At 75.0% G+C, this 85,414-nt stretch carries 79 protein-coding genes and 2 pseudogenes (1 of these 81 running past the window's edge); 28 read left to right on the top strand and 53 right to left on the bottom strand.

Annotation, left to right across the window (positions count from 1 at the left end; genetic code table 11):
• Positions 1-144: 144 nt before the first annotated feature.
• A complete protein-coding gene (locus ACH495_RS13635; protein WP_396858028.1) occupies positions 145-1,599 on the bottom strand; it encodes a hypothetical protein in 1,455 nt (484 codons plus the stop codon).
• Between the two features lie 145 nt (positions 1,600-1,744).
• Between ACH495_RS13635 and ACH495_RS13630 the strand changes: the two genes are divergently transcribed.
• The 4 genes from ACH495_RS13630 (at position 1,745) to ACH495_RS13615 (ending at position 4,813) form a co-directional block, all read left to right on the top strand.
• Positions 1,745-2,419 carry a glycosyltransferase family 2 protein gene (locus ACH495_RS13630; protein WP_396858027.1) on the top strand — a complete coding sequence of 225 codons (675 nt, stop codon included), beginning with the start codon at positions 1,745-1,747 and terminating at the stop codon, positions 2,417-2,419.
• Entirely contained in the window at positions 2,416-3,132 is a 717-nt protein-coding gene (locus ACH495_RS13625; RefSeq protein ID WP_396858026.1) for a DUF2064 domain-containing protein, read from the top strand. Before ACH495_RS13630 ends, ACH495_RS13625 begins: the two co-directional genes overlap by 4 nt.
• Positions 3,129-3,800 (top strand): methyltransferase domain-containing protein, encoded by a 672-nt coding sequence (locus ACH495_RS13620; RefSeq protein ID WP_396858025.1) that lies wholly within the window; start codon positions 3,129-3,131, stop codon positions 3,798-3,800. The genes ACH495_RS13625 and ACH495_RS13620 overlap by 4 nt, the downstream gene beginning before the upstream one ends.
• A gap of 65 nt (positions 3,801-3,865) precedes the next feature.
• Complete coding sequence (locus ACH495_RS13615; protein WP_396858024.1) at positions 3,866-4,813, top strand: GNAT family N-acetyltransferase; 948 nt, start codon at positions 3,866-3,868, stop codon at positions 4,811-4,813.
• Between the two features lie 104 nt (positions 4,814-4,917).
• On the opposite strand, the gene ACH495_RS13610 is transcribed toward ACH495_RS13615, so the two are convergent.
• From ACH495_RS13610 to ACH495_RS13590, 5 genes are all read right to left on the bottom strand, one after another.
• The gene (locus ACH495_RS13610; protein WP_396858023.1) at positions 4,918-5,820 is read right to left on the bottom strand and encodes an inositol monophosphatase family protein; all 903 of its coding nucleotides are present in this window, start codon (positions 5,818-5,820) and stop codon (positions 4,918-4,920) included.
• A 15-nt stretch (positions 5,821-5,835) separates the two neighbouring features.
• Complete coding sequence (locus tag ACH495_RS13605) at positions 5,836-6,489, bottom strand: hypothetical protein (RefSeq protein WP_396858022.1); 654 nt, start codon at positions 6,487-6,489, stop codon at positions 5,836-5,838.
• A complete protein-coding gene (locus tag ACH495_RS13600) occupies positions 6,486-7,496 on the bottom strand; it encodes a hypothetical protein (RefSeq protein WP_396858021.1) in 1,011 nt (336 codons plus the stop codon). Before ACH495_RS13600 ends, ACH495_RS13605 begins: the two co-directional genes overlap by 4 nt.
• 54 nt (positions 7,497-7,550) lie before the next feature.
• Positions 7,551-8,327 carry a class I SAM-dependent methyltransferase gene (locus ACH495_RS13595; protein WP_396858020.1) on the bottom strand — a complete coding sequence of 259 codons (777 nt, stop codon included), beginning with the start codon at positions 8,325-8,327 and terminating at the stop codon, positions 7,551-7,553.
• Between the two features lie 139 nt (positions 8,328-8,466).
• Positions 8,467-9,426: an LpqB family beta-propeller domain-containing protein gene (locus ACH495_RS13590; RefSeq protein ID WP_396858019.1), complete on the bottom strand. Its 960-nt coding sequence runs from the start codon at positions 9,424-9,426 to the stop codon at positions 8,467-8,469.
• Positions 9,427-9,565: 139 nt separating this feature from the next.
• Here ACH495_RS13590 and ACH495_RS13585 point away from each other — a divergent pair, with 139 nt between their 5' ends.
• Positions 9,566-10,159 (top strand): HD domain-containing protein, encoded by a 594-nt coding sequence (locus tag ACH495_RS13585; protein WP_396858018.1) that lies wholly within the window; start codon positions 9,566-9,568, stop codon positions 10,157-10,159.
• Between the two features lie 6 nt (positions 10,160-10,165).
• Here the strand turns inward: ACH495_RS13585 and ACH495_RS13580 are convergent, their stop codons facing one another.
• A complete protein-coding gene (locus ACH495_RS13580) occupies positions 10,166-11,152 on the bottom strand; it encodes a DUF5937 family protein (RefSeq protein WP_396858017.1) in 987 nt (328 codons plus the stop codon).
• Between the two features lie 63 nt (positions 11,153-11,215).
• On the opposite strand from ACH495_RS13580, the gene ACH495_RS13575 reads away from it, so the two are divergent.
• Both ACH495_RS13575 and ACH495_RS13570 read left to right on the top strand, forming a co-directional pair.
• Positions 11,216-12,451 (top strand): MFS transporter, encoded by a 1,236-nt coding sequence (locus ACH495_RS13575; RefSeq protein WP_396858016.1) that lies wholly within the window; start codon positions 11,216-11,218, stop codon positions 12,449-12,451.
• A 7-nt stretch (positions 12,452-12,458) separates the two neighbouring features.
• Positions 12,459-12,536 (top strand): helix-turn-helix domain-containing protein, encoded by a 78-nt coding sequence (locus ACH495_RS13570; RefSeq protein WP_396858054.1) that lies wholly within the window; start codon positions 12,459-12,461, stop codon positions 12,534-12,536.
• A gap of 104 nt (positions 12,537-12,640) precedes the next feature.
• Here ACH495_RS13570 and ACH495_RS13565 read toward each other — a convergent pair whose 3' ends face one another.
• Positions 12,641-13,840, bottom strand: a complete 1,200-nt coding sequence (locus ACH495_RS13565; protein ID WP_396858015.1) for an RtcB family protein — start codon at positions 13,838-13,840, stop codon at positions 12,641-12,643.
• A 114-nt stretch (positions 13,841-13,954) separates the two neighbouring features.
• Here ACH495_RS13565 and ACH495_RS13560 point away from each other — a divergent pair, with 114 nt between their 5' ends.
• Positions 13,955-14,242 carry a hypothetical protein gene (locus ACH495_RS13560; RefSeq protein WP_396858014.1) on the top strand — a complete coding sequence of 96 codons (288 nt, stop codon included), beginning with the start codon at positions 13,955-13,957 and terminating at the stop codon, positions 14,240-14,242.
• A 257-nt stretch (positions 14,243-14,499) separates the two neighbouring features.
• Here ACH495_RS13560 and ACH495_RS13555 read toward each other — a convergent pair whose 3' ends face one another.
• Together ACH495_RS13555 and ACH495_RS13550 are read right to left on the bottom strand one after the other, a co-directional pair.
• Complete coding sequence (locus ACH495_RS13555) at positions 14,500-15,876, bottom strand: cellulase family glycosylhydrolase (protein ID WP_396858013.1); 1,377 nt, start codon at positions 15,874-15,876, stop codon at positions 14,500-14,502.
• Between the two features lie 201 nt (positions 15,877-16,077).
• Positions 16,078-17,151 (bottom strand): LacI family DNA-binding transcriptional regulator, encoded by a 1,074-nt coding sequence (locus ACH495_RS13550; RefSeq protein WP_396858012.1) that lies wholly within the window; start codon positions 17,149-17,151, stop codon positions 16,078-16,080.
• A gap of 204 nt (positions 17,152-17,355) precedes the next feature.
• Between ACH495_RS13550 and ACH495_RS13545 the strand changes: the two genes are divergently transcribed.
• The 3 genes from ACH495_RS13545 (at position 17,356) to ACH495_RS13535 (ending at position 19,975) form a co-directional block, all read left to right on the top strand.
• Positions 17,356-18,468, top strand: coding sequence for a helix-turn-helix domain-containing protein (locus ACH495_RS13545; RefSeq protein WP_396858011.1), 1,113 nt, complete (start codon positions 17,356-17,358; stop codon positions 18,466-18,468).
• A 156-nt stretch (positions 18,469-18,624) separates the two neighbouring features.
• Positions 18,625-18,792: a hypothetical protein gene (locus tag ACH495_RS13540; protein ID WP_396858010.1), complete on the top strand. Its 168-nt coding sequence runs from the start codon at positions 18,625-18,627 to the stop codon at positions 18,790-18,792.
• Entirely contained in the window at positions 18,779-19,975 is a 1,197-nt protein-coding gene (locus ACH495_RS13535; RefSeq protein ID WP_396858009.1) for a helix-turn-helix domain-containing protein, read from the top strand. The genes ACH495_RS13540 and ACH495_RS13535 overlap by 14 nt, the downstream gene beginning before the upstream one ends.
• A gap of 9 nt (positions 19,976-19,984) precedes the next feature.
• Here ACH495_RS13535 and ACH495_RS13530 read toward each other — a convergent pair whose 3' ends face one another.
• Complete coding sequence (locus ACH495_RS13530; protein WP_396858008.1) at positions 19,985-20,377, bottom strand: hypothetical protein; 393 nt, start codon at positions 20,375-20,377, stop codon at positions 19,985-19,987.
• A gap of 170 nt (positions 20,378-20,547) precedes the next feature.
• On the opposite strand from ACH495_RS13530, the gene ACH495_RS13525 reads away from it, so the two are divergent.
• The gene (locus ACH495_RS13525; RefSeq protein WP_396858007.1) at positions 20,548-21,258 is read left to right on the top strand and encodes a hypothetical protein; all 711 of its coding nucleotides are present in this window, start codon (positions 20,548-20,550) and stop codon (positions 21,256-21,258) included.
• Between the two features lie 106 nt (positions 21,259-21,364).
• Here ACH495_RS13525 and ACH495_RS13520 read toward each other — a convergent pair whose 3' ends face one another.
• Positions 21,365-25,717, bottom strand: a complete 4,353-nt coding sequence (locus tag ACH495_RS13520; RefSeq protein ID WP_396858006.1) for a polymorphic toxin-type HINT domain-containing protein — start codon at positions 25,715-25,717, stop codon at positions 21,365-21,367.
• Between the two features lie 322 nt (positions 25,718-26,039).
• Here ACH495_RS13520 and ACH495_RS13515 point away from each other — a divergent pair, with 322 nt between their 5' ends.
• On the top strand, positions 26,040-26,807 hold the full coding sequence (locus tag ACH495_RS13515) for an alpha/beta hydrolase (RefSeq protein ID WP_396858005.1): 768 nt from the start codon (positions 26,040-26,042) through the stop codon (positions 26,805-26,807).
• Between the two features lie 57 nt (positions 26,808-26,864).
• On the opposite strand, the pseudogene ACH495_RS13510 reads toward ACH495_RS13515, so the two are convergent.
• The 4 genes and pseudogenes from ACH495_RS13510 to ACH495_RS13495 form a co-directional block, all read right to left on the bottom strand.
• Positions 26,865-27,350, bottom strand: a pseudogene (locus tag ACH495_RS13510) (alcohol dehydrogenase catalytic domain-containing protein); the annotation flags it as partial.
• Positions 27,351-27,447: 97 nt separating this feature from the next.
• Entirely contained in the window at positions 27,448-27,954 is a 507-nt protein-coding gene (locus tag ACH495_RS13505) for a DinB family protein (RefSeq protein WP_396858004.1), read from the bottom strand.
• A 67-nt stretch (positions 27,955-28,021) separates the two neighbouring features.
• Positions 28,022-28,828, bottom strand: coding sequence for a M15 family metallopeptidase (locus tag ACH495_RS13500; protein ID WP_396858003.1), 807 nt, complete (start codon positions 28,826-28,828; stop codon positions 28,022-28,024).
• Positions 28,829-28,880: 52 nt separating this feature from the next.
• Positions 28,881-29,846 carry an acetylxylan esterase gene (locus ACH495_RS13495; protein ID WP_396858002.1) on the bottom strand — a complete coding sequence of 322 codons (966 nt, stop codon included), beginning with the start codon at positions 29,844-29,846 and terminating at the stop codon, positions 28,881-28,883.
• Positions 29,847-30,036: 190 nt separating this feature from the next.
• Here ACH495_RS13495 and ACH495_RS13490 point away from each other — a divergent pair, with 190 nt between their 5' ends.
• Entirely contained in the window at positions 30,037-31,062 is a 1,026-nt protein-coding gene (locus ACH495_RS13490; RefSeq protein ID WP_396858001.1) for a LacI family DNA-binding transcriptional regulator, read from the top strand.
• 13 nt (positions 31,063-31,075) lie between these two features.
• Here ACH495_RS13490 and ACH495_RS13485 read toward each other — a convergent pair whose 3' ends face one another.
• The 8 genes from ACH495_RS13485 to ACH495_RS13450 form a co-directional block, all read right to left on the bottom strand.
• Entirely contained in the window at positions 31,076-32,380 is a 1,305-nt protein-coding gene (locus ACH495_RS13485) for a D-alanyl-D-alanine carboxypeptidase family protein (RefSeq protein WP_396858000.1), read from the bottom strand.
• 94 nt (positions 32,381-32,474) lie between these two features.
• Positions 32,475-33,194, bottom strand: a complete 720-nt coding sequence (locus ACH495_RS13480) for a polysaccharide deacetylase family protein (protein ID WP_396857999.1) — start codon at positions 33,192-33,194, stop codon at positions 32,475-32,477.
• Positions 33,191-34,393, bottom strand: coding sequence for a glycosyltransferase (locus tag ACH495_RS13475; protein WP_396857998.1), 1,203 nt, complete (start codon positions 34,391-34,393; stop codon positions 33,191-33,193). The genes ACH495_RS13480 and ACH495_RS13475 overlap by 4 nt, the downstream gene beginning before the upstream one ends.
• A gap of 51 nt (positions 34,394-34,444) precedes the next feature.
• Positions 34,445-35,725, bottom strand: coding sequence for a D-alanyl-D-alanine carboxypeptidase family protein (locus ACH495_RS13470; protein ID WP_396857997.1), 1,281 nt, complete (start codon positions 35,723-35,725; stop codon positions 34,445-34,447).
• A 106-nt stretch (positions 35,726-35,831) separates the two neighbouring features.
• Positions 35,832-36,251 carry a protein-tyrosine phosphatase family protein gene (locus ACH495_RS13465; RefSeq protein ID WP_396857996.1) on the bottom strand — a complete coding sequence of 140 codons (420 nt, stop codon included), beginning with the start codon at positions 36,249-36,251 and terminating at the stop codon, positions 35,832-35,834.
• Positions 36,252-36,351: 100 nt separating this feature from the next.
• Positions 36,352-37,002: a hypothetical protein gene (locus tag ACH495_RS13460; RefSeq protein ID WP_396857995.1), complete on the bottom strand. Its 651-nt coding sequence runs from the start codon at positions 37,000-37,002 to the stop codon at positions 36,352-36,354.
• Positions 37,003-37,015: 13 nt separating this feature from the next.
• Positions 37,016-38,800, bottom strand: a complete 1,785-nt coding sequence (locus ACH495_RS13455) for a DUF4012 domain-containing protein (protein WP_396857994.1) — start codon at positions 38,798-38,800, stop codon at positions 37,016-37,018.
• Positions 38,801-38,884: 84 nt separating this feature from the next.
• Positions 38,885-40,117: a glycosyltransferase family 4 protein gene (locus ACH495_RS13450; protein ID WP_396857993.1), complete on the bottom strand. Its 1,233-nt coding sequence runs from the start codon at positions 40,115-40,117 to the stop codon at positions 38,885-38,887.
• A 123-nt stretch (positions 40,118-40,240) separates the two neighbouring features.
• Here ACH495_RS13450 and ACH495_RS13445 point away from each other — a divergent pair, with 123 nt between their 5' ends.
• Positions 40,241-40,795 (top strand): low molecular weight phosphatase family protein, encoded by a 555-nt coding sequence (locus ACH495_RS13445; RefSeq protein ID WP_396857992.1) that lies wholly within the window; start codon positions 40,241-40,243, stop codon positions 40,793-40,795.
• Here the strand turns inward: ACH495_RS13445 and ACH495_RS13440 are convergent.
• Entirely contained in the window at positions 40,776-42,230 is a 1,455-nt protein-coding gene (locus tag ACH495_RS13440) for a polysaccharide biosynthesis tyrosine autokinase (RefSeq protein ID WP_396857991.1), read from the bottom strand. The genes ACH495_RS13445 and ACH495_RS13440 overlap by 20 nt on opposite strands.
• A 186-nt stretch (positions 42,231-42,416) precedes the next feature.
• Here ACH495_RS13440 and ACH495_RS13435 point away from each other — a divergent pair, with 186 nt between their 5' ends.
• Positions 42,417-44,273, top strand: coding sequence for a polysaccharide biosynthesis protein (locus ACH495_RS13435; protein WP_396857990.1), 1,857 nt, complete (start codon positions 42,417-42,419; stop codon positions 44,271-44,273).
• 130 nt (positions 44,274-44,403) lie between these two features.
• Positions 44,404-45,705 carry a Na+/H+ antiporter NhaA gene (gene nhaA, locus ACH495_RS13430; RefSeq protein ID WP_396857989.1) on the top strand — a complete coding sequence of 434 codons (1,302 nt, stop codon included), beginning with the start codon at positions 44,404-44,406 and terminating at the stop codon, positions 45,703-45,705.
• A 54-nt stretch (positions 45,706-45,759) separates the two neighbouring features.
• Here nhaA and ACH495_RS13425 read toward each other — a convergent pair whose 3' ends face one another.
• The 8 genes from ACH495_RS13425 to ACH495_RS13390 form a co-directional block, all read right to left on the bottom strand.
• Positions 45,760-45,960: a hypothetical protein gene (locus ACH495_RS13425; RefSeq protein ID WP_396857988.1), complete on the bottom strand. Its 201-nt coding sequence runs from the start codon at positions 45,958-45,960 to the stop codon at positions 45,760-45,762.
• Between the two features lie 97 nt (positions 45,961-46,057).
• The gene (locus ACH495_RS13420) at positions 46,058-46,645 is read right to left on the bottom strand and encodes a TMEM165/GDT1 family protein (protein WP_396857987.1); all 588 of its coding nucleotides are present in this window, start codon (positions 46,643-46,645) and stop codon (positions 46,058-46,060) included.
• 227 nt (positions 46,646-46,872) lie between these two features.
• A complete protein-coding gene (gene egtD, locus ACH495_RS13415) occupies positions 46,873-47,844 on the bottom strand; it encodes an L-histidine N(alpha)-methyltransferase (RefSeq protein ID WP_396857986.1) in 972 nt (323 codons plus the stop codon).
• A complete protein-coding gene (gene egtC, locus ACH495_RS13410; protein WP_396857985.1) occupies positions 47,844-48,626 on the bottom strand; it encodes an ergothioneine biosynthesis protein EgtC in 783 nt (260 codons plus the stop codon). Before egtC ends, egtD begins: the two co-directional genes overlap by 1 nt.
• A 9-nt stretch (positions 48,627-48,635) precedes the next feature.
• Positions 48,636-49,964 (bottom strand): ergothioneine biosynthesis protein EgtB, encoded by a 1,329-nt coding sequence (gene egtB / locus ACH495_RS13405; protein ID WP_396857984.1) that lies wholly within the window; start codon positions 49,962-49,964, stop codon positions 48,636-48,638.
• The gene (egtA, locus tag ACH495_RS13400) at positions 49,961-51,196 is read right to left on the bottom strand and encodes an ergothioneine biosynthesis glutamate--cysteine ligase EgtA (RefSeq protein WP_396857983.1); all 1,236 of its coding nucleotides are present in this window, start codon (positions 51,194-51,196) and stop codon (positions 49,961-49,963) included. Before egtA ends, egtB begins: the two co-directional genes overlap by 4 nt.
• A gap of 160 nt (positions 51,197-51,356) precedes the next feature.
• On the bottom strand, positions 51,357-52,157 hold the full coding sequence (locus ACH495_RS13395) for a hypothetical protein (RefSeq protein ID WP_396857982.1): 801 nt from the start codon (positions 52,155-52,157) through the stop codon (positions 51,357-51,359).
• Positions 52,158-52,173: 16 nt separating this feature from the next.
• Positions 52,174-52,797: an RNA polymerase sigma factor gene (locus ACH495_RS13390; protein WP_396857981.1), complete on the bottom strand. Its 624-nt coding sequence runs from the start codon at positions 52,795-52,797 to the stop codon at positions 52,174-52,176.
• A gap of 524 nt (positions 52,798-53,321) precedes the next feature.
• Here ACH495_RS13390 and ACH495_RS13385 point away from each other — a divergent pair.
• The gene (locus tag ACH495_RS13385; RefSeq protein ID WP_396857980.1) at positions 53,322-54,719 is read left to right on the top strand and encodes a protein kinase; all 1,398 of its coding nucleotides are present in this window, start codon (positions 53,322-53,324) and stop codon (positions 54,717-54,719) included.
• A 66-nt stretch (positions 54,720-54,785) separates the two neighbouring features.
• On the opposite strand, the gene ACH495_RS13380 is transcribed toward ACH495_RS13385, so the two are convergent.
• From ACH495_RS13380 to ACH495_RS13360, 5 genes are all read right to left on the bottom strand, one after another.
• Positions 54,786-57,266 (bottom strand): ABC transporter permease, encoded by a 2,481-nt coding sequence (locus tag ACH495_RS13380; RefSeq protein ID WP_396857979.1) that lies wholly within the window; start codon positions 57,264-57,266, stop codon positions 54,786-54,788.
• 5 nt (positions 57,267-57,271) lie between these two features.
• Positions 57,272-58,036, bottom strand: coding sequence for an ABC transporter ATP-binding protein (locus tag ACH495_RS13375; protein ID WP_396857978.1), 765 nt, complete (start codon positions 58,034-58,036; stop codon positions 57,272-57,274).
• Positions 58,037-58,183: 147 nt separating this feature from the next.
• The gene (locus ACH495_RS13370) at positions 58,184-58,849 is read right to left on the bottom strand and encodes a response regulator (protein WP_396857977.1); all 666 of its coding nucleotides are present in this window, start codon (positions 58,847-58,849) and stop codon (positions 58,184-58,186) included.
• Positions 58,846-60,057 (bottom strand): sensor histidine kinase, encoded by a 1,212-nt coding sequence (locus ACH495_RS13365; protein WP_396857976.1) that lies wholly within the window; start codon positions 60,055-60,057, stop codon positions 58,846-58,848. The genes ACH495_RS13370 and ACH495_RS13365 overlap by 4 nt, the downstream gene beginning before the upstream one ends.
• A gap of 40 nt (positions 60,058-60,097) precedes the next feature.
• Complete coding sequence (locus ACH495_RS13360; RefSeq protein ID WP_396857975.1) at positions 60,098-60,793, bottom strand: DUF305 domain-containing protein; 696 nt, start codon at positions 60,791-60,793, stop codon at positions 60,098-60,100.
• A gap of 138 nt (positions 60,794-60,931) precedes the next feature.
• Between ACH495_RS13360 and ACH495_RS13355 the strand changes: the two genes are divergently transcribed.
• Together ACH495_RS13355 and ACH495_RS13350 are read left to right on the top strand one after the other, a co-directional pair.
• Positions 60,932-62,383, top strand: coding sequence for an LVIVD repeat-containing protein (locus tag ACH495_RS13355; RefSeq protein WP_396857974.1), 1,452 nt, complete (start codon positions 60,932-60,934; stop codon positions 62,381-62,383).
• A gap of 76 nt (positions 62,384-62,459) precedes the next feature.
• Entirely contained in the window at positions 62,460-63,074 is a 615-nt protein-coding gene (locus ACH495_RS13350; RefSeq protein WP_396857973.1) for an HDIG domain-containing metalloprotein, read from the top strand.
• Here the strand turns inward: ACH495_RS13350 and ACH495_RS13345 are convergent.
• The 6 genes and pseudogenes from ACH495_RS13345 to ACH495_RS13320 all read right to left on the bottom strand — a co-directional run bounded on the left by ACH495_RS13345 (position 63,071) and on the right by ACH495_RS13320 (position 67,263).
• On the bottom strand, positions 63,071-64,069 hold the full coding sequence (locus ACH495_RS13345) for a linear amide C-N hydrolase (protein WP_396857972.1): 999 nt from the start codon (positions 64,067-64,069) through the stop codon (positions 63,071-63,073). The genes ACH495_RS13350 and ACH495_RS13345 overlap by 4 nt on opposite strands.
• Positions 64,070-64,128: 59 nt before the next feature.
• A pseudogene (locus ACH495_RS13340) lies at positions 64,129-64,350 on the bottom strand (asparagine synthetase B); the annotation flags it as partial.
• A 4-nt stretch (positions 64,351-64,354) separates the two neighbouring features.
• Positions 64,355-65,311 carry a hypothetical protein gene (locus ACH495_RS13335; RefSeq protein WP_396857971.1) on the bottom strand — a complete coding sequence of 319 codons (957 nt, stop codon included), beginning with the start codon at positions 65,309-65,311 and terminating at the stop codon, positions 64,355-64,357.
• A 102-nt stretch (positions 65,312-65,413) separates the two neighbouring features.
• Positions 65,414-66,208, bottom strand: coding sequence for an isocitrate lyase/phosphoenolpyruvate mutase family protein (locus tag ACH495_RS13330; protein WP_396857970.1), 795 nt, complete (start codon positions 66,206-66,208; stop codon positions 65,414-65,416).
• Positions 66,205-66,369: a hypothetical protein gene (locus tag ACH495_RS13325; protein WP_396857969.1), complete on the bottom strand. Its 165-nt coding sequence runs from the start codon at positions 66,367-66,369 to the stop codon at positions 66,205-66,207. The genes ACH495_RS13330 and ACH495_RS13325 overlap by 4 nt, the downstream gene beginning before the upstream one ends.
• 150 nt (positions 66,370-66,519) lie before the next feature.
• The gene (locus tag ACH495_RS13320; RefSeq protein ID WP_396857968.1) at positions 66,520-67,263 is read right to left on the bottom strand and encodes an ArsR/SmtB family transcription factor; all 744 of its coding nucleotides are present in this window, start codon (positions 67,261-67,263) and stop codon (positions 66,520-66,522) included.
• A gap of 120 nt (positions 67,264-67,383) precedes the next feature.
• On the opposite strand from ACH495_RS13320, the gene ACH495_RS13315 reads away from it, so the two are divergent.
• The gene (locus ACH495_RS13315; RefSeq protein ID WP_396857967.1) at positions 67,384-69,579 is read left to right on the top strand and encodes a family 43 glycosylhydrolase; all 2,196 of its coding nucleotides are present in this window, start codon (positions 67,384-67,386) and stop codon (positions 69,577-69,579) included.
• 40 nt (positions 69,580-69,619) lie between these two features.
• Here the strand turns inward: ACH495_RS13315 and ACH495_RS13310 are convergent, their stop codons facing one another.
• From ACH495_RS13310 to ACH495_RS13300, 3 genes are all read right to left on the bottom strand, one after another.
• Positions 69,620-70,153, bottom strand: a complete 534-nt coding sequence (locus ACH495_RS13310) for a 2'-5' RNA ligase family protein (RefSeq protein WP_396857966.1) — start codon at positions 70,151-70,153, stop codon at positions 69,620-69,622.
• A gap of 64 nt (positions 70,154-70,217) precedes the next feature.
• Entirely contained in the window at positions 70,218-70,823 is a 606-nt protein-coding gene (locus tag ACH495_RS13305; protein ID WP_396857965.1) for a response regulator, read from the bottom strand.
• Complete coding sequence (locus ACH495_RS13300) at positions 70,820-71,962, bottom strand: sensor histidine kinase (RefSeq protein WP_396857964.1); 1,143 nt, start codon at positions 71,960-71,962, stop codon at positions 70,820-70,822. The genes ACH495_RS13305 and ACH495_RS13300 overlap by 4 nt, the downstream gene beginning before the upstream one ends.
• A gap of 131 nt (positions 71,963-72,093) precedes the next feature.
• Between ACH495_RS13300 and ACH495_RS13295 the strand changes: the two genes are divergently transcribed.
• Together ACH495_RS13295 and ACH495_RS13290 are read left to right on the top strand one after the other, a co-directional pair.
• Entirely contained in the window at positions 72,094-72,921 is an 828-nt protein-coding gene (locus tag ACH495_RS13295; protein ID WP_396857963.1) for a hypothetical protein, read from the top strand.
• Between the two features lie 117 nt (positions 72,922-73,038).
• Positions 73,039-74,799, top strand: coding sequence for a DEAD/DEAH box helicase (locus tag ACH495_RS13290; protein ID WP_396857962.1), 1,761 nt, complete (start codon positions 73,039-73,041; stop codon positions 74,797-74,799).
• Positions 74,800-74,859: 60 nt separating this feature from the next.
• On the opposite strand, the gene ACH495_RS13285 is transcribed toward ACH495_RS13290, so the two are convergent.
• Together ACH495_RS13285 and lon are read right to left on the bottom strand one after the other, a co-directional pair.
• On the bottom strand, positions 74,860-75,360 hold the full coding sequence (locus ACH495_RS13285) for a hypothetical protein (protein WP_396857961.1): 501 nt from the start codon (positions 75,358-75,360) through the stop codon (positions 74,860-74,862).
• Positions 75,361-75,577: 217 nt separating this feature from the next.
• On the bottom strand, positions 75,578-77,914 hold the full coding sequence (lon, locus tag ACH495_RS13280) for an endopeptidase La (protein ID WP_396857960.1): 2,337 nt from the start codon (positions 77,912-77,914) through the stop codon (positions 75,578-75,580).
• 221 nt (positions 77,915-78,135) lie between these two features.
• Here lon and ACH495_RS13275 point away from each other — a divergent pair, with 221 nt between their 5' ends.
• Positions 78,136-78,483, top strand: coding sequence for an Lsr2 family protein (locus tag ACH495_RS13275; RefSeq protein WP_343447750.1), 348 nt, complete (start codon positions 78,136-78,138; stop codon positions 78,481-78,483).
• A gap of 388 nt (positions 78,484-78,871) precedes the next feature.
• Here the strand turns inward: ACH495_RS13275 and ACH495_RS13270 are convergent, their stop codons facing one another.
• Together ACH495_RS13270 and ACH495_RS13265 are read right to left on the bottom strand one after the other, a co-directional pair.
• Entirely contained in the window at positions 78,872-80,185 is a 1,314-nt protein-coding gene (locus tag ACH495_RS13270) for a hypothetical protein (protein ID WP_396857959.1), read from the bottom strand.
• Positions 80,186-80,432: 247 nt separating this feature from the next.
• Entirely contained in the window at positions 80,433-81,296 is an 864-nt protein-coding gene (locus ACH495_RS13265; RefSeq protein ID WP_396857958.1) for a hypothetical protein, read from the bottom strand.
• A gap of 135 nt (positions 81,297-81,431) precedes the next feature.
• On the opposite strand from ACH495_RS13265, the gene ACH495_RS13260 reads away from it, so the two are divergent.
• Complete coding sequence (locus ACH495_RS13260; RefSeq protein WP_396857957.1) at positions 81,432-82,520, top strand: DICT sensory domain-containing protein; 1,089 nt, start codon at positions 81,432-81,434, stop codon at positions 82,518-82,520.
• Between the two features lie 43 nt (positions 82,521-82,563).
• Entirely contained in the window at positions 82,564-83,280 is a 717-nt protein-coding gene (locus ACH495_RS13255; protein WP_396857956.1) for a helical backbone metal receptor, read from the top strand.
• Positions 83,281-83,293: 13 nt separating this feature from the next.
• Here ACH495_RS13255 and ACH495_RS13250 read toward each other — a convergent pair whose 3' ends face one another.
• Positions 83,294-83,992, bottom strand: a complete 699-nt coding sequence (locus ACH495_RS13250; protein ID WP_396857955.1) for a CBS domain-containing protein — start codon at positions 83,990-83,992, stop codon at positions 83,294-83,296.
• A gap of 218 nt (positions 83,993-84,210) precedes the next feature.
• On the opposite strand from ACH495_RS13250, the gene ACH495_RS13245 reads away from it, so the two are divergent.
• Both ACH495_RS13245 and ACH495_RS13240 read left to right on the top strand, forming a co-directional pair.
• Positions 84,211-84,768 (top strand): hypothetical protein, encoded by a 558-nt coding sequence (locus ACH495_RS13245; RefSeq protein WP_396857954.1) that lies wholly within the window; start codon positions 84,211-84,213, stop codon positions 84,766-84,768.
• A gap of 168 nt (positions 84,769-84,936) precedes the next feature.
• Positions 84,937-85,305 carry an FKBP-type peptidyl-prolyl cis-trans isomerase gene (locus ACH495_RS13240; protein WP_396857953.1) on the top strand — a complete coding sequence of 123 codons (369 nt, stop codon included), beginning with the start codon at positions 84,937-84,939 and terminating at the stop codon, positions 85,303-85,305.
• Between the two features lie 98 nt (positions 85,306-85,403).
• Here the strand turns inward: ACH495_RS13240 and ACH495_RS13235 are convergent, their stop codons facing one another.
• Positions 85,404-85,414, bottom strand: the 3' portion of a protein-coding gene (locus tag ACH495_RS13235; protein WP_396857952.1) for an anti-sigma factor antagonist. It continues 343 nt past the right edge of the window; only the last 11 of its 354 coding nucleotides appear in the window; its start codon lies off the right edge, out of view — the gene reads right to left on this strand; the stop codon is at positions 85,404-85,406.

Here is an 85,414-nt window from a genome sequence, read left to right as displayed (position 1 = left end):
GAGATCACCACGCCCGTGGTCAGCGACTCGACACCCACCACACCATCGTCAAGACCCCCCGACCAGCACAAACAGGATGAGACAAGCTCCGTGAAACTGCGGCCTCGACGGGAGGGGGCTGAGGGGCGGGGGCGGGGGCGGGGGTCAGGAGACGGTGAGGAGGAGGTGGTTGACGAGCAGGGCGGTCACCGCCTGGGCAGCCAGCCAGCGGCGGTGGGTCGACGGGGGCAGGTGCGCGGCGGCGACGAGCAGCCAGACCACGAACGGCAGCCAGATCCGCTCCACCTCCGCCTTGCTCATGCCGGACAGGTCGGCGGCGACCACCACCAGCGCGGCGGCCGCCGGCAGCAGCACCGTCGGCCCGAGCCCAACGACCCGCCGGGCGCGGACGTCCCAGGCTGCCGGCCAGCCGACCAGTGACGACGCACGGTTGACGACGGCCGGACCGACGCGGACCGCCGACGCGGCGGCGGGCCGGGCGACACGCGCCGCGACGGCGGTACGGCGCAGCGCCGGCCCCAGCACCGGCCCGGCCGAGAGCAGCAACGCCGCCACGTTCGCCCACACCCAGTACGCGTACGGGCGGTCGGCCGCCCACCCCTGGTAGTAGCGCTCGACGACCCGGTCGTACCCCTCCCACCAGTGGAAGCCGGCCAGCACGAACAGCGCCGTCACGGTCGCGACGCCGGCGGTCGCGGTGAGCAGGGCGGCCCGGCGACGGTCGGGCCGCAGCGCCAGCACGGTCAGCGCCAGCGCACCGACCAGCACGAACCCGTACGACAGGTGCAGCGCGAAGCCGAGCAGCAGGCCGCCGGCGAGCGCGGCGAGCGGCCCGCGTACCGCCAGGAGCGCCAGCCCGGCGGCGACCACGCCGGTGAACACCGCGTCGGCGGAGGCGCCCAGCCACACCGCCCCGGGCAGCAGCACCAGGAACGGCAGCACCGCCCGGGCCGCGTCGGCGGCGCCCAGCGCCCGCAACGTGACCGGCACGGAGACCACCACTGTCGCGCCGACCAGCACGCAGCAGAGCGCGGCGGCGGCGCCCCCGCCCAGCCCGACCCGGTCCAGCCAGACGAAGACCAGCAGCGCGCCCGGTGGATGCCCGGCGGTGTGGGTGGACCAGGAGTCGGGCTGGAAGTCCAGGATCCGGTCGGTGAAGCCGGCCAGCATGCGGGGAATGTCGGTCACCCCGGGCACCTCGTGCAGGTATTCCGCCTGCGGGGTCAACCGCCGGGTCAGCCCGGCCGTCCAGCCGTCCACCAGGGCCAGCGCCAGCGTCCAGGCCACCGCGGCCAGCCAGCCGGCGGCCAGCAGCGGCGCCCACCGGGCGGTCCGCGCCCAGCGCAGCCCCGGCCCGAGGACGGCCAGCGCGACCAGCACCGCGAGCGGCGTGCCCCAACCGGCGTGCGGGCGCCAGGTGGCGTACAGCGGCGCGGCGTCGGCGTGCAGGCCCACGCCGCGCCGGTTGAGCACCAGCCCGACCACCACGGCGGCGGCGAGCAGCGCCGCCTCGACCGCGACCACGACCAGGTCGCCCCGGTGCGGGGAGCCGGTCCGGTCCGCGGCGGGGGCGCGGCGCAGCGTCTGTGCGGATCTCATGACGACCGCACGGTACGGGCGGTCGGCGCCGGCCGGGACCGCAACCGCCGGCCCGTCACGGGATGGTAAGAATCGCCTGCTCGTAACGGTTCCGTAAGCACGATCGAGGGCTCGGTCGGGCGGCGGTCCGCCTAGCGTCGGCGGCATGCGGACACAGATCGACGTGGTGCTGCCGTGCCTGGACGAGGCCGCCGCCCTGCCCGGGGTGCTGAACGCGCTGCCGCCGGGCTATCGGGCGATAGTGGTGGACAACGGCTCCCGGGACGGCTCGCCCGAGGTGGCCGCCCGGCACGGCGCCCGGGTGGTACGCGAACCGCGTCGCGGTTACGGCGCGGCCGTGCACACCGGGCTGGAGGCCGCCGAGACCGAGCTGGTCTGCGTGTTGGACGCGGACGGCTCGTTCGACCCGGCGGAGCTGCCGGCGCTGGTCGCCCCGGTCGCGGCCGGCACGGCCGACCTGGCGGTGGGTCGCCGCCGGCCGGTGTCGGCCGGCGCCTGGCCGTGGCACGCGCGGGCCGGCACCGCGCTGGTCGCCGCGCTGCTGCGGCAGCGTGGGGTGCCGTTGCGCGACCTCAGCCCGATCCGGGTGGCCCGGCGGGAGGCGCTGCTGGCGCTCGGCGTCACCGACCGGGCGTTCGGCTATCCCCTGGAGTTGATGATTCGCGCCGCGGCCGCCGGGTGGCGGATCCACGAGCGCGACGTCCGCTACGCCCCGCGCGCCGCCGGCACGAAGTCCAAGGTGTCCGGCTCGGTACGCGGCGCGGTCCGGGCCACCCGCGACTTCGTCGCGGTCCTGCGCAGCGTGGACGGCCGGCGGTGACCGTCCTGCTGGTGGTGGCGAAGGCCCCGGTGCCGGGGGCGGTGAAGACGCGGCTGTGCCCGCCGGCCACCCCGACGCAGGCGGCCCGGATCGCCGCCGCCGCGCTGCGCGACACGCTGGAGGCGGTCGCCGCCACCGTCGCCGCCGGGGGCGGGACGCCGGTGCTGGCACTGGCCGGGCGCCTGGTCGACGCCGAGGACGGCGTGGACCTCGCCGCCACTGTCGCCGGCTGGCCGGTGCTGCCGCAGCGGGGCGACGGTTTCGCCGACCGGCTCGCCCACGCGCACGCCGACGTGGCGCACGCGTACCCGGGGCGGCCGGTGCTCCAGATCGGCATGGACACCCCGCAGGTGACGCCGGCGCTGCTCGCCGACGCCGTACGCCGGTTGTCCGCGCCCGGCGTCGACGCGGCGCTCGGCCCGGCGGCGGACGGCGGCTGGTGGGCGCTGGGGTTGCGCGACCCACGGCGGGCGGCGGCGCTGCGCGCGGTGCCGATGTCCACCGCCGACACCGGCCGGCTCACCTACGCGGCGCTGCTCGCCGCCGGCCTGCGGGTGGGAGCCCTGCCCACGCTGCGCGACGTGGACGACTGGGCCGACGCCCGGGCGGTGGCCCGGGTCGTGCCCGGGGGCCGGTTCGCCCGCGAGGTGGCCGCGCTGCGACCCGCAGTGGTGGCGATGTCGCCCGATCGTCGACCGAAGGCGGTCCGGTGAGGAGCGAACCGGACCTGCGAGCCCCGGATCGGACGTCCCCGGCGGGAGTGGACGGCTTCGGCACCGCGCTGCGCCGGCGCGTCGGCAACCACTGGCTGGTGCAGGCCGACGGCGTTCGCCGGCGGCTGCCGGTGGAGCGGTGGCACGGCCCGGCGGAGGCGGCGACCGGCGTCGTGGTGGCCCGCTGCCACGGCCCGGCGCTGGACCTGGGTTGCGGGCCGGGCCGGCTCACCGCGGCACTCACCCGGGCCGGCCTGACCACGCTCGGGGTCGACGTCTGCCCGCGGGCGGTCGCGTTGACCCGGGCGCGCGGCGCGGTCGCGGTGCGCGCCGACCTGTTCGGTCCGCTGCCGGCCGAGGGCCGGTGGCGGCACGTGGTGCTGCTGGACGGCAACATCGGCATCGGCGGGGACCCGACCCGGCTGCTGCGCCGGTGCCGGGAGCTGCTGCACCCGGACGGCACCGTGCTGGTCGAGCTGGACCCGCCCGGCAGCGGCGCCTGGCAGGGTCAGGCGCACGTGGTCTCCGGCCGGCGCCGGGGGCCCAGCTTCGGCTGGGCCCGACTGGACACCCGGGCCGCGCACGGCCCGGCCTCGGCCGCCGGGCTGTCCGTGCGGGGCCTGCACCCGGCGGGCGGCCGATGGTTCGCCGAACTGGCCGTGGCCTGACCGCCGACCCCGGCCCGGTGGAAAACCGCTACGGCCGCTCATGCGCCACCCGCTAGCGTGCGCGAATGACCCCCACCCTGCACTTCTACACCGATCCGGGCGAGTTCCTCGAGGCTGCCGGCGACCACCTGGCCGCGGAACCGGTGGTCAACACCGTGGTCGCCACCATGGCGCAACGAGTGGCGGCCGGCCGGGCCGAGGGGGTCGAGGTGCCGGCGGACGACTGGTGGCTGGTGGTTCGGGACGCCTCGGGCGCGGTGGTCGGCGCGGGAATGCGTACCGCGCCGTTCCCGCCGCGTCCGCCATTCCTGCTGCCGATGCCGGCGGAGGCGGCCGTCGCGTTGGCACGGGTCTGGCACGAGCGCGGCGAGACGGTGTCGGCGGTCAACGGCGCGCTGCCGGCTGCGCGGGACTGCGCCGCCGAGGTGGCGCGGCTCGGCGGCGGCCGGGTCGAGGTGGCCCAGCACACCCGGCTGCACGAACTCGACGCGCTGGTGCCACCCGCGCCGGTGCACGGCGCGTTGACGGTCGCCGGGGAGGACGACGTCGACCTGGTCGCCGCATGGTTCGGCGCGTTCATGGCGGACGCCGACGAGCAGGCGGGCCGCCCGCGGGGCGCCAGCGCCCACGAGGCACCCGACCGCTCCGACCTGCTCCGCCGGATCCGAGGTGGCCGGGTCTGGTTCTGGACCGACGAGGCGGGCCGGCCCGTGCACCTGACCGCCGCGAATCCTCCGGCTTTCGGTGTCGCCCGGGTGGGACCGGTCTACACGCCACCGGAGCAGCGCGGGCGGGGATGGGCCGGTAACGCGGTCGCGGAGGTCAGCCGACGGCTGCGGGCCGACGGCACCCGGGTGTGTCTCTTCACCGACCAGGCGAACCCGACGTCGAACCGGCTCTACGCCCGCCTCGGCTTCCGGCCGCTGGTCGACATGGCCAACCTGGTGGTGGTCCCCTGGCTTTCCGGCGTGTCGAGGCCAGTGTCATCCAGGGACATGGAGCGGTATACCTGAGAGGCATAAATATGCCTCTCAGGTATACCGCTTTAAGAACCGATTGTCTCTTCGCCGGGGCCACGTTGATGGTGGTGGCCGGTTCGCAGCGTCACTCCCCCAGCTCACCAACCGACCGTGCCGAGGCTGATCGGGGTGAGCTGGCGGACCTGGGGCTCGATCCACTGCGCCGCGGTGACCAGTTTGACCAGCCGGTCGATCGTCTCCGGCGGGCCGGCGACGAAGCTGCGCCGGTCGGCCGGGCAACCGTAGCGGTCGTCGAACGTGCCGCCGTCCAGCGCACGCACCGCCATCCCGGCCTCGACGGCCAGCAGCATGCCGGCCGGCAGGTCGACCGCCTCCGGGCGGTAGCCGACGATGCCGTCGATGTCGCCGCGGGCCAGCATCACCCAGGACAGCAGCGGCGCCCACAGTTGCAGCACCCGGCGGGCGGTGGTGTCGAGCACGACCTTCAACGCCCGGGCGGTGCTGTCGTCGCGGCGTACCCCGTGGCCCTGGGTCCAGGCCAGCACCGGCGCGGCCGGCACCGGCCGGTGGGCGGCGCGCAGCGGGCGGCCGGCCGGGCCCGAATCGTGCACGAACGCGCCGTGGCCGCGCCGCGCGGACCAGGTCCGGCCGGCGACCGGGTCGTGCACCACGCCGAGCACCGGTGAGCCGTGCTCGCACAGCGCGATGCCCACCACGTACGCCGGCAGGCCGATCGCCACGTTGTTGGTGCCGTCGAGCGGGTCGACCAGCCACGCCCAGGTGGTGTCCGGGGCGTACTCGCCGCCCTCCTCGGCGATCACCCCGTGCTCCGGCCAGCGGGCCCGGATCCGGTCGACGATCAGCCGCTCGGCGGCCAGGTCGAGGTCGGTGACCAGGTCGCCGGAGTCGTCCTTGGCCCGCGCGTGCACCTCGCCCCGGATGCCGCGGCGCAGCAGCCGGCCGGCCGCCTGGGCGGCCTCCACCGCGAAGCGGTGCGCGTCGCGCAGGTCGGGCCCGCCCCTGTTCGGCTCCACGTCCATGGCTCCTCCAGCCAGTCAGCCCCGTGCCACCAGTCGCGCGATCTGTCGCGCCATTCGTGCGGTCTCCGCCGCGTCGCAGCGGTCCCGGCGGACCCGGTGGCTGCGCCCGTCCACCGCGCCGAGGCTCAGGTCGCACGCGCCGGGTGTGGTCCGGCCGAGCGCCACGGTCACCGCCGGCGTGCCGGCGGTGACCTCCGAGGTGTGGAAACCGCCGGCGCGCAGCGCGTACGAGTCACCGGCGGAGTGCGTCTCCACGGTGGCGGTCATCGCGGTGACCAGGCGGTCGGTGGCGGCCACCTCGTCGATGTCGCCGAGGCTGTGCACCTCGTAGATCCGCCAGGACGGGTCGGCGGGCGCGTCGGTGACGTCGATCAGCTCGTTGTGGACCGTGCCGTGCAGCACGTGGCTGAGCAGGTCCCAGCTGTGCGAGTGCATGGCCGAGGTGGTGGGGTGCACCGGCGGCGGGTCGGCCGGCCAGGCGTGCACGCAGATCCCGTCGGGGCCGTCGCGCTCCACCGGCAGGCAGGTGAAGCCGAGCGGGTGCCGGACCGCGCGCAGCGGCCGCCGCCCGTCGGCGACGTCGGCGAGCACGTCCAGCACCCAGGCGCGCAGCAGCTCCGGCCGGGTGCCCCGGTCGATCTCCCGTGCCAGGTCGGCGTAGCTGGTCATGCGTACGGGTTCCTCGCCTGGAGGGCCTTGCGCACGATCTCGCCGACCTCCCGGTCGCCGAAGGAGCGGGGCAGCGTCAGCCCGAGCGCGGTGAACAGCCGGCGGACCTGCTCGACGGACGGCTCGTCGTCGAGGCGGACCTGGCCGCCGGACTCGATCGGCACCCGGCGGCTCTGCCGGCGGCTGTAGTCGAGCTCGATGTTGAACCGGTTGTAGTAGACCTCGCCCCGGTCGATGCGCAGCGCCGGCGTCTGCGGGTTCTCCTGGGTGATGACGACGCAGGACGAGGAGAGGTCGTAGCGGAACGTGGTCATCTGCGCGGAGAGTCGGAGGTCGACCGTGAGCAGGCCGGAGCGCTGCATGTGCCAGCAGGCGGCGAGCACCGTCGCGTACGACTCCTTGCGGGTGCGGTCGACAGTCCAGGGTTCCTTGGGCTCGGTCGGCTCGTCCGCCTCCAGGCTGCGCCGGAACCACGCGTACCGCTCGCAGACCTCCTCGTCGGTCGGGTCGATGATCTCGACGGCGAGGTTGAGCGTGGCGTTGCGGCGGCGGGCGTGCTTCAGGCACTCGGGCAGCGTGACCGCGCGCAGGTAGGTGCCGGTGCCGCCCTTGAAGTGCCACTGGTCGGTGTGCTGGCGCGCCTCGTCGAGTGCCTGGCCGACCTCGCTGCCGTGCAGCACCCGGACCATGGAGGCGCTCTGGATCGCCTCCCGGGACCGGGTCAGCGCGCCCTCCGGGCCGGTGAGCGCGGCCATCGGCGGGACCAGGTCGGTGAGCCGGGCCCGGACGTCCACCATGACCTGCCGGACCTCCTGCTCGGCGGTCCGGCGGCGCAGCCGGTCGCGCAGCACCGCCTGGGCGAGCAGGCCGAGGACCAGCAGGATGGCGCTGTTGACCACGTCCTGGCTGACGGTGTTGGTCAGGCCGAGGACGGCGACCGTGACGGCCAGCAGCAGACCGATGAACGCGTCGAGATTGCTGACGACCCAGCCGAGCAGGCGCGCCATGACATCCCCCGGTCGACGACGGAGCCTCCATGATAGCCCTTTGTCAATGTGCGATCACGCCCCGTTTCGGGGCGGCGGCGGTGTGCCGCGACGGCGGGCGGCGCAGATCAGCGACCCACCGAGCCCCGGCGCCGCCCGGGCCAGCCACCGCGAGGTGACCCACCGTCCACCCGGCAGCCGCCAACCGACCTCGTTGGAGCGCATCGCCAGCGGATGGAATCCGGCGCGGCGCAGCGTGCGCCGCAGCAGCGACGCGGTGAACGGGCGGATGTGCAGCCAGAGGTAGGGATGCAGCGGATCGACCTGGCGTGGCGCCCGGCCGGCGAGGAACGCCAACCGGTCCTGCACCGGCGCCAGGTTGGGGGTGGTGAGCACCAGCAGGCCGTCCGGGGCCAGCACGCGGTGGCACTCCCGCAGCAGCGCGAGCGGATCGTAGACGTGCTCGATCAGCTCGCCGGCCAGCAACCCGGCGAAACTGCCGGCCCGGAACGGCAGGCCCCGGGTGGCGTCCAGGCAGACCGGCAGCGCCGGCCCGCCGGCCGCCCGCCGGGCCGTGCCCAGCGCCGTCTCGGCCATGTCGGCCAGCACGAGCGGGCCGGGCAGCGCGGCCGGATCGAGCATGCCGCGCGGCCCGCAGCCGAGTTCCAGCACCGGCCCGCCGCCGGTCACCCCGTCGGCCATCAGCCGGGCCGCGACGGCGCGGCGCACCCGGTGGTACGGGTCGTCGACGTACCCGTCGACCTGCGCCCCGTCGTGGTAGCTGTGATGGTTGGCGTGCCGGCCGTGCGCCTGCGCGCGATGCGCCGAAGTCCCGGTCGGCGGCTCGGCCATCGCACCTCCACAGCGGTCGCCGGCCCCGTCGGCGGCGTCCACCCCAAGCCTCGCACCGCGCGCGCCCGGTTGCCGGGATCTCCACCCCGGATACGCCGACGCGGCGGCCGTGGTCCGGCCGCCGCGTCGTCCGGGCGGGTCAGATCGCCCGCGCCCAGTCCAGCCGGCTGCTGTCGTCGTACTCGTCACCGGGGATCCACCACGGCTCGCCGAAGCCGCTGGTGGAGACGATGATGTTGCCGCCGTCGGGGTATTCCTGGTTGGCGGGCGGAATGGACAGCGCGGCGCAGTAGCGGCCGTCCGGGGAGAACACCGGCGACAGGTAGAACCGCGGTTCGTCGGTGAGCTGCTTCAGCCCGGTGCCGCCGAGCCGCACCGACGCCAACGACTGGTTGTAGGTCTCCCGGTCGGGATACCAGCGGGTGGTGCAGAAGACCACGCGCTGGGAGTCGGGCGTGAACACCGGCCCGCTGACCCGCTCCCCCGCCTGCGGCGCGTAGAGCTTCCGCACGGTGCCGGTCGCCAGCTCCAGCACCCGCAGCTGCCAGCCCTCCGAGCGGCTGAACCAGTGCAGGACGATCATCGAGCCGTCCCGGGACCAGTCCGGGTCCCGCATGGCGTGCCCCTGGACCAGCACCCGGGTGGCGCCGGTCGCCACGTCGACCGCGATCAGCTTGTCGTTCTGCTCGCCGGTGACCAGGGCGATCTCGGTGCCGTCCGGCGACCAGGTCGGGGCGCCGTAGTGCACCCCGAACGGGTCGGCGAGCAGCGTGCGCTTCTGCCCGGTGACCCGGTCGTACACCGCCACGTACGGCTCCAGCGTGCCGTCGCCGGACCGGGCGGTGTTCACCCAGGCCACGTACCGGCCGTCCGGTGAGGTCTTGGCGTTGTCGCCGTCCTCGAACAGGCGCTTCGGGGTGGTCCGGCCCGGGTCGATCCGGAGGACGCCCCAGCCGACGCTGACCAGCCACGGACCGTTGACGGCCTCGGCGGCGGCGGCCGGCGTGCCCGCGACCAGTCCGCCGGCCAGCCCGGTCGCGGCGGCGGCGCCGGTCAGCGCGGCGGCGCGCAGCAGGGTACGACGGTTCAACTCGATCATGCGAAATCCCCCGTGGTAGACATCGTTCCACCCTCCTGACCGGACGAACGCGCCGGGATCGGGTGAGCGGACCGTTCACCGTCGGCCACTCGGCCAGGACGCGGGGTGAGCGGCGCCGACGACCGGTACCCTCGCCCCGGTGACCTCCGACGCGCTGCGCCGTGCCCTGACCGAACCGGGCGACCCGCCGCTGCTCCCGCTGCCCGGGGTGGCGGTCGAACTGCTGGCCGCGCTGTCCGCGCCGCCCCGGCTCGGCGCGCACCTGCGGCTGGTGCACGACGTCGCCTGGCACCTCACCGCCGCGTTCGCCGAGCGCTTCGGCGCGGTGCCGTTCGACCGGCAGGCGGTGCTGTTCGGCGCCGCGGTGCACGACCTCGGCAAGGTCGAGCATCCGGCCGAGCTGACCGGTCCCGGATCCGCGCACGAGGAGGCCGGCTACCAGTTGCTGCTGCGCTTCGGCGTGCCCGAGGAGCGGGCCCGCTTCGCGGTCACCCACGCGGCCTGGCACGCGCCCGGCGTGCAACTGGAGGATCTGCTGGTCAGCCTCGCCGACAAGGTGTGGAAGGGCCGCCGGGTCACCGACCTGGAGCAGCTCGTGGTGGACCGGCTCGCCGACATCACCGGGCAGGCGCCCTGGCAGACGTTCCTGGACCTCGACGACGTGCTCGCCGACCTGGCCGCCGGCGCGGACCACCGGCTCGCCTTCCAGGCCGAGCATCCGGTGCACGGCTGAGCCGGGTCAACGCGACCCGGCACCGTCGATCAGCGCTTCCCCGGAGGCGGTCCGGGCGTACCGCAGGAACCGCCCGGCCCGGTGCGTGCCGACCAGGCCGGCGTCGCGCAGCGCGGTGAGGTGGTGGGAGACCGTACCGGCGGTCAGCCCGCAGCGCCGGGCCAGTTCCGTGGTGGACGCCGGCACCGCCAGCTCGTGCAGCAGGGTGGCCCGGGTGCGGCCCAGCACGCCGGCGAGCGCCTCGCCGGCCGGTGCGGCGTTCCGCTCCCAGAGCGCGCCGACCGCGCCGGCCGGATAGCGCAGCAGCGGCTGGGCCGGCCGCTCCGTCAGGTTCGACCAGACCCGGGCGCCGGCGAAGACGGACGGGACCAGCAGCAGCCCGCGACCGCCGAGGTCGACCGCGCCGGCGCGGGTCAGGTGGTCGACGCGGAGCGTGCCGTCGGCCCAGGACACGTGCGGGTCGATCCCGTCGAGCAGGCCGCGGAGCCCGTCGGTGGCCATCCGTCCGGCGGCGACCACGATCTCCCGTTCGAGCAGTGTCCGCATCCGCGGCCAGTACGGCGTGATCGCCGCGGCGGCGTACGCCTCGATCACCGCCGCGAGGCGGGCCAGGCCGGCCGGCGGGTCGTCGTGGAGGGCGGCCAGCCGGGGTGAACGGGCGTCCGGCAGCTCGTCCAGCCCGGCCCGGACCACGTCCGGCGGGGTGGCCACGAGCGCGGCCAGCTCCTCGGCCAGGGTCGGTCGCGTGGTCGGCGGCGGCGGACAGACGAAGGCGGGGATCACCACGGTGGGCATCGGCACCAGGTCCGCGAGCAGTCGCCGGTCCAGCCCGGCCAGCCGGGGCAGGACCTGGGTACGCCAGAGCTGGTGAGCGGGGAACCACTCGGGTGCCCGCAGCGCCAGGATGCTCGCGACCACCTCCCACAGCGGCGAGATCGCGAAGCGCACGCCGGCGAGGTCCCGCACCCCCAGCGCGACACTCAGCACCGACACCCCCCGGATTCGACCAGGCTCAAATTTATCGACCCCACCGGTGGGGCGGAACAGGGTTACGGCATGGCCACCTCCACCCCCGCCCCGCCCACCCGCTGGCCCCGCGCGTTCCGCTACGTCTACGCGGCCGACCTCGTCGAGGGCCTGGGCTTCCAGGTCGGCTATCTGGCCGTACCGGTGCTGGCCGTGTCGGTGCTGGCCGCCACGCCCGGCCAGGTCGGGCTGCTCGCGGTGCTCGGCACCGCCGCGTTCCTGGTGATCGGACTGCCGGCCGGGGTGTGGGTCGACCGGTCTCCGCGCCGCACCGTGCTGGTGGCCGCCGCCGCGGCCCGCGCGGCGCTCTACGCGTCGGTGCCGCTCGCCTGGTGGGCGGGCGCGCTGACGCTGGGCCAGGTGTACGCGGTGGTGCTGCTCGTCGGCGTCGCCACCGTCTTCGGGGACGTGGCGGCGCAGAGCGTCCTGCCGGAGCTGATCGGCCGGGACCGCCTGGTCGCCGCCAACTCGCTGCTGATGACCACCGGCGCCACCGTCCAGATCGGTGGCCGGGGCGTCGGCGGCCTGCTCGTGCAGGCGCTCGGTGCGCCGCTCGCGCTGGCGGTCAACGCGGCCACCCACCTGCTCGCCGCGCTGGCGCTGACGCGGGTCCGGCCCGCGGTCGGCGTCGCCCGGACCCGGCCGGCCGGTGGGTTCGGGCGCGAACTGGGCGAGGGGGTCCGGCACGTGCTGGGCGCCGGCGCGCTGCGCCCGCTGGCCGTCTCCCTGGCCGGCATCAACCTCACGGTGAACCTGATGACCACCATGCTGCCGCTGGTCTTCCTGCGCGAGCTGCGGCTGGGTGCCGGCGCGCTCGGCGTGTTCCTCGGCGTCGGCGGGGTCGGGGCGCTGCTCGGCGCGGTGACGGCGCGCCCGGTGGCGGCCCGGATCGGGGCCGGACGCGCGCTGTGGCTGCCCGGCCTGCTGGTCGCGCCGGCCGGCACGCTGGTGGCGCTGATCGACCGGGGGCCGTGGCTGTGGCTGGCCGGGTTCGGCTGGCTGGCGCTGGCGTGGCGGACCGGCATCGGGAACGTGATCGGGGTGAGCCTGCGCCAGCGGGTGACCCCGGATCGGCTGCTCGGCCGGATGAACGCCACCTTCCGGTTCCTGCTCACCGGCGCGATCGCGGTCGGCGCCGGGCTCGCCGGCCTGCTCGGGCAGTACGCCGGACCGCGCGTGCCGCTGTGGGCCGGCGCGATCGGCGTCGCGCTGACCTGGGTGCCGCAATATCTGTCCGAGCGCACCCACCCGATTGACCTTCGATAGCTGAGCCCTGGAGGCCATCTGCCGGGTGCTCGACCGCCAACCCGGCGACCTGCTCGAATGGGTCGCCGACGCCGAGGACCGATGAGACCCGCCCTCGCCGCCCTGCTCGTCATCGGCGCGGTCGCCGTCGGCGTGCGCGTCGCCCGGCGTACCCGATGGGGCCGGCGCCCCCGACGCCGGCCCCACCGGTCAGCCCTTCACGCAGACGACCTGCTTGAGGTGGGCGACCACCTCGACCAGGTCCTCCTGCTGGGCCATCACCTCGGTGATGTCCTTGTAGGCGCCGGGGATCTCGTCGACCACCCCGGCGTCCTTCCGACACTCCACGCCGGCCGTCTGCGCGGCCAGGTCGGCCGTGCTGAACGTCCGCTTCGCCTGCCCCCGCGACATCCGCCGCCCCGCGCCGTGCGACGCCGAGCAGTAGGCGTCGAGGTTCCCCTTGCCGCGCACGATGTACGAGCCGGTGCCCATCGAGCCGGGGATGATGCCCAGGTCGCCGTCGCCGGCCCGGATCGCCCCCTTCCGCGTCACCAGCACCTCCACCCCGTCGTACCGCTCCTCGGCCACGTAGTTGTGGTGGCAGGAGATCGGCTCGTCGTAGCCGATCCGGGGGAACGCGTCCCGGACCACCTGGCAGAGCAGGGCCAGCATGACCGCCCGGTTGCGCCGGGCGTACTCCTGCGCCCACCACAGGTCCCGCCGGTAGGCGTCCATCTCCGGCGTGCCGGCCAGGAAGACCGCCAGGTCACGGTCGGGCAGGTCGGTGTTGTGCGGCAGCCCGCGCGCCACCGCCATGTGCCGCTCGGCCAGCTCCTTGCCGATGTTGCGGGACCCGGAGTGCAGCATCAGCCAGACCCGGCCGGCGTCCGGGCCGCCCTGCTCCAGGCAGACCTCGATGAAGTGGTTGCCGCCGCCGAGCGTGCCGAGCTGCCGCCGCGCCCGCGTCTCGAGCTGCGCCACCTTCCGGTCGAGCGTGCCGAAGCGACGCCAGAAGTCGACCCAGCCGGCCTGCTCCAGGCCCCGGACCCGACGCGGGTCGACCGCGTCGTCGCGCATCGCGAAGCCGACCGGGATCGCCGCCTCGATCGCCGACCGCAGCGGCCCGAGGTCGTCGGGCAGGTCGGCGGCGGTGAGCGAGGTGCGCACCGCGGACATGCCGCAGCCGATGTCCACCCCGACCGCGGCCGGCGAGACGGCCTGCCGCATGGCGATGACCGAGCCGACCGTCGCGCCCTTGCCGAAGTGCACGTCCGGCATCACCGCGACGCCCTGCACCCAGGGCAGCGCGCCGATGTTGCGGAGCTGCCGGGCCGCCTGCGCCTCGATCGCGTACGGGTCGGTCCAGACCCGGACCGGCGCCCGGGTGCCGGCCAGCGGGGTGAAGCCCATGATCGTCTCCTTGTTCGTGGGGGTCGGCCGACGATGTCGGCTCCACCCCAGCGCTTGTCGATACGTCTATGCCTCTGTCACGATCGGGCGTCGGATCGAGCCAGAGGAGCCCGCATGTCAGCACGTCGTCGGATCGCCGCAGCCATCGTGCTGGCCGGGATGGTGTCCACGTCCATCCTGGCCGCCGGCCCGGCCCAGGCCGCCGAAACGAAGTCTTACGTGGGCACCGGGCTGAACAACAACTACTTCACCGCGCTGTACTACGCCACGAACAACGCGTGGGCTCAGGCCAGCGCGGACGGGTTCGATCCGGCCACGCAGTGCAGCCCCGGTGGGAACTACGCGACGCAGCCGCTGCCGGGCCTGTACCAGGTGCGGGCGCTCGTCAACTGCACCCGCTGACGCCCTACCCTCGGCGGTCGGCGCGCCACGACCGGGTGTGGCAGCGGCCCGCGCCCGGTGCGGGAAGCAGGGCACCGGCGCGCGGCGCGGGCCGCTCGGCTCGGGTGCGTTTCTGCTGCGACACGGGGCGCTCCTTGAGGCTGGAACCGGTTGACGTTGCCCGTTCACGGTACGGGCGCGGCGTGCGGGGCGGCAATGCGATATTCATGAGAGCCCGGTGCGGGCCACCTGTGGAAGCGGCCCGCACCGGGTCTGTCTCAGGTGGCGGAGCAGGTCGGCGTCGGGACGCCGTTCGTGCCGTGCCACGTGCCGAGGAAACCGAAGATGGTGCTCGCCCCGGCGCCCAGGCTGCCGTTGTAGCCGACGTTACGCGCGGTCACGGCGGCCCCGCTGCCGCCGACCGTGGCGTTCCACGCCTGGGTGACGGTCTGGCCGTTGGCGAACGTCCAGGTGACGGTCCAGCCGTTGATCGCGGCGCCACCGGCCTTGACCTGGACCTCGGCCTGGAAGCCACCCTGCCACTGGCCGGCGACCCGGTAGGTGGCCGTGCAGCTCCGGCCGCCGGTCGGGGGCGAAGTCGGGCTCGGGGTCGGGGTCGGGGTCGGGGTCGGGCCGGGAGTGGCGGTGCCGGTGGGCGACGGGGTCGAGGTCGGTCCGCCACCTCCGAACACGGTGGCTTCCTTCGAGGTGGCCTTGATGCCGTTGACGCCGTTGACGACCCGCTGGCCCCAGGTGGTGAGCCGGGTCGGGTCGAAATCGGTCGCCATGTCGAGGATCGGATCGCTGTTGCCGCTCCATGACCAGGCCAGGTAACCCAGGCCCCGAGCCTGTGCCTGCGCGAGGATCGTCTCGTGGTCCACCTCGCCGGGTGCGAACTGCCAGCCGAACTCGCCGATCACCAGCGGCCAGCCGCGGGACTCGAAGAGGTCGAGGTAGTCGGTGATGGCGGCGGCGTTGTTGAACACCGCGTACATGTGGATCGACAACACCGTGTTGTGCCGGCTGTCCGCGTCCAGGATCGTCTGGGCGTTGTCGCGCATGACGTGCTGCCAGTCCTGGCCCCAGTTCGGCCCGTCCACCATGAGCAGGTGCTCGAACCCGTTCGCGCGCATCTTCCGCACCGCCGCAGCGGTGGCGTCGGTCCACTGGGCGGCGTTGACGTTGCCGATCGGCTCGTTGCCGATGTTGATGACGACGTAGCTCTCCTGCCCGACCAGCGCGCTCTTCTGACCGACCCAGTAGTCGACCGCCTCGTCCAGTGAGGCGGCGGCCGCCTCCTCGCCGTAGCCGGTGGTGTCGTGCACCTCCAGGACGCAGATGAGCCGGTTCTGTTTGCAAAGCGCGATCACCTCGGGGACGTCGGTGGACGGTCCCCACCGCTTCCCACTGCCCAGCACCACTCGTACGGTGTTGGCGCCGAGCGCCTTGACGTCGGCGAACGCCCTCGTCTGGCCGGTGTACCAGACGTGCGGGTGGTTCACCCCGCGCATCACGAACGGCGCTCCGTTGGCCTCGACGATCGCGCGGCCACTGACGTGCAGCCCGACCGCGGCGTCCGCGGGCCGAACGAACATCAGGACCGACGCGGCGACGGCGAGCAGGGCAGCGCCGACCGCCATGAGTCTTCTCTTCATGATCTACCTCGCGTTAGGGCCCGGCTGGTGCCGGGTGAGACGCGCCTGCCCTGGCGTACCACGTGACGGCGTACGCGACGCGATTGTGACGTTTGTAAAAGATCCCGGAACGAGGCCGGCTCGGGCGCTCGGACGGTTTCTTCACCCTATCCGCCCACAGCCGACGCAGCAATAGGCGTCCGCCTATCTCGACACGGCTCGCTACCTGCCGCCGGCCGCCGCCGCAGCAGGGGGCCCGGTCGAGGAGCGGATCACCAGCGACGGCTGGAACAGCATTTCGCGGTGGGTGTGTTCCGGTCGGGACTCGTCCAGCAGCAACTCCGCGGCGGCCCGGCCGAGGCGGTACGGCGGCTGGTGGACGGTGGTCAGCGCGGGCGCCAGCCGCCGCGCGAACGGCAGGTCGTCGTAGCCGACCACGGAGATGTCCTGCGGAACGCGTAGTCCCAACGCGTGCAGCCCGTCCAGCAGGCCGAGCGCGGCGGTGTCGTTCACACACACCACCGCCGTCGGTGGCGCCTCCTGATCCACCAGTCGCCTCGCCGCCTGCGCGGCGGCGTCCAGCAGGGGAGGTGGATGCAGCCGCAGACGAACATCCAGGAACGACACCGCCGGGTCCAGGCCGGCAGCCATCACGGCCTGCCGCACGCCCTCCCGTCGCGCCAGCACCGGACCAGGATCGACGGTGGCGCCGAGGAAGGCGATGCGACGATGGCCGAGCGCGATCAGGTGCTCCCCCGCCAACCGCCCGCCCAGTACGTCGTCCACGTTCACCGCGCACAGGTCCAACCGGCCGCGCGGATGGTCGACCAGAACGACGGGTATGCCGTCGCGACTCAGCCGCAACAGCGGCTCCGGATCGTCGTCGATCGGCGAGATGATGATGCCCCGCACCGCCTGAGCGTGCAGCAGCGTGAGCAGTCGCCGCTCCCGTGCGCGTCGGAGGTCCGTGCTACAGGCGAGGATGACGCAGTCCGCCTCGGCCAACCCGTCCTCGATGCCCCGGTTCAACTCCGCGTAGAAGGGATTGGCCAGATCCAGCGTGACGCTCCCGACGACAGGGCTCGGCAAGCCACGTAGCTGCCGGGCCGGCCCGTGCGGCACGTAGCCCACCGCGTCGATCGCGGCCTGTACCCGCGCCCGGGTCTCGGCAGCGACGATCGACGGCCGGCTCAACACGTTCGCGACGGTGGAGACCGAGACGCCCGCGACCCGGGCCACCTCCCGCATGCCGCCCCGGCCCTCAGCGGCGCGGCCCGGCACGGTGGCCCGCTCCATCCCGAGACCCGGAAATGCCGAGGACGACCACCTGACGAATCTACCGCCACCATCGCGTGGGCGGGCGACCCGCCCGGCCTGGGCGGCTCGCCGCCGGCATCGAACCAGCCCATGGGGACGTCACCCACAGCTCGCCCGGGTGTACCGTCCGAAGTGGCAGCCCACGTCGCGTCGGGCGGGCTACCGCCTGGAGGGGATGCAGCCGTGCCGCCGGTCTGGGATGGGCGATTCGGTGCTGAGCTGCGCCGGCTCCGCATGTCGGCGGGCCTCTCGTTGCGACAGCTCGCTCCCCTCGTCCTGTCCAGCCGAGGACATCTGCACGATCTGGAGACTGGACGACGTCAGCCGACCGCCGACCTGGCCGGCCGGCTCGACACCGCGCTCGACGCCAGCGGCCTGCTGTCCGGCATGCGCCATGAGATCGCACCGGCAGATCCGGAGCGGTTGGCCTACGTCGCCCGACATCCCCGCCGGGTCGACCCCGTGGCGCTGCATGCGCTGGCGGAGTCGCTCGCCGCTCACCGCCGGCTCGAAGACGCCCTCGGGTCCACGTCGCTGCTGCCAACGGTCCGCGCCCAACTGGACATGATGACCACGCTGGTGGTCGACGCCACCGGCGCCCTCCGACCACGGGTGGTCGACCTCGCCGCGCAGTGGGCACAGTTCGGCGGTTGGCTGTACGCCGCGAGCGATAGGCGTCGTCTCGCCGGGCGCTGGTACACCATCGCGCTGGAATGGGGCGCGGAGGCCGGCAACCCGGACATGCTCGCCACCGTACTGAGCATGCGAGGGCATCTGGCCTGGTCGGAACGCCGTGCGGACGCCATCATCGACCTTTCCGCGGCAGCGGCCCGGCAGCCGGCAAGCCCCGGCGTGCGAGCGATCGCCATCCAGCAGCAGGCCCGTGGTCACGCCCTTACCGGCGAGGCGAGCGCCGTCACCGGGCTGCTCGATCGAGCCGCCGAACTGCACGAGGCGGCGGGTCAGGCACCCGACCGGGAGCCGCCGTGGATCTACTTCCACTCGGCCGCCTACCTGGCCATGCAACGGGGACTCGCCTACCGACTGCTCGGCCGGGACGCGGACGCCATCGAACACCTCCGGCGAGGGCTTGCCGAACTGCCGGCAGACGCCGCCGGAGCCGCCTGGACGGGCCCCTATCTGCTACGCCTCGCGGCGGCGCTCGCGGACACCGGGGACGGCGACGAGGCCCTCGACATCTACGAGCGGGTCCTGCGTCTCGGACGAGCCACCCGCACGACCACGCTCATCGAACAGGCCGAGTCCGCCGTCCGCACCCTGTCCGCACGTAGATAGCGGACGCGGCGGTGCTCGAACGTCACCGCCTGACCACCTGATGCTGATCTCCGGGACCGGCTCGTCGGCACGACCCGTCGCGGGCCGCGTCCATCGTTCGGCATGTCGGTGATCGGGTCCTCCGACGCACCGACATGCCCTCCGGAGAGGGGCACCGTGGACAGGTCGACGCGCAAGACCGCCGAGGACCGGGGCGAGGAGATTCAGGCCGCCGAGCGGGAGGCGGCGCGACAACGGCTCCTCGCGCAGGCCGAGGCGGATCGGATACCGGTCGAGGAGACCACCCGGGCGGTGCCGGACCGGCAGCGGCATGACCGGCGGTGAGGTGCCGGTCGGCCGGCGTGTCGCCCAGTGGCGGGTCCGGCGTCGGATGACCCAGCAGATGCTGGCCGACCGGTTGGGCAAGTCCAAGAGCTGGGTCGACAAGGTCGAACGCGGTGTGCGCGCCCTGGACCGGTTCTCCGTCATCCAGGACGTCGCCGGGGTGTTGCGGGTGGAACCGGCGGCGTTGCTGGGCGGGGAGAACCCGCCACCGAGGCGCGGCGGCGAGGGGGTGGACGGGGTGCGGGCCGCGCTCGCCCGCTACGACCTGTTCCCGGCCGGGTCCGACCAGCGATGTGCGACGTCGACGGACGAGCTGGGCCGGCGGGTGGACCACGCGTGGTCGGCGTACCGGCACGCGCGCTACGCGCAGGTGGTGCGCCTGGTGCCGGAGCTGCTCGACGCGGCCCGGTCCGCGCACGCCGCCGGTGACGCGGACGGTACGACCGGGCTGCTGGTGCGGGCGTACCGGATCACCGCGTCGGTGCTGGTGAAGCTCGGCGAGCCGGATCTGGCGTGGCTGGCGGCCGACCGGGCGGTGACGGTGGCCGCCGGTCATCCGAGGTGGACGGCGGTCGCGGCGGTGCCGCTCGGCCAGGCGCTGCGCGCCGCGGGGCGCGGGCGGCTGGCGACGACGGTGACGGTCGCCGCCGCGAACCGGATCGGCGCCACGGCGGCGCGTGGCGGGTCGCACGTCGAACCGGCACTGTGCGGAACGCTGTGGGTGGAGGCGGCTCTCGCGGCGGCGTCCTGCGGCGACGCGCGGAGCGCGGCGGAGTGGCTGGGGGTGGCCGCCGGGATCGCCGAGCGGGCCGACGACCGGCACGACCCCCACCTCAGCGGATTCGGGCCGGTGACCGTGCAGGTGGCACACGTGGCGGCGGCTGTCGAACTCGGCGACGGCGGTGCGGCGGTCGCCCGACACGAGACGGTGGTCCGGGCGGACGGCTGGCGATGGTTGCCCGTCGAGCACCGCGCCGCGCACCTGGTTGACGCCGCGCGGGCGTACCTCCAGGTCGGTGACCTGCTGCGGGCGGGCCGTGCCCTGACCGAGGCGGACCGGATCGCGCCGGCCGAGGTCCGGATGCGGCCGTCGGCGCGTACCGTGCTCGCCGAGGTGGCGCGCGGCGGACCCGCGCCGGCCGGCGTGGCGCACCTGGCGACGGCGATCGGCCTCACCCGCTGACCGGCTGGACTAGCCGGCCTGGGCCACCGGGTGGCGCTTCATCTGCTCCATGAAGGGGAAACGCGCGGTCAGCTCGGCGAGCGTGGTGCCGGCCCGCCACGCGGCGGCGACCTGGGCGACCTGGAGCAGGTCGGTGGCGTCCCCGCGGGCCTGCACCTCGCCGTCGACCCGCAGGTCGATCATGAAGTAGCGCGCCTGGGCACCGAGGCTGACGCAGACCACGCCCCGGTCGGAGGTCAGCTCGGCGCAGGTGAACCGGCTGCGGCCCTGCTCGGGGGCGCTCACCCGCCCCACGTCGAGCTGGTGCGCGGTCGCGGCCTGCGCGAGCGCGGGAGCCAGACCGCCGGGCTCGACCAGGTCCGGGTAGAGGCGCACACCCAGTGCCGCCGAGACGTCGCTCATGACTGACTCCCACTTCCTCGTGACAGAGACCAGCAGCGCGCAGGTTACGAACACGTTTCCGGCACGCATGCCCATCCTGTCCCGCACGGCGGGTCCGCGGCAATAGGAACGGTCGATCCAACCCCAACGGGGGGCTTGACTTGGGATGACGGGTAACTGATGGTGGCCGGATGACCTCCGGCACGTGGCTTCCCGCGGACCAGCGCCTTCGCCCCGGTGAGGAGTTGTTCCGTAACGACCGGGAATTCACCGTCTGGTCGTACTCGGCGACTCACTGCCAGCTCCTGCTGCGCGCTGATCACCTGCCCGGCGGTGAGTCCCGGCTCCCCACGACGGTGGAGATCCTGTTTCAACAGGTCGACGCAGTGCAGATGCGGGCGTCGTACCGCGGCCTGGTGATCCGGTGCGCGACCGACGAGGAGGCGGCGCGAGTCGAACCGGGCCTCGTCGGTCAGGGCCACCGCTCCGAGGCCTCCCGCCTGCTGATCCTCGACAGCGCCGAGGGGACCGGACACGTGTTGACCGGAGCGGTGGCGTGGCGCGAGGGTGTCCTGTCGGACATGCAGCCGTCGTTGTTCAACTCGTTCGACCCGTACGACCCGATGTGGCCGGTCAAGCCACTCACCGGAGTCGGAGGTGAGCTCGACGTCGCATCCCCCCAGGAGGTGGCCCAGGCTTTCCTCGCGGGCCTACCAGCGGGTGTACCCCGTGAGCGACACGGCACCGTGCACCTGCTGACGGCGGTCGTCGAGCGGGACGGCCGCCGGCTGCGGTACAACCTCGGCGTGTTCCTCACCGAGGCCGACGCGGCGGAGGCCAAGCGTCTGGTCGAGCCGCATGCGACGAGTTGCTGGACCGAAGCCCTCCCGACGGTGCTCTGACTCGCAACACCGCGCGCGGGCCACCGGCGAGGGGCGGTCGTTCCCGTCGACCTGCCGGGAACGACCGCCCCTCGCCACCTGTTCCTCTCGCGCGACGACCAGTTGATCAGTCGATGGGATCCCGCAACCTCTCGAGCCACGCGGGCTTCAGACCGCTGTTGTCCCAGTCCGGCTCGGGCATCTCCGCTCCGGACAGCCGTCTGCCGCTCTGGTCGTAGAAGACGATGGTGTCCCACCTCCGGTGGCCGGGGATGACCTCCTCTGCGATCCAGCGCATCTCCCGGCACGTGCCGGGAGCCTTGTCGCCCTCGGCCAACGCCTTCTTGACGGCCAGGATGAACTGCTCCTGAGGGGTCTTGCCATCGAAGCGGTAGAGGTTCACATGGAGCTTGATGGCGGGATTGGAGATGGCGGCCTGGACCGGCCCGGTCCAGGTAGCCGCGGAGAGGTTGGCGAAGTGACTCAGTCCACGCTCTCTCGCGAAGTTCTCCAGATTGCCCCCGAGCGCCCGCCGGATTCCCAGTGCGACGTCACAGGGCTCCTCGTTGTGAACCAGTACGGGAGTCGAGCCGGCCATCACGTAGAACGTGCGCAGGCTGGCCACCGACAGGTCGTAGACGGTGGTCCGTTCGGTGTGCCGCGTCGCCTTGAGCACCTGGACCCAGGTGCCGGCGCTGGTCCGCAGCATCTGTCCCGCGCGCAGATCGCCGGCGTGCACCCACCGTCCGAGATCCGGCACCCAGAAGGGATGGTCGGCGGTCGCGGTGACCCGACCGGTCGCCTCGCCGCCCACGCCGTCGGTGTCGACCGTCAGCTCGACCAGCTTCTTCAGGCCATCGCGGGACACCGCCGCACCGACCCGGCGTGACTCCGTGACATCGGCGTACGGATCGGTGGTGACGACCGTGTCACCGGCCCGCAGATCCTCGATCGGCCGCGTCGCACCGTCGGCCGTCAACACGCGGGTACCCGCGGGGAAGCTGGCACCCGGAACACGGCAGGACCTGCCCATCGCGGCCAGTCGGCCCAGCATCGCGTCGTCGGCCTGGGTCCGCACGATCAGCCGCTCGGCGATCGCGGGCATCCGGAGACCGAGCAGGCCCTTGAGCCCGCTGAAGGCACGCGCACCGGTGAAGCCGCCGGCAGCGAGCTCGGCCAGGGAGCCCGTCACCCACATGTCGAACGCGCCGCCGATGCCCATGGACGCCTCGGCGCCACCGGCGACACTGAGGAATGCTCCGCAGACCACGTTGCAGAGGATCATCGTCACGCCGATGACCTCGGCAGCCAGGGCAAGTTCGACGATGGCCTGCGTGAAGAGGGTCAGCGCCAGGGCGCCGTCCAATCCGATCTGCGTGCCGAAGTTGACGCTGGGGGCCTCCCGCATGCACTTCTTCCGGTATTCCGGCGGGAAGCGATCGCAGTAGTAGCTGTTCGACAAGGACTCGTGCAGCCGCTCGTCGTCACTTTGGGTGACGTAGTGCATGCAGTCCTTGTAATCATCCGAGCCGGGAAAGTTGGACGCCTGGCATCGCTGCACCGCGTTGAAGCGCGCGATCGCGGCCTCGGCCCGGGCCTTCTCGACGTAGGCGTTGTAGGCCTCGTCGTAGTACCGCTGGGCGGTGTCGTAGTCCCGGCCCGCGGCCAGCGCGGCCTGGCGGGCCCGTTCGGCGTCCCGCACCGCCTCCGTGGCATAGCTCTTCGCCACCTCGTACGAATCCTGGGCCCACACGGCCGAGTGCGCCGCCCGCTTCGCGGCGTCGTTGGCGCTCTTTGCTGCCTTCTGGGCCGCACTGGCGGCGGCAGCGGCCTTGTCCGCGGACGCCTGGGCGGCGTTCGCCGAGGCAAGGGCGTCGTTCGCGAAGCCCGCCGCCGCGGTCGCGGAGGCTTTCGCACGGTTCGCCCATGTCTGGGCCTCGGCGGCGGCGTTACGGGCCGTCGCGGCGACCGCCTGAGCCTCCTCGGCCTGTTGAACCGCCCGGGTGGCGGCGGCCGCCGCCTGGGAGAGCAGGGCGCTGGCCTCGGCGTTGTGGGCCGCGGTGTCGTGGTCGTTTCGGGCCGCCTGGTACTGACCGGTCGCCAGGAACTGCCGCAGCGCGGTGGCCGGGCCGTCGAGTGCGATCTGGGCAGCGGCCTTCAGCTCCGTTCCGTCCGCCGTCGCGGCCACGATCCGATTGGCGTCCACGCGGTCGTCGGAGTTGGCCGCAGCGTACTGGCCGGTGCGCAGGAAGTCGCGCAACGCCGGGCCGGTGCCGGCGTCCAAGGCCGCCTGAGCCTTCTGCTGGGTGACCGTACGCCCGGCTTCCCGGGCCTGGCTGAGAATCTGGTTGACCGCGATCCGGTCGTCAGTCTGCCGGCCCGGGTAGTCCTGGTTCTGCAGGAACGCGGCCACTTCGGCATCCGAGCCGTTCACCGCGGCCTCTGCCGCTTGCCGTAGGCCTTCGCTGCCCTCGGCGCCGATCGACAGCGCGGTGGCCCGGTCGTCCTCGGCCGCGGCGACCGCGATGCCGGTGCGGACGAAGCGCAGCACGGCGTCGTCGGTGCCGCCGAGCGCCTTGACGGCGGCGATCTGGGTCCACGGGCCGTTGGACGCGGTCAGCGCCAGAGCGACCTTGCGGGCGCTGACGACGGCGGTCGCCCGTTCGGTCGCCGGGTTGGTGACCTCGGCGATGAGGCGGTTCACCTCGGCACTGCGGCTGGCGGCCTCCTGCGCGTCCCAGGCCGCCTCCTGTTGCAGACGCGTCATGTCCGACTTGGCGGCCTGCGCCGCGGCCAAGCCGTCGTCGTATGCCGCGGCCAGCCGCTCGGCGTCGGCGGTACGTGCGGCGTCGTACACCTTCTTGGCCTCGTTCGCGGCTGCGACGGCCTCGTTGGCCGCCGCGGTCGCGGCGTTCGCCGCCTTGGTGGACAGTTGCGCCGCCATCGTGGCGTCGCCCGCGTGGGCCGCTGCCTCCTCCGCGGCGTCCGCGGCGAGATCCGCGTCCGCCGCCGCTCGGTTGGCCGCGTTGCGGGAACGAGCCGCGGCCGCGATGGCCTCGTTCGCGAAGGAGTACGACGCGGCGGCCGCGCGACTGGACCTCGCGGCGCTGGCCTCGGCGCGCTCGGCCGCCACGATGGCCTGCTGGGTGTTGACGCCGGTCTCCTTGGCCTGCCGCAGCGCCTCCTTCGCCTTGCCCACCGCGAGCTTGGCCTGGTCGATGGCGCCCTGCACCGACCCGGCAGCATTCTTGATCAGGTTGGCGATCCGTTCGGCCTCCGCGGAGGCCGCCGCCGCCTTCCTCGCCTGGACGGCGGCGTCACGTGCCCGCTTGGCCGTGCTCAGCGCCTCACTCATCTTGCTGCCATCGGTGACCGCGAGGGCGGCCGCCCGGTGGGCCTCCGTCGCGGCCTTGCGGGTCAGCGCCGCGGCGGAAGCCGCCCGGGTGGCCGCGTTGGCCGCCACCCGGGCGGCCGCGATCGCGGCCTGGGAAGCCGCCACTGCCTGCCGCGCCGCCTTGGCAGCATTGTCCGCCGCGTTGGCCGCCTGCTGCGCCGCGGCAGCCGCCTGCCGGGCGTTGCCCTGCGCACTGGCCATCGCACTCGCCGCGATCTCCGCGTCCCGCTTGGCGGCAGCGGCGGCGGTCACCGCCTTGGCGGATTCGTCCGTGGCGATCTGGGTCTGCTGTTCCGTGCGCTTCTGCGCCTCCTCAGCGACGGCCACCAGATCCTTGAGCGTGCTGATCTCCTGATCCCGCGTCGACGCCACGGCCCACCCCGAGTCGATGAACTCGGTCAGCGCGTCGATGGTGCCGATGTCGAGAGCGCGCTGAGCGGCCGTTTGCACCGTGGCGCTGCCGTTGGTCCTGGCGGCCGAGAGGATCTGGTTCACCCGGATCCGCAGATCGGTCGTGTACGGGGTCCGCCAGCCCGTCTCGATGAACGCGTCCAGCGCGCCGGGGTTCGTCGAGCGAGGATCCTCCAGGGCGGCTGCGTCGAGGGCCTTCTGCGCCGCGGCCTTCACCTGGGCTCCACCGGCGGCCATCATCCGGTTGACGTGGACGCGTTTGTCCTGGTTGGCCGGCAACTGCCAGCCGGACTCGAGGAATGCCGAGAGAGCTCCGGCGTCGGGCGAGTCCAGTGCCGCCTGCGCCGCGCCCTGGATCGCGAAGCCGCCGCCGGCCATCATGCGGTTGACCCGCACCCGCTCGTCGACCTTGGACCGCTGGGCCCATCCGGTCGACAGGAAGGCTGCGATGTCGGCGTCACTACCGAGCAACGCGTTCTCGGCAGCCTCACGAACCGCCGGCCCACCGAACTGCCACGCCTGCACGACCAGTTCCCGGTCGGCCTCCGAGGCTGCGGCGCTGACCGCGGCCGATGCGGAGGTCGGCACCGTCAACAGTGTCGCGACCAGCACCAATGCGGCTCCGACCGCGGTCAGGCGGCGCCACGAGGACACCGATCTCAGCGTTCCTCTCACTCTTACTCCTTCGTGGAACGAGCGACACGCGGGCAACCGCGTCGGGTAGTCGGACGGCGTCGTGTACGCGACGCCGACGGGGGCCACGCCGGGCGGGACGCCCCTCCCCGGCGAGCGCAGAGAACGCCCCGGGCGGAGGAGACCATGAGAGATCGCCACTCCTCACCCACCTGATCCGGCCGTCCTGACACGACCAGGTCAGCCGCCCCCGTACGGTGACTGACCGGCAGCGGGCAAGCTACCGCATCGGTCGGACGGCCGATGCCCGTGCGGACATGGGCGACGAATCACACCCCAGGGTTGGCGCGTAGCATCGAATGCCGTGGCGCTCCTGCGATGTGACTTCTTCTCCGAGGCGCTCGGCGTGGGCACCTCGATGACGGTGCTGCTGCCCGACCGGGGCGCCGCCGGGATCGGCATGGCCGCCGGCGCCGGCGACGGCGACCCGCCCGTGCTGTACCTGCTGCACGGCCTGACCGACGACGACACGGCGTGGACCCGGCGGTCGTCGATCGAGCGCTACGTCGCCCCGCTGGGGCTGGCCGTGGTGATGCCGCAGGTGCAGCGCAGCTTCTACTGCGACGAGGCGCACGGCAACCGGTACTGGACGTTCCTCAGCGAGGAGCTGCCCGAGGTGTGCCGGTCGTTCTTCCGCCTCTCCACCCGCCGGGAGGACACGTTCGTGGCCGGCCTGTCGATGGGCGGCTACGGCGCGGTGAAGTGGGCGCTGCGCCACCCGGACCGGTTCGCGGCGGCGGCCAGCCTCTCCGGCGCGCTCGACGTGGTGCACCGGCGGAACCACCCGACCAGCCCGCTCGACCCGGCGGTGTGGCACACCGTCTGGGGCGACGGCCCCGCACCGGACGGGGACGACACGGTGGCGCTGCTGGAGCGGGCCGGCGACGACCTGCCCGCGCTCTACGTCGCGTGCGGCACCGAGGACTTCCTGTACGAGGACAACGTCCGGTTCGTCGACACCGCCAGGCGGCAGGGCCGGCCGCTCACCGTGGACTTCGGTCCCGGCGACCACGACTGGGCGTACTGGGACGCGCGGATCGCCGACGTGCTGGCCTGGCTGCCGCTGCGGTGAAAGGCGGGGCCCCCGGTTAACGCCTCCGGTAGAGAAGGGGGCCCCGCTTAACACCCCTCAGCTCCGGGTGAGCACGACCTTGAGCGCGCCGGTCTCGGCCGGCCGGGAGAACACGTCGTACGCCTCGACGATCTGGTCCAGCGCGTACCGGTGGGTCACCATGTGCGCGGTGCCGAGCTGGCCGGCGACCAGCATGTCCAGCAGCTTGGGCGTGAGCACGCCGACCTCGTACGAGGTGGGCAGGATGTCGGCCAGCAGCACGGCCGCCTCGTCCGGGACACTGTCCGGCAGGCGGTAGGTGGACAGGTCGGCGAACGGGATGCGGGCGTACTCGGCCTGCACGCCGTCGACGGTGTGCCCGAGGATCCACCCGCCGCCGCCCAGGCACTGCCCGTAGGCGCCCTCGCGGCAGTAGCCGCAGACGCCGCAGGCGGAGATGCAGGAGGCGAGGACCCGGTCGCCCGGGAGGAGGTTGGCGACGCCGTCACCGATCGCGACGACCGTGCCGACCGTGCCGACCGCCTCATGGCCGAGCACCCGGCCCGGCTGGACCTGGGCGGGACCGAGGTCCCGCTCACCGTGATCGAGGTGTTAAGCGGGGGCCCCGCCTCTACCGCAGGCGTTAACAGGGGGCCCCGCCTTACACGCCGACGGTGCCGTCGACGGCCTCGCGGAGCAGGTCGGCGTGGCCGTTGTGCCGGGCGTACTCGTGGATCATGTGCAGCATCACCAGGCGCAGCGAGACGTCCTCGCCCCAACGGGCCTGGTGGCCGATCACGTCGAGCGACTCGGCCGCGAGTTCGATCCGGCGGGCGTGCGCGACCTCCCGCTGCCACGCCTCGAACGCCTCCGCGCGGTCGGCGTCGCGCGCGTCGTACGCCGCCTGGTAGTCGTCGGTCTCCGACCAGACCAGCGGCACGTCCTCGGCGGCGATGACGCGACGGAACCAGGCGCGTTCCACCTCCGCCATGTGCCGGACCAGGCCGAGCAGGGACAGCGTGGACGGCGGCGAGGACCGCCGGCGCAGCTCCTCGTCGGTCAGTCCCTCGCACTTGAGGGCCAGCGTGGCGCGGTGGAAGTCGAGGAACGCGCGCAGCGTCTCCCGCTCGCCGGCGCGCAGCGGCGGGCCGATCCGTTCGATGGTCACGGGAGGTCCTTCCGGGGCGGGGTCGGTCCCCCGGAGCCTAACCGTCGTGGATCATGAGGCAACCGGGTCACCGCAGCGCGGAGCGGGCCACCGGGAAGTCGAACCAGGTGTCCGGGTACGGCTCGTCCACGTACCGGTAGTGCCACCACTCGCGCGGATAGTTCTCGAAGCCCTGCGCCGTCATCAACTCCTTCAGCAACGCCCGGTTCCGGCGGGCGGTGTCGGTGAGCCCCGCGGCGGCGGTGTGGGCACGCGGGTCGAAGCAGTCGAACCCGGTGCCCATGTCGACCGAGTCGTCGGCGAAGCGCCGGCCGGCGGGCGCGGTGCAGGGCAGCAGCGGCTGGCCCGGCGCGTAGCCGGGCTGCGCGGGGGTGGGCACCGGGACCAGCGTCAGGTCGAGCGTGCTGCCCCGGCTGTGCGCCGTGGGCGCGCCGAGGTAGCCGTCGGCGAAGAGCCGGTCCTTCGGCACGTCGGGGTAGAACTCCGCCTTCATCTGCTGCTCCTGCGGGCGTTTCGCCCAGGCGACGAACTCGTTCGCGGCCCGCTGCGGGCGGTAGCAGTCGTACACCTTCAGGCCGCGTCCGCGGGCGAGCGCGGCGGCCTGCACCCGGTGCAGCGCCGCCGCGGCCCGGCGGGTGAGCAGGCAGAGCGGCTCGGGGTAGCCGTCGATCGGCCGGCCGACGAAGTTGTGCGCGCCGGCGTACCGGATGTCGGTGCGCACGCCTGGGTCGACGGTGGCCAGGTCGACGATGTCGGCCGGGGCACGGGGGCCGGTCGGGGTGGCCGACGGCGTCGGGCGCGGCGCGGGCCGCTGGCAGCCGGCCGCGAGGGCCGCGACCACCACGACCAGGACCACCGTCGTACGTCTGCGCACGCTGCCGTGTCTACCAGCCGACGCCCCGCCGCCGGGCCGGCATCGGCGAGCTTCAGTCGGTGAGCGTCGCCTGGAGGAAGTCGACAGCGGCGGCGTCGTCGTCGATGCCGCCCGCCTCGTGGCCGTTGAAGCGCCACACCGTCAGCTCCTTCTCCCCCCGGTAGTCGTGGTAGGCGGCGTACACCGTCGACGGCGGGACGATCTCGTCCATCAACGCGACGGAGAAGCGGGCCGGCACGTCGGCGCGCCGGGCGAACGCGACCCCGTCGACGTAGCCGAGCGTGTGGAACACCTGCTCCTCCCGGCCCCGGTGCACGGCCAGGTAGTCCCGGATCTCACGGAACGGCGGCGAGTCGGTGAGCGTCACGGCACGCGGGATGTCGCAGAGGAACGGCACGTGCGCGACCGCCGCGCGGACCCCCGACGCCAGCGCGGCGGCGGCCAGCGCGGCGGCCCCGCCCTGGCTGTGGCCCAGCACGGCGAGCCGGGTCGGGTCGACGCCCGGCAGGTCACCGGCGGCGTCGACGGCCCGGACCGCGTCGGTGAGGAAACGCCGGTAGTAGTAGCGGCGCGGGTCCTCCACGCCCCGGGTGGCCATGCCGGGCGCCTGCGGCCCGGCCGCCGCGACGTCCGGGGTGTCGCCGCGGCTCCACCCCGAGCCCTGGCCGCGGGTGTCCATCTGGAGGTGGGCGAAGCCGGCGGCGGACCAGAGCAGGTTCTCCAGCGGGTGGCCGCGCCCGCCGCCGTAGCCGACGTACTGCACCACTGTCGGCAGCGGCGTGGACGCGCCCCGGGGCACCCGCAGCCAGGCCCGGACCGGTTGCCCGGCGAAGCCGGGGAACGTCACGTCGAAGACGTCCACCGCCGCCAGCGGGGTGGACACCGCGGTCACGGTCGCCGGGTCGCCGCAGGAGCGGGCCTCCGCCAGCGTCTCGGCCCAGAAGGTGTCAAAGTCCGGCGGTTCGCGCAGGTCGCTGCGGTGCTGGCGGAGCTCGGCCTCGGTCAGGTCGGTGAACACGCCTGGGCTTCCTCGTCGGTCGGCGGCGGCACGTCGTCGCACGGTCGCCGACGCGTTTCCGGAAGGTTTCCGCAACTTGTCCGAACGCTAGGACCGGGTCGATCTGTCGTCAAGCCCTCGACGTACGGCAAGATGTCCGTGGGGCGGAACGGTTTTCCGGTCGGTCCGGCAGCCGGCGAAGGGAACACGGGTGAGCGCGGACGACGAGCGCAGGGTGACCATCACCGCGATCGCACGGGAGGCCGGCGTCTCGGTGCCCACCGTGTCACGGGTGCTCAACGGGCGTTCCGACGTCGCGCCGGACACCCGGGAGCGGGTCGAGGAGCTGCTGCGCCACCACGGCTACCGGCGACGCAACAGCCGCACCGTACGCCGGGCGGACCTGGTCGACCTGGTCTTCAACGACCTGGACAGCCCCTGGGCCGTGGAGATCATCCGTGGGGTGGAGGACGTCGGCCACGCCGCCGGGGTGGGCATCGTCGTCTCGGCCGTGCACCGCGAGTCCAGCTCCACCCGGCAGTGGCTGCACAACCTGCGCGCCCGCGCCTCCGACGGCGTCATCGTGGTGACCTCGCACCTGAGCCCGGCGGTGCACGCGCAACTGCGCCGGCTCAACGTGCCGGTGGTGGTGGTCGACCCGGACGCCGGCGTGGCCGGGACGGACGTGCCGGCGATCGGCGCCACCAACTGGACCGGCGGCCTGTCCGCCACCGAGCACCTGCTGACCCTCGGCCACCAGCGGATCGGGTTCGTCGCCGGCCCGCCGCACCTGCTGTGCAGCCGGGCCCGGCTGGACGGCTACCGGGCCGCGCTGGCCGCCGCCGGCGTGCCGGCCGACGACCGGCTGGTGCACCCCGGCGACTTCTACCACGCCTCCGGTTACACGGCCGGCGGCGCGCTGCTCGACCTCGACGACCCGCCCACCGCGATCTTCGCGGCCAGCGACCAGATGGCCTTCGGGGTCTACGAGGCGGTGCGCCGGCGCGGCCTGCGGGTCGCCGACGACGTTTCCGTGGTGGGCTTCGACGACCTGCCGGAGGCCCGGTGGGCGTCACCGCCGCTGACCACCGTGCGCCAGCCGCTGGTGGAGATGGGGCGGCTCGCCGCCCGCACCGTGCTGCGCCTGGCCCAGGGTGAGGAGATCGAGTCGCCCCGCATCGAGCTGGCCACCGAACTGGTGGTGCGGGACAGCACCGCGGCCCCCGCCGGCCGCTGACCGGCGGGACGCCTCAGTCTCCTTCCGGAACATCCGCCTCCCGCAGCCCGGGCGCGGCCGACAGCGCCACGGCCGTCGCGTGCCGGCGGCGACGGGCCAGCAGCACCGCTCCCCCGGTCACCACCACCGCGCCCACCGCCAGCGGCAGGCCGACGTCCGACCCCGCGCCGGGCCGCGCCGCGCCGCCGCCCAGGTCCGCGTGCCCGGCCAGCGCGGACGCGGCCCCGGTGGCGGCGGGCGTCGCCGCGCGGTCCAGCTCGCCCGGCTCCACCAGGCGGCCGACCGACGCGTCCCGGGGCAGCCCGAACCCCCAGTCCAGCAGCGCCGCGCCCTGCTGCCAGCCGCGCTGGGTGGGAATCTCCGCGCCGAGCAGCGTCACCACCAACCGGCGGCCGCCCCGCTCGGCCGCGCCGACGTACGTGTGCCGGGCCAGATCGGTGAAGCCGGTCTTGCCACCGAGCGCGCCCGGATAGTGGTCCAGCAGCATGTTGTCGTTCTGGATCTGGAACGCCTTCTCGTGCAGCGCCGGCTGGCCGGGCACCTGCGCGGTGCGGGTGGCGGTGTAGCGCCGGAAGGCCGGCTCGCGGAAGCACGCCCGCGCGATCAACGCCAGGTCGTACGCGCTGGTGAACTGCCCCGGACCGTCCAGCCCGGACGGCGTGACCGCGTGCGTCTGCCGGGCGCCGAGCCGGTGCGCCTCCTCGTTCATCGCGCGTACGCCGCCGGCCAGCCCGTCCGGGCCGCCGCCGAGCCGGGCCAGGGCGTTGGCCGCCTCGTTGCCCGACTTCAGCAGCAGGCCCAGCCAGATCGTCTCGATCCGGTAGTGCCCGCCCTCGGCCAGCCCCACCGCCGAGCTGCCCGGCTCGATCGCCAGGTCACCGGCGGTCATGGTGACCTCCCGGTTCGGGTCCAGCCGGGGCAGCATGGTGGCGGCCAGCAGCAGCTTCTGCACGCTGGCCGGGACGCCGTACTCGTGCGGGCCGCAGCCGCCGAGCACCGCGCCGGTGTCCAGGTCCGCGACCAGCCACGACGTCGCGGTCACCGGCGGCGGCGTCGCGGTCGCCGCGGGCGGGACGACGAGACCCGTAGTGTCCAGCGCCGCGCCGCCGACGGACCGGGCGGCCGGCTCGGGCGGCGGCGGGGCCTGCGGCGGGCGGGTCGCCGGGGCCGGCACGTTCGGGCAGGGCGGCGCTCCGCCCGGCAGCCGGCGGGCCGACCCACCGGCGGTCCGGGCCGCCGCCACGGCGGGTGTCACCGGCGTCGACAGCGGCAGCAGCAGGGCGGCGGCCAGCGCCACGGACGGTCCCCAGGTCCTCATGACCCGCACGCTAGCCACGCCCACCCGAACGGGTCGCCGGCTCCGGGATTCGCGTCCCGGAGCCGATGCCTGGCGGTAGGGTCCGCGCTCCCGGTCACCGCGCGGCGAGCCCGTGCGCGCCGAGCGGGCCGACCCGCCACCCCCGGCGGTGGCACTCCGCGAGCAGGCCGGGCAGCGCGGCGAGACCGGCCCGCCAGGCGCCCGGCGCGGCGGCGCAGGAGGAGTCGTGCAGCAGGACCGTGCCGCCGCCGCGCAACCCGGCCAGGACGCGTCGCCGGACGGTCTCCCCGGTCGCCGACGCGGTCCAGTCCCGCCCCCAGCAGCTCCACAGCACCGGCCGTAGGCGCAGCCGCCGGGCGGCGACCAGGGTCGCGCCGGTGAGCACCCCGTACGGCGGGCGCAGGAACGCCGGCGGCCGGCCGGTCACGTCCACCACCAGGTCGTACGCGCGGGTCAGGTCACGGACGGTGCCGGCCGGTCCACGCAGCAGTAGGTTGTCGTGCGCCCAGCCGTGCAGGGCCACCTCGTGGCCGGCCGCGACGAGCCGGCGGCCCAGGTCCGGTCGGCGGCGCAGCATCACGCCGAGCACGAAGAACGTGGCCCGGACCCGGTGCGCGGCCAGCGCGTCCAGGAAGTGCGGCGTCGACTCCGGGTCCGGGCCGTCGTCGAAGGTCAACGCGACCCGGTCGGGCGACCCGAGGCCGTGCAGGCCGGGCAGCAGGCGCCGCCGGAGGGCCGGCAGCGTGGTCACCGCCGGCGCCGCCTGGACCACCGGCAGCGCCACCGCCGCGCCGGCCAGAGCGGCGAACCTCACCGCAGCCCGCCGGTGGACTGGAGCAGCGCGGCGACGACTGCCACCGCGTCGCCGACCGGGTCCAGCAGCGGCCGGCGCCCCGGGTCGGCCGGCCCGGCCGGGACGGCCCGGCGCGCGGCCTCGGCGACCAGTCCGGCCGGATCCTCGGGTGATCCGGCGCGTCGCTCCACGCCGTCCGGCGGCGGCGCGCGGTGGTGCGGCGCGGTCGGCGGGCCGGCCCCGAGCACGGCCGCGAGCACCGGGCCGAGCTGTTCCGGCGTCGCCGCCCACCGGGTGAGGCCGGACCGGGCGAGGACGTCGGCGTTCGCCCGCCCGTGCCCGGGGAGGGGACGGTAGGTGACCACCGGCACCCCGGCCGCGAGCGCCTCCTGGCAGGTCAGCCCGCCGGCGTTCTCCACCACCACGTCCACCGCCCGCATCAGCGCCGGCATGTCCTCCACCCAGCCCAGCACGTGCCGGCCGGGACCACTCAGCCGTCGGCGCAGCGCCCGGTTACGCCCGCACACCACCACCGGCCACGCGCCGGTCGCGCCCACCTCCGCCACCGTGGCCGCCACCTCGCCGGCGCCCCACGACCCCGCCACCACCAGGGCGAGCACGCCGTCCGGCGGCAGGCCGAACCGCTCCCGGGCCCGCCGCCGGTCCAGTCCGGCACCCCCGGCGAACGCCCGCGAGACCAACGGCTGGACCACCGCGACGTCGACGTCCGCGCCCCGTTGCAGCTCGGCGTGCCGCACCGTGCAGTACACGTCCACGCCCGGCGCCAGCCAGGTCGGATGCACCACGAAATCGGTCACGTAGGTGAGGACCGGGACACGGAGCCCGCCACGGCGCCGCAGCGGCCCGAGAAGCTGGTTGGCGAACGGGTAGGTGGTCACCACCGCCCTCGTGTCCGGCGGGATGCGGCGGCGGATCCGGGCCCGGAACGGGCGCAGCAGGGCGCGGATGGCACGGACCGACACCCGGGACCGGCTGGTGAGCCGGAAGATCAGGTGGTAGCCCCGGGGAAGCCGGTGCAGCACCCCCCGGTACGCCTCCCGCACGGCGCGGTGCACCGGGCCGGGCAGCAGGTGGAGGAGGTTCAACCGGTCCACCTGGAAGCCCCGGCCGCGCAGGCGCTCCGCCAGCTCGTCGGCGGCCCGGTCGTGCCCGGCGCCGATGTCCGCGGAGACCACCACGATCCGTCCCGGGTGCGCCATGGGCGGCGCATACCCACCCGGACGGCGTCCACGCGGCCGGACCGGGACCGGTCAGGCGCGGCGGCGACCGGACCGCCGGGTACGGCCCCGCCGGGCGGCGAGCACCGTCACCGCCCCGCCCACGACGAGCGCCAGCAGCCCGGCGGCGGGCACGATGAGCGTCCAGTCCCCGTCGGCCATCCGGTGCAGCGCGGTGCCGGCCGGCCCCCGCCACGGTCGCGACGTCGGCCGCGCGGGCGCGGGCGCGGCGGCCGCCGGCGCCTTCGTCACCGCCGGCTCGGCCGGCTGGTCCAGCTCACCCGGGTCGACCAGCCGGCCGACCGACGCGTCCCGGGGCAGCGCGAAGCCCCAGTCGAGCAGTTGCGCGCCCTGCTGCCAGCCGCGTACCGGCCGGGCCTCGGCACCGAGCAGCGTCACCACCAGCCGGCGCCCGCCGCGCTGGGCGGCGCCGACGTAGCTGTGCCGGGCCAGCTCCGTGAAGCCGGTCTTGCCGCCCAGCGCGCCCGGGTAGCGGTAGATCAACTGGTTCTCGTTCTGGATCTGGAACCCGCCCTTCTTCAGCGCGGGCTGGGCGGGGATCTGGGCCCGCTCGGTCAACGCGTAGCGGCGGAAGCGGGGGTCGGCGAAGCAGGCACGGGCGATCAGCGCCAGGTCGTACGCGCTGGTGAACTGCCCCGGACCGTCCAGGCCGGACGGCGTGACCGCCCGGGTCTGCAACGCGCCGAGCCGACGCGCCTCGGCGTTCATCTGCTCGACCCCGGCCCGGGCGCTGCCGGCGCCGAGCCGCGCCAGCATGTTCGCCGCGTCGTTGCCGGACTGGAGCAGCAGGCCCAACCAGAGCGTCTCCACCGGGTAGCGCCCGCCGACCAGCAGGCCCACCGCCGAGCTGCCGGGCTCGATGTCCAGGTCCGCCTGGGTCGCGACCGCCACCTGCTTCGGGTCGAGACGGCTCAGCATGGTGGCGGCCAGCAGCAGCTTCTGGGTGCTGGCCGGCGTGCCGTACGCGTGCGGCCCGCAGGCGCCCAGCACGGCGCCACTGTCCAGGTCGGCGACCAGCCAGGTGGTGGCGGTGACCGCGGGCGGCGCGGGACTGCCGGGTGGGGTGACGAGGCCCGGACCGGCCAGCGTCTCGCCGCCCACCACCTGCTGCTCCGGCACCGGCGCCGGCGGGACGGGGCGCGGTGGCCGGGACACCTTCGGCGCGGGCAGCCGCGGGCAGGACACCGTGGCGCCGGGCCCGGGCGCCGGCGCGGGCGCGCCCTCCGCCGGGGCGGGCGCCCCGGCCACGAGCAGGGTGACGGCGGTGGCGGCGGCCAGGACCCGGGCTCTCATGAAGAGGCACCTTACCCAGCGCGACCGCGAAGGCGGCGCGGCTCACCCGGGCCGGTGACGGTGCGCCGCTTCGCCGGCTCCGCGCCGTGGTCGCGACGGTGGCCCGTCAGCGCACGCCGCGCAGCCACCGCCGCTGCCACGGCGTCTCCACGGCACGCGGGTGGTAGTGCGCGCGCACCCAGGCGACCGCCCGCTCGGGGTCCAGCCCGTCCAGCACCGCCAGGGCGGCCAGCGCGGTGCCGGTGCGGCCGACGCCGCCGTAGCAGGCGACCTCGACCCGCTGGCCGGCGTACGCGCGCCGCCGCGCCTCACGTAACGCGTCGAGGGCGTCGGCGCGGTCCAGTGGGAGCCAGAAGTCGGGCCAGCGGATCCGCCGCGCCGGCCAGGCCGGCTCGGGCCCGGGCGCCAGCAGCAGGGCGAAGTCGGCGGGTGAGGCCGTCGCGGCGACGCGGCGGCCCCGCACGGTGGCGCCGCCGGGCAGCGTGAGGAGACCGGCGGGATCCGTCCACGGTGGCGTCGGGTGCACCAGGTCATTGTGCGGCGTGCCCCGGACACGCGGGTGCCCGCCGGAGCTTCTCCGGCGGGCACTCACGATCGCCCGGGGTCCTCCCCCGGCGCGCCTCGGGTCAGCCGAGGCGACGGCGGCGCCAGGCCAGGGAGGCCAGCAGCAGCACCGCGCCGGCACCGGCCAGGCCACCGCCGAGCTTCAGCGGCGTGCCGATGCTGCCACCCGTGACGGGCAGGTGACCGCCGTGGTGCGGCGGACGCGGCGGGTGGGTCGGTCGTACCGGGAGCACCGTGGCGCTGGCGCTGGCGGTCCGGCCGGACGTCAACCCGGTCGCGGTGAACGTGTAGCGGCCCGGCCGGGTCGGCCGGTACGACACGCAGCAGACGCCGTTCGCGTCGGCCGTGGCGGTGAACGTCGTGGGCGCCGGCTGCGGCGTGGGACCGCTGGTCGGCTTGGGACGGCCCGCCGTGTACGCGACAGTCGTCATCGCCACCGTGCTGCCGTCGCTGCGCCGCGCGGTCCCCTCGGCCGGGGCGGCGAGGGGCAGGTCGGTGATGGTGACGTCGAACCGCACCTGCTCGTTCGGCAGGAAGCCCCGGGCACAGACCGTGAAGGTCTGGCCGAGCGTGATGGTGGACGGTGTCACGGTCACCGACGGTTGTGCGGGCGGGTAGACCGGTGGCTGCGGCTGCGCCGCCCCGGCCGCGGTCGGCGCGGCCACGACGGCCAAGCCCACCGAGAGCGCCATGATGATGCGGGATAGCCGCATGATGGATTCCCTCCTACTGTTCACATCTGGGTGCGGTGGTTATCTGGGTGGTCCACGGGGTGACGGTGGGAGTGAGCACCAACTCGGCCGTGCCCGCCCCGTTCTGGCCGGTGAGCAGCGTGACGTCGAGCGTCCGGGTCTGCCCCGGGCCGACCTCCACGGTCGCCACCGCCACCTGACGGCGGCGGTCGAGCCCGCCGCCCATCGCGGTGGCCCGGCCGTCCAGCCGGCCGGCGAGGACCGCGCCGCCGGTGGGCGTGTGTACCGAGACGAACGTGCGCGCGGTGTACTTGTCGCCGGACAGGGCCAGGCCCGTGACCGACTTGCTCAGACCCGACCGCGGGGCGGTGGAGTGCACAGTGACCCGCAGCCGCAGTTCGCGGCGCCCGTCCGGCTGGCACGCGCCGACCGTCAGGGCGGCCGAGAACCTGAGGTAGTAGCCGAGCTTCGCGCCGCTGCCGTCGTTGAGGAACACGCCGACTGTCGGCACGGTGTCCTGCTCCGGTAGCTGCCCGGCCAGCCGGGTGCCGGCCAGCGCGCGCTGTTCCTCAGATCGGACACTCCAGAACAATATCCGACGTTCCTGGATTGAGCGTCTAATAACGGTCAAAAGGGCTTTCGCGTCCACCGCCTTGGTGAACAACGCGCCGAACACCCCCGCGGCGGCCCGCGCGAAGAACGCGTCCTGGGCCCGCGTGTCCAGGTCCCGGTACGAGTCGCTGAGCAGGGTCCGCACGGCGGTGCTGCCGGCCAGCGCCGGCCCGTCCGGCACGGTGACCGGACCGATGACGCCGAGCAGGTACGACAGCACCACCGGATCCACCGCCAGCACGCCGTCCACCGTGATTCCGGTGCGACGGCGCACCATCTCCCGGTAGAGCGCGGCGGCGGTCGGGAAGTCCGGACTGAGGTTGACGTCCGCCGGGTACATCCCCGGCAGGTCGGACCAGAGCCGACGCACCTCCGGGTCCACCTTCAGCGGGGGGTCGAAGAGGGGCAACTGGCTGGCGCGCCCCTGGCCGGCCAGTTCGATCCGGCCGTTGTCGGCGCGCAGCACGGCGTACGCGCCGAACATGCCGCCGGTGGCGCGCAGCTCGGCCGGGTTCTGCGAGACGAGCAGGTAGCTGCGCGGGCCGTCGGCACCCAGCAGCGGCGGCAACAACCGCGCGCCGCGGTCGGCGGCCGAGGTGAGGTCGCCCAACTGGTCCAACTCCGCCCGCAGCGCGGTCACCGCGTCCCGCACCTGGGGCACCAGGCCACCGATCGGCACCGCGCGCAACCGCTCCGCGGTCCGGCGGACCGCCTGGTCGGCGTCGGACACCTCCGCCGCGACCGCGCGCAGGCGGCTCACATCGAGCCGGCCCTGCTTCGGCACCAGCGAGGCGAGGTCGACCCGGAGCAGCGTGGGAAAGGCGAGCCGGGCCAGGTCGTCCACCGCCACCGAGATCTGTCGGACCGCCGTCAGGTCGTCCCCGGCGTACGGGGTCCGCTGGCCGAGCCACCAGGCCGGGTCCCCGGTCGCCCCGCGGGCCGCGGCGGCCTGCTCCTGCAACGCGGCCAGGGTGCGTTGGGCCCGTGCCACGTCACCGTCCAGCACCTGGGAGCTGAGGTCCTTGGCGAGCCCGGCGGCGTTCACCAGGTGGGCCCGGGCCTGCCAGCCCCGGAACGTGACCCAGCCACCCACGGAGAGCAGCACGCAGACGACGACCAGCCCGACCAGCAGGACGCGGCGGACCCGGGCCCGGCTGCGTCGCCGGGAGCGTCGGCGTCGACGATGCGCCGCACCGTGTTCCGTCACGCCACTCTCCTCCGGGTCGGCGAGCCTTCGATCACGTTCGGTGTTCCGTGCCTGAATAGCAGTATGTATAGCCCAATCCGACCACTAGTCGGTTTTCATGTTTTTCCTCCGATTCGTGGCCACCTCGTGCAGGAACGCCTCGATCCGGTCGACGCCGGCCCGCAGCGACATCTGCCGCAGGTAGGCGTCCCGGCCCCGGCGGCCCATGTCGACCCGGGCGGCCGGGGGAATCGCCGCCGCCAGCCAGAACCGGTCGGCCAGAGCGGCCCAGTCCTCCGGCGGGCAGGACAGCCCGGCCCGGGCCCGCTCCACCAGCTCCGCGGTGTCGCCGCCGGCGGAGGCGACCACCGGCGCGGCGCAGGAGAGCGCGGCCGGCAACGTGCCGGGCACGGTGCCACGCAACTCCGGCCGGTCGCGCAGCATGACGAGCTGGTAGTCGGCGGCCGCGTACAGCTGCGGCATGTCCGCCGGCGAACGCCGCTCGACGAACCGGACGTTCTCCGCGCGCAGCTCGGCGGCGAGCCCCCGCACCCGCCGCTCCTCCGCGCCCGAGCCGACCAGGACCAGGTCCATCCGGTCCCCCAGCGCGGCCGCCGCCCGGACCGCGGTCTCCAACCCCTGGCGTACGCCGATCGTGCCGGCGTGCATCACCACGCACCGGTCGTCCCGGCGGATCAGCCGGCGAGCGGCGGGACCGGGCTCGGCCGGGCGGAACAGGCGCTCGTCGGTCCAGTTGAGCACCGTGCGCACGCGGTCCGGCGCGGCCCCGCCGGCGAGCACCAGCTCGCGCATGGACGGCGCGCTGACCGCTACCGCGTCCGCCTCCCGGTACAGCCGGCGCAGGCCGGCGTCCACCCGTCCCGCCCAGCCACGCGACGCCCCGGCGGCCGGGTCGTCCTCCGTCCAGACGTCCTGCACGTGCAGCACCGTCGGCATCCGGCCGAGCAGCCGCAGCAGGCCGGTCGCGGCGAAGGTCACCGCCGGGATCTGCAGGACGTACAGCGCGTCGAGACCCCGCAGGTAGCGCCGGCCGGCGAGCGCGGCGCTGCCGGCGAAGGAGAGCCGGCCCGCGGCCCGCGCGCGGGCGGAGCCCTCGCCACCGGCGTACCGGGGCACCCGGCGGACGGTCAGCCGCTCGCTGCGGGTCTGGTGCCACCACCGCTGCCGCCAGCCCGGATAGACCTGGCCGCCGGGGTGGTCCGGGAAACCGGTGAGCACGCGCACCTCGTGGCCCCGGGCGGCCAGCTCCTCGGCCAGGCTGCCCGGGATGAACGCCGGTTCCGGCGGGAAGTGGTACGACAGGATGCCGATCTTCATGACTGCGCTCCCGGCGCGGCCTGCCGGACCCGGGTCCCCCGCGGCGCGTACGATGCCGGCATCCCCTCGGCGTGCGGCCGCGACCGCCGGCAGCACGCGACCGCACCGACCAGAGGGGTCCAGATGCGCGACGGGGTGCTCTTCGTCTGCCACGCGAACATGTGCCGGTCACCGATGGCCGAGTTCATCGCCCGCCGGTTGCTGGCCGGCCTCCCGGTGACGGTGGCCAGCGCCGGCACCGACGCGGTCGACGGGGCGGCCATGCACCCGTACGCCGTCGAGGTGACCGCCGGGACCGGCGCGGACGTGACCGCCTTCCGCACCCGCCGGCTGTGCCCGGAGCACCTGACCGGGGCGACGCTGGTGCTGACCGCGACCCGGCGACAGCGCTCGGCCTGCGCGGCGCTGGCTCCGGCCGCGTTGGGCCGGACGTTCACGCTGCGCCAGTTCGCCCGCCTCGCCGACGCGGCCGAGCCGTGCGGCGCCAACGGGGACACCCCGCTGCGGGTGGCCGTGGCGGCGGCCGTCCGCGCCCGGGGGCGGTTGCAACCCGCCGCCCCCGGCGCGGACGACCTGCCGGACCCGATCGGAGGCTCCCCGGCCGACTTCCGGCGCTGCGCCGAGGAGATCGAACGGTCGATCCGGCCCGTGCGCGCGCTCATCGCGACAGCCGGGTGAGTTCCTGCGTCGGATCGCTGGCGGGCACGTGCGCACCACGCCGCGCCGCCTCGGCCCGGTCCGCGGGCACCGAGGTCGTCGCGGGCGGCACGACCACCTTGTACGTCTCGTACTGGTAGGCGTCGGACTTGCCCACCTTGGCCATGTTGAGCACGCAGCCGAGCAGGCGTACCGACACCGAGCTGAGCGCCCGCGTCGCGGCGGCCACCTGACTGCGCGAGGTCCGCCCCTGCTGGGTGACCAGGAGCGCGCCGTCGGCCTGGACGGCCACCACCACACCGTCGGTGACCGCGAGCAACGGGGCGGTGTCGATGATCACGATGTCGGCGGACTCGCGCAGCGACACCAGCAGGTCCGCCATCGCCTTGGAGCCGAGCAGCTCGCTCGGGTTCGGCGGGGCGGCGCCGCTGGGCAGCACCAGCAGCGACTTCTCGCCCCAGCGCTGCACCACGTCACCGACCTGGACGTCGCCCACGAGCACGTCGGTGAGCCCGATCCCACCGTCGAGGCCGAGGTAGTCGGCCGCCTTGGGACGACGCAGGTCGGCGTCGATGAGCAGCACCCGCCACCCCGCCTCGGCCAGCGCGATGGCGGTGTTGCAGGCCATGGTGGTCTTCCCCTCGCCCTGGAGGGCGCTGGTGACCGCGATGACCCGCGCCGGCTCGTGCACGTCCACGAAGCGCAGGTTGGTCCGCAGCTTGCGGACCGCCTCGGCGCGGGCCGAGGTGGCGGCGTCGCCGACGATCAGCGGGGAGGACTTCGCGGCGGACTCGAACGGGATCTCACCCAGCAACGGGCTGCCGGTCACCCGTTGCAGCGCGGCGGCGTCCCGCATCCGCACGTCGGCCAGGCCCCGCAGCACGGCCAGGCCGGCGCCGACCAGCAGACCGAGCAGCCCGCCCAGGACCAGGTTGCGCACCGGCCGCGGGGAGACCGGGCTGGCGGTCACCCGCGGGCCGCTCACCACCTCGACCTTGACCGGGGACACCTGCTCGTTCGGCGGCGTCTCCACCTTCCGGACCAGTTCGGTGAACTTGGCGGAGAGCGCCTCGGTGGTCTTGAGCGCCCGGGTCTGGTCGGTGTCGGTGACGGTGGCGGTGAGCAGCACCGTGTCGGGCTTGGTGGAGGTGCTGATCCGGCTGCGCACCTGGTCGGCGGTGAGCCCGAGCGGGGCGTCCGCGACCACGCTCTGCGCCAGCCGGTCGCTGGTGAGCAGGTCGGCATAGGACTTGACCCGCTGCTGGAGGAACAGGCTGCCCTGGTAGGCGGCGGTCACCGCCTGGCTGGGGGTGGTGACGAAGAAGGTCACCGACGCCTGGTACCGGGGCGGCGTCCGGACCGTCACCAGGGCGGCGGCGCCGACGGTGAGCATCACCGTGACCAGCATGATCCACCAGTGGCGTCGGACCAGGCGCAGGTAGCCGAGAACATCCATCACGCTCCCCCTCGCGACACGCCGGTCTGCCCAGAAAACTGCACGAAAGCCCCCTATAAGCCCCAGTAGTCGTGCCAGGATCGAATCGCCTATTAACCACGTTAGGTGACGAGACGAATCTAAACGACCGGACATGCGCAGACGATGTAAATCCGTTCATTCCGGCTAGGACCACGAGGGCAGCCCATGGATCGTGAAGCCACCGCCGCCGAAGACGCCGTGCGACCGGGCAGCCGGATCACCCACCGCGCCGCCACCCTCTCCCTGTTAACGCTGGACACGGCCGCGTGGTGCGGAGGATTCCTCGGCGCCGCCTGGACCCGGTACGAGTTCGAGCTGACCGCCGCCCGCAGCGCCCGGACCATCGCCGCGGCACTCGCCTGCGCCGCGCTGTACGCGCTCCTCACGCTGCTGCGGTCCCGGCTCTACGGCCGCTACCCGATCGGCAGCGCCGGGGACGCCCGCGGGCTGGCCGTCCGGGTCGCGATCGCCGCGGCGGTCACGCTCGTCGGCGTGCTGCCCTGGGCCCAACGGCCGGTCCCGGCGACCACCCCGCTGGTCGGCGGCGCCGTCGCGCTCGTGCTGATGGCTGCCGGCCGCGGACTGTGGCGGGCGCACGCCGACCGGCACCGCCCGGCGGCGCGGCACGCCGAGCGGTGCCTGGTCTACGGCGTGGACGCGGCCAGCGAACGGCTGGTCCGGGTGCTGCTGCACGACCCGGACAGCAGCTACCGGCCGGTGGGCCTGCTCGACGACGCCCCGGAGAGTCGCGGGCTCCGCCTGGAAGGGCTGCGGGTGCTCGGCGGACGGGAGCAGGTCGGCGCCGTCATCCGGGCCACCCAGACCCGTACCGTCATCTTCTCGATGACCGGCTTCGACCCGCAGCTGCTGCGCGACGTGCGCACCCGCACGCTGGAGGCCGGGGCCGCGTTCAAGGTCCTGCCGCCGGTCCGCGAGGTGCTCGACCGCCCGGTCGCCGCCACCGACGTCCGCGACCTCCAGCTCACCGACCTCCTCGGCCGCGCCCAACGGGTCGCCGAGCTGGCCGTCGAACGCGGCGGGCTGGCCGGCCGGCGGGTGCTGGTCACCGGCGCCGGCGGCTCCATCGGCTCGGAGCTGTGCCGGCAGATCGCCCGCTGCGAACCGGACGAGCTGATGATGCTCGACCGGGACGAGTCCGCGCTGCACGCGCTCCAGATGTCGCTGCACGGCCGGGCCCTGCTGGACGGCCCGGAACTGATCCTGGCCGACATCCGGGACGCCGAGGGCATCGCCCGGGTGATCGCCGACCGGCAGCCCGACGTGGTGTTCCACGCGGCGGCGCTGAAGCACCTGACGCTGCTCCAGCGACACCCCGGCGAGGCGATCAAGACCAACATCTGGGGCACCCTCAACGTGCTGGAGGCGTGCCGGGACGTCGCCGAGTTCGTCAACATCTCCACCGACAAGGCGGCGAACCCGACAAGCGTCCTCGGCTTCTCCAAGCGAATCACCGAGCGGATCACCGCCCACCGGGCCGCGCAGCTCGGCGGCACGTACCTGAGCGTGCGGTTCGGCAACGTGCTGAGCAGCCGGGGCTCGGTGCTGACCGCGTTCCAGGCGCAGATCCGGGCCGGCGTGCCGATCACCGTCACCCACCCGGACGTGACCCGCTACTTCATGACCGTGCAGGAGGCCGTCCACCTGGTCCTGCAGGCCGCGACCATCGGCCGCGGCGGCGAGGCGCTGGTGCTCGACATGGGCGAGCCGGTCCGGATCGCGGACGTGGCACGCCGGCTGTCCGCGGAGGCGGACCACCCGGTGGACATCGTCTTCACCGGGCTGCGGCCGGGCGAGAAGCTGCACGAGCACCTCTTCGGCGCCGACGAGTCGGACAGCCGGCCGCTGCACCCGTTGATCTCCCACGTGCCGGTGCCCCCGCTCGACCCGGACGAGGTGCGCGCGCTGGACCCGTACGCCGATCCGGACGAGCTGATCAAGCGGATGGCGGCGTTCTGCGAGACCGTCGGCGCGGTCCTGCCGGCGCTGCCCGGCCAGCGCTGAGCCGCCGGCGGCGGTGCGCGGCGCCGCTCCGCTCGCCGCCGGTCCGGCGGACCGGTAGGGTTGGCGGCGGTGTGCCGGGAAGCCTGGTCGGCGATGGATCCACCGACCCCTGCTCCCGGACGGAAACCGTATGCCCCATCACACCCCGCGTCCCTCCCGCCTGCTCGAGCGCCGCTCCTGGCCGGAGGCCCGCTTCCTGGCGGACGTGCTGCGCACCGAGACGGTCGGCGGCGGGCTGCTGCTGCTCGGCGCGGTCCTCGCCCTGGTCTGGGCGAACTCGCCGTGGCGCGCGTCCTACGCCGCGCTGGGCGAGTGGGTGCCCTGGCCGGGCGGCGCGGCGCTGCACCTCGACCTCGGTCTCGCCACCTGGGCCGCCGACGGGCTGCTGGCGATCTTCTTCTTCGTGGTCGGCCTCGAACTCAAGCGCGAGTTCGTCGCCGGGGACCTGCGGGACCCCCGGCGGGCCGCGTTGCCGGTGGTCGCCGCCGTCGGCGGCATGGTGGTGCCGGCGCTGATCTACCTGGCGGTGACCGCCAGCGCCGGCGGCGCGGGGCTGCGCGGCTGGGCGATCCCCACCGCCACCGACATCGCGTTCGCGCTCGCCGTGCTGGCCGTGATCGGCTCGCACCTGCCGGCCGGGCTGCGAGCCTTCCTGCTCACCCTCGCGGTGGTCGACGACCTGCTCGCCATCACCGTCATCGCGGTGTTCTACACCGCCGACTTCCACCCGCTGCCGCTGCTCGGCGCGCTGCTGCCGATCGCCGGGTTCGCGCTGCTGGTTCAGCGGCGGCGCACCTGGTGGTGGGCGCTGATCCCGCTCGCGCTGACCGCCTGGGTGCTGGTGCACGCCTCGGGGGTGCACGCGACGGTGGCCGGCGTGCTGCTCGGCTTCACCGTGCCGGTCCTCACCGGGCGGCGCGGCGAGCCGGGGCTGGCCGAACGGCTGGAGCACCGCTGGCGGCCGATCTCCGCCGGCCTCGCCGTGCCGGTCTTCGCGTTCTTCGCCGCCGGGGTCTCCCTGGTCGACGTGGACCTGGGCGCGGTCGTCCGGGACCCGGTCGTGCTCGGCGTGGCCGGCGGCCTGGTGCTGGGCAAGGTGATCGGGGTGTTCGGCTCGACGTTCCTGCTCGCCCGGTTCACCCGCGCCGAGCTGGATGAGGAGATCACCTGGGCGGACCTGGCCGGGCTGGCGTTGCTGGCCGGCATCGGCTTCACCGTGTCGCTGCTGATCGGGGAGCTGGCGTTCGGCCCGGGCAGCCCCGAGGACGCGCGGGTCAAGGCCGCCGTGCTGGCCGGTTCGTTGATCTCGGCCGCCCTGGCCGCCGTGGTGCTGCTGCGACGCAACCGGGTGCACCGCCGGATCAGCGAACGGGAGAGCCGGGACGACGACGGCGACGGCATTCCGGACGTCTACCAGGAACGGCCGGTCTGACCGCACGCGCCGGCCGCCGTCCCGGTCGGGGCGGCGGCCGGCGTACGGCGGCGATCAGCGGCGGCGCCCGGCGGGGCGGTCGGCGTCGTCCTCGGTCTCCTCCAGCGCGTCGGCGGACGGCTCGGTGAGGTCGTCACCCGGCACCGCGACCCGCTCTTCGCGGTCCTGCTCGTCCGCGCGACCGCCGGCCGGCGGCTCCGGTGCCGTGGCGCCCCCGGCGAAGCCGTACTCGTTGGGCTCGTCGTGCCTGCTCATGCGCGGAACCTCCCGATCGTCCGAATCCGGTGGTGGCACCGCGGTGCCACCACCGGACCACTTACCCATCGGGAGCGCGCCCGATCATCGGACCGGCTCAGGTGAGTTCGGAGATCGCCTCGAAGACGAGCCAGAGGCCGCAGATGGCGAACAGCACGGCCGCGCCGTACCGGATGGTCCGCTCCGGCAGGTGCCGGCCGAGCATCCGGCCCACCAGGATCGCCAGCGCGTCCGCCGCGACCATGCCCAGCGTGGAGCCGAGCCAGGTGCCGAACCAGCCGTACTTGGTGGCCAGCGTGATGGTCGCGAGCATGGTCTTGTCACCCAGCTCGGCCAGGAAGAACGCCACACCGACCGCGACGATCGCCGACTTGGTGCTGCGTTCGGCCTTCTGCTTCTCCTCCTCGGTCAGCTTGTCGCCGCGCAGCGTCCAGGCGCCGAACCCGAGGAACGCCAGGCCGGCGATCAGCGAAATCCAGCCCGTGGGCAGGGCCGCGTTGAGACCGACACCGATGGCCACCGAGGCCAGGTGGACGATCGCGGTGGCGATGGTGATGCCGATGAGCACCGGCACCGGTCGGAAACGCGTGGCGAATGTCAGTGCCATGAGCTGGGACTTGTCCCCCAGCTCAGCGACGAAGATGACGCCGAAGCTGATCACCAGCGCGACGAGGAAACCCTCCATGTGAACCTTCCCGATCAAGCCGGGAGGAGAGACAGGGGTGCCCTCGACCCGGCTGCGACAGCCTGAGTCGAAGGTCTCGCCCGCCCCGGGAACCGGGGCCGCGTGGCCGGATGCGGAACGCACCAGTGTGTCGACCACGACATTGGGGGCTACTCCCCTTCGCGCCCCCAGCCTAGCCGATCACCGCCGGCCCCGACCGCCGGGTGTGGCCGACGCCGCCCCGGCCCTCACTCGGCCCGGGCCAGGCTCACCCCGAACAGCCCGTCCGGGTCGGTCCAGAACGCCTGCCGCGCGAACCCGGCGCGGCCCAGCTCGGCGGCGATCCCCGCCGGCCGGAACTTGGCCGAGACCTCGGTGCGCACCTCCTCCCCGGCGGCGAACGCGACGTCCAGGCCCAGCGCCGCCACCCGGACCCGGGTCGGGCGCTCGGCGCGCAGCCGCATCTCGATCCACTCGCGGTCCGGGTCCCAGACCGCCACGTGGCGGAACGCCGCGACGTCGAAGTCCGCGCCCAACTCCCGGTTGATCACCCGCAGCACGTTGCGGTTGAACTCCGCGGTCACACCGGCGGCGTCGTCGTAGGCCGGGACGACCACGGCCGGGTCCTTCACCAGGTCGGTGCCGATCAGCAGCCAGTCGCCGGCCTCCAGCGCCGCGCGCATGGCGGTGAGGAACCCGGCCCGCTCCGCCGGCAGCAGGTTGCCGATCGTGCCGCCCAGGAACGCCACCAGGCGCCGGCCACCGGTGGGCAGCCGGTCCAGGTGGCGGGTGAAGTCGCCCACGATGCCCCGCACCCGCAGCCCCGGGTACGCGGCGGCGATCTGCTCGGTCGAGGAACGCAACGCGCTGATCGAGACGTCCAACGGCACGAACGTGCCCAGGTCGCCGTGCCGGGTGAACGCGTCCAGCAGCAGCCGGGTCTTCTCCGACGAGCCGGAGCCCAGCTCGATCAGCGTCTTCGCGCCGGTCAGCGCCGCGACGTCGGCGGCGTGCGCGGCCAGCACCGCCCGCTCGGCCCGCGTCGGGTAGTACTCCGGCAGGCGGGTGATCTCCTCGAACAGCTCGCTGCCCCGGGCGTCGTAGAACCACTTCGGCGGCAGCCATTTCGGCGCCGCGGTCAACCCGGCCCGGACGTCCTCCCGCAGCGCCCGGTCGAGGTCCTGCTCCTCCAGATGGATCTCCAGCGGCTCCGCGTTCATCAGGTGTCCTCTCTGCCGTCGGTGGATGGGATCGGCCCGGCCGGGGCCAGCTCCCGGACGTCCAGCCCGGCCGCGGTGGCCAGCACCAGCCGCCCGTCCGGCACCGCCTGCCAGCCGGGGTCGTCGTCGAACGGTTCGGAGGCCAGCAGCACCGAACCCGTGCCGCGCCGCACCGACAGCGCGTGCCCGGCGACGCTCGCCGCCACCGTGACGCCGTCGGTGAGCAGCAGGTTCAGCCGCGAGCCGGGCGCCGCGGCGGCCACCGCCGCGACGGTGTCGGCCACCGCCTCGCCGAGCGTCGCCCCGGCCCGCAGCCGATGCCGGACCAGCGCCCAGAGCACCGCCGAGTCGGTCGGCACCTCCAGCGTGAGCAGGTCGCGGACGGGCAGCCCGGCGGCGAGCGGGACGAGACTGTCCGGCCAGCCCCGGACCACGCCGTTGTGGCTGAACAGCCAGCGCCCCTCCACGAACGGCGCGGCGGCGGTCTCGTGCAGCGGCATGCCGACCGTGGCGGAGCGGACGGCGGCCAGCACCGCCCCGGCGGACGTCACGGCGGCCAGCTCCGCCAGCGTCGTGTCGCTCCACATCGGCTGGGCCCGCCGGTAGCGGACCGGGTCGGCGCCGTCCGGGTACCAGCCGACCCCGAAGCCGTCGGCGTTGATGGTGCCGCCGCCGCGCATGTCGCGCGGCGCCCAGGACTGCCGCAGCAGCCCGTACGGCGGGTCGTGCAGCAGGCTCCGCAGGGTGACCGGTGGACCCAGGTACGCGAGGTGACGGCACATCCGGCCGGTTCACTCCTCGCAGCCGGCGTCACGGGCGCAGCGGAAACCGCTGAAGATCTGCCGCCGGATCGGGTAGTCCCAGTTGCGGAACGTGCCCCGGCACGCCGACCGGTCGGTGCCGAACGAACCGCCGCGCAGCACCCGGTGGTCGTCGCCGAAGAAGACCTCCGAGTATTCCCGGTAGGGGAACGCGGTGAAGCCGGGATGACCGCGGAACGTGCTGGCGGTCCACTCCCAGACGTCGCCGACGAGCTGGTGCACGCCCAGCGGCGAGGCGCCCTCCGGGTAGGCGCCCACCGGCGCCGGCCACAGGTGCCGTTGGCCCAGGTTGGCGTGCGCGGTCCCCGGATCGCCGTCGCCCCACGGGTAGCGGCGGGAACGGCCGGTCGCCGGGTCCCACCGGGCCGCCTTCTCCCACTCCGCCTCGGTGGGCAGCCGCTTGCCGGCCCAGGCCGCGTACGCCTGCGCCTCGTACCAGCAGACGTGCACCACCGGCTCGTCGTCGCGCACCGCCGACCAGCGGCCGAACCGGCGGTACGCCCAGCCGTCGCCGTCGCGCCGCCAGTGCAGCGGCGCGCCCAGGTCCGCCTCGACCCGGTGCCGCCAGCCGGCCTCACTCCACCAGCGCGGCTGGTCGTACCCGCCGTCGGCGATGAACGCGCGGTACTGCCCGTTGGTCACCGGCGCCGCGTCGATGCGGTACGCGGGCAGCTCGACGGTGTGCGCCGGACGCTCGTTGTCCAGCGCCCAGGGATCGGTGGAGGTGCCCATGGTGAACGGCCCGGCCGGCACCAGCACCTCGCCGCCGACGCCGACCCGGGGCTCGGGCGGCGGCGGAGCGTCCAGCACCGGGGCGCCGGCACGCAACTGGTGGGTGGCGAGCATCGTCTCGTCGTGCTGCTGCTCGTGCTGCACGATCATGCCGAACGCGAAGCCGTCCTCGACCAGCCGGCGGTCGGTGAACCGGATGCCGTCCAGCAGGTCGTAGACCTTGTCCCGCACGGTCCGCACGTAGGCGCGGGCCTCGGCCGGGGGCAGCAACGGCAGCGCCGGCCGGTCCTTGCGGGGCTGCTTGAACGCGTCGTAGAGGTCGTCGATGTCGCGGCGCACCGGCTCGCGCCCGCCGACGTCGCGCACCAGCCACAGCTCCTCCTGGTTGCCGACGTGCGCCAGGTCCCAGACCAGCGGCGACATCAGGGTGGAGTGCTGCCGGACCAGGTCGTCGTCGTCCACCGCGTCGGTCAGCAGCGCGGTGCGGGCCCGGGTGCGCTCCAGCTCGGCCGCGATCCGGCCGCGCAGCCGCTCGGCGTCCGTGCCCGGTCGCTCGGTCGTGGTCACCGCTGTCCCCTCTCCGCGGCGGCACGGTGCCGCCGGATCGCTCGCTGGGTCTCGTCGTGTCGGCCGGCCGGCAGGTCCAGCCCGGACAGGGCGGCCAGGGCCAGGTCGAACAGGGTCGCCGCGGCGGCTGCCAGCGCGGGCTCGGCCAGCCCCTGCCGGGCCGCCGCGCGCCACCGGTCGGCGACCGGACCGGCCGCGGCGAGCGCGTCGCGGGTGGTCGCCCGGTCGGCGAAGAGCGCCGCCAGCACCGCCAGCGGCACGGTCCACGCCCGGCCCGGCTGGGCGTCCAGGTAACGCAGTTCCAGGTAGCCGCGCGGGCGTACCGGCGGGAAGAGCGTGCTGACGTGGTAGTCCAGGTCGTCGGTGGTGGGCGGGTGGGGCAGCGCCCCGGCCAGCCAGTCGGCGAAGGTCACGTCAGCCGGCGGGGTCCAGTCCGGGCCGTCGCCGCGGACGCACAGCAGCGGCGCGGCCAGCGCGTACTCGGTCCAGGCCGCCACCGGATCATGGTCGGTGCGCCCCGGTGACCAGACCGGGCGGGTACGCGCCGGGTCGATCGCCAACCAGGCGGCCATCCGTGCGGACGCCCAACCGGTGGCCCGGCCGGCGTGCCGGTCGGCGGTGGCGAAGGCGGCCAGCAGCGGCGGCCCGACGGCGTGCGCGGCGGCCCAGCGCTGCGCGAGCTGGTCCGGCTCGCCGGCGTCCAGACAGACCTGGAGCCCGGCGGTGCTGTACATCATCGCCCGCCCGGCCGGTCCACGCCGGTCGAAGACGTCCCGCATGGCGCGGTAGCGGGCGGTGTCCACGACCGGTCGGGGCGGGCGCCACGGGTCCATCCCGGTGCCGCCCAGCACGAGACCGGCGGCGTCCAGCCGGGCGTGTAGCTGCGTGATGTCGGCCTCGGTGGCCAGGATGAGCGCGCCGACCGACGGTCGCGGCGGGGTGGAGATCTCCACCTGCCCGCCGGGCTCCACGGTCACGGTGCCGCCGCGCCGGAGCTCATCGGCCGGGCTGGTGGGGTCGATGGTGACGGGGCTGTGCCGTCCCAACGCGTCACGCAGTCGCTCGCGGTCGACCGGTCGGGTCGGGTCCGCGGCGTCGTGCACGGTCCATTCCAGTTCGACGCCGGTGAGCGTGGGTGGGCCGGTCTTGAAGCAGATCCGGGCCAGGTGCCCGCGCGCCGCGGCCTCGTCCCCCAGGACGGTGGCGCGATCCAGCTCCGGCGACATCACCATGTGGCGGCTCCTCTCCCCGAGGGACGGGCGACCACACCGTCGCCCTGGGCCCGGCCGGTTCGGCACGGGTCCGCGCGTCCCCCATCTTCTGTCTAGCAGACGGAATCCGCGCGCCCGGGGAGATGAATTTTTGTCCGGAATCCGATTGCGCCGGGCCGGGTCAGTCCTCGTCGTCGTCCTGGTCGCCCGATCCGGGCTTGCGCTCGTCACCCACCGGCTTCTTCGGTGACGGATCCTTCGGCGTGGGCGCCTTCGGGGAGGCGCTCTTCGCTGCCGGCGTCTTCGCCGACGGCGTGGTCGGTGAGGCCGGCACCAGTGCGCGGCAGTAGCTCTCCACCCGGTCCGGCCCGCCGGCGGCGGCCACCAGGTCGGCGAAGCCGGGCTTGGTCAGCGCCTTGGCCCGTTGCCGCTCCGACTTGGCCAGGTACGCGCGGCAGTGCCCGGCGAGCGCGCCGGTGACCGACGACGGCGCGACGGGCCGGCTGCCGGACGGCGTCGCGGGCGACGACGCCGTACCGGAGGCCGGGCCGGACGGTCCGGTGGGCTCCGGCCGCGACGGCCCGGCGGCGGTCGGGGCGGGGGCGGCAGTGGTCGGGGCCGGCGGGACCACCGGTGCCGGGTCCCGGTCCAGCCGCACGGCGGCGAACGCCACCCCGGCGACCGCGGTGGCGGCGAGCCCGGACAGCGCGGCGGCGACGCGGAGACGGCGACGCGGACGGGACGCGGGAACCGGCGCGGCGACCGCCGGCGTCGCCCGGGCGGCCCGGAAGGCGGCCAGTGCCCGTTCCTCGCCGTCGAGCTCTCCCGGGGTGGCGGGAGCCGTCGCGGCGGCGAGCAGCCGGGTCAGCGGGTCGGCGGCGGCCGGCGGGTCGGCGGCGGCCGGCGGCGCGGCGTGCGCGGCGTCGAGCAGCCGGTCGGACTCCGCCCGGTCGGCGGGCCCGTCGGACCGGCCAGGTCTCATGCCGTCTCCCCTCACGTCAGCCCTCCGCCGGCTCGGCCTCGGGCGCGTGCGGCGCCTGGCTGTCGGTGCGGGGCCGGGGCAGGACCGCGCCCGGCGCGTCCTCCGGCGCGGCGCGCTCCAGCAGCGCGGCCAGCCGGCGCAGCCCGCGGTGCGCCGCCGTGCGCACGGCGCCGGCCCGCCGGCCCAGCACCCGCCCGGCGGTCTCGGCGTCGAGGCCGATGACGGCCCGCAGCATCACCGCTTCGGCCTCGGCCGGCGGCAGCGTGCGGATCAGCGCCAGCGCGCTCTCGGTGCCGAGGGTCTCGCCGGCCCGGTCGGCGGTGTCGGCGTCCCCGGCCAGGTCGTTGAGGGCCTGCACGGGCACCGGGACCACGGGCCGGCGCCGTTGCCGCCGCAGGTGGTCCATGGCCCGGTTGCGGGCGATGGTGACCGACCAGGCGCGGAACTCACCGCCGGTGAACGAGGGCAGGTCCCGGGAGATCTGCAGCCAGGTCTCCGAGGCCACGTCCTCGGCGTCGCCGCCCACCAGCGTGGTCAGGTAACGCAGCAGGGCCGGCTGCAGGCTGCGGTAGAGGAAGCGGAACGCCTCCTCGTCACCGGCCTGGGCCGCGGTGACCGCCTCGTTCAGCTCTCGGGTCACGGTCGCCGCCCCGGGCCCGGGATCGCGGGCCGGACGTCCGCCGACGCGGGAGACCACACCGCCATGCGCACCCCCGGCCCCCGCTGAGCTGATCGGCGCCGGGCCGAGCCCGGAACGCACGCTGGACAGTGCCGCACGGTACGGCCGGCGGCGGGACATACCGTACCGGCGTCGCGGGGCGGCCGGGAGCCGGGCCAACGCTAGGAGCGCGACCGGCCCGGCGGCAAGGAACGGACGGGCCGAAAAAGCGAGAGAAATGTCTACCGCCGGTGGCGGCGTGTCGGTGTAACGAAGGCCACCGTCACGTCGCTGCCCACCGTCACCGCGGGGCACGAAGACGCGCCGGACAGCGGACAGCAGTCGGGAGACCGGCATTTTCTGGCCCATCGTACCCGGCCGATCACGGTCAGCCCATCGCCGCCGCGACCGTCGACCGTTCGGCCGACCGGGGCGGAGCCGCTCGCCGACGGCCATCGGAGAGATCGCCGGAAATACTCCGCGACCGCTGTGGGTACGGTATGGGGATGCTCACCTCCGACGTCGTACTCAGCGGTCGGTACCGCCTGGAAGACCGTGTCGCCACCGGCGGCATGGGCGACGTCTGGCGGGCCAAGGACCTGGTGCTCGGCCGCCAGGTGGCGGTCAAGGTGCTGCTTCCCGCGCTGGTCCGCGACCCGGACTTCATCGCCCGGTTCCGCTCCGAGGCGCGGATCATGGCGTCGCTGCGCCACCCCGGCGTGGTCCAGGTCTTCGACTGCGGCGAGGACGAGCTGCCCGACGGCAGCCGGGCCGACTACCTGGTCATGGAGTTCGTCGCCGGCGAGCCGCTGTCCCGGCGGATCGAGGACGCCGGCCAGCTCGAGGTCGCCGAGACCATGTCGATCGTGGCCCAGACGGCGCAGGCGCTGCACGGGGCGCACGGCCGGGGCATCGTGCACCGCGACGTCAAGCCGAGCAACCTGCTCGTGCAGGACGACGGCACCGTGGTCCTGGTCGACTTCGGCGTGGCCCGCTCGACCAACGTCACCAGCATCACCAGCACCAACGCGGTGCCCGGCACCGCCCTCTACATGGCGCCCGAGCAGGCCGCCGGCCGGCCGGTCACCGGCGCCACGGACGTGTACGCGCTCGGCGCGGTGGCCTACTGCTGCCTGACCGGCAGCCCGCCGTTCACCGGCGACAACCCGCTCCAGGTCGCCGTGCGCCACCTCGACGACGAGCCGCCGGAGCTGCCGGCGGAGATCCCGGCGCCGGTCCGCGAGCTGGTGGCCCGGGCCCTGGCGAAGGATCCCGCCGACCGTTACCCGACCGCCGCGGCGATGGCCGACGCGGCCCGGGCGGCGCGTACCGACTCGCCCACCGCGACCGTGCCGGCGGCGCTGCGCGGCGCGGCCGGGCCGGGGCACACCCGCGACGAGCAGCCGGTGGCCCGGCCGGCGGCCGTGCTCGCGCCGCCGCGCCGCCCCGGTCGGCGCGGCGCGCTGGTCGGCGCGCTGGGCGCGGTGCTGGTGGCGGTGACCGCCCTGGGCGCGCTGCTGGCCGCCGCCCGGGAACCGGACGCGCCGGCCACCAAGATCGACTCCACCCGGCCCGCGGTGGCGCCGAGCAACTCGGTCGCGGACACCGCGGTCACCGGGGAGCCGCCGGCGAACGACGACGACTACACCTACCGTCCGGCCGGCCCGAACGAGCGCCCCTCGGCCTCGACCTCGGTGACGCCGAGCGCCTCGCCCAGCGCGTCGACCGAACCGAGCCCGTCGGGCACGCCGTCGACGGCGCCGACCGCGCCGAGCACCGCGCCGACCACCAGCACGCCCCCGGTCGAGACCACCGCGCCGACCGAGACCACCACCACCACGACCGCCCCGGCCGGCGGCGACGGTGGCGGTGACGCGGGCGGTCAGCCGGTCGCCCGCCCCTGATCCACCGCGCCGTTCCGGCGAGCCGGTCCGCCTCGGAAGGCCGACCGGCTCGCCGGACGCCGGTGGTCAGTCCGCGCCGAGCGCCGCCACCACCGGCCGGGACAGCGCGCGCCGCGCCGGCAGGACGGAGGCGAGCAGCGCGGCCAGCACCGCCACCGCGACGATCAGACCGAGCCGACCCCACGGCAGCACCACGGTGAAGTCGCCACCGACGCGGGCCACCACCGCCATCGCGCCCGCCGCGACCGCGGCGCCCAGGGCGATGCCGAGCACGGTGCCGACCAGCGCGGTGAGCACCGCCTCGACGGCGAGCACCGCCCGCATCCCGGCCCGGCTCATTCCGACCGCGCGCAGCACGGCGGTCTCCCGGGTCCGTTCCACCACCGACAGGCTCAGCGTGTTGGCGACCCCCACCAGTGAGATCACCACCGCCAGGCCGAGCAGCGCCGTGACGAAGCCCAGCACCAGGTCGACGGTGCCGGTGAGCATCTTCTTGTAGGCGGCCTGGTCCAGCACGTTGACCGTCGGATAGCGGGCGACCACGGACTCGACTGCCGACCGGGCGACGTCCGGGCTCACCCCGTCCGCCGGGTCGACCTCGGCCAGGTAGCCGCGCTCGGCGGGGAACAGGCGGCGGAAGTCGGCGTCCACCAGCTCCACCACGTGCCCCGCCGGCACCGGGCTGCCGGCCGCCGCCGGCCGGTCGTCCGCCACCACGGCGGCGACCCGGAACGGCCGGCCGGCGACGGTGACCGTCGCGCCGACCGTCCAGCCCCGGGCGGCGGCCAGCTCCCGGTGCACCAGCACCGATCCCGGCCCGAACGCGGCGGGGTCACCGGCGTCCACTGCGGACAGCGTCCGCCGGACCAGCGCCGGGTGCGCGGCCCGCACCTCGACGCCGTCGCTCTCCCGGCTGCGCTGCTCGTGCACCACCCCCAGCTCCGGCCGGGCGGCCAGCTCGTCGACGAGCCCGGCCGGCAGCTCCCCACCGATGCCGGTGACCAGGAAGTCCACCCCGACCCGGGCGTCCACCGCGCGTCCGATGCCGGCCTTGACGCTGCCCGCGCCGACCACGAACGACGAGACCAGCCCGATCCCGATCACCATGGCCGTGGCGGTGGCCGCGACCCGGCGCGGGTTGCGCACCGCGTTCGCCACCGCCAGCGCCGCCGGGACGCCGACCAGCGCGCGGACCGGCACGCCCAGCACCCGGACCAGCGCCGGCACCAGGACCGGGCCGAACGCCACGATGCCGCCGAAGGCCAGCAGCCCGCCGGCCGCCACCAGCGGCACCTGACCGGTGGCCCCGGCGCCGAGCAGCGCCGCGACACCGGCGGCGAGGGCCAGCGCCCCGACCGCGAGCCGGACCCGGCCGGCCGGGCGGGCCGGCCGGGTCGCCGCGTCGGTCAGCGCGGCCACCGGCGCGATGCGGGTGCCCTGCCAGGCCGGCAGCGCGGCGGCCAGCACGGTGAGCAGCGTGCCCAGCGCCAGCGAGAGCAGCACCGTACGGGCCGTCACGGTGAGTCCGCCGGCCACCGGCGCCCCCGCACCGTCCAGCAGCGCGCCCAGCGCGACGGACAGCGCCGCGCCGGCCAGCACGCCGACCGCGGAGGCGAGCAGTCCGGTCAGCGCCGCCTCGGCCAGCGCGGCCCGGTAGACCTGCCCCCGGGTCGCGCCGACCAGCCGCAGCAGCGCGGTGCGCCGGGAACGCTGGGCGAGCACGATGGCGAAGGTGTTGGCGATCACGAAGCCGGCCACCACCACCGCCACGGCGGCGAACGTGCCCAGCAGCAGCTGGAACTGCCGCAGGTCGCGGACCGCCTCGGCGACCGCCGCGTCGAGGACGGCCGCACGGTCCCGGACCGTCACGCCCGGTCCCACCACGGCCCGGACCCGGTCGGCCAGCGCAGCGGCGTCCGCCCCGGGGCGGGCGGCCACCATGATCCGCCCGTATCCGCGTTCACCGGCGACGGTGAGGGCGTCCGCGCCGGTCAGGCCGATGAACGGGCCGCCGACGTCACGGGTGGTGCCGGCCACGTCGACGGCGCCGACCAGGGTGTACGGCCGGGCCGCGCCGCTCGCGCCGCCGACGGAGACCGGGGCGCCGAGCACGAACCGCTGCTCGGCGACGGTCCGCTCGTCGAGCAGCAGCTCACCCGCGCGCTGCGGCAGCCGCCCGGCGACCACGTCGTATGACTGGAGGGCCGGCTCGGTGGGGATCGCGGCGAGGACCGCGTACCCGAGCACGGGCCGGCCGTCCGCGCCGACCACCCCGGCGGCGCCGGTCAGCTCCCCCGCGGCGGCGGCCACCCCGTCGACCGCCCGGACCCGGTCGACCAGGGCCGGCGGCAGGGGCCGTGAGCCGGCGTACGCGGCCAGGTCGGTGTGCCTGTCGAACGCGCCGGCCCGCTCGTACGCCCCGGCGCGCATGCCGTCGGTGAGCATCAGCGTGCCGGCGACGAACGCGACGCCGAGCACGATCGCCAGTGCGGAGAGCAGCAGGCGCGGGCCCTCGGCGCGCACCTGACGCAGGGTCAGGCGCAGCATCCCGCTCACCGCCCCACCGGCGCCACGACCGGGTCCAGCCGGGCGAGCGCGTCGCGGACCTGGCCGGTGGTCGGCCGGTGCAGCTCGTCGACGAACCGGCCGTCGGCGAGGAAGACCACCCGGTCGGCGTACGCCGCGGCGGCCGGATCGTGGGTGACCATGACGACGGTCTGGCCGAGCGTGTCCACCGCCTCGCGCAGCAGCCGCAGCACCTCGGCGCCGGAGCGGGAGTCGAGATTGCCGGTCGGCTCGTCGGCGAAGATCACCCAGGGGCGGGTGACCAGCGCCCGCGCCACCGCGACCCGCTGCTGCTGGCCGCCGCTGAGTTCGGCCGGCCGGTGACCGAGCCGGTCGGTCAGCCCGACCGCGGCCACCACCTGCCGCAGCCAGCCCGGGTCGGGCCGCCGGCCGGCGAGCGCCAGCGGCAGCACGACGTTCTCCTCGGCGGTCAGCGTGGGCAGCAGGTTGAACCGCTGGAAGACGAAACCGACCCGGTCCCGGCGCAGCCGGGTCAGCCGACGGTCGTCGAGCCGGGCCAGGTCGGCCTCGCCGATGCGGACCGTGCCGGCCGACGGCCGGTCCAGGCCGGCGAGGCAGTGCAGCAGGGTGGACTTGCCGGAGCCGGAGGGCCCCATCACGGCGGTGAACCGGGCGGCGGCCAGGTCGAGGTCGACGCCGTCCAGGGCGACGACGCGGGACTGCCCGACGCCGTACTCCTTGCGCAGGTCACGGGCGGCGAGCGCGACGCCGGTGGGCGGGGTTGCGGGCAACGTGGTGCTCCTGTCGGACGCGGTCTGGTGACCCTTCCGACGCTATGGCCGGCACCCCGGCGCCGATCTCCACCGGCGCGCTCGACCTCGGTACGCCTGCGGTCGCCCCGACCGGGTGACCAGGTACGACCCGAGGCGTACGCCGGGTCAGCCGCCGGGGGTGACGAGCCCGCTCTCGTAGGCCAGCACGACGGCCTGGACCCGGTCGCGGAGCTGGAGCTTGGCCAGGATCCGCCCGACGTGGGTCTTCACGGTCGCCTCCGCGACGTGCACCCGGGCGGCGATCTCCGCGTTGGACAGCCCCTGCGCCACGAGCAGCAGCACCTCCCGCTCCCGCTCGGTGAGCTGGGCCAGCCGCGGGTCCGCCACCGGGTCCGGGCCGAGCTGCCCGGCGAACCGGTCGAGCAGCCGCCGGGTGATCGACGGCGCCACCACCGAGTCGCCCTCGGCGACCACCCGGATCGCGGCCAGCAACTCCTCCGGCGGCACGTTCTTGAGCAGGAAGCCGCTCGCCCCGGCGCGCAGCGCGGCGAACGCGTCCGCCTCGGTGTCGAACGTGGTGAGCACCAGCACGCGTGGCCGGTCCCCGGCCGACCGGGCGCAGATCCGCCGGGTCGCCTCCACCCCGTCCATGGTGGGCATGCGCAGGTCCATCACCACCACGTCGACCTCGACCCGGTCCAGCACCCGCAGCGCGTCCGCGCCGTCGATGGCCTCGCCGACGACCGTCAGGTCCGGTTGGGAGTCGAGCACCATCCGGAAGCCGGCGCGCACCAGCGCCTGGTCGTCGACGATCATCACCCGTACGCTCACGCCGCCGCGCTCCCTTCGTCGGTGCCGGCCGCCGCGGGCAGCGGCAGCCGGGCCTCCACCCGCCACCCGCCGGCCAGCGTGGGGCCGGCGGTGAGCTCGCCGTCGTACACCCCGACCCGTTCCCGCATGCCGACCAGGCCGTGCCCGCCGGACGGCGCCGGCCGGACCACCGGGCGGCCGCGTCCGTCGTCGACGGCCCGGACCGCGACGATGTCGTCGGCCCAGTCGAGCGTCAGCTCGACCGACGCGCCCACGCCGGCATGCTTGAGCGCGTTGGTCAGACTCTCCTGCACCACCCGGTAGACGGTCAGCTCCAGGCCGGGCGGCAGCGCCACCGGCGTGCCGGCGCCGCCGCAGTCGATCCGCAGCCCGGCGGCGCGGAACCGGTCGAGCAACGCGGGCAGCTCGACCAACGCGGGACGCCGGTGCGCCGGCTCGTCGGCCATCGCGGGCGGCTCCGGCCGGCTGGGTTCCCGGAGCACGCCGACCAGTCGCCGCATCTCCTCCAGCGCCTGCCGGCCGGTGTCCGCCACCACCTTGGCCGCCTCCCGCGCGGTCGCCGGGTCCCGGTCCAGCGTGAACCGCACGCCGTCCGCCTGCACGATCATGACGGCCATGCTGTGCGCGACCACGTCGTGCAGCTCGCGGGCGATCCGGGTGCGTTCCTCGGCGACCGCCGCCCGCGACTCGGCCTCCCGCTCGCGTTCGGCCGTCGCGGCGCGCTCCTCGAGGCTGAGCACGTAGAGCCGGCGGGTCCGCACGTTCAGCCCGACCAGCCAGACCGCGCCGGTGACCAGACCGTAGTAGAGCGCGCCCGCCCACCAGGGCGCCGGGCCGGGCCAGGAGAGCGCGGAGAGCAGCACGCCGATCGCGGCGCCGATCCCGGCCAGGATGCCGTCCCGCGACCGGTCGGCGTACTTGACCACGCTGTAGAGCGCGATCAGCACGCCGACGTCGTAGCCCAGCGGCCCCCAGCCGACGATCACCTGGGCCAGCGCGAGCGCGGCCACCACCACGGCGACCGCGGACGGGTGGGTGCGCCGGAAGAACAACGCCGCCGCCATCGCCACGCCGACCGCGAACGCCGGCAGGCCGCCCTGCTCGGCCAGGAGGCCCAGCACGGCGAGCAGGACGACCAGCCCGGAGACGGCGGCGTCGAACGCGACGCCACGCAACGGGCGGCCGAGGATCAGGCGGTCCACGGTCACCCAGCGTACGGGGCGGGCCGCGCGTGCTCCCGGGGCCCGGTCAGCGGGTGAGGAGGGCCCGCATGCGGACGATCTCGGCGGACTGCTCGACGGCCACCGCGTTGGCGAACTCCTGCATGGCCTGGTCGGCGCCGACCTTGAGCAGGTCGGTGGACATCACCACCGCGCCCTGGTGGTGGGCGGTCATCATCCGCACGAAGAGGCTGTCGAACGCCGCGCCGCGGGCGGCCGCGAGCTGCCGCATCGCCTCGGCGGACTGCATTCCGCGCATGGTGGCGTGGTCGTGCCCGGTGACCTCGGCGGGCAGGTCGCGGGTGCTGAGCCAGGCCCGCAGCAGGCCGACCTCCGGCCCCTGGGCGGCCCGGATCCGGTCGGCGACGGCGCGGACCCGGGGGTCGGCGGCCCGGTCGGGGGCGAGCGTCGCCATCTCCAGCGCCTGCTGGTGGTGCGGGATCATCATCCGGACGTACCAGACGTCGAGGCCGTTGAACCGTGGCGGCGCGGCGTTCCGGACCCGCGCGCCGTCGTGGGTGGCGGCCGGCTCCCCCGGCCGGCCGGGCACCAGCACCGGCGGCGCCGAGCCGGTCGCGGCCGGGGTGGTGCTGGCGGCCGGGCCGGGCCGGGCCGCCGCCGGACGGGTGTCGTCGTCGCGCCCGGTCAGCGCCAGGCCACCGAGCACCAGGAGCGCGACCAGCGCTGTGACGGGGAGCCACACGCGTGCCTGCCGGGCGGTCATACGACCCTCCCTCCGGTCGAGGTGACAGCGATCCTATCCAGAGCGGAAAGTTCCTCGATGTGACCGGCGTCACATTGATGACGGTCGCCGATCGGTAAGGTGTGTCGAATCATCATCCCCTTTCGAAGGGTGTTGCCGATGATCAACATCCATCTGTCCCGTACCCGGACCGTCAGCCTCGCCGCCGCCGGCCTGCTGCTCGCCGGCGTGGTCGCCGCGCCGCCGAGCAGCGCCCAGGAACTCCCCCGCGCCCAGGCGGCGCCGGCCACCGTGGACAACGCCGTCCCCGGGGTCGACGAGATCTCCAGCAGCCCCAACCTGCGCCAGGTGGCCAACCTGCCGAAGCAGGCCCCGTTCGACACCACGGCCGCCCTGGGCACCGACATGGCCTTCCAGGGTCGGTACGCGTTCGTCGGCAACTACGACGGCTTCGTCATCTACGACGTGTCGCGGCCGAGCCGGCCGTCGATCGTGTCGCAGGTGCTCTGCCCCGGCTCGCAGAACGACATCTCGGTCAGCGGCGACCTGCTGTTCCTGTCGACCGACTCGTCCCGTAACGACGACTCGTGCGCCAGCACCGCCCAGCCCGCCTCCGTGAAGGAGTCCTGGGAGGGCATCAAGATCTTCGACATCCGCGACAAGCGCAACCCGCGCTACATCAAGTCGGTGGAGACGGCGTGCGGCTCGCACACCCACACGCTGGTGCCCGGCAAGGACCGGCGCGACGTCTACCTGTACGTCTCGTCGTACAGCCCGCGCGCCGAGTTCCCCGACTGCCAGCCGCCGCACGACTCCATCTCGATCGTCAAGGTGCCGGTGAAGAACCCCACCTCGGCCTCGGTGGTCGCCACCCCGAACCTCTTCCCGGACGGCGGCTACCCGGGCGTCCCGGGTGAGAAGTCGGCCACCACCGGCTGCCACGACATCACCGCGTACCCGTCGAAGGACCTGGCCGCCGGCGCCTGCATGGGTGACGGCATCCTGCTGGACATCAAGAACCGGGAAGCGCCCCGGGTGATCGAGCGGGTCACCGACACCGAGAACTTCGCGTTCTGGCACTCGGCCACGTTCAACAACGCCGGCACCAAGGTCGTCTTCACCGACGAGCTGGGCGGCGGCGGCGCGGCGACCTGCAACGAGGTGGTCGGGCCGAACCGCGGCGCGGACGCCATCTACGACATCACCGGCCGCGGTGACGCCCGCAAGCTGGCGTTCCGCAGCTACTACAAGATCCCCCGCGTCAACGCGGACACCGAGAACTGCGTGGCGCACAACGGCTCGCTGATCCCGGTGCCCGGCCGCGACATCATGGTGCAGGCCTGGTACCAGGGCGGCATCTCGGTGTGGGACTTCACCGACTCGACCAAGCCCAAGGAGATCGCCTACTGGGAGCGCGGTCCGCTGGACGCCACCCAGTTGCGCACCGGCGGCTCCTGGTCGGCCTACTGGTACAACGGCCACATCTACTCCAGCGACATCCAGAAGGGACTGGACGTGCTGGAGCTGCGCGACCCGCGTACCTGGCTGGCGCAGTTCCTGCTGGTGCCCGAGCTGAACGTGCAGACCCAGGCGGGTTACCTGAGCTGGTGACCTGACGACGACCGCACCGGGCCCGGCATCCCCCAGGGGTGCCGGGCCCGGTCCCATGAGGAGGGGGCACCCGGGCATGACGATCGACCACCGGACCACCGTGCCGACGGACGCGCAGATCCGGGCGTTGCACGAGCGGTACGCGCCGACCGAGGAGGCGTTCCACCTCGTCTGGACGCACTGTCGGATCGTGTGCGAGGTGGCGGAGCACCTGCTGGAGCGGCACGGCGCGGGCCTCGACGTCGCCCTGGTGCGGGCCGGCAGCCTGCTGCACGACATCGGCGTCTACCGCCTCCACGACGCCGACGGCCGGTTCGACGAGGCGAACTACGTCCGGCACGGCGTGCTCGGCCACGCGCTGCTGCGGGAGGCGGGCCTGCCCGAGACGCTCGGCCGGTTCTGCTCCCGGCACACCGGGGTGGGGATCACCCGCGAGGACGTGCTCCGGCAGGGGCTCCCGCTCCCGGTCGCGGACTGGACACCGGGCACCGACGAGGAAGTGCTGGTGATGTACGCGGACAAGTTCCACAGCAAGACGACGCCGCCGACGTTCGTCTCCGCCGCCTCGTACTCGGCCGCCGTGCGGCGCTTCGGCGCGGGCCAGGTCGCCCGGTTCGCGGCGCTGGTCGAGCGCTTCGGTGAGCCGGACCTGGCCGCGCTCGCCCGCCGGCACGGGCACCCGGTCGGCTAGGCCACCTCGCTCATCGGCAGCCGGTAGTCACGGACGCCGCCGCCCGCGGTCACCAGCCGCACCTCGCCGCTGCGCAGCCCGTACGTCACCGACCAGCGGGTGTGCGACTGGCGCACCGCGTCGAGCAGGCGCAGCGCCCCGGCGGCGTCGACCGTCCCGCCGGCCCGGTCCAGCTCCCGGGCCAGCACCCCGTACCGGTGGTCCTGGCGCAGCTCCCGATCCGGCACGCCGACGGCGGGCACGTTGGTCAGCGCCTGCCAGGGGCCCCGACGCTTGTCGACGCGCAGCTTCCCGTCGACGAACTCGACCACTGCGGACGCCCCGGTGGCGTCGGCGAGCAGGTAGTGCAGCGGCGGGCCGCCGTCGAAGTCCAGGTTGTACCGCTCGAACACGGCGACCGCCTCGTCCACCGTGGCCGCCGCGTCCAGCACCAGGCGCAGGATGCGCACCGAGCCGACGGTGGGCCGGCCGGCCACCGGCTCGGCCCGCGCGCCGTCGTCGGCGGCCAGCCCCACGGCGAGACCGCGCTCGTTCATCCCGTCGAACGGCAGCAGCGGCGCGTCGAGCAGCCGCCGGTCACCGGCCGGGTCGGCGGGGACACCCAGGTAGGAGATGTCCACCAGGGAGATCGAGGCGTACCCGTCGGGCGGGTCGGTGCGCAGCACCAGCGCCGGGTTCGGCTGCCAGTCGAAGTTGCGGGCGAACAGCGGCCGGTCCCGATCGGCGAGCGCGGCGAACAGCGAGCAGCCGAACGGGCTCGGCGGCGCGCTGCCGCCCACCCCGGCGGTCGGGTCGTAGTCGCCGACGTACGTCATCTCGTACAGCGGCAGGTCGTCGACCTTGCGCAGGCTGGCCAGCGTCCGCTCGGCCTGGCCCGGGTCCTGCCGGGACGCGGTCGGCGTGCCGGCGTCGGCCGGCCCGGCCGGCGCGCGACCCTCGCCGCAGCCGGCGACCAGCAGCAGCACGAGCCCGGTGGCGACGAGAGTCCTCCGCATGCCCGAGACGCTAGAAGAGACCACCGACGATGTCCATCGAGGAACCGGCCCGCGTCCGTGAAGACCTCGCCGTTGAAGCAGAGCAGGTGCCGCCCGTCGGGTGACACCCACGGCTGCGCGGACCGCTCCCGGTCCACGATCCGCAACCGGCGTACGCCGGCCAGCAGGCCGTTCTCCTGCCGGGTCTCGGTCACCTCACCGCGCGGGGCGAGCGCGGCCAGCATCCGCCGGAAGGTGGCCGGGTCGGCCTCCGGGCCGATGCTCAGCGCGATCCCGCACATCGGGTCAGCACCCCATCTCGGCCTCGTACGCCCGCCGGTAGCGCCGGCGGGCCGCGGGCGCGAGGCAGAGGTGCCAGGCCTGTCCCTCGTCGACCACGTTGACCTCGCCGGCGTCCTGCCGGGCCAGCAGCAGCCCGGCCAGGGCGGTACGCGCGCCGAACCGCTCGTACCAGTCCAGCTCGACGTCGGCGGCCCAGCCCAGGCAGTGCCCGCTGGGCACCATGGCGGCGTACCCCAACCGGCGCAGCCGGTACTGGTGCTCGGCGCTGCGGGCCAGGCTGGTCACCCAGAGCGGCGGCGTGCCGGGCCGGGTGACCGCGGCGAACTCCCGGGCCAGGTCGTTGAGGAAGGCGATCACCTCGCGGCGGGCCCGGCGGAACAGCAGGCCGGCGGTGCGCGGGCTGGCGTCCGGGCGGACCCGCCGCCGGACCGCGTGCAGCCCGCGCCCCAGCACCGTGGCGGGCTGCTCGCGGTAGCGGAACTCGAGCAGCCCACGGCGGCGCAGCCACTCCAGGTCGACCAGCTCGGTGCTGGTGCGCACCTGGTCGTCGGTGCGGAAGGTCGGGCTGTCCCGCCACCACAGCACGTCGACCCGGGAGAGCAGGAAGATCCGGACCAGGGCGGTCAGGTCGTGCGCCGAGCTGCGCGCGTTGGGCTGGTAGCGGGCCATCTCCAGCAGCAGCGTCTCCCGCGCGCCGATCAGCCCCTGCGGGGTGGCGTCGAGGACCGCCGCGATGGCCGGCTCGCGCAGCCGCTGGTCGAGCAGCACCTGCCGGGCGGTGGAGGAGGGCGCGTCGGCCAGCGCGCCCACCTCGATCAGCAGGTCCGCCACCGCCGCCCGGTAGGCGGCCAGGTCGGGCCCGGCGGCTCGCGGGTCACCGGGCGGCAGCCGGCGGGCGGGAGCGGTGGACGCGGCGGCGGGGCCGGGCTGGCGGCCGGGGCTACGGCTGGGCACTCGCATGGTCTCCGTCCCCTCTCGGCAGGACACGGCGTAGTCGAACCTGCACTCAAAGTAATGGGACGAGTGGGTGGCGCCGGGACCAATCCCCCCGAACGTGCCCGATCAGGTGCCGGGCCGGCCCGCCAACGCCTGCACGTCGGCGTACCCGGGGGTCGGCGGCAGGCCGGGCTCCCGCCCGGCCCGGGCCGCGTCGGCCAGGTGCAGCGCCGCGCCGAGGGCCGCGCGGAACAACAGCGAACCGGTGCTCACCCGGGCCACCCCGAGGCGGCCCAGCGTGGCCAGATCCGGGCCGCCCGGGCGGAGCAGCACGTTCAACGGCAACCCCACCTCGGACGCCAGCGTCCCGACCGCGTCGTCGGGCGCGCCGGGCACGAAGAAGCCGTCCGCCCCGGCGGCCCGGAAGACCGCCGCCCGACGCCGGGCCTCGGCCAGCGGCGACGGCACCCCACGCCACCACGCGTCGGTGCGGGCGTTGACGAAGAGACCGGGCGCCGCCGCGCGTACCGCGCTGATCTTGGCAGCGGTGAGCGACGCCGGGGCCAGCCGGCCGTCCGGGCGGCCGTCCTCCAGGTTCACGCCGACCACGCCGAGCGCGGCCAGCTCGCCGACGTACCGGGCCACCGCCGCCGGGTCCTCGTCGAAACCGTCCTCGACGTCGACGGTGAGCAGCACCGGCAGGCCCCGCAGCCGCCGGGCCAGGTCGAGGGTCTCGGCGCGGGTCACCCCGGTTCCGTCCGGCCGGCCGGCGGCCGCCGCCACGCCGAGGCTCGTCGTGCCGACGGCGGGGTGGCCCCGGGCGGCGAGCGCGGCGGCGGACGCGTGGTCCCAGGCGTTGGGGAGCAGCAGGGGCCGGCCCGCCCGGTGCAGGGCACGGAACGCGGCGTACCGGTCGGTCATCGGGACTCCCCGGGCGGCCCGGCGGGTGGTACCGGGCCGCGGGGATCGGTCAGGGCGGCGACGACGTCCGCGGGCCGGGTGACCACCCAGCCGTCGGGCTCGCGCACCGGGGGCCCGCAGGCCGGCGTGCCGGGCGGGGCCGTGATCGTCGGTAGGTCCATCGGCCGACCGTAGGGCGCGGACGGTTCGGCCCGGACCGAACGATCGGTGCACGCGGTGGGGAAGGTGGCGGCGTCGGTGGTACCCCGCCCCGGCACGTCGTGTGGCGCGAGGCGTCGGGGCCGAGCAGGTTCGCCGTGCCGGCCGGGCGCTCAGGCGCGGGCCGGGCCGCTGTCGCGGGAGGCGGGTCCGGTCAGGACCGCCGGATCGAGCGCCAGGCCCTCGGCGAGCGCGTCCCGCCCGGCCGGGGTCAGCCGTACCGCCCGCCCGGCGCCCCGCGCCGTCCACCCGAGGTCGCGGAAGCGTCCGCACAGCGCGGCGCCGACCGCCCCGGCCAGGTGTGGGCGCCGCTCGGTCCAGTCGAGACAGTCACGCACCAACGGTCGCCGGGCGGCGCGCAGCGGCTCGACCGGCACGCCCAGGCCGGCCAGCCAGGACATCCCGGCGGGAGTGAGCGCCAGGCCGCCGGCCCGGTCCAGCACGCCGCGGGCGAGCAGCGCGTCGTACAGCGCCACCCCGAGCCGCCCGGCCAGGTGGTCGTAGCAGGTCCGGGCGTACGCCAGGGCGGCGTCGGCGGACGCGGCGCGCAACGTGCGGGGCGGCGTGGCGGGGGCGGGGGCGCGGGCGGCCAGGTCCTCGACGAGGTGGGCGACCGACGGGTCGGCGAGCCGCAGGTAGCGGTGCCGGCCCTGCCGCTCCTCCACCAGCAGCCCGCCCCGCACCAGCCGGGTCAGGTGGTCGCTGGCGGTGGAGGCCGCCACGCCGGCGGAGCGGGCCAGTTCCCCGGCGGTCCAGGCGCGCCCGTCGAGCAGGGCGAGGCAGAAGCCGGCCCGGGTCGGGTCGGCGAGCAGCGCGGCGAGCCCGGCCAGCCCTCGGCCGTCGGCGCGGGTGGTCATCGGCCCATGCTGGCACGGGCACCGTTCGGGCGGCGCCGAAGCAAGTCTTTACAACGTTGTATCCAACGCTGTACAAACGTGTGCACCGCAGTGACCTCCGTCTACTCCGAGGCAGGCCCGATGCGACACCTCCACCGCGGCGGCGTGCTCGCCGCCGTACTCACCCTTGTGCTCGCCGGCGCGGCGCCCGCGCCCGCCGCCGGGCCCGACCGCTACCGCAACCCGGTCTCCGCCGCGTTCGCCGACACCTTCGCCGATCCGGTCGTGGTCCGTGGCGACGACGGAAGCTGGTACGCCTTCGGCACCTCCGACCCGCTGCGCGAGGGAGAGGGGCGGGCGCACCGGGTGCCCATCGCCCGCTCCGCCGACCTGGTCGACTGGACGTACGTGGGCGACGCGTTCGGCGCCGACCAGCGGCCCGCCTACGCCGCGCCCGGCTCCGCGTTCTGGGCGCCCGACGTGCGCCGGATCGGCGGGCGCTGGGTCATGTACCTGACCGTCACCGACACCACCGTCTCCGACGACACGTTCGACACCGCGGTCGGCGTGGCCACCGCGCCCAGCCCGGCCGGACCCTGGACGTTCGTCGACACGCCGGTGGTCGCCCCGCGCCCCGGCGCCGGCGGCGGCTACCTGTGGACCATCGACCCGAGTCAGCTCACCGGCGCCGACGGCCGGTCCTACCTCTACTACGGCAGCTACTACGGCGGCATCTCGGTCACCGAGCTGACCCCCGACGGACTGCGCGCGGTCGGCACGTCGACAGCGGTCGCTGTCGACAACAAGTTCGAGGGCGCCTACGCGCTGCGCCGCGACGGCTGGTACTACCTGTTCGCCTCCACCGCGAACTGCTGCGCCGGCCCGGCCACCGGCTACTCCGTCCAGGTCGGCCGCGCCCGCGACCCGCGCGGCCCGTTCGTCGACCGCGACGGCCAGCGCCTCGACGTCTCCCGGGCCGGTGGCACGCCGGTGCTGACCCAGAACGGCAACCGGTGGATCGGCACCGGTCACAACGCGGTGCTCACCGACCTGTCCGGGCAGGACTGGATCGCCTACCACGCCATCGACCGGGCCGACCCCTACCTGGACGAGCCGTTCGGCGTCAACGAGCGACCGATGCTGCTGGACCGCCTCGACTGGATCGACGGGTGGCCCACCGTCAACGCCGGCGCCGGCCCCTCCGACGGCGCCCGTCCCGCGCCGGTCACCAGCGGTCGCGTCGACGCCCGCTTCGGCACCGCCGACCTGCGCGACTGGCGGACCGGGTCCGGCACCTGGCGGGCCACCGGCGGGGTGCTGACCGGCACCGGGACGCTCGCCTCGCGTACCGGACCCGGCGGCGACCTGCGGGTCGAGACCGACCTGCGGCTGACCGGCGCGACCACGGCCGGGCTGCGGCTCGGCACGGTGGACGTCCGGGTCGGCGACGGCCGGCTGGCCGCCGGGACCGCCAGCGTGCCGCTGCCCGCCGGCACCGACCTGCGCAACCGGCACAACCTCGCGGTCGAGGTACGCGGCCGGCAGCTCGTCGCCACGCTCAGCCCGTCCCGGCTCGGCGACCCGGTCGCCCGGGTGTCGCTGCGGCTCCCCCGACCGGCGAACGGCGGGCTGGCGCTGCGCGCCGAGGGCGGCCCGGCCGAGTTCGACAACGTCAGCGCCGCCCGGCTCTACCGTCCGGTCCGGCACGAGGTCGCCCCGCCCCGGGTCGGCCCGGTGCTGCGCGACTACTCCGACGAGTTCTCGGGCGGCCTCGACCCGGCCTGGCGGTGGGTACGCCAGGACCCGGCCGCGACCGTGTCCGACGGCGCGCTGCGTTGGCCGGTCCAGGACGCCGACCTCTCCGGCACCGGCAACACCGCCGGGGTGCTGCTGCGCGACGCGCCGGCCGGGAACTACGTCGCCGAGACCAGGGTGACGCTCGACCTGGGCGAGGAGAGCGTCCGCAACTACCAGCAGGCCGGCCTGGTCGCGTACGTCGACGACGACCGGTTCGCCCGGCTGACCCAGGTGGCCATCTGGAACACCCGGCAGGTCGAGTTCGGCTACGAGCTGCCCTTCGCCGGCCAGCCGGTGTACGGCGGCAGCATCGTCGGCACCCCGGGCACCACGACCTGGCTGCGGCTGGCCCACCACGTCGACCCGGCCACCGGCGAGCACGAGTTCCGCGCCGGCTCCAGCCGGGACGGCAAGCGCTGGACGTGGGGCGCGGTGTGGACGTTCCCGGCCGACACCACGCCGCGGATCGGGCTGGTCGCCCACGGCGGCGCGACGCCGGCGGTGACGGCGGAGTTCGACTACCTCCGCTTCCACCGCTGACCGCCCCCGGGGCCGCCCCGGGCCGGGGGCGGCCCCGGGCTCAGCCGCCGGGACGCGGGCAGGCGGCGGTCAGCTCGGTGACGGTGCGGGAGCCGCCGTCATAGCTGCGGGCGGCCACGAACTCCCCGGCCGGGCGGTCCGGACCGGCGACCGCCCGGGCACGGCGGCGGTCCGCCCCCCGGAAACGCAGCGCCAGGCTCAGGTGCGGCACCCAGCGACCGGGCAGGTGCCACGGGTGCGGGCCGGACGCCCCGGCGAGCACGTCCCAGACCGCGCCGTGCAGCGCGACCAGCTGCGGCGTCGGGCGGACCAGCCAGACCAGCGGCGCGCTGCCGTCGAGGACCGCCACCCGGTCGAGCCGCACGGGCAGCGGCAACGCGGCGTCACACAGATCGGCGAGGCGCTGCTCGGCGCCGGGCGGGAACTCGTCGACCGAGGCGAGCGTCAGGTGCGGCCGGTTCGTCGGATGCGTGTTGCGGGCCAGGCTGGGCAGGCCGGCGGCGGCGAGCCGGCTCCAGGCCGCCCGCACCGTGGCGTCCAGCTCGGGTGAGCAGAGCAGTTCCACCGTCCGCACGGGATCAGGCTAGTCCCCGTCGGGGAGCGGGCACGTCCCGTACCCGGGTGCCGGCCCGTGCGGATCAGAGCCAGCCGGCCTCGCGGGCCCGCCGGACCGCCTCGGCCCGGTCGGCGGCGCCGAGCTTCTGCACGCAGGCGCTCAGGTGGTTGCGGACGGTCCCGGCGGCCAGGTGGGTCCGGCGGGCGATCACCGCGACCGGGGTGCCCAGCTCGGCCAGCCGGAGCGTCTCCAGCTCGCGCGGGGTCAACGGGCACTCGGGCAGGGTCAACGCGTCGGCGGCGAGCGCGGGGTCGACGTAGCGCGCGCCCGAGTGCACCCGGCGGATCACGTCGGCCAGCGCGCCGCCGGGAGCGCCCTTGGCGAGGAACCCGCGCGCACCGGCGGCCAGCGCCGGCCGGAGCTGGGCGGGCCGGCCGTGCCCGGTGAGGATCACCGGGGCGCAGCCGGGCAGTACGCGGGTCAGCTCGGCGGCGACCGCCACCCCGCCGGGCGGCGGCATCTCCAGGTCCAGCACGGCGACGTCCGGGCGGTGGGCCAGCGCGGCGGCCAGGGCGGCCCGCCCGTCGGCGGCGTGCGCCACCACCTCGATGTCCGGTTCCAGGTCGAGCAGCGCGGCCAGCGCGAGCCGGATCAACTCCTCGTCGTCGGCCAGCAGCACCCGGATCACGGCGTCACCGGCACGGTCGCCACCAGGCTGAACACGCCGTCCTCGGCGGACGCCCGGACCCGGCCGCCGGCGGGGGCGAGCCGGTCGGCCAGGCCGCGCAGGCCGCCGCTGAACCGGTCCGGGCCCGCGCCACGGACCCCGTCGTTGCGGACGGTCACCGTCACCAGGCCGTCCGCCCGGACGATCTCGATCCGGCACCAGCCGGCCCGGCTGTGCCGCAGCACGTTCGTGCCGGCCTCCCGCAGCACGGCGGCCAGGTCGGCGGCGACCGGGCCGGGCAGCTCGCCGTCCGGCGGCACCACCGTGCAGCGCACCCCGCTGGAGCGCAGCACCTCCCCCACCGCGACCGCCTGGTCGGCCAGGTCGACGGCGCGGTAGCCGTGCACGGCGGCGCGGACCCGGGTCAACGCGGACGCGGCGAGCCGCCGCGCCTCCGCCGCCTCCCGGCCGGCCCGGACGCCGTCCACCGGCGCCAGCCGCTCGGCCAGCTCCGCCTTCAGCGCGATCACGGTGAGGTCGTGGCCGAGCAGGTCGTGCACGTCGCGGGCGAAACGCAGCCGCTCCTCGGCGGCGGCGAGCCGGGCCCCGGCGGCCTGCCCCTGCCGGGCCTCGACCAGCAGGTCCCAGAACCACACCTGGACCCAGGTGAGCCCCGCGATGCCGGCGCCCACCCCGCCGGTGACCAGCAGCGCCGTGGACAGTGGTCCGCCGGCCCACGCGGTGACCGCGGCGGCGACGGCGACCACACCGGTCGCCGCGGCGACCGCCACCGGCGGCCGGAACAGCAGCGGTGTCATGCCGACCAGCGACGCGCCCAACCAGGCCCAGGTGGGCCACGCGCCGGCCGCCGCCGGGCCGACCAGCGGCAGGCTGAGCAACGCGGCCACCGCCAGCGCGACGTGCCGGCGGCGCCGGGCCGCGGTGGCGAGCCACGGGGTGACCGCCGCGTGCAGCACCGCGACCTGGGCGACGGTGAAGCCGAGCAGCCCGACCACGCCGAGTGCCGCCCGCACCGGGTCCGGCTCCCGGGCCAGGCCGACGGCGGGCAGCAGCACCGTGGTCCACACGTTCGTGGCCAACGACAGCAGGGTGACCCGCCGCGCCCGGCGCAGCCGGTGGTCCGCCGCATCGACCGTCATGCCCGCCGATCCTAGGGCCCCGGCCCACCGGCCGACCCGGCGGAACGTCACGGTCGAACCGTGGGTTCCGCACGGTCACCCGATGACGGATGGGCCTGCCCCGGTGCGCCCGCCCCCGGCAGGGTCGAGGCATGACGGAGTTGACGGTGGGCGTACCCCGGCCGCGGGTCGGGTGGACGCGGGCCCGGCACCTGGCCGGGATGGTCGTGGCGATGGTGGCCGGCATGGTGCTGCTCGGGCCGCTGTGGCGGGTGGGCGGGCAGGTGCTCGGCGGCGCGGACGTGCTGGCCCGGCCGGACGTGGCCGCGCTGGTGATGGCGACGGACATGTCGCTGGGCATGGTGGCCTGGATGTGGCACCGCGGCGACGGGTGGGCCGCCACGGCGGAGATGACGGCGGCCATGTACGTGCCGTTCCTCCTGCTGCTCCCGCCCTGGTGGGCCGGCCTGGTCGGCGCTCACGCGCTGATGCTCGGCGGCCACCTGCTGATGCTGCCGGCGATGGCGCTGGTGGCGCTGCGGCACGACCACGCGCCCGTCGCCGCACCGCGCCGGCATCCGGTGGCGGCGGCCGTGGCGCGACGCTGGCCGGCCGGGCTGGCGTTGCTCATGACGGCCGACCTGTGGTTCGCGCCGACGGCGGTCCCGCCCTGGACGCTGCTGGTGCTCCCGGCCGGCTACCTGGTCCTCGGCACCTGCCGGCGGCAGTGGGCCGACCGGCGGCAGCTCGCGGTCCAGCTCGCCGGGCTGGCCGGTTGGGGCGGTCTCGCGGTCGGGGCGGCGGTCGCGCCGGCGGGCGTCGCCGGCGTGCTGGTCGGCCTGGGGTGGCTCGGGCACGCCGGCTGGGACGTCCGGCACCACCGCACCGGCCGGGTGGTGCCCCGCGGGTACGCGCAGTGGTGCTCCGTGCTGGACGTCGCGGTGGGGATCACCACGCTGGTGGCCGTCCTGTCCCGGTGACCCGGCCGGGGCACGGGGCCCGGCCGGGTCACCCGCAGGGGACGGCCCGGGGTGGCGCGACGAACGTTTGCGCCGGTCGCCGCGACCCGCCTCGGGCGGTGATGAAAGGCTTGCCACATGGACGCCGCACCGACCCCGACCGACCCCGCCACCCCCGCCGACGCCGAGGACGCCACCGCCTTCGCGGATCTCGGGCTGCGCACCGAGTTGCTGGGCGCGCTGGCCGCGCTCGGCTACGAGGAGCCGACCCCGATCCAGCGCGAGGCCATCCCACCGTTGCTGGCCGGCCAGGACCTGCTGGGGCAGGCGGCGACCGGCACCGGCAAGACCGCCGCGTTCGCGCTGCCGTTGTTGCAGCGGATGCCGGCGACCCGCCCGGACGGTGACCCGGTGTCGCTGGTGCTGGTGCCGACGCGGGAGCTGGCCGTGCAGGTCTCCGAGGCGTTCCACCGCTACGGCAAGGAACTGGGCGCCCGGGTGCTGCCGATCTACGGCGGGCAGCCGATCGGCCGACAGTTGCGGGCCCTCGACCACGGGGTGGACGTGGTGGTGGCGACGCCCGGCCGGGCGCTGGACCACATCGCCCGGGGCACCCTGCGGCTGGGCTCGCTGGCCACCGTGGTGCTGGACGAGGCGGACGAGATGCTCGACATGGGCTTCGCCGAGGACATCGAGGCGATCCTGGAGCACGCCCCGGCCGGCCGGCAGACGGTGCTCTTCTCGGCCACCATGCCGGCCCGCATCGACGGGCTGGCCCGGCAGCACCTGACCGACCCGGTGCGGATCCGGATCGAGCGCGAGCGCCAGGTGGCCGGCGAGGCGCCGCGGGTGCGGCAGAGCGCCTACATCGTGGCGCGGGCGCACAAGCCGGCCGCGCTGGGCCGGGTGCTGGACGTCGAGTCGCCCACCGCGGCGATCGTGTTCTGCCGCAGCCGGGAGGAGGTGGACCGGCTCACCGAGACGATGAACGGTCGGGGCTACCGGGCCGAGGCGCTGCACGGCGGGATGAGCCAGGAGCAGCGGGACCGGGTGATGGGCCGGCTGCGCGCCGGCACCGCCGACCTGCTGGTCGCCACCGACGTGGCGGCCCGCGGGCTGGACGTCGAGCAGCTCACCCACGTGGTGAACTACGACGTCCCGTCCGCGCCGGAGTCGTACGTGCACCGGATCGGCCGGGTGGGCCGGGCCGGCCGGGAGGGCGTGGCGATCACGCTCGCCGAGCCGCGCGAGCACCGGATGCTGAAGACGATCGAGCGCGTCACCGGCCAGCGGATCACGGTCGACAAGATCCCCACGGTGGCCGACCTGCGGACCCGGCGGTTCGAGCTGACCCAGGCGGCGGTGCGGGAATCGCTGCTCGAGGACGACCTGGAGCCGTTCCGGGCGGTCGTCGAGTCGCTGACCGACGAGTTCGACCTGATGGAGGTGGCGCTCGCCGCGGTGCGGCTGGCACACGAGGCCACGCTGCCCGGCACCGCCGACGAGGAGGAGATCCCGCAGGCCGCGGTCCGCCCGAACCGGGAGGGCCGGCCCGGGTCCGAGAGCCGGGACCGGCGTGGTGGGGTACGGGCCCGCGGCGCCGGCACGGCCCAGGTCTTCATCGGCTTGGGCCGCCGGGCCGGGGTACGGCCGCAGGACCTGGTCGGGGCGATCACCGGGGAGACCCGGGTGAGCGGGCGGGACATCGGCTCGATCGAGATCGCGGACCGGTTCTCCCTGGTGGAGGTGCCGCAGGGGATGGCCGACGAGGTGATCCAGGGGCTGCGGGGCAGCACCATCAAGGGTCGCAAGGCCACCGTGCGGCGGGACCGGGACGGCGAGGGCGACGGTGGCGGCGAGCGCCGCTTCGACGGCCGGGACCGGCGCGACCGCCGGTAGGCGACCGGCCGCGCCGGATCGGCCCGACGGTGGTCGATCCGGCGCGGCGAGGTGGCGCGGTCAGGTGCAGTTGCGGACGGAGTAGACCTTGTCCCAGTTCTGCGAGCCGGTGCCGGTGGCGGTGAACGAGTTCAGGACGTTGCCGCTCTGCCCGTAGAACGTGACGGTGGGGCTGCCGGTCTGGGCGTTGACGTAGAGGCCGGCGCCCAGCCAGTTGCTCACCGTGTAGCGGGCGCAGGCGTAGAGGTCGAAGATCTCCCAGTTCGACGTGGTCGGGTCCCAGACGAACGTGCAGAGGTTGCCGGTGGCGCAGGTGGCCGGCTTTCCCGCCGCCACGTGCCGGATCTGCCGCGCGGCGGGCGAGATCGTCGGCGCCGCCGCCTGGGCACGGATCACCCGGGCGGCGGCCGGCGCGGCCGGCAGGGTGACGGCGGGGCCCCGGCCGTGCGATCCGCCCGGGTCGGCGGAGGCCGGCGCGGCCAGCGCGACGACGGCGGCGAGGACCACGCCGCCGAGCAGCGCGGCCCTGCGGACCAGAATCTGGGAGGCCGTGGTGGACATGGGGTGCCCCTTTCCGAAGACGTTTCCGAATCCGGTTCCACTTTTTGGCCGGAATCAGATAACCGCAGCTTAGGGCCGGTATCCGGGAGCAGCCAGGCCGGTTTGTCGACAGTTTCAAAAAATGCACGACGACAATGTTCCGGCCGAATTCGTCTCGCATTTCGGACCACGAACCCCCGCCGCCCGACCGGGGCGACGGGGGTTCGACGGGACCGGGTCAGGCCGCGGCGAGCGGCTGACCGCCGAGGCTGTCCGCGTCCACCTCGGCCGGACGCAGCGCCAGGGCGAGCACGTCCGCCACGTCGGCCAGGGTGTGCACGGTCAGCGCCTCGCGCACCTCGGCCGGCAGGTCGTCCAGGTCCGGCTCGTTGCGCTTCGGGATGATCACCTCGGTCAGGCCGGCCCGGTGCGCGGCGAGCAGCTTCTGCTTCACGCCGCCGATGGGCAGCACCCGACCGGAGAGCGTCACCTCGCCGGTCATCCCGAACTCGGGCCGGACCGGCCGGCCGGTGACCAGGGACGCCAGCGCGGTCACCATGGTGATGCCGGCGCTGGGGCCGTCCTTCGGCACCGCGCCCGCCGGCACGTGCAGGTGGATCCGCCGTCCGGCGAGGGCGTTCGGGTCCAGTCCGTACCGCCGTCCGTTGGCGCGCAGGTACGACCAGGCGATGTGCGCCGACTCCTTCATGACGTCGCCGAGCTGTCCGGTGAGGGTCAGCCCCGGCTCGCCCTCCATGCCGGTGGCCTCGATGAAGAGCACGTCGCCGCCGGCGCCGGTGACGGCCAGGCCGGTCGCCACGCCGGGCACCGCCGTGCGCTCGGCCGATTCCGGGGTGAACTTCGGCCGGCCCAGGTAGCGGGCCAGGTTGCCGGTGTCGACGCGGACCGGCGCCGGATCGGTGGCCAACCCGACCGCCACCTTGCGCAGGATCTTCGCCAGCGCGCGTTCGAGCTGCCGCACGCCGGCCTCCCGGGTGTACTCCCCGGCGATCAGCGCCAGCGCCTCGTCGGCGACCGTCACCTCGTCCGCGGTCAGCCCGGCCCGCTCCCGCTGCCGGGGCAGCAGGTGGTCCCGGGCGATGGCCACCTTCTCGTCCTCGGTGTAGCCGTCCAGCGTGACCAGCTCCATCCGGTCCAGCAGCGGGCCGGGCACGCTCTCCACCACGTTGGCGGTGGCGAGGAACAGCACGTCGGACAGGTCGAGGTCGACCTCGAGGTAGTGGTCGCGGAAGGTGTGGTTCTGCGCCGGGTCGAGCACCTCCAGCAGGGCCGCCGCCGGGTCGCCGGAGTAGCCGACGGCCAGCTTGTCGACCTCGTCGAGCAGCACGACCGGGTTCATCGAGCCGGCCTCGCGCAGCGCCCGCACGATGCGGCCGGGCAACGCGCCGACGTAGGTACGCCGGTGACCCCGGATCTCGGCCTCGTCCCGCACCCCGCCGAGCGAGACGCGGACGAAGGTGCGGCCGAGCGCCCGGGCGACCGACTCGCCCAGGCTGGTCTTGCCGACGCCGGGCGGGCCGGCCAGGGCGAGCACCGCGCCGGAGCCGCGTCCGCCGACCACGCCGAGGTTGCGCTCCGCGCGGCGGTTGCGCACCGCGAGGTATTCCAGGATGCGGTCCTTCACGTCGGCCAGGCCGGCGTGGTCCGCGTCGAGCACCGCCCGGGCCGCGGCCAGGTCGGTGTTGTCCTCGGTACGCGTGGCCCACGGCATCTCGAGGACCGTGTCCAGCCAGGTACGGATCCAGCCCGCCTCGGGTGAGGCGTCGCTGGCCCGTTCCAGCTTGCCGACCTCGCGCAGGGCCGCCTCGCGCACCTTGTCCGGCAGGTCCGCGGACTCGACCCGGGCCCGGTAGTCGGCGGAGCCGTCCGGCTCGTCCTCGCCGAGTTCCTTGCGGATCGCGGCGAGCTGCTGCCGGAGCAGGAACTCGCGCTGGGACTTCTCCAGCCCCTCGCGGACGTCGGTGGTGATCTGCTCGGTGACCTCCTGCTCGGCCAGGTGCTCCTTCACCCAGCCGACCAGCAGCTCCAGCCGGGCGGTGACGTCCGGCGCGGCGAGCAGCTCGGTCTTCTGCGCCAGGCTGAGCCAGGGCGCGTAGCCGGCCGAGTCGGCCAGCTCGGAGAGGTCGGTCATCCGCTCCATGGCGTCGATGACCTGCCAGGCCCCGCGCTGCTGGAGCACCGAGGTCATCAGCGCCCGGTACTCGCGGGCCAGCTCGCGCGCCCGGCCGGCCGGAGCGGGTTCGTCGAGGGTGGTCGCCTCGACCCAGAGGGCCGCGCCGGGACCGGGCACGCCGGAGCCGATGCGGGCGCGGGCGATTCCGCGCACCACGGCCGCCGGCTCGCCGCTGGGCAGCCGGCCCACCTTCTCGATGGTGGCGACCACGCCGACGGAGCCGTACTCGCCGTCGATGCGGGGCACCGCCAGGAGCGTCTTGTCGCCGGTGGCGCGGGCCGCGTCGACAGCGGCCTGGGTGGTCGGGTCGAGGGTCACCGGGACGACCATCCCGGGCAGCAGGACGGCGTCGGTCAGGGGAAGTACCGGAAGAGTTGCCATCGAACACCTGCCATCACGTTGGTTGAGCGTGTCTGACTCAAGTAACAAATCGTGCCCCTTGTTCCGGCCTGTGACCCACGCCACGTCCGCGCTCCCGGACCTATTGCCGCCCCACCGTTTACGCGACCCGCCGAATGGAAAGTGTCGGGTATTGTTGCGGAATTACCGCCAGGTAGGCCAAACTCTTAGCCACACCCCGCCCGACACAGGGAGTAATGGCTATGGCAAGGAAAGTAATCACCGTTCTGACGGACGACCTCGACGGCGGAAAGGCCGATCGGACCGTCGAGTTCAGCCTGGACGGCGTGGCATACACGATCGACGTCTCCGACGAGAACGCGGGTGTCCTGCGTAAAGCGCTGGACCCGTACATCAACGCTGGCCGGCGCATCGGCCGCGGGCCCGTCGACGCCGGCCGCGCGGCCCGCCGCACCACCCGTCCCAGCACCTCGGGAATGGACCGCGAGCAGAACCGCGCCATCCGCGAATGGGCCGCCAAGAACGGCTACGAGATTTCCGAGCGCGGGCGCATCCCGGTCTCGGTGGTGGAGGCGTACAAGAGCCGCTGAGCCCTCCGGTTCACCGTCGGGCGCCACGGGGTCACGCTGAGAATCAGCGGGACCCCGACCGACTTTTGTGCGGTCGACAATTTTCATCCGGCGGGATGCCCACGGCACCAACTTTCCCGGCGAGCCCGCCCCGGACCGCCCGCCGGGGCCGCCTCTCCCGCTGATATCGGCGACGACCCGACCGTCGGACGGCTCGCCCCGCCGCACGCCGTCGCCGTGACCGGGGAGCGCCGCCACGCGCCACCCCCCGCCGAACACGCACCGTCCCGCGACCGGGCACGTCACGCCGCCGCGCGACGTCACCGACCACTCGACTCGACGTCCCCACGAGAAACGGCCGGAGCCGCCCGGGGGTACCCGGGCGACTCCGGCCGTCGGCGTGCGGTCCTCAGTTGACCTGGATCCGCACCACGTCGATCGCGGGGGTCTGGTTCGCCCGCTCCATCATCGGGATCCGGTGCGAGCCGTCACCGGCCCAGACCGAGCACTGGGCCAGGCCCGAGTCCGGCAGGCCGGGGATCTGGATCAGCACGTCGTCCGGCTGGTTGCCGCCCTTGCCGTCCTCGGTGGCGACGAAGAAGGCCGGCACGTCCTGCGGGTTCGGGGGCTGCCGGGTGCTGCCGAGCATCCGGCACGCGGTGTGGAAGTGGCCACGGACCAGGCCCTGGCCGTTGAGCAGCGAGCTCTCCACGTAGTAGCCACCCTGCCCGGCGGCGAGGAAGCGGTCCCGCACCAGGTTCTTCGTGGTGACCCGCAGCGTGAACGGCTGGTTGCGCTGCACCTGGTTGGGGAACTGCGTGATCAGCAGCGACGGGTTGTTCGCCGCGGCGCCGACCTCGCCGAACGCGGTGCTCACGCAACGGTTGCCGTTCTGGAAGCCGTCGTGCGCCTGGAGCCGGCTGTCCGCGCAGTCCTTGGCCAGCACGTTCAGGCCGTTGTTGCCACCGTTGTTCTGGCCGCCGCCGTTGTTGTTGTTCCCACCGTTCTGGCCACCGTTCTGGCCGCCGGTGTTCCCGCCGTTCTGGCCACCGTTGTTGTTGCCGCCGTTCTGGCCACCGTTGTTCGCGCCGCCGTTGTTGCCACCGTTCTGCGCGTTGTCGGCCAGCGCGCACGGGGCGAGCTTGTCCAGGCCCTGCGGACGCTGGCCGCCCCGCCCGATGGCGGTGGCGATCCGGTTCAGCGTCGCGGTCCGCTTGTCGGCGAGCGGCCGGAGGATGGCGTTGTTGATGAAGTCGCCGCCGTTGCGGCCGTCCGCCGCCAGCCGCCGGTTCGCCTCGGCGATCTGGCTGTCCAGCAGGGCCAGGTTGCGGTCCACCTCAGCACGCGCCCGGGCGGGCACCTGCGGCAGCTTGCTCTTGACGTCCGGGCAGGTCACGGTCGGGGTGCCGGCGCCGGCGCCGCCCGCCTTGGTCTGCTGGCACTCGGCCGCCGACATCTGGCCGTCACCCCAGTGGTTACGGACCCAACGGCCGTTCTGCCAGGTCCGGGTGGTGCTGCCCTGGCCGCCCGGGGCGGTCGCGCCCGCGCTCGGGGCCACGCAGGACGCCGAGGCGGCGCGGGTGGTCGTCCGCCGGTCCTGGGCGGACGAGATCTGGGTGACGGCGACGATACCGCCGAAGACCGCGAGCGTGCCGACCACGGCCAGCATCCGCTTGCTCCGCGCGTTACCGGATGACCGGCGCGCCCGTGTGGACCTGCGCATCGAATTGCTCTCCTTCTCGATCCGGTAGTTGACTGGTGATCCCGGCGGAATTCTTCGGGGTGAGATCACTGCGACGTCGGGGTCGCGCGTCAATGGCCGACGGTGCCCTTTCCGCACCGTCTCCGCGCCGTCCGGGCGCGGCGGCAGATCTGCGTCCATTCGCGCTTAGGTACGGAGCGCCGACGGCGAAGGTTCAACCGGAGATCAGAAAAAAATCGGCGGGCCAGCCGACGGCCGGGGCAGCCGTTCAGTCGACGCAGAGGTGGTCGAAGGCGAAGCCGCCGTCGAAGGACGCGCGCCGGGCGGCGAGGCGCCGCACCCGCTCGCGCAGTTCCGTCCGGTCCACCAGGGACGCCTCGTCGGCGGCCAGGTCACGCAGCCGCTCCCCCAGCGCCGTCGCGGCCAGGTCCTCGGCGAGCCGGCCCGGGTCCACCCCGCAGGAGAAGCCGCGGGACGTCAGCACCACCCGCTCCACCCGGCAGCGACCGGCTCGCACCTCGACCCAGCTCCAGCCCTCGGCCGGGCCACCGGTCCACCGCACGTGCAGGCCGCGCACGATCGGGTCGGCCAGCCGACCCGCCACGTACGCCTCGACCGCGTCGGCGCGGGCCAGGGCGCCGAGGTCGTTGACCGGGCCGCGCCGGCCGTCCGGCAGCCGGCCCACGATGTCGCGGAAGCCGACCGTCTCCCCGCCGTCCGGCCCGGTGCCGGCCGCGTAGGCGCGGGCGTCGAGCACGTACTCGACGAACCGGCGGACCTGCTCACCGCCGAGCGTCGGCGACTCGACGCGCAGCAGCGGCAGGCCCACGGCGTCGCAGACCGCGTCGGTCAGCCGTTCGTTGCGGCGGGCGGGCGAACCGTCCGGCGCGGGCGCGGTGAAGCACACCGCGAACCGCGGCCGGCCGGTGTCGGCGGCGCACACCACCAGGTCGAGAGCGGCCCGGCCGGCGGTGCTCCACTGGCTGCCGGTGACGCCGGGCGGACGGCCCTGGACCAGGTCACCGAGCCGCCGGTCGGCGTAGGCGAGGTGGCCGGCGCGGGCCAGCCGCGCCGGCGTGGCGGGCGGGACCGGCCGCAGCCAGGAGGCGGCCACGCTGCCGATGCTCGTCATCTCGCACAATCCGTCCGTCGCTCGGTCGACGTCCGAGTGTATGGCGTCGATCATGGCGGTCGCCTCGGCGGTGCGGCGGAATCCGGGCACCCGTCGGGCGGTGCGCCGTCGGGTCCGGCCCTCTAGGCTCGTCGGGTGCACAGCGGACGGACCCCGGAGCGATTCACCAAACGCAGTCTCGTCGCCGTTTCCCACGCCATCGAACGCGCCGCGCTGGCCGAGGCCGAGGACGGCCCGCTGGTGGTGTTCGCGCTGTTCCAGCGGCTGCCGTACTTCGCCCGGGAACGGGAGATCTACCGACGGATCGCCGACCGGGCCGCCGCCACGGTGGTCGCCATGGTCGGCGGCCCACCGCCGGACCTGCCCGACCGGGTGTACGGGGTGGCGCTCGACGAGGCGGAGGACCTGGCCCGGGAGTGGAGCGTGGTGGCGCTGACCCCGCGCTTCGGCGGCACGCTGGTGGCGTACGACCGGGCCGAGGTCACGCCCGCGCCGACGCTGGAGGCCGGCCGGCTCTTCGACGGCCGCTGGGGGTTCCGCCGCGACGCCGCGCTGCACGAGGTCATCCGACTGCGCGAACAGCTCGCCGAGCGGCTGCCCGGCCCGGCCCGGGCCGCGCTGGACGAGGCGGTCGCCCGGGTACGGGACATCCCGGCCGGCCCGGGTGAGGCCCGCGCCGAGGCGGCGCTGCGGCTGCTGGCCCGGCGTGGCGACCGGAGCCCGCAACCGGTCGAGACCACCGACGGGATGCTCGACGAATCCGGCCTGCGCCGGTGGACCGGCGCGGACGGGGTGACCGCCTCCGGCACGCTGCCGGTGGCGCTGGTCGGTCTGCGGGTGGACGAACCGGCCGGCGCGCCGGAACGCTTCGGCCGCCGCAGCACCGCCCGGGAGGGTCAGGCCGTGCTCGGCGCGGTCACCGGGGTGCTGCGGCCGGTGGACCGGGCGGTGCGCGTCGCCGACAACGAGTTCCACCTCGTCCTGCCGGGGCTCGGCGAACCGGAGGCGTTGGCAGTGGTCGGCCGGCTGCACGAGGCGATCTCGGCGCTGGCGCGGTCGTACCCGTTCGTCGCGTACACCATGCACGCCGCGGTGGCGGTGACCACCCGACGGCCGCTGCCCACGGCCGACCTGCGGGCCGCCGTGGAGTGGGCGGTCCGCGAGGGGGTGCCGGTGGCGGGCCTGCCGCCGGAGCCCGCCCTCGCCCCCTCCGGCGCCCGCTGACCGCGCACGCGGCGGTCCCGCCACGGGACGAGAGGAGAACGTCGTGCGGGTGGTGTCGCTGGTGCCGTCGCTGACCGAGGCGGTCGCGGTGACCCGGCCGGAGGTACTGGTCGGCGCCACCGACTGGTGCACGCATCCGGCCGGGCTGGACGTGCCCCGCGTCGGCGGGACGAAATATCCCGACCTGGATCGCGTCCTCGCGCTGACGCCCGATCTGGTGCTGCTCAACGAGGAGGAGAACCGGCTGGCCGACGCGGAGGCGCTGCGCGCGGCCGGGGTGCCGGTGCGGGTCATGTTTCCGCGTACCGTGCCGGAGGCGCTCGACCAGCTCGGCGCGCTGGCCGAGGCGCTCGGCGCGCCGGCCGAACCGTCCTGGCTGCGGGCGGCGCGCCGGGCCTGGGCCGCGCCGCCCGCCCCGGCGCGCGTCCGGACCGCTGTGGTGCCGGTGTGGCGCCGCCCGTGGGTGGTGCTGGGCCGGGACACGTTCGCCGGGGACGTGCTGCGCCGGCTCGGCGTGGCCAACGCCTGGGCCGACGACGCCGAACGCTATCCGCGCCCGACCCTCGACGAGCTGCGCGCCCGGTCGCCGGAGCTGGTGGTGCTGCCGGACGAGCCGTACCGGTTCACCGCCGGCGACGGGCCGGAGGCGTTCCCCGGGGTGCCGTCGGTGCTGGTCTCCGGCCGGCACCTCACCTGGTACGGCCCGTCGCTGGCCGAGGCGCCGGCACTGCTCGCCGCGCAGCTCGCCACGCCGGTCTGAGGCGGTGGCCGGGTCAGGCGATCGGGGTGGCGTGCACCGGGTCCAGCTCCATCAGCGTGGTGTCGTCCACCTCGTACCCGATGGCGACGTGCACCGCGACCACGCCGGCGACCTGACCGGCCAGCCGGCCGGCGAGCTCGACGGCGCTGCGGCGGTCCAGCCGTCCGTCCAGGGTGACCTCGCCGCCGCTCACCTGGACCGTGACCAGGCCGTCCCGGACGGCGAGCACCCGGCGCAGCACCTCCTGGACCACGTCCTCGCGGATCTCCGCGTCGGTGCGCAGGTGCACCCGGAGCAGGTCACCACGGGTCACGATGCCGGCCAGCCGGCCGAGGTCGTCGAGGACCGGCAGCCGCTTGACCGCCTCCCGGTCCATCAACCGGGCCGTGGCCGGAAGCGACGCGCGTTCACCGGTGGTGACCGCCGGCGCGGTCATCAGGTCCCGGGCCACCAGGGCGCCCGCCTTCTCCCGCGCGGTACGCCGGCGCCGCCCCTCGAACACCCGGCGCTCCTCGAGGCGGCCGGACCACTCCACCTTGTGCAGCAGGTCCGCCTCGGAGATCACCCCGAGCACCCGGCGGAACGAGTCCACCACCGGCACCCCGCTGACCCGCTCCCGCACCAGCACGTCCACCACGTCCCGGTACGGCGTCTCCGCGCCCACCGTCGCGACGTCAGTGGTCATCACGTCGGCCACCTGCCATGTCCTCATCACGACCTCCTCGCACCGGGCCTCCACCGACGACGCTAGGCCGACGGCGGAGGGCGCGGCAGGGGCGGCGGACCGGTCGCGGGAGGGTCGACCGGACCGGGTCGGGACGGGACCAAGGACCCGGTCCCGAGGGCCCCGACGGCCCTGCTCCGGGCCGTCGCGCCGGAGTGGAATGGAACTTGCCACCTCCGAAGCGCGGTGCGAGGCACAGAAGGGACGTGGACACCATGACCGCGACAATCGAGCGGACCCCCGCCGACACCACCGCTCCGGCGGTCGAGACCCCCCGCCAGAAGGCCACCCGGTACGTCTGGGCCGGGCTGCGGATCGCGCTGGGCTGGATCTTCCTCTGGGCCTTCCTCGACAAGATGTTCGGCCTGGGCCACGAGACCCCGGCGAAGAACGCCTGGATCAACGGTGGCAGCCCGACCAAGGGCTTCCTCGGCTTCGGCGTGGCCGGCCCGTTCGAGGGCATCTACCACGACATCGCCGGCGCGGCCTGGGCGGACTGGCTGTTCATGCTCGGCCTGCTCGGCATCGGCGTGGCCCTGCTGCTCGGCGTCGGCATCCGGATCGCCGCCGTCACCGGTGGACTGCTCCTGGTGCTGATGTGGACGGCGGTGCTGCCCCCGCAGAACAACCCCGTCATGGACGACCACCTCATCTACGCGGGCCTGCTCGCCGGCCTGGCCCTGGTCGGCGCCGGCAACACCCTCGGCCTCGGCCGGGCCTGGGCGAAGCTCCCCCTGGTCCAGCGCTTCCCCTGGCTGAGGTGAGCGCAGGTCGCCCGGGGCGGGCGTCGCCGGCCGGCGGCGCCCGCCCCGGGCGTGCGCCCGGCCACCGGCGGACGACGCGGCCCCGGGGTGGGTACCGGCGCGTATCGGCCGGTCGCGATCCGGCAGGATCGACGGTGACCACACCGTCAGCACCGAGGAGACCCGCTCATGGAGAAGCCCGAGGTTGGCCCGATCGAGGGCGCGCCGCCCGCCGATCTCGTCATCGAGGACATCACGGTCGGCGACGGCCCGGAGGCGCGCGCCGGCCAGCTGGCCAGCGTGCACTACGTGGGCGTGGCCCACTCCACCGGCCGCGAGTTCGACGCCTCGTGGAACCGGGGCGAGACGTTCGAGTTCCCGCTCGGCGGCGGCCAGGTCATCGCCGGCTGGGACCAGGGCGTGATCGGCATGAAGGTGGGCGGCCGGCGCCGGCTCACCATCCCGCCGCACCTGGGCTACGGCGCCCGGGGCGCCGGCGGCGCCATCAAGCCGAACGAGACGCTGGTCTTCGTGGTGGACCTGCTCGGCGTGCGCTGAGCCGTCCGGCCGGGCCGTCGGCGGCGTGCCGGCGGCCCGGCACCACGGCCCCCCGTTCGTGCGGTCGTGCGGTCGGGCCGAGCGGCCCGGCCTGACGGTCAGGCCGCGG

It is taken from the genome of Micromonospora sp. NPDC018662 (assembly GCF_044391475.1).
GTDB lineage: Bacteria > Actinomycetota > Actinomycetes > Mycobacteriales > Micromonosporaceae > Micromonospora.
Note: the sequence above shows the minus strand (reverse complement) of the source record. Positions and strands in the feature narration are given on the sequence as shown.

Excerpts from the sequence above, each read along its gene's own strand:
- ACH495_RS13345 (WP_396857972.1), bottom strand. The coding sequence starts at position 64,069 with ATGCGGAGGACTCTCGTCGCCACCGGGCTCGTGCTGCTGCTGGTCGCC.
- ACH495_RS13385 (WP_396857980.1), top strand. The coding sequence starts at position 53,322 with ATGCTCACCTCCGACGTCGTACTCAGCGGTCGGTACCGCCTGGAAGAC.
- ACH495_RS13610 (WP_396858023.1), bottom strand. The coding sequence starts at position 5,820 with ATGGACGTGGAGCCGAACAGGGGCGGGCCCGACCTGCGCGACGCGCAC.
- ACH495_RS13355 (WP_396857974.1), top strand. The coding sequence starts at position 60,932 with ATGATCAACATCCATCTGTCCCGTACCCGGACCGTCAGCCTCGCCGCC.
- ACH495_RS13560 (WP_396858014.1), top strand. The coding sequence starts at position 13,955 with ATGTCAGCACGTCGTCGGATCGCCGCAGCCATCGTGCTGGCCGGGATG.
- ACH495_RS13315 (WP_396857967.1), top strand. The coding sequence starts at position 67,384 with ATGCGACACCTCCACCGCGGCGGCGTGCTCGCCGCCGTACTCACCCTT.
- ACH495_RS13330 (WP_396857970.1), bottom strand. The coding sequence starts at position 66,208 with ATGACCGACCGGTACGCCGCGTTCCGTGCCCTGCACCGGGCGGGCCGG.
- ACH495_RS13565 (WP_396858015.1), bottom strand. The coding sequence starts at position 13,840 with ATGGGCTTCACCCCGCTGGCCGGCACCCGGGCGCCGGTCCGGGTCTGG.
- ACH495_RS13440 (WP_396857991.1), bottom strand. The coding sequence starts at position 42,230 with ATGGATGTTCTCGGCTACCTGCGCCTGGTCCGACGCCACTGGTGGATC.
- egtD (WP_396857986.1), bottom strand. The coding sequence starts at position 47,844 with ATGAACGCGGAGCCGCTGGAGATCCATCTGGAGGAGCAGGACCTCGAC.
- ACH495_RS13475 (WP_396857998.1), bottom strand. The coding sequence starts at position 34,393 with ATGGCGCACCCGGGACGGATCGTGGTGGTCTCCGCGGACATCGGCGCC.
- ACH495_RS13450 (WP_396857993.1), bottom strand. The coding sequence starts at position 40,117 with ATGAAGATCGGCATCCTGTCGTACCACTTCCCGCCGGAACCGGCGTTC.
- ACH495_RS13420 (WP_396857987.1), bottom strand. The coding sequence starts at position 46,645 with ATGGAGGGTTTCCTCGTCGCGCTGGTGATCAGCTTCGGCGTCATCTTC.
- ACH495_RS13380 (WP_396857979.1), bottom strand. The coding sequence starts at position 57,266 with ATGCTGCGCCTGACCCTGCGTCAGGTGCGCGCCGAGGGCCCGCGCCTG.
- ACH495_RS13425 (WP_396857988.1), bottom strand. The coding sequence starts at position 45,960 with ATGAGCAGGCACGACGAGCCCAACGAGTACGGCTTCGCCGGGGGCGCC.
- egtA (WP_396857983.1), bottom strand. The coding sequence starts at position 51,196 with ATGGTGATGTCGCCGGAGCTGGATCGCGCCACCGTCCTGGGGGACGAG.
- ACH495_RS13460 (WP_396857995.1), bottom strand. The coding sequence starts at position 37,002 with ATGCGGCTATCCCGCATCATCATGGCGCTCTCGGTGGGCTTGGCCGTC.
- ACH495_RS13335 (WP_396857971.1), bottom strand. The coding sequence starts at position 65,311 with ATGCGAGTGCCCAGCCGTAGCCCCGGCCGCCAGCCCGGCCCCGCCGCC.
- ACH495_RS13550 (WP_396858012.1), bottom strand. The coding sequence starts at position 17,151 with ATGGAGCGGGCCACCGTGCCGGGCCGCGCCGCTGAGGGCCGGGGCGGC.
- ACH495_RS13535 (WP_396858009.1), top strand. The coding sequence starts at position 18,779 with ATGACCGGCGGTGAGGTGCCGGTCGGCCGGCGTGTCGCCCAGTGGCGG.
- ACH495_RS13485 (WP_396858000.1), bottom strand. The coding sequence starts at position 32,380 with ATGAGGACCTGGGGACCGTCCGTGGCGCTGGCCGCCGCCCTGCTGCTG.
- ACH495_RS13360 (WP_396857975.1), bottom strand. The coding sequence starts at position 60,793 with ATGACCGCCCGGCAGGCACGCGTGTGGCTCCCCGTCACAGCGCTGGTC.
- ACH495_RS13270 (WP_396857959.1), bottom strand. The coding sequence starts at position 80,185 with ATGCGCAGGTCCACACGGGCGCGCCGGTCATCCGGTAACGCGCGGAGC.
- ACH495_RS13600 (WP_396858021.1), bottom strand. The coding sequence starts at position 7,496 with ATGGCGCGCCTGCTCGGCTGGGTCGTCAGCAATCTCGACGCGTTCATC.
- ACH495_RS13250 (WP_396857955.1), bottom strand. The coding sequence starts at position 83,992 with ATGAGGACATGGCAGGTGGCCGACGTGATGACCACTGACGTCGCGACG.
- ACH495_RS13575 (WP_396858016.1), top strand. The coding sequence starts at position 11,216 with ATGGCCACCTCCACCCCCGCCCCGCCCACCCGCTGGCCCCGCGCGTTC.
- ACH495_RS13555 (WP_396858013.1), bottom strand. The coding sequence starts at position 15,876 with ATGAAGAGAAGACTCATGGCGGTCGGCGCTGCCCTGCTCGCCGTCGCC.
- ACH495_RS13595 (WP_396858020.1), bottom strand. The coding sequence starts at position 8,327 with ATGGCCGAGCCGCCGACCGGGACTTCGGCGCATCGCGCGCAGGCGCAC.
- ACH495_RS13240 (WP_396857953.1), top strand. The coding sequence starts at position 84,937 with ATGGAGAAGCCCGAGGTTGGCCCGATCGAGGGCGCGCCGCCCGCCGAT.
- lon (WP_396857960.1), bottom strand. The coding sequence starts at position 77,914 with ATGGCAACTCTTCCGGTACTTCCCCTGACCGACGCCGTCCTGCTGCCC.
- ACH495_RS13300 (WP_396857964.1), bottom strand. The coding sequence starts at position 71,962 with ATGACGGTCGATGCGGCGGACCACCGGCTGCGCCGGGCGCGGCGGGTC.
- ACH495_RS13605 (WP_396858022.1), bottom strand. The coding sequence starts at position 6,489 with ATGACCAGCTACGCCGACCTGGCACGGGAGATCGACCGGGGCACCCGG.
- ACH495_RS13320 (WP_396857968.1), bottom strand. The coding sequence starts at position 67,263 with ATGACCACCCGCGCCGACGGCCGAGGGCTGGCCGGGCTCGCCGCGCTG.
- ACH495_RS13435 (WP_396857990.1), top strand. The coding sequence starts at position 42,417 with ATGGATCGTGAAGCCACCGCCGCCGAAGACGCCGTGCGACCGGGCAGC.
- egtC (WP_396857985.1), bottom strand. The coding sequence starts at position 48,626 with ATGTGCCGTCACCTCGCGTACCTGGGTCCACCGGTCACCCTGCGGAGC.
- ACH495_RS13615 (WP_396858024.1), top strand. The coding sequence starts at position 3,866 with ATGACCCCCACCCTGCACTTCTACACCGATCCGGGCGAGTTCCTCGAG.
- ACH495_RS13630 (WP_396858027.1), top strand. The coding sequence starts at position 1,745 with ATGCGGACACAGATCGACGTGGTGCTGCCGTGCCTGGACGAGGCCGCC.
- ACH495_RS13470 (WP_396857997.1), bottom strand. The coding sequence starts at position 35,725 with ATGAGAGCCCGGGTCCTGGCCGCCGCCACCGCCGTCACCCTGCTCGTG.
- ACH495_RS13325 (WP_396857969.1), bottom strand. The coding sequence starts at position 66,369 with ATGGACCTACCGACGATCACGGCCCCGCCCGGCACGCCGGCCTGCGGG.
- nhaA (WP_396857989.1), top strand. The coding sequence starts at position 44,404 with ATGCCCCATCACACCCCGCGTCCCTCCCGCCTGCTCGAGCGCCGCTCC.
- ACH495_RS13395 (WP_396857982.1), bottom strand. The coding sequence starts at position 52,157 with ATGAGACCTGGCCGGTCCGACGGGCCCGCCGACCGGGCGGAGTCCGAC.
- ACH495_RS13295 (WP_396857963.1), top strand. The coding sequence starts at position 72,094 with ATGACGGAGTTGACGGTGGGCGTACCCCGGCCGCGGGTCGGGTGGACG.
- ACH495_RS13290 (WP_396857962.1), top strand. The coding sequence starts at position 73,039 with ATGGACGCCGCACCGACCCCGACCGACCCCGCCACCCCCGCCGACGCC.
- ACH495_RS13275 (WP_343447750.1), top strand. The coding sequence starts at position 78,136 with ATGGCAAGGAAAGTAATCACCGTTCTGACGGACGACCTCGACGGCGGA.
- ACH495_RS13285 (WP_396857961.1), bottom strand. The coding sequence starts at position 75,360 with ATGTCCACCACGGCCTCCCAGATTCTGGTCCGCAGGGCCGCGCTGCTC.
- ACH495_RS13445 (WP_396857992.1), top strand. The coding sequence starts at position 40,241 with ATGCGCGACGGGGTGCTCTTCGTCTGCCACGCGAACATGTGCCGGTCA.
- ACH495_RS13525 (WP_396858007.1), top strand. The coding sequence starts at position 20,548 with ATGACCTCCGGCACGTGGCTTCCCGCGGACCAGCGCCTTCGCCCCGGT.
- ACH495_RS13530 (WP_396858008.1), bottom strand. The coding sequence starts at position 20,377 with ATGAGCGACGTCTCGGCGGCACTGGGTGTGCGCCTCTACCCGGACCTG.
- ACH495_RS13350 (WP_396857973.1), top strand. The coding sequence starts at position 62,460 with ATGACGATCGACCACCGGACCACCGTGCCGACGGACGCGCAGATCCGG.
- ACH495_RS13590 (WP_396858019.1), bottom strand. The coding sequence starts at position 9,426 with ATGATCGAGTTGAACCGTCGTACCCTGCTGCGCGCCGCCGCGCTGACC.
- ACH495_RS13635 (WP_396858028.1), bottom strand. The coding sequence starts at position 1,599 with ATGAGATCCGCACAGACGCTGCGCCGCGCCCCCGCCGCGGACCGGACC.
- ACH495_RS13265 (WP_396857958.1), bottom strand. The coding sequence starts at position 81,296 with ATGACGAGCATCGGCAGCGTGGCCGCCTCCTGGCTGCGGCCGGTCCCG.